Raw genomic sequence first — 110,863 nt, 5'->3', positions numbered from 1 at the left:
GTCCATGAAGCTCCGTCCGCCGTGCGCTTCACGTCCTGCGCCGCGCTGCTGCGCGGGTCTCGCCCGCCAATAGGGGTCCGGATCGTAAGGTGCTCCGCCATAGACGGGCGGGAGGAATGGCCAAGCATAGCCTCCAGCCATCGGCGCCGCTGGATAGCCGAACTGTTCGAGCCGAGATCTGCGGTCTTCCGGGTCGCCTTCGTCTGGGTGGTGCCGCCGCGACAGGGCACGGCGGGCCTCTTCTTCGGTCATATCGTCATAGTGCCGTGACATGAGCTTCTCCTCTCGTGTTTGGCAACCGCGCAAAGCAGCGTGGTCTGAGCCGGGAACAGGAGCTGGCGCGATATGTTCCTGCCTGCTGCGGAACGCAGCGCGCCGCGATTGCGCGGGGCAGGGGTGGCAGCGCGCCTTCCCTCTCAAGTCGCCACCATCCTCGCGGGCCGTTCCAAAACGAACCTCGCGCGCAACGACAAGGCGGCGAGGAGCGGGATCGCCGCCGTTCCGCAGAACATCGCGGCGGGCCCGAAGCTCCCGGCGACCATGCCTGCGATCGCCGGGCCGATCACGCTGCCCGCAGCGGTCGCCAGAAGCGTCGCCGTAAAGCCGAGCGCGGGGAAGGACGGGAATAGACGTTCGGACCAGAAGGCGAGCACCGCGCTCGTCATCATCACGTTGATCCCCTGCAGGGCGGCGGAAGCGACGAGCGCTACCCAATTTCCGGGCTCGAACGCTGCGAAAACAAGCGATACAGCTGCGACCACAAGAAGGATACGCACCAGCAGGCTCAGACCGACCGCATCCCGCGCCCGCTTCGTGAAGAGACCGCTCAGCCCGAAGAAGCCGAAAAAGAGGAAGAGGACGGACGGCGTCGCGTCTTCGGGGAGCCCGGGATACTCCGCCTGCGCGAAGCGGTCTGCCGCGAAGGACACGTAGACGGCGGAGGTGATGCCGAACACGAAGGCGATGGAGAAAAGGGGCAGCGCGCACCGATTGAGAAGGTCGCCCCAACTCCGATCGGGGGCCTCCTCGGGGGCCTTGTCCACCTGGCGCAGAGCTGCCCAGTTGCCAATAAGTGCCAGAGCGCTCGCCCCGGCGAAGACCGACCAGCAGATCCGCCAGTCGAACTCCATCACGACCATTGCCAGGGCCAAAGCGCCTGCGCCCATGATCCCCACGCTGGTGCCCGTGCTGACCTGCGACAGCGCGGTCGGGCGGTCCACGTCGCTGACCTTGCGGTGCACCGCGTCGTTGAAGGGGGTCCAGGCAAAGCCGGCGCTCGAAGTCGCGAGGAAGATGCCGAGCGCCAGAACGCCGACAGTCGGAGCAAGTGCGACAATCGCCATCCCGGCGGTCGCCGCGCTCAATCCGGTCAGGACCGGGAATTCCGGTCCCCGGCGGTTCAGGAAGAACTGGGCGACGAGCAGGCCGAGGAAGAACCCCACGAAGCCGATGCTGGACACCGTGCCCACCGCGGAGGGTGACATCGAGAATGTGGACGAGAATTGGGGCACGAAGAGGCCGAACCCCATGCGGCCGGGGCCGTAGCTGATTGCGGTCGCCGCGAAACCGGCGGCTGAAAGACTCCGAAAGAAAGTGATTGCTAAACCCTCCGTCCGGGCCGAATGCGGCCCGCGTCATGCGTTGCTGTTGCGCGTCGTCAGGGGGTCGATCCCGGCGAACGGCCGTTGGAACAAAGTGGGCAGCAACTTGTTCCTGGAGCCTTCGGATTGAGCGCAACCCGCCGCGTTGCCCCATTCGCGTCGGCAAGCCTCCGCCCGCCCACAAAGGCGTGAGCGTGTAATGGGCTTAACCCAACAATTGTTCGAGACAGCCGCGCCCCATGAATTCAGCGTCGATGCATCAGGAAATGGCTCGGAAAGGCAGTGACGTGACACAGATATCCCACGAGAGCGTCGAGGCCGATCGCGTCGCGGAAATCCGGCACCGGATGGCCAATAGCTTCCAGCTTCTGTCGGCACACACCCGCCGCCAACTCAGAGAGGCCGAGACCCCCGAAGCGCGCTCGCGCCTCGCGCTTGTCCTCGACCAGATATTGACGGTCTCGCAGCTTCAGACCGGTCTCTCAATCGCCGAAGACGGGGGGCTGCATCGATATCTGGACGGGGTCGAGCAGCTTTGGCGGCAGATCGCATTGCCGCACAGCATCGAGATCTCGGTGCGGCGGGACGATCTCTCCGGCCTGTCGCGCCAATGCACCGGGGCGATCGCGCTCATCCTGCAGGAAGCCGTCACCAACTGCATCAAGCATGCGTATCCGGCGGCGTTGAACGTCAACGGCCATATCGACATCGAGGTGAGCCTGTCGTCTGCGGGCGCTGGGCGGCTGTGTGTCTCCGATGACGGCGATGGTATGCCCGACGATGCGAATTTGACGAAAAGCCAGGGGTACGAACTCATTCGAGACCTTGCTTCGGAGATCGGCGGGAGCGCCCGCTGGACCGCAGGCGACAATGGCGGAACGGTGCTCACGGTCGAATTTCCCGCGGGTCCGCGAGATAGGACAAGGAGCCATGATGGCGGAAATCCTCACTAGGAAACTGAAGCACGGAGGCTTTCTGGCCGAAGACGATTGCGACCGGCTGACGGCCGTGACCAAGGAGGCCTACTACCTCGGGCCCAGAACGGATGTGATCCGGCAGGGCGAGAGTCCCGATGCCGTGCGCCTCGTGATCGAGGGCATCGCGTGTCGCTACAAGCTGATGCCGGACGGGCGCAGGGCGATCGTCGCGCTGCTTTTACCCGGCGATTTCTGCGATCTTCATATCTCGATCCTGAAGCGGATGGATCACAGCATCGGCACACTCACCCAATGCAAAATCGTCGACATTCCCCGTAGCACGGTCGACGATCTCTTGGAGAATTACCCGAGAATCCAGCGCTCGCTCTGGTGGGCGACGCTCGTCGACGAGGCGATTCTGCGCGAATGGCTCGTGAACATGGGCAAACGAAGATCGGATCGGCAGATGGCGCATTTGCTGTGCGAGATGCATTTCCGACTGAAGGCGGTCGGCCTCTCGCTCGGGAGCATGTTGCCGCTGACGCAGGAAGAACTGGCCGACATTCTCGGCATCTCTCACGTGCACGCCCAACGGGTCATGGCGAGCCTTCGGGACGCGGGGCTGGTGTCGCTCCAGGGGCGAAGGATCGTGGTTACAGACTTCAAGAGGATGATCGAATTTTCCGAGTTCGATCCCGATTACCTTCATCTTGACGAGGGTTCGACGTCATAAGCGCATGAGTGAAGGAATTGTTTGATGGCATTGTTCTTTTTCGACACTGACGACGGACGGATGAGTGTCCGCGATAGCACCGGGCTGGAATTGGAGGACCGGGAGGCCGCACGGCGAGAGGCCATCGCCGCACTCACACTTATTGCCAAGGACGTCCTCCCCAATGACGACCCGTATGCGATCTCGGTCACCGTCCGAGACGACCAAAGGCAAGCGATCTTCCATGCCAGCCTGACGCTCGTCGCCGAGTGGCTCGTTTGAGGGAAAGACACCGGCAGCGGCCCTGACCTTTTGGCGAGATTATCGTCGGAATTCGGAATTCTACAGGTCAGGGAAGCTTGGAGCGGGTAGCGGGAATCGAACCCGCGCGTTCAGCTTGGGAACTATAACAGCGCAATATCAGACCGTTGCAATGTGTTGCAAAACGGTTGAAAAACAATGACTTGCCGTTGATGTATCATCATGACGTGTACTACCACGTTGCAATGCGCTGCCTACAAAATACCTGCAAAATAGGATGATGTGAGATGCCTGCGACGCTGATCAAGCTGACCGAAACCAACTGCAAGAAGGCCCCACCCAACGCAAAAATGTGGGATACCGAGATCAAGGGGTTCGCGCTGTTCACCGGCAAAACGACGAAGACCTTCTACTTCCAGAAGGACATCCGAGGCCGCACGCAAAGGATCAAGATCGGCAATTACCCCCTGATCGACGCCTTTGACGCGCGCAAGGCCGCCCTCGAACTCGCGACCGAGCACGCAACGGGCGTCGCGGCTAAGAAGTTCGCCGCTGCCAAGGTTCCGACGCTCGAGGCTGCGCTCGAGCGCTATCTCGCACGCCCGAAGCTGCGTTCCCAGCATAACAAGAACTCGGTCGAGTCGCAGATCAGGACGCACTTGAAGTCATGGCTGACGATGCCGCTTGATGAGATCACCCGCGCAATGTGCGTCGATGCCCACGAGCGCATTTCGGTGGAGCGCATGGGCACGGACGCTCTCGGGCGCACGACGAAGATCGGCGGGCTGCGGGCCGCGAACCACACACTGAAGTCGTTCCGCTCCATCTATAACCACGCCTTGAAGACCTACGAACTGCCCGTGTGCCCGACCATCGCGATTGAGTGGCATGAAGAGGAGCCGCCGAAGACCGTGATCGAGGACTTTGCCGAATGGCGCGAATGCGTGGACAGTCTCGAGAACGATGTGCACCGGGCCTATTACCGCTTCCTTCTGTTCACGGGCCTGCGCCGCGAGGAAGCCATGACGCTGCGCTGGGATCAGGTGTTCGACGACCACTTGCACCTGCCGACCACGAAGAACGGCCGGGCGTTCGAGCTGCCTCTCCTCGACGTGCATCGCGCGATTATCGACCCGATGCGCATCTATCGTTCCGACTACGTGTTTCACGGTAAGCGGCAGGCGCTTCACCTACGGTCGCCCGCGCCGATCCCATGGTCGCCGCATGATCATCGCCGCACGTTCGCGACCGTGGCCGAACATGAGGCTGGCCTCGATCAAATCACGGTCGGACATCTGCTGAACCACACCCCGACGACCGTGACCGGCAGGCGGTATATCGCGGTTGCACACGAGCACTTGCGCGGGCCCATGGCCGCCGTGACTCAGGCGTTTAAACGCAAGCACCTGATTTAGTGAGAAAATTATAACTGATTCATATTGCAATGCTCTGGGACGGCCACTAAGTTCGATCTGCTAACCCGTCTTGGCCATGATGGAACGTGCATGGCCTAGGGACTGCGAATTGGCCTGAAAGGGTTGACTACGAGGGTGCACAGAGTTGAGCGGTTGAGGGCCAGCCACTAGAGGCCCCTTCCAGGCTTATGGAAAGCCGAGAAGCTCCTCACTGCCTCGGGACGCGCAGTCGAGACATCTAACCCTTGAACGGGAGATGTTTCGCTATGCGCGATATCCACGACGAACGCCTCGATACGGCTCAGGCAGCCAATTACCTCGGCTACAGCAAGTCCACCCTCGAATGGTGGCGCATGGTTGGGCGCGGACCGCGCTACTACAAGATCGGTGGCGGGCGCATCCGCTACAAGCAATCAGACCTCGATGCCTATTTGGAAGCGGGCGTGGTCGAGCCTCGGGAGGCTTGACCATGAGTGTCATTGAGCAGATCGTTGCCCTCGCCGACACGCGGGCGCATACGCAGGGCTACAATGCGAAGGGCAAGTTCGCCTATCGCAAGGTCGAGTCCCCTATCACGCCCGAGCAGATCGACGCGCATCTCAACGGTTCGCAACCGCTCGGTATGTATCTCAACGTGGACGAGCAGCGGCAGAAGTCGCATTTTCTCATCCTCGACTTCGACGACCACGACGCCAAGGGTATCGCCTATCAGCCCACGCTGGAGGTCGCGCTCCACTTACGCAGGATCGGCATCCCGTTCCTCGTGTTTCGGTCGGGCGGCGGCCACGGCTATCACATCTGGCTTGCCTTCGAAAACGCGCGCCGCGTTGACACCCTAAAAGACGACGCGAAGCGACTTCTCGCGGGCGTCGAGGTAGAAAAGACCAAGTTTGTCGCCGTGTCCTCAGGGAACCTGAACCAGATGAACTTCAACGCCAATGGCCAGAAGGTCGGTATTGAACATGGCGTCGAGGTCCTGCCGAAGGGATATGGCGAACAGAATGTCGCGATCCCGTGCAGTCGCAAGGGCGCCGCCATGCACCTCGTCGATACTAAGACGCGGGTCAGTCTGGAAGAGTGCCCGCTCGACGATCTCGAACTGCAATTCGTGCCTTCCCGGCAGGCGGGCCGCAAGAAATCGGAAGATGCGTCGAGCGTTGGTATGGACGCGGCCTTCGATGCGTTCATCCAGAAGTTCGACCCGGACAACCGCGACCAGTGGGGCGCTGCTGGCATCTGCCTTCAGGCCGCTTTTGGCAAGGAGAGCGAATGGGCGCGCGAGCGCTGGTCGGAATGGTCGAGGACGTCGCCGAAGTATCGGGCCGGTGACGATGCCGAATGGGACCAGCTATCCGGCGCCTCGAATTACACCCCTTTGTCGTTCTGGCGGATCGCAAAGGACCACGGGTATGGGGGAGGCTGGCCGTTCAAGGCGACCGAACAGCGCAAGCTGCTTGCCCTCGATTTCCTTGCGGACGTGCGGATCCTCCGTGACCAGTCGGATGTCGCCTATGCCGAACTCAAGCCGCGCGAATGGGTGCGCATCGACACGAACGACTTCAAGAACCGCTGCGCGCTTGGAATGTTGCGCGCCTATCAGAAGATGCCGCAAGAGCAGGACGTGAAGTCGGCGCAGATGATCTCCCTGGCTCAGGCTGCGGAAGCCGCCCCCGAACACGTCGATCTGCGGTTCGCACGCGTCGGCGGAAAGAGGTATGTTTTCCTCGCCGACCCGGATTGCACCATCATCGAGATCGACGACGAAGGGTGGCGCGTCAACAACGAGGCACCCGTTCAGTTTCGCAAGGGCGTCGGCCTGCCGGTCTCGTTGCCCGAAGCCGGAGAGCTGTCTGATCTGATCGACTTCTTGAACGTAGACGAGGACTCGATGGTGTTCTTGCTCGCATGGATGGTCACAGCGATCATCAATCCGGGCCAGCAGTGTCCCATCGCGATCCTCGACGGATCGGCTGGGTCGGCGAAGTCGTCTACGCTCGCGACCTTGATTGAAATGCTCGACCCGCGCGTGGGCGCGCAGGCGGGCGAGCCAAAGACTGAAGACGATCTCGTGGTCACGGCGTATCAGTCGGCCGTCTTGTCCTTTGACAACGTGGATACGCTGGCGCGCCTGTCAGATGCGCTGTGCCGCCTGTCTACGGGCGGCGGGCTGAGCAAGCGCAAGCTATACTCCGACGGCGACGTGTTTTCGGTCGATGCGATGCGCCCGCTGCTTGTTGCGGGCCTCGATCCCACCTTTTATCGGCAGGACCTGATCGAACGGATTGTTCGGGTAACGCTGACGCGCCCGAAGGCCTATTTGGACGAGGACGACTTTCGTGCCTTCAAGGCGGCGAACATGGCACGCTGGCGCGGCGCACTGTATAGCCTCGTCTCCCGCGTCCTGCGCGATGTCCACACGGTTAAGCAGACGAGTTCGCGGTTCGGGGTATTCTCGCGCGTGGGCGAGTGTGTCGCGAGGGCACTTGGGCAGCCTGATGGATGGTTCGGCTTGGCATATGCCAAGATGCGGCTCGACATGGCCGAGGAAGCGGCGTCCGCGGACAGCGTTTACATCTTCCTCGTCGATTACCTGAGCGCGTTCGACAAGGGGGTTGGATCGAAGACTGAGCACACGGCAACCGAGTTGTTCCTCGAGATGAAGACCTCGCTCGGCGACCTATCCAACCTGATCTCGTTGAAGGATGTGCCGGGCAACGCGCGGGCGATCTCGCCGCGCATTGTGCAGGCGTCAACGCTGCTTGAGAAGGCGCACGGCTGGCGTGTATCGCGCGGGCGGCATCGCGAGTTCATCTTCGAGAAGGTCGATGACGTCGAGGCTACGGCCGAGGACGTCATGACCATGATGCGCGAACATCAGGTTCGCATTGCTGATGAGGCTGGGTATTGATCCCGGCCGAGGCTGCGGGCGCAACGCAAAACGGCAAATCGGGGGCGGATTGCAGAGCTTATACGTTTAATTAATGGATGGATGGATCGTGCTCGCGAAATGTTACATCCTTCCATCCATTGGTTTCGCGCAAGGGAAATGGAAAACATGGTGGTTTTGCCGTTTTGCGTTGCACGTTGTCGGCGAGGTCGCTTTCTGCGCCTATCGGCATGCTTCTCCCGATCTCGCCCGCCTCGCTCCACCTTGGCGCACAGTTTCGGCTGACTTATGATGCAACAACATAAGTGATGGTGGCTTAACCCATTGATCTATATGAACTCATCGGCACCTGTTGCAGGTGGTCTGTAGGCCGACGCCCATAGATGCACGGTCCTGCCAAAAGGGATTGATGCGGTGATCGAGGAGACCCCCTCCAGCAGATGCACGACGCCGCCCCTTGGTTCGCGGATTTCTTGGAAGGAATTCTGCGTCCCACCGTATCGCCAGAAGAATTGCAGTCACTTGGGAGAATGCGGGACCTCTTGATCCTTGGTTGCGCCTAGGTGCCAACATGCGCGGCATGCGTCGGCAAACGCTTATGCCTTTGCCGACGAAATTGGCTGTCAGTCCCCCTTCGCCATCGCTCGGCGAAATGCCTCTGATCCTTCCCATCCCATGTCAGGGTCGGGGCAGTAGCCGTCGACGCGTCGCTTGAAGGCTTCTAGAGCCGCAGGACTCGCCAAAAGCAACCAATCACCTCCGCCGCTCTGGCAGAAGACTTGTTGCCCTTTCCGTTGGACGGTGTAGATGCCCACCGGCTCCTCGCCTTCAATAGCCTGATGAAGCTGAAATGCTTCGTCGCCACTTGCTGGTTCGTTGTTCGCCAGCCACTCTTCGAAGTCAGTAATTGCCATTCAATTCTCCTTTCATCTGTTGTGATTTTCACCATCACCTGATGGCTACATGTATTTATGCGTCGAATGCTGGTGAATCCGGCAATGGGCGAAATTTTTTTGCCTACGGGCGCGGAGACGCCTCCACCTTAAACTCCCGCCCCTGAACCCCACCAACACCTTTTTCTCCGCTTTCAGCGCCCCGCCTGCGCCGCTCATGATCATCGTGCGTGTCTGGCCCCGGAGGGGCGGCTGAGGGGCGCGCACCTCGGATCAGCCTCAGCCGTCCAAGCCATAGGAGAACCTCGACTTGACCATCTCGCTTACCACCGCTGGCGACACGGACTGCCGCCTCACCGAAAAGACCAACTCGACCTCGAATGCGTTCACCGTGCCCCTATCCAAGGGCACTCTGATCGCCATGCTCACGGAACTTCTGAGCCAGCCCGAGAAGCGCATGTCGGGCGACGGGCCTGTGCGCTGCGACCGCCTGCGTGACGGCCTGCGCGTCTCTGTTGGCAATGGCGCCTTCGTGCTGCCGTATCCCCAGCTGTTCCCACTCGTCGTCGAGGCCTGATCCGTGACCTACGCCCGCTACGACAAGTTGCAAAGCGAGTATCGGCTCATCCGCGACTGCCTCGAAGGAGAGCAGGCAGTCAAGGACGCCGGGCGACTCTACACCCCGAAGCCCGATGGGATGACGACCGCCAACTACACGGCCTACGTCCAGCGCGGCTGTTTCTACGATGCGCCTGCCATGACGCTGCGCGCCCTTGTCGGCCTCGCCCTGCGCAAGGATCCCGTGATCAAGCTGCCGGCGCGGCTCGAACCGATGCGGCTGAACGCGACGAACGAGAACGCGCCGATGACGGTGCTGATCGAAGATGCCGTGCGCGAGGGGATGAGCATGGGACGCTTCGGACTGCTGCTCGATTTTCCACCCGCAGGCAACTCGGCAAACACGGTCCCCCACATTTCCACCTTCGACGCGGAAGCCATCGAGGACTACCAGACGGCTTATGTCGATGGCCGGAAGGTGCTGACCCGCGTCTGGCTCGTCTCGGACGAGACCTATGAAGAAGCAGAGGTCTCCTATGAGCTGATCCTCGAGGACACGATCTACAAGTTCCGCCGCTTCATCCGCGACCAGCACCAGACCCGCGTCGATGTGGGCGAAGAGATCATCCCGACGGTCAACGGCAAGGCGCTCGACCACATCCCTTTCCTGATGGTGTCGCACGAAGGGCTGCGCCCGGAGGAGGTGCGGCCCCCGTTCTCTGGCCTGTGCCGGGTCGCGATATCGCACTTCCGCAATTCCTGCGACCGAGAGCACGCGATCTTCCTCACGTCGGCCCCGACGCCGTGGATTTCCGGCAGCCTGCCTGCGGACAAGGTGACCACGACCATCGGCGCGGGTGCGCTCTGGACGCTGCCCGAGGGGTGTCAGGTCGGGATGCTCGAGTTCACGGGGGCGGGCGTTGCGGCTCAGAAAGACCTCATGGAGGAGAAGATCGAAACGATGGTGTCGCTCGGCGCGCGCATGTTGTCGGCGACCATGAATCGCAACGAGACCCTTGGCACTGCGACGCAGCGCACGCGGGCGGAGCTGTCGCTCCTGCACGGCACGGTCGTCTCGGTCGAGGCTGGGATAAATCACTTGCTGCGCCTTGCGGCCGAGTGGATGGGGGAGAACCCGGAAGAGGCGGCGATCACGCTGTCGCGGGACTTCATCGAGATCACCATCGACCCGAAGATGGTCGAGGCGCAGATGAAGCTCTGGATGGGCGGCATGATCTCCCGCGCGACCCTCTACGAGAACTTGCAGGCCGGTGAGATCGCCCGCGCCGACCGCCCGTGGCAGGATGAACTCGCGATGATCGAGTCGGAAGGAGGAGATCTATCAGCGCCAGTGCATAGAATGGGTTTTCCGTAAGCGTCAGTTAAACCAATTTCTAACATGCAATCTTCCTTACACCCAATAGTAGGTATGTATTGATAAAGAGGCGCGGATTGATCCAAAAAATCTGTCAATCACTAGGGTTTTGCAGCGATAGCCTCAGACCTCCTTTTCAATACCGCCTCTACTTGCAAGCTTTCCCCATAACTAGCAAGCATTCCTTTGTAGATGGTTGAAAATATTTCCTTCATCACTCCAACGCTATCCTTAAAATATTTCTGCCCCAGCGACGCAACATCTCCTTCTGAACCGCGATTGAGGGCGCCAACTTTCTGCAAATAAATACTATTAATTTTTCCGTCGCCATGTATGTAAAGGTCTCTCGTGGCCTTAATCTCTATGTATTTGTTCAACACATCTTGCGAAATACGAAAGCCCAAAACGGAATTCATATATTCTGCATATTGCTGAGGTGTTGCGTATAGTGCATCTCTTGCGCGAGATCTGGCTTGTTCGGAAAACACTTCCTCTGCGGTTTTGGCTTCTATCAAGTCCTGCAGGCTAATAGATTTGATGCCTGTAGAGTTCTGTTGATTGCCCTTAGAGGATATCAGGAGTTTTCTTGGATATGCTTCCAGCACGAGAGTCAGCACATCATTAATATAGTCTTCGGTAAGGGAAATTGCAAAAACAATTGACTGAAGGACTTCTTTTGTGTCGATCCTTTCTTTAAGTATCTTTTCGATTGCCTCTGGCTTTCTGCGTATGGTTGTTGTTCTGGCCTTCTTCGTAGAGGGGACATCAAGCTCGAATACCGTTTCCCCCGATTTTGATGCTTTATTTTGCGGCATCTGCTTGGCAAGAATTTGAAGGCCCTGTATGGCGAGATGCGCCTCGACAACGATATCATTGATCTTTTTTAGTCTTTGTTGGTTTGCTTTTCTAAACGCATCATAATTTAATTTTTTCTTGATTTTAGATGAATTTTTCACTGCAAGTCTCTTGGCTGGGTTCTGATATTCGGTGTTGACGTCATGGATGCATGATGGGAGCGCAAATTCAACTCTTGATCGTACGGCTTTGGCAGCATGCAAGATTCTAGGACACATTCAGACACACTGCGGTCGCATTTTTTCCTCGTACTCCCCGATATTGATCGTGCGAGCCGGGGGCTACAGCATCTCACACGTTCAGGAGAGGCGGGTTCCATCTGGGCCTGCCTCTTTTGTTGAACGATGGAGATGTTCATGCCTGAAGAACCGAATGCTGACTCGAAGCTGATGGAGCAGTTCATCGAGAATGCGACGCCGAAGCTCCTCGAAGCGCTGACCGAGCATGTGTCGAAGCAGGTCGAGGAATCCATCTCTGGCCTGAAGGACGCGAGCCAGAAGATGCTCGACGAGATCAAGGACCAGAAGCGCGCTGCTGCCGCGCAAGCCGCTCAGGACAAGGCCGAGGCCGACCGCCTGAAGGCGATGCTCGACCGCAAGGATGACGCGGCAACCATCAATGCGGGGCTGACCCCCGAGCCGATCACGCTGACCCGTATGCAGGCGCGCGACCCCGCGCTCTACCGCCGTGCGAAGGCGCAGGCCGAGAAGCAGGGCACCACCATCCAGATCGTGTCGGAGGACTGAGCATGGCCCTCGACGCCGTAGCCGACATGGTCGCGCGTGAGTTCGTTGCGCAGGAGTTCCCGCGCAATCGGGAGATCGACGTGACTATCGCGCGCAACGCGCTCCTCGACTGCTTCTACGCGAGCAAGGAGGACGACTTCATCCGCCGCGCCTGCGAGCATCCAGCCTATCGAGCAGACGCACGCCGCGTGATTGGCCGCATGGCACCCCACATGCTCGAACTCGCGGGCCGCGTCGCGCAAGAGAGCCGCGTATGAGCATCAACATGGAAAAGATCAAGCGGGCGCTTCCTGCGCCCATGCCGAACGGGCGTAAGTCGGTTATTCGGATGCGCCCGGATGTCGCCGAGATTGTCGTTGATTGCGTCGTGCGTCGACGCCCCTTCATCGAGATCGCGAAGCGTTGCGCCGTGAATATCGAGACGCTGCATACCTTCCGCCGCAACTACATCACCCCCGAGATCGAGAAGCTCATTCTTGCGGAGGTGAAGTTGGCCGAACGCCGCGACGTGGACACGGTGGTCAACGGCGCGCAGGACGACGTGTCGAAGGGTATCCTCGGCATCATCAAAGAGCAAAGGTCGCTCTACCGCGCCCTCAAGAAGAAGGTGGACGACGACGACCGCGATCTCGAAGACTTGCTGCCGGGCCTCGCGCGACTGCTGCGCGACCAGACGAAGACACACGAGGCGATGCTCAAGACCTATTCGATGCTGCGGGACAAAACGACGGTCATGATCCCGCTGAACGAACACCCAGACGCAGCGCCCCTGCTGGACGCGTTGTTCTTGCTGTTCACCGAGAACCCGATTGCGGGCGAGCGCTTCCGGGAAATCTTGAAGGCGAAGCGGATCACTCTGGATGTCGCGTGAAGTTGCTCTTTTCCTTCGCACGCTCAGCGAACGCCTCGACCCGACCCTGCTGCTCGCCCGTGTTGTCGAGGCACCGCCTGACCCTTGGCAGCGACAACTGCTGACCTCGACCTCCGAGACCATCATGGTTCTCGCGAGCCGTCGGATCGGAAAATCAACGACCGTAGGCGTGATGGCCGCGCAGGAACTCGCGAAGCCGCGGCACGAGGTCATCATCATCTGCCCGACCCTCGCGCAGTCACAGCTTCTGTTCGCGAAGATCGCCTACACGTGGGACTTGATCGGCCTGCCCATCGCGGACAAGCGGCGCACGCTGCTCGAACTGCACCTTGAAAATGGCTCCATTGCCCGCTGCGTGCCCGCAGGCCAGGAGGGCACGGGCGCACGCGGTCATGGGATCAAGCGGGGTGCACTAATCTACGACGAAGCCGCATTCATCCCTGACAAGGTGTTCGGCTCGACCCTCGCAATCGCCGAGGACGACGCGAAGACGATCTTGATCACGACGCCCGGTGGCAAGTCAGGCCGCGCCTTCGAGATGTGGACGGACTACGAGGACTTCCCGGATGTAGAGCGTATTCGGGCCTGTTCGCTTGATTTGCCCCGCATGGCGAAGACGGTCGAACGGGCGCGCCGCAACATGTCGCCGTTGGAATTCAAGGTGGAGCACGGCCTCGCATGGATGGGGCGCGGCACGCCGTTCTTCGACCCGGAGACGATCTCGAAGGCCTACACCGACACACCTCCCCTCGCGCTAGGAGACATCTATGCTGGACTCTAACATCGTCGTCAGGGGCGAAGATCTGATCCTCCCCAATCCCGACCCTGCGGTCGAGATCAAGACGGGCTACCGACGATTTCTCGTTGGCTTGGACATCGCTCAGAGCATCGACCAGAACGCCTTCGCGATCATCTTGGACGAGCGAGTACCCTTTTATGATGAAAACGGGCGGCAGGAGTTGATGCCTCGCCGCCGCGAGATCGTGCGGGCGGAACGCGTGCCGCAGATGTCCTATACCCAGCTCGCCATCGTCACCCGTAACCTGATGCTGGACCCTTCGATTGCGGGCCGCGCCTATCTTGCCGTCGATGCGGGCGGCCCCGGTCGCGCCTTCTGCGATCTGCTAAACACGAAGAGCGTCCAGCACACCCGAATCCAGATCGTCGGCGGCGACAACGAAGCGGAATCGAAAGAGCGCGGCGCGACCTTCAACAATGTCGGAAAGAACAGGCTGCTATCGTCGATCAATTCGGGAATGCACGTCGGCGAGCTGAAGATTGGCAACTTTCCGATGCGGGACGAATTACGAAACGAGCTTGAGTCTTTCGATGCCTCGATCACGGATGCCGGTCGCATGAAGATCGAGGGCGGCACGGCCGCAGGTCACGCGGACATCGCAATGGCCGCCGCAATGGCGTTCTGGCTGTCTGATCACCGCTCTGTTGGTGCAGTCGTCGGGCAGACGCAGTTGCGCGGCTACTGGTAGGCCGTGATACGGTCATAGGCCCCGGATTTTTCGGGCAGAAGGCGGTAAGCGCGCTTCTCGTGGGTGAGTGCGGGGCAACGGCCAATTGGCCTTATGACGCGCTGCTCAACGGGGAGATTGAAATGGACGGTCGGTTGCCCAGCTGCCCCGTGATCGTCTGCGACAACGATTCTGACCTGACCGGCGTCGAGGAGGTGAAATCGTTTCGGTCAGGTGGGCTGTTTTCGCACCCGACTGCTATCCGCTCAAGCGCGCAGCAAGGTCTCGACACACATTGCAACACACTGGGAGCGACTTGGCGTGCGGGCTAGCCGCATAACCTCCATGTCCTCATGAACAAAGGAGGTAGGACAGCATGGCAGATCTCGACACTAATCTCGAAATCGCGAGCGCAAAGGGCGATCTTCACTCCGCGCTTATGAAAAGCCTACGCGACCGACGCATCTATCACTGGCAACCCACCCAGCGCCTCGCAGCAATGATCGGCGCTGGCTTAATTGGTCATGAGCGTCATTCACCTGACCAGTTGCAGTACCTTCTCGGCTGCGTGAACCAACTCCGCGACCGGCTGATGTCCGCGAAGGTCTGAAACATCTGGGGGCGGCCATCGGGTCGCCCCCTTTCTTGTTCAGCTTTCCCGTCGTAGCACCGGACGCATCATATTCGACCCGATCCACTCGTCCTGACCGAAGCGCTCGACCTCTTTGCAGCGCCATGAGGTGGCGCTGCAGGTGTTTCTCTAGAGTCACTTCCGGTTGCGGCCGAACTGAGATATGCACGTGAAGAAACTTGCGGATTGGGCAAATGGCGTCACTGAAGACCAAAGTTGTGGAACATCTCTTCGATCAGAACTGGGATGCTAGTTCTGGCACGCTCACAAAGTCTTTAATGAGTCTCGACGACGTAGGTGATGCTATTAGAACTACTAATGTCGGGAGAAAAAATAAACTAAAGGATAATAATCCAGCCAACTTTATGAAGGATCTTCTAAGAGGTTCAAAGTCGAATGAAAACTGGCCGGCATCAGTCACCGCTCGCAAGTATACAGGGATCCAAAGGACCGGTGATGGCGAATGTTTTGAATTTGTTCCATTTGAGCCTGGACAAACCGAGCCTTTCCCCGACAAGTTTCCTGTTCGAGGCAATGCGCCAAAATTCCTTATTCAGTCTCTTAGTTTGCCCTTGGCAACAAAGACGCTTGGGCGATCAGATGAAACATGGCTCATTCAGACCGCAGTGAATCTCAGAGTAATAGAAACTCACTTTGCGGTGGCGGGAGCGTTCAAGCTTCTTGAAGTCGTCCATCTGCAAATGGGAATCAAGCTTCGATCCACGGAAATTGACGCTCTCTTTTTGGGAAAAATAGGCAACCTTAAAAATCCGGAATCTATTCTTATAACGTGCGAAGCTAAACAAGCGAAAGATAGGTTTATCGAGAGCCAAATAGTGAACCAAGTCAAATCTACTTTCGCAACGACCGAAGTTGAAACGGTGGTGCCAATAGGTTTGAAAGCAATAAAAAAGGTGGGCTTCTATCTTGCTGAGTTTGAGGCGATCAAGCGCGCCGATGCTGGTACTTTGAAGAACCTGACGCTGGCCGGCGACGCTATATACCAGCTATGCCCCGCTGTGAAAGGCATTTGAAACCTCGACTTCATGCTGCTTCCGCTTCGTTGCGCCGCTCTTGCGATCCCGCCGCCCGATCGGGTTTTCAATCGACCAGAAGGCGGCCGCTTGCGACATATCCATGCGTAGCAGTTCATTGTCGCCCAAGGCGACCGCAGCGGTCGGTCGCGACGGTTTCACGCCCAGCGCCTCGATGACCTTGCCGGCAATGGCGCGGGCAAGCGGCGGCGGCACGGCATTCCCGATCTGGCGTGCACCATGCCACTTGGTTTCGTGGAAGCGGAACCAATCGGGGAAGCCGTGTAGGCGGGCCATTTCCCGAACAGTGATGCAACGCGCATAGGCATAGTGGATCGGGCGCGGGCTGGTGAACGCGCCGCGCGAGGCGTCTGTTCCGGCGCGCAGCGTGTTCGACACGCCGTCTGGCGGGAGTTTGAAGAAGCGGGAGATCGGCTCGACTTTACCGGGTTCGGTGGCGGCAAAACGGCCGCGCGAGATTTCTGTGTGACCGGTCCGCAGGCTGGAGGTCAACAGCGACGGATCCCAGATACGAGGGTGGCCGAAGTGCCACGCGTCGTTGCCGATGCAGCGAAGTTCCTTCGCGTAGTCGCTCGGTTCGCCCAAAGCATCGACCCGCACCTCGTCCGTGTTGAGTAGTTGGTCAAACGCCTCGGCGTCGGGCAGGTCGCCAAGCGCATCGCGGCAGGTCGGGCCGTTCGGGCTGCCGCAGTTAGTCGTGCCAGTAGCATGAGTCGTCTGCGCCGGGTAATCGGGAATGGGTGTGTCGCCACGCGCGCCGAGAAGGATGAACCGCTTTCGGTCCTGTGGCACACCGTGGTCCGCAGCATTCAGCACTTTCCATTCTCGCCTGACGCGATAGCCACGGGCCTCGAATGCCTCGATTAGTTCGACGAGGAACTTGCGGTGCTTCCCGACGGTCAGACCCTTCACGTTCTCGAATACGAAGGCCTTTGCGTTCAACTGATCGACGATCCGCACGAAGTCGAGCACGAGGGAGTTGCGTGGATCGTCTAGGGCTCGCTGCCCGATCATTGAGAAGCCTTGGCAAGGCGCGCCGCCGAATACCACGTCCACCTCGCGGTCGCCTATTTCGGCGGCCTGTCGAATGTCGTCGCCGGTCAGGTCCGTAACGGAACGGGCAATCACCTTGCAGTCGGGGAAGTTAAACTTGTGGATGGCGGCATGAACGGGGTCGATCTCAACGGCAGCTACCACGTCGAAACCGGCTTGCTCGAAGCCCAGGCTCATCCCGCCGGCGCCCGCGAAAAGGTCGATTCCGATTGGTCGCGTCATGCTACGCCTCCTGATTTTGCGTTTTTCGCAACTTATCGCGGTCATGGTGATTTGCCCACCGAAATCTAGCCGTTGAGAAAGGCTACCACGCGCTCGATGGTAGGTTCTGGATCACGCAGTTCGCACTGCCAGACGACCATCGCCTCCCACCCGTTTTCGGCCAACTGGGTTAACGCACGGTTGTCTCGCTCCTTGTTCGCCTTGATCTTCGGCAGCCAATAGTCTGTTCGGCTTTTGGGCGCCTTTCCCCAGCGACATCCGTGCCCGTGCCAAAAGCAACCGTGGACAAAGATGACTCTACGGCGCGAGGGGAAAACGAGGTCGGGCGATCCGGGCAAGTCGCGGCGATGCAGGCGGTAGCGATACCCGAGCGCGTGCAACGCTATCCGAAGCACCATCTCGGGGCCGGTGTTCTTCTGTTTGACCTTCGACATGATGAAGGATCGGCGTTCGGGGGTGACATGGTCAGCCATTGTTTAAGGTTATCGCGACTATCGCGATAGTTGAAGCTACTTGGAGGCGGTTTGGACTTGCAGCCAAGGTGGTGAATCAGTAAGCAGATCGTCGTTGCGGGTGTAGCTCAATGGCAGAGCGAGAGCTTCCCAAGCTCCAGACGAGGGTTCGATTCCCTTCACCCGCTCCAAATCCGATAATTCAAGTGCTTCGCTTTTGTTATGCCGTTGGTAGATGACGATCAGATCAAAGTCTTGCTCGCGGATGGCAGCATTTCGGCTATATCGGTCGATACAAGCATCTTTGATGAGAAGCAGCTTCAGTTGGATTCAGCGACCATGCAGGCGCTGGCAACCTTTAAAGGCAAGCCCTTCCAGTTTGTGCTGTCGAGTACGGTGGAGAGCGAAGTCCTCGCACACTTGCTGAAGGCCACTGAGGAGGCTCTGCAAGCCGCAAGGCGAGGCGTTGGCAAGGCGTTGGCGGCTTTTGGCACTGTGGCGCCCTCGCGAGACGATCTGCTTGTGCAGATCACGGGAGGTAAGACCCCAGAGGAAGTAGCTAAAGAACGGTGGGGTCGGTTTGTCGATGATACAGGTTGCGAGGTGCTTGCTGATACCGATTTGGTCGCGACATCGACGCTTTTTGATGCTTATTTTGGCGGCAAGCCACCTTTTGGAACAGGGCGGAAGAAAGATGAGTTCCCCGACGCGCTCGCCCTGAATGCTTTAGAGAATATGGCTAAAGATCATGGCACCTGTATCTTGGTGGTGTCGAAAGATGGCGACTGGCGGTCGTACTGCGAAAAATCTGAGAAGCTCTATCTCGTTTCGGAGATCGAACGTGCCCTAAGTCTAGTTACGGATGCGCCACTCGGGTTGCGGACAGCGATCCTTGCTTGGTTGTCGGAAGACGGGGGCGGGCGCGAAGAAGTCCATCAGGGTATTGCCCACAACGTCGAGCAAATTGATTTCACCGCAAACGCGCACCCCACACATGGCGAGGTCGAACTGTTCGCTTGGGCCGGACAGATTCAAAGCATCGACTGGCCTGAAGAGGGCGACATCGACATCATTGAGGTCGATGAAACCAGCGAAGGTGGCGCACTACGCGTCGTGCTGAGTCTACCGCTGGATTTGGTAGTCCGCGTGCCCGTGGAAATGAGCTTCTCTTTCTGGGATGGCGTGGATAAGGAATCCATCGGAATGGGTGGGCGTTCGGTTGAAGTGGATGAAGAACTCTATGAGCGGTCGACGGTTGTCATAGAGGTTCACAAGCTCGGCTCAGAAGATGAAGAAATCGTTCTCATTGAAAGTGAGCTTGAGGATCGGTACCACGAGATTGAGCTTGGCGAGGTCGACATGTTTGACCCTGAGGACTATTGGGACGGCGAAGAACCGGAATAGAATCTTAGTTCTTCGTCGTAGATTTTTTCGGGAAAGCGTGCACCTGCAAAACGCCTGCAATCGGGCGCTGCGGCGCTCCGTCATGTGTATGATGTTAGGCGGAAATCTGCGGCGAGCGCTTATGCTTGGGAAGCTGACAGGCTACCATTACATCATACCCGCATGGTGCGAACGCAGAGGTATTCCAGCCGAAAGCCACGGTCAAGAGGGATCGCGCGGGGCCTCGCGCCCTCCCATGAAAAAGCGCCCGGCGAGGATCAGCTCACCGGGCGCCAGGCGCCGCGCGAAAAAAGGGAGACGAGGCGCGCGGGGGGTAGTTACATCTTCGGCTGAAGCACCGTGTCGATCACGTGGACCATACCGTTCTTCTGTTTCACATCAGCGGTCTGAACCGTCGCGACATCGCCTTTCGGGTCCTTAAGCATCACCATGCCGTCCTTGACCATCGCGGTCAGATCACAGCCGCCGAGCGTCTTGATCGTAGCCATGCCGTTGCCCTTCTGAACGGTCGCGATGATGTTCTCGGCGGTGATCACGCCCTTGGCGACGTGGCAGGTCAGGATATGCGTCAGCATCTCCTTGTTCTCCGGCTTCACCAGCGTGTCGACGGTGCCCGCGGGCAGCTTGTCGAAGGCCGCGTTGGTCGGCGCGAAGACGGTGAACGGGCCGGGGCCCGCCAGCGTGTCGACGAGGCCCGCAGCTTTCACGGCTGCGACGAGCGTCGTGAGGTTCGGAGCGGCCGAAGCGTTCGCCGCGATCGGCTTGCTCTCATACATTTTCGCGCCACCGACCATCGGGTTCGCCAGCGCGGGCAGGGCGAGGCCCAAGGTTGCGGCTGCGGTGAGCGACGCGGCGAATGCGCGGAATTTCATGGACATAGGTTTTCCTTCCCTGTTGAGCGACGGTTGTCCCCGCCAAAGCAAGAAGGTTACGGCGCGCCGGGGGCGAGCCGATCACTTACGTCTCATCACGAAATCGTGTGTAAGCTGATCCGGCCCGAAATCGGGCCGCTCGCAGCGCTCTGAAGCGAGGCCCGCAGGCCTGCCTCAGCCGCGCCTGCGCCGTCTGCGCCCGCCATCCTCGCCCGAGCCGCCGGTGTTGAAGCTGACCTCCGGAAGCGGCGCAATCTTGCGCAGCTCGGGGAAGGGGGCGGTGGCGTGCGGCAGCGCGTTCGCGGCCACGAAATGCTCCTGGAAGCGCGGCTCGATCGCGGTCTCGACCTTGGTGATCTGATGCACCTGCGCCTCGATCTCGCGCCGCGCCTTCACCGAGCACAGCGCCATATGCGCGCCGGTGCCCGCTGCGTTGCCCGCCGAGGTGACACGATCGAGCGGCGCATCCGGGATCATCCCCAGCACCATCGCGTGTTTCGGAGAGATATGCGCGCCGAACGCACCCGCGAGCACCACGCGGTCGACCGTGTCCACGCCCATCTCGTCCATCAGCAGACGCGCGCCCGCGTAGAGCGCGGATTTCGCCAGCTGGATCGCACGGATATCGCCTTGGGTGACGGTGATGCGCGGGCCTTCCTCACCACCGTCGTAGATCACGTATTCATGGGTGCGCCCGTTCGGCTCGCAGCGCGGGGTACCGACCTGCTCGGCCGAACCGATCAGCCCTGATGTGTCCACGATCCCGGCCATCCGCATCTCGGCCACGGCCTCGATGATGCCCGAGCCGCAGATGCCGGTGATCCGCGGAGTGCCGAATTCGGGATCGGTCGACCAGTGCTCGTTGCCGATGATCTTGAAGCGCGGCTCCTTGGTCTCCGGGTCGATCTCGATACGCTCGATCGCGCCCGGCGCGGCACGCTGACCGCTGGAAATCTGCGCCCCCTCGAAAGCGGGGCCGGTGGGTGAAGAACAGGCCAGAACCCTTTGTTTATTCCCGAGAATGATCTCGGCATTGGTCCCGACATCGACGATCAGCGACAGGTCGTCGCGCTTCTGCGGAGCCTCGGACAGCGCCACCGCCGCCGCATCCGCGCCGACATGGCCCGCGATCAGCGGCAGGATATAGGCGCGCGCGCCAGCGCTGGCCTCGATGCCGATCTCGCGTGCGGCGAATTCAAGGCTCTCCGAGGTCGCGAGCGCAAAGGGCGCCTGACCCAACTCCACCGGATCGATGCCCAGCAACAGGTGGTGCATCACCGGGTTGCAGACGACGACCGCCTCGACGATCTCGCCCGTCTCGACCTTCGCCTCTTCCGCCAGTTGCCGCGCCAGATCGCCCATCGCATCGCGCACGGCGTTGGTCATTTCCTGATCGCCGCCGGGGTTCATCATCACGTAGGAGACCCGGCTCATCAGGTCTTCTCCGAAGCGGATCTGCGGGTTCATCACGCCCGCGCTCGCCAGCACCCGCCCGTCGTCGAGCGCGACCAGATGCCCCGCAATCGTGGTCGAGCCGAGGTCGATCGCCAGCCCATACAGCGGCACCTCGCGCACGCCGGGGAAGATGCCCGTCACGCGCGGCCCGTCGCCCGCATCGTGGATCGCGACCGTGACCTTCCAATCGGCCTTGCGAAGCGCGGGCTGCAGGATTCGCAGAACATCAAGATCGGCGCGCACGCCTTTGATCTGCCACTGCTTTTCGAGGGCCTGCGAGAGCCGCTGCAGGTCGCCCTCGGGGCGGTGCATATCCGGTTCCGCGACTTCGACATAGACCGGGCGTGTCGCCGGATCCATCTCCATCACGCGTTCGGAAGCCGCCTTGCGCACGACCTGTTTGTGCACCTGACTTTCGGGCGGCACGTCGATCACCACGTCGTCGAGGATTTCGGTCTGGCAGCCCAGCCGGCGCCCCGGTTTCAACCCGCGAATCCGGTCATAGCGTTCCTCGACCGCGTTGATCGGGCTGACCGCGCCGGGCTCCACATGCAGGCCGAGTTTGGGGAAATCGCCGAAGGACGGCGTGCACTGGCATTTCGAGCACACGCCGCGCCCGCCGCAGACGGAATCGAGATCGACACCCAGCTTGCGCGCCGCCGCGAGCACCCTTGTGCCACGCGCCACGCGCCCCCGCTTGCCAGAGGGGGTGAAGATTACCTGCACGTCTTCGGTCATATCGCGCTCCCGTTTTCCTTGCCCCTCGTTCTAGGGCCCATGCGGGGCAGAGCAAAGCCCGCAACCGACGCGCCTGCATGAGAAATCGTCATCATCATCATGCAGCCGATGCGCCGCCCATTGCTCTCGCTGGCGCCGCGCTCTATCTAATCGGGCCATGAAGATACTCTTTCTAGGCGATGTGATGGGCCGCGCGGGCCGCGCCGCGATCACCGAAACCCTGCCGAAACTTCGCGAGGAGTGGCGCCTCGATTTCGTCGTGGTCAATGGCGAGAACGCCTCGGGCGGCATGGGGCTGACCGGCGATCACGCGAAGCTTCTGCTGGATGCGGGCGCGGACGTGGTGACGCTGGGCGATCACGCCTTCGATCAGAAGGACATGCTGCGCTTCATCGAGAGCGAGCCGCGCATCATCCGCCCCGTGAACTACGCCAAGGAAGCGCCGGGCAAGGGCGCGCGGGTGTTCCAGGACCGGCGCGGGCGCAAGGTGCTGGTGGCGCAGGTGCTGGGCAACGTGTTCATGAAACGCGCCTTCGACGATCCCTTCTCGGCCATCGAGGCGGAACTGAAACGCTACCCGCTGGGCGGGGCGGTGCAGGCCGCGCTGGTGGATGTGCATTGCGAGGCGACCTCGGAGAAGATGGCGATGGGCCATTGGTGCGACGGGCGTGCGAGCGTCGTCGTGGGCACCCATACCCATGTCCCCACGGGCGATGCGCAGATCCTAGAGAAGGGCACGGCTTATCTCAGCGATGCCGGAATGTGCGGCGATTACGACTCCGTCATCGGCATGGCCAAGGCCGAACCGATGCGGCGCTTCGTGACCGGCATGTCGAAGGAACGCTTCTCGCCGGCGCGCGGTCCGGTGACGCTCTGCGGCTTCTATGTCGAGACCGACGACAAGACCGGCCGCGCCACCCGCTGCGAAGCGGTGCGCAGCGGCGGCAGGCTCGCGCAATCGGTGCCGCTCTGAGCGCCGTTCGCGTCCCGATTTGCCCGAACCTCATGCCGTTGCGTGCAAATTTCCTTTGCTGCGGGCAGAGCGCGCTTGCTCGTGCATCGCGTGTCGATAGTATCGGCCCGATGCGCCTTCGCGAGAGCCTGACATGATCCAACTGCCCTTCACCGGCACCGAGACGGCAGTCGCGGCCCTTCTCGTCGTGGGCTGGATGTTCGCGATGTTCGTCCGCGAGACTTGGCCGCCAGAGGTCACCGCGATCGCGGGCGCGGCGCTGATGCTGATCTTCGGCTTCGTCCCCTACGAGAACGCGGCAGCCATCCTGTCGAACCCGGCGCCGTGGACCATCGCCTTCATGTTCCTGATTGTGGGAGCCTTGGTGCGCACCGGCGCGCTCGACGCGATGACGCGCTACGCGGAATCGCGGATCGACCAGAACCCGAAGCTCACCGTGCTTCTGATGTTCGCGATCACCATGTTCGCCAGCGCGGTGATGAACAACACGCCGGTCGTTGCGGTGATGATCCCGGTCTTCATTCAGGTCGCGCGCAAGCTGAACCTCTCGCCGTCGCGCCTGCTGATGCCACTGAGCTACGTCACGGTGATGGGGGGCATGATCACCCTGATCGGTACCTCGACCAACATCCTCGTCGACGGCGTCGTGCGCGGCCGCGGCATGGAGCCCTTCACCATCTTCGAGATCGCGCCGTTGGGCTTCGCGATCTGCCTCGTCGGCGGGGCGTTCCTGATGATCTTCGCGCCGAAACTGATCCCCGAGCGGCAATCGCTGTCCTTCATGCTCGGCGATCGGCCGAAGATGAAATATTTCACCGAGGTCGCGATTCCGGAGGAGAGCGGCTTGATCGGCGAGAAAGTGCAGGAGGCCGACACTTTCAAGCGCGAGGGCGTGCGGGTGATCGACGTGCTGCGCGGCGATGCCTCGCTGCGCCGAGATCTGGCCTCGGTCGAGCTGATGGCGGGCGACCGCGTCGTGCTGCGCTCGGAGATGGAAGAACTGCTCGGGATGCAGAAGAACCGCGACCTTCGTATGGTCGACAAGCTGTCCTCTGTGCAGACCGAGACGGTGGAAGTGCTGATCTCGCCCGGCTGCCGGATGATCGGGCAGCGTCTGGGCGACATGCGCCTGCGCCGCCGCTATGGCGTCTACACGCTGGCCGCGCACCGCCGGAACCAGAATATCGGCCGTCAGCTCGACGATCTGATCGTGGTGGTGGGCGATACGCTGCTGCTTGAAGGCGCGCCCGAGGATATCGCGCGTCTGGCCTCTGATATGGACCTTGTGGACGTGTCGAAACCGCAGGCGCGCGCCTATCGCCGCTCGCATCTGCCGCTCGCGATGGGTGCTTTGAGTGCGGTGGTAATCTTCGCGGCGCTTGGCGTGGCCCCAATCCTCGCGCTCGCGATGGTGGCGGTGGCAGGCATCCTTGTCAGCCGCTGCATCGATACCGACGAGGCCTTCACCTTCATCGAGGGCCGCCTGCTCGCACTGATCTTCGCGATGCTCGTGGTCGGCGCAGGGCTCGAGCATTCCGGCGCAGTCGAACTGATCGTCTCGGGCGTGGCGCCCTTGCTGAAGATGCTGCCGCCGCAGCTTGCGCTGTTCGTGGTCTATTTCCTCGGCCTTTTCATGACAGAGCTGCTGTCGAACAACGCCGTGGCAGTGATCTACACCCCGATCGCGATCTCGCTGGCCGCCGCTCTCGGGCTCGATCCGCGGCCCTTCGCCGTGGCTGTGATGTTCTCCGCCTCGGTGGCTTTCGCGACCCCGATAGGATATCAGACCCATATGATGATCTATGGCCCCGGTGGCTATAAGTTCACCGATTTCCTGCGCGTCGGCATCCCGATGGATATCGTGACCGGGGTGACCGCCTGCCTGCTGATCCCGCTGATCTGGCCCTTCTGAGGAGGTTCCCCCATGCGCTTTGCCGCTCGTCTCGCCGCCCTGTCGCTTCTCGCGCCGCTCGCGCTCGCCGCATGCGTGCCGGGGCCGGGGACCCGCGCACCGTCCTGGCCGGACAAGATCAGCTTCCGGGGCACGGTGATGCAGGTGTCGTTCAATGACGGAACCAACTGCCACGCCAATATCTCGGGCCAGTATACCGGCGACCTTGTGGATTGCCCCTATCCGATGCGCTACCAAGTGACCCGCTTCGAGCCGAGCTATCTCGCGGGCAGCGGGGTGGGGGACCTGTTCCAGCCCTATGCCGAGGTGACGCTGAAAGACGCGGCCGGTCGGCGCTGGCACTTCAAGACGCCTCGTGACGTGCCGCCGCATGCCCGCGGCGAGGGCCAGATCCAGCTGCCGCAGTAACCTCGCCCCGGCGGGCACGGAGCCGGCCCGCATCCATCGATCTTGAATCATCCCCCCGTTGCGCACTATACGGGGTCGATTTCGCGACTATTCCGAACGGAGATACCCATGGCAGGCCACTCAAAATGGGCCAACATCCAGCACCGCAAGGGCAAGCAGGATGCGGCGCGCTCGAAGATGTTTTCCAAGCTCTCGAAAGAGATCACGGTTGCCGCGAAAATGGGCGACCCCGATCCCGAGAAGAACCCGCGCCTGCGCCTCGCCGTGAAAGCGGCCAAATCCCAGTCGATGCCGAAAGACGTGATCGACCGCGCGATCAAAAAATCGCAGGCGGGCGACGGCGATGACTATACCGAAATCCGCTACGAGGGCTACGGCCCCGAGGGCATCGCGGTGATCGTCGAGGCGATGACCGACAACCTCAACCGCACCGCGTCGAACGTGCGCTCCACCTTCACCAAGAACGGCGGCAATCTGGGCACCACCGGTTCGGTGTCCTTCATGTTCGACCGTATGGGCGAGATCATCTATCCCGCGTCCGTGGGCGATGCCGAGACCGTGCTGATGGCCGCGATCGAGGCGGGCGCCGAAGACGTCGAGAGCGACGAGGAAGGCCACTGGATCTACTGCGCGATGGAAGACCTCTCGGATGTCTCCGACGCGCTGGAGAAGGAGCTGGGCGAGGCCGAGGAGGCCAAGTTGATCTGGAAGCCCCAGAACCGCACCGAGGTCGATCTGGAGACCGCCCAGAAGCTGATGAAGCTGATCGACACGCTCGAAGACGATGACGACGTGCAATCCGTCACCGCCAATTTCGACGTGCCCGAAGATGTTGCAGCGCAGCTGTAACGCGTTTCGCCGAAAAAATAGGAAAAAGCGCCCTCCGGGGCGCTTTTTGCATGAAAAACGCGTGAAATTGCGCCTTTTCCCGTGCCCCGGTTTACATTCCGGGCCATAACCCCCACGTTGTCGCGTGACGCTCCGAGCACCCGCGAACCCCCGCGGCCTCGGCAAATTCATCTGCCCGCGAAAGGATATTACCATGACCCAGGCAAAGGCTGGCGACACCCTGCATCTGCATTACACCGGCAAGCTCGATGACGGCTCCGTCTTCGACAGCTCGCAAGGCCGCGAGCCGCTCTCCTTCACGCTCGGCTCGGGGCAGATCATTCCCGGCCTCGACAAGGGCGTGACCGGCATGGAAGAGGGCGAAAAGCGCACCGTGCGTGTCGAGCCCGAAGAAGCCTATGGCGAGCACCACCCCGAGCGCATGCAGGCCGTCGACCGCGCGAACATTCCCGACGACATCCCGACCGAGCCGGGCACTCAGCTTCAGGTTCAGACCCAGGACGGCCAGACCGTGAACGTGACCGTCGCCGAGGCGAACGAGAAGGAACTCGTCCTCGACGCGAACCACCCGCTCGCCGGCAAGGCGCTGACCTTCGACGTGGAACTCGTCAAGATCGACGCGTAAGTCGGCACGCACCTGGCGTGACTTCAACGGCGGCTGTGCCTTCCCGGCGCGGCCGCCGTTAATTTTATCCGGAGCAGGGCGGACGGTCGCTCCGGCCACGATACGTCCCTTGCGACAGGCAATTCGCTGCGGGCGCATCCTGCGCCGGAACCAAACACTCTCCGCCCCCCTTTTCCCATCGACGTGTCTCTGTTACGCGGCGCGCTCCATCCCAGTGACACCACCTGAAACCCGAGAGAAGGAGCCGCCATGCGCATTTCCGTCGACGTGCAGATGCAATACCAGTTCCCGCAGCCCAATACGGTCGCGCTGGTGCTCGAAGCGGCGCATGCTCCGGGGCAGGAGATCGTCAGCGCGTCGATGAATCTCGGTGATGCGACCGTCGACCGGATAGCGGGCGATTGCGGCGTGGGCGAGCGGATCTGGGCCCGGGTCGGCACACAGATGACGCTGCATTATCAGGCGCTGATCGACATCACGCGCCCGGCGATCGACCTCAGCCAGATGCGAGCCGCGCAGCTGCACGAACTGCCCGCCGAGGCCGCCCCCTATATCCGCCCCTCGCGCTACGTGCAGTCCGACAAGTTCGTCTCCTTCGTGGGCAAGCGCTTCGGCGATCTGCAGGGCGGCGCGAAAGTGGCCGCGATCCGCGACTGGATCGAGAAGAACCTCTCCTACGTGCCCGGCGCGTCGGACAGCGACACCAATGTGCTCGAGACTTTCGCGGGCCGGGCAGGGGTTTGCCGCGACTACGCGCATCTGTTCTGCGCGATGGTGCGTGCGGCGCAGATCCCGGCGCGGATGGCTTCATCCTACGGGCCGGACGTGAGGCCGCAGGATTTCCATGCCGTGGCCGAGGTCTGGCTCGATGGCGCGTGGCATATGGTCGATGCGACAGGCATGTGCGGGGCCGAGAACATGGCGCTGGTCGCGGTGGGGCGCGACGCCTATGACGTGGCCTTTATGGAATCGCAGGCGCCCGCTACGCTGATCAACCAGAGCGTCTCGGTAATCCGGGTCTGAGCGCGTTCCTTCAGCGCTTCAACGGATAGCGATCGGCCTCTTCGAAGACGTCGATCACTTTCGTTCCGGCCTTGAGCCGCGCGGAATGTTCCGCGCCCGAAGGGATGTTGTAGGTCTCGCCGGGGCGATAGACCCGGGTCTCGCCTGCGATGGTCAGCTCCGCCTCGCCTTCGATCACGGTGCCCCACTGGCCCTTGTGGGAATGGGCCGGAAGGTCGAAATCGGTGAGGAAGTGCAGAAACACCACCAGCCCCGCCTCCGAGCGGACCGCGTGGCTGCGCACCTGATCTTCGGGAAACGGCAGATCGAGGGCGGGGAAGGCCTGAATGAAATCGGGTAGCTCCATGGGTGTCTCTCCTCCTGACGGGCCTGCGGGACATGCGTCACTATGCGCGACGCGCAGGCCGCGGGCAATGCGCGCTCAGCCCGGGGAGCCGCTCAGACCGGAACAAGTCGCGCGCGACGCCCTGTTCCCGCCCCCTTACAGCAACACCACCTTCGCCGCCTTCCGCAACGCTTTGGTCAGCGGCGCGAGCGGGGCTTTCAGCCGCCTTGCGCTTTGCCAGTAGAGCGGCACGTCGATCGGCGCCGGGCCCAGCCGTTCCAGCGCGCCGCTTTCCAGATGCGCCTGCACCAGCGCCTCGGGGTTCAGCCCCCAGCCCATGCCGCGCAGACAGGCCTCTACGAAGCCTTCGGTCGAGCCGATACGATGCGCCCGCAACCCCATCGGCATGCCCGCGATCATCGAGGCCCAGCGATCCTGCAAGCGATCCTTCGCGTTGAACTGCAGGGCGGGGGCCGCGCGCAAACTGTGCCGGTCGATCCGGTTCGGAAAATACCGCGCGACGAAGTCCGGACTCGCCGTCGCGATATAGCGCAGCCGCCCGAGGCTCACGCCGTCGCAGCCCGCGATCGGCCCCGCGTCGGCGGTGATCGCCCCCACGACCTCGCCCCGTCGCAACAGCCCCGCCGAATGGTCCTGATCGTCGATCACCAGATCGAAACGCACGCCCTCCACCTCGGCCAGCCCGGGCAGCACCCATGTCGCGAGACTGTCGGCATTGACGGCGATACGCAGAACCGGCGGGGTCTCGGAGGGCGCCAGCTCGGTTTCCAGAAGCGCCACCTCGCGCAGATGGGCGATCAGCCGCGCCCCATCCTCGGTCGCGCGGCAGGGCGTGGCGCGGATCACCAGAACGGCGCCCATGCGTTCCTCCAACTGGCGGACGCGTTGCGAGACGGCCGATTGGGACACCCCGAGCCGTGCGCTCGCGGCCTCGAAGCTTCCGGTCTCGATCACGGTGGCGAGCGCATCCAGCGCGGCATAGTCGAACATAAGTTTTACTTATACAGAGTTAGTTTAATTAAGTTGAACTTATACGCGCGCCCCGGCACTGAGAAGCGTCTCCGAGCAGACTGGGGGTGAGGCGGATGGAATTGGCGGCATTCTGGGCAGGGCTGAAACTGGGGCTCGGGCTGATCGTGGCGATCGGCGCGCAGAACGCTTTCGTGCTGCGTCAGGGGCTGCGGCGCGAGCATGTCTTCGCGGTGGCGCTGTTCTGCGCGCTTTCCGATGCGGTGCTGATCGCCATTGGCGTGTCGGGCTTCGCCGCCGCGTCCACCGCACTGCCATGGTTGGCCGAGGCGCTGCGCTGGGGCGGTGTCGCCTTTCTTAGCTGGTATGCGATCCGTTCCGCTTTGGCGGCGATCCGGGGCGGCGAGCATCTCGACCCGAGCGCGGGCAGCGCGCCGTCCTTGCGCGCGGTCCTCGTGACGGTGGCCGCTTTCACATGGGCGAACCCCCATGTCTGGCTCGATACGGTGGTGCTTCTGGGCGCGGTCTCGGCGCAGTTCGCAGGCGCGCGGATCAGCTTCGCCACCGGCGCGATCGTGGCCTCCTTCGTGTTCTTCTTCGCGCTGGCCTATGGCGCGCGGCTGCTGGCGCCGCTTTTCGCCAAGGAGCGCGCCTGGCGCGTGCTCGATGCGCTGATTGGGCTGCTGATGGGTTCGATCGCCTGGAAGCTCGCCGCGGGCGGATTATAACCGACACAAAACCGCCCCTTGCGCGCGGTGCCGATCCAGCGTCCAAGAGAGCCATGACCGCGCAAGACAAACCTAACAAACCGCTGATCGGCATCCTGTGGATGCTCGCCACCACGGCCTGTTTCGTCATGGTGAATATCATCGTCCACTGGCTGGGCGATCAGGTGCCCGCCGCGCAATCGGCCTTCGTGCGCTTCACCTGGGGGCTGATCTTCTTCGCGCCGGCACTGGCCCGCATCCTGCGCCAGAACTTCCCGCCGCAGGTCTGGGCGCTGTTCGGTGTGCGCGGGGCGCTGCATGCGGTGGCGGTGGGGCTGTGGTTCTTCGCGATGAGCAATATCCCGATCGCCGATGTCACCGCGATCAACTACCTCAACCCGATCGTGGTGACGGTGGGCGGTGCGCTCCTGTTGGGCGAGGGGCTGGCGTGGCGGCGCGTGACGGCGGTGATCGTCGCGCTGATCGGGGCGCTGATCATCCTGCGCCCGGGGATGCGCGCGATCGAGCCCGGCCATATCGCCCAGCTTGGCGCGGCGCTGTTCTTTGGCGGCGCCTATCTCGCGGCGAAGCGGCTGACCGATTACGTGCCCGCGGGCACGGTGGTGGCGATGATGACGCTGGTAGTGACCGTCGCGCTCGCTCCGGTGGCGATCTGGAAATGGGAGCCGATCACGCTGTCCGAGACGCTCTGGCTGGGCGCGGTCGCGGTGTTCGCCACCGGCGGGCATTACTGCATGACGCGGGCCTTCGCCGCGGCGCCTGTGACGGTGACGCAGCCGGTGATCTTCCTGCAACTGGTCTGGGCGGCGATTGCGGGCTGGACGATTTTCGGCGAGCGTCCGGACCCTTACGTGATCCTGGGCGGTGCGATCATCATCGGCGCGGTGAGCTACATGACCATCCGCGAGGCGCAGCTCAAACGCCGGGTGACGCCGCCTCCGCCGGCCACCAAGATCTGACAGCGCCGCACTTTTCTGCAAATGTCGGATGCCTCCGGCGGGGATATTTGAGCCAAGCCGAAGGGGCGCGCGCGCCTTGGTTTCGGCTTGGTCAAAATATCCTCCGCGAAGCGTCCCTCAGCTCGCCTCGGCGCTGCGCTGGGGGTCGATGAGCCGCGTGATGACGCCTTCGCGGGTCACGACGCGGCCATCGGTGAGCGGGACGGCGGGCTCGTGGCGCAGCCGCTCCATCACGTCGCGCACGGGGGCGTCGGCGGGCATCGGTTCACCCGTGGCATCGCCGGTCGGCGTGCCGACGGGATCGGCGATATCCTCGGCGGTCAGCACGCCGAGCGGGTTCATATGGGCCACGAAATCGGCCACATAGCCGTTCGCCGGTTTGGCGATGATGTCGCGTGCCGTGCCGCATTGCACGATCCGCCCGCCTTCCATCAGCGCGATCCGGTTGCCGATCTTGAACGCCTCGTCGAGGTCGTGGCTGACGAAGATGATCGTACGCTTGAGCTTGGTCTGCAGCTCCAGCAACTCGTCCTGCAGCTTGGTGCGGATCAGCGGGTCGAGCGCCGAGAAGGGCTCGTCCATCAGCAGGATCGGCGCGTCGGTGGCGAACGCCCGGGCGAGGCCCACGCGCTGCTGCATGCCGCCCGAAAGCTCTGCCACCTGACGGTCGGCCCAATCCGACAGACCCACCAGTTCGAGCTGGGTGTCGACCTTCTTGCGGCGTTCCGCCTTGCTCATGCCGGCGAGTTCGAGGCCGAGGCCTACATTCTCGCGCACGGTACGCCAGGGCAGCAGGCCAAATTGCTGGAAGACCATCGCGATCTTGTTGAGGCGCATTTTGCGTAAAGTCGCGGGATCGGCGTGGGTGACATCGACAAGACGCTCGCCGTCATGCACCTCGACCTGACCGCGCACGACCGGGTTGAGCCCGTTCACCGCGCGCAACAGCGTCGATTTGCCGGAGCCCGAGAGGCCCATCAGCACGAGAATCTCGCCTTCGGGCACCTCGACCGAGCAGTCATGCACGCCAAGCACCTGATCGGTGCGCTCCTGGATCTCGGGGCGCGAGAGCCCTTCGTCCATCAAGGGCAGGGCCTCTTGCGGGCGATCGCCGAAGACGATGGAGACATTGTCGAATTTGACGGCGGTTTTGGCTTTGGTCTGGGTCATTTCGAACCTCCGCGGCGCAGCATGCGGTCAAGGATGATGGCGACGACGACGATCACGAAGCCGGATTCGAAGCCGAGTGCCGTGTTCACGGTGTTCAGTGCGCGCACGACCGGCACGCCAAGCCCGTCAGCGCCGACGAGCGCGGCCACCACGACCATCGACAGTGAGAGCATGATCGTCTGGTTCAGACCCGCCATGATCTGCGGCGTGGCGTAGGGCAGCTCGACTTTCCACAGAAGCTGGCTCTTGGTTGCGCCGAAGGATTGGGCGGCCTCGGTCAGCGTGTCCGGCGTTGAGGAAACGCCCAAATGGGTCAGGCGGATCGGGGCGGGCAGCACGAAGATCACGGTCGCGATCAGGCCGGGCACCATGCCGATGCCGAAAAAGACGATGGCCGGGATCAGGTAGACGAAGGCCGGCAGCGTCTGCATCAGGTCCAAGACCGGTTGCAGCACTGAATACAGCCGTGGGCGATGGGCGGCGGCGATGCCGATCGGCACCCCGATCCCCATGCAGACCACGCAGGCGGCGATCACGAGGGTGAGGCTCTCGGTCGTCTCTTCCCAGTAGTCCTGATTGAGGATGAACAGGAAGCCCACGATCACCAGCAGGGAAATCTTCCAGCTGCGCTGCAGCAGGTAGGCGATCACCGCGAAGGCGAGGATCACGAGAAGGGGAGGGGGGCCTTGCAGCACCCAGAGCGTTGCGTCGATCAGCGCTTTCAGCGCGACGGAGAGGGCGTCGAAGAGCGGCGCTGCATGGTCCTGCAGCCAGTCGATCACGATCTTGGCCGTCTTGCCCACGGGGATTTTGGTTTCGGTCAACCAGTTCATAACTGTCCTTGCGAGTTGTTATTTCTGGCGCGTTTCGATGCGGTCGAAGGCGACTTGCGATTGCGCCTTGCCGGTTTCGGGGTCGAGCTTGGTCACGCGCAGGACCAGCCCGGCCTTGGGGGAAAATTCCTTGAGGAAGGCGGTGCGCAGCTTGCCCATCGCGATCCGTTCGACGACCTGCCAGACATCGTAGCGGCACGCGCCGATCAGCACCGAGCCGGGGCCGCGATAGGCGTAGGAGATGGTGCCGCGATCCTTGGTCTCGCCGTCGACTTTCAGCGTCACCGGAGTGCGCCAGTTGCCCAGCTGCGGCAGTCGATCGAGCCGCGCGGGGTCCTCGTCATAAATGAGCGCGAAACTGCGCCCGTCCATTTCTTGCAGGCTCACCGCCAGCGGATGGTCGTAGCGCTCGCGCTTGGGCGGGCGGCCGAGCTCGGGATCGTCGACCCGGTAGGAGGTCAGCGTGCCGTTTTCGTAGCGATAGGCCTGCGCCATTTTCGGGGCGTTGCGGGTGAGCGTGACGCCCGCCGCGTGCAGGGCCTCGGCTTCCGGGCAATCGGCGGCGCGCGCCGGGGTCACGGGCGCGCTCAACATCCCCGCGAAGAGAAGGGCCGCGCCGGTGAGGGCGCGGACCGAGGGGAAGCGGGGGCGGAGGGCCATGCCCTGCCGCCCGCGCGAATATTGCGCCCGAAGGCTCACGAGTTCAGCGCTTTCTCGACCGCTGCCTGCGCGTCGCCGCCGTCCTTCGTGGTCACACCGTCGAGCCAGGGCTTCCAGCTGTCCGGGTTGGCCTTGAGCCATTCCTTCGCGGCCGCCTTGGGATCCTCGCCATCGTCGAGGATCTTGCCCATGATCTCGTTTTCCATCGCGAGGGTGAACTTCAGGTTGGAGACGAACTTGCCCGGGTTCGGGCACTCGTCGACATAGCCCGCGCGGACGTTGGTCATGACCGTCGCACCGCCGTAATCGGGGCCGAAGAAGTCATCGCCGCCCGACAGGTAGGTGATGTCGAAGTTGGAGTTCATCGGGTGGGGTTCCCACGCGAGGAAGATGATCGGCTTGTCGGCTTTGTCGGCACGCGCGACCTGCGCGAGCATGCCCTGCTCGGAGCTTTCCTTCAGGTCGAAGTTCTTCAGGCCGAACGCGTCCTTGTCGATCATGTCGAGGATCAGCGCGTTGCCGTCATTGCCCGGCTCGATGCCGTAGATCTGGTTGTCCAGCTCGTCGGCGTGCTTGGCGATGTCGGAGAAGTCCTTGATGCCGAGCTTGGCGCCAGCGGGGTTGGTCGCCAGCGTGTATTTCGCGCCGGTCAGGTTGGTGCCGAGCGTCTCGACGGTGCCGTCCTTGGTGTAGGGATCGACGTTGGCGGCCATCGAGGGCATCCAGTTGCCCAGGAACACGTCGACGTCGCCTTTCGACAGCGCCTCGTAGGTCACCGGAACCGAGAGAACCTTGGTGTCGGTCTCGTAGCCGAGCGCTTCGAGGATGGTGGTCGCGACCGCGGTGGTCGAGGTGATGTCGGTCCAGCCAACATCGGAGAAGGTCACTTTCGAGCAATCGGCGGCCTGAGCGGGCGCGGTGCCTGCCAGTCCGAACGAGAGCGCGGCCCCCAGTGCGAGGAGCGTGGAACGAAGTTTCATGCTTTTTCTCCCTGTGCAGCGTTAAGAAAAACCGCGGGATGCGGTTGTTGATTGACGAGTCAATAAACATGTTCTAGCTCGACATGCAAGCAAGCCACCCGGAAGGAGGCCGATCACATGCCGAAGCTTGGAGCAGAGCCTATACGGCGCGCAGCCTTGGTCAAAGCGACTATTGAGACAGTGGGCGAGGCGGGGTCGCTCGACGTGACGGTCGCGCAGATCGCCCGGCGCGCGGGCATGTCCTCGGCGCTGGCCCACCATTATTTCGGGTCGAAAGACCGGATTTTCCTCGCCGCGATGCGCTCGATCCTTTCGATTTACGGGGCCGAAGTGCGCGGTGCGATGGCGATGGCGCATTCCCCGCACGAGCGTGTTCGCGCAGTTGTGATGGGCTCTTTCGCGGCGGGCTCGTTCCGTCACGAGGCGATCGCCGCGTGGCTGAACTTCTACGTTCTCGCGCAGTCGAGCGCCGAAGCGAGGCGCCTGCTGCATATCTATCAGCGCCGTCTGCGCTCCAACCTCATGCACGGGCTGCGGCCGCTGGTCGGCGACCGCGCGGGCTCCGTGGCCGAGGGTTTGGGCGCGATGATCGACGGCGTCTACATCCGCGCGGCGCTTGTCGCGGGCGAGCCCGACCGCGAGGCCGCCTGCGAACTGGTGCTGGCGCATCTGGAAAAGGAATTGGAGGTCCACCAATGAGGGCACAGCCGAAAGCAAGCCATTTCGTCAATGGCGACTGGATGGAAGATACGGACGGCGACGAGCTGATCGTCACCTATCCCGGCACCGGCGAGGTGATCGCCAAGCTGCATGCGGCGACCCCTGCGGTGATCGACGCCGCGATTTCGGGGGCGGTTGAGGCGCAGAAGGACTGGGCCGCGCTGCGCCCGGTCGAGCGGGGCCGTATCCTGACCCGTGCCGTCGCGATCATCCGCGAGCGCGGTGAGGAACTGGCGCTGCTGGAAACGCTCGACACCGGCAAGCCCATTCAGGAAACCCGCGAGGCCGACTGGCCTTCGGGCGCCGAGGCGCTGGAATATTTCGCGGGTCTCGCGCCCACGCTGACCGGAGAGACGATGCCGCTGGGCGGCGATTTCGCCTATACGATCCGCGAGCCGCTGGGCGTCTGCGCAGGGATCGGCGCGTGGAACTATCCCAGCCAGATCGCCTGCTGGAAATCCGCGCCTGCGCTGTCGACCGGCAACGCGATGGTGTTCAAACCTTCCGAGATGACGCCGCTGGGCGCGCTGAAGCTCGCCGAGATCTTCATCGAAGCCGGGATGCCCGCGGGTATCTTCAACGTGGTGCAGGGCTTCGGCCCGGTAGGGGCGGCGCTCTCGACCGATCCGCGTATCGCGAAAGTCTCGCTGACCGGGTCGGTCCCGACGGGTCAGAAGGTCTATCAGGCGGCATCGGCGGGCATGAAGCACGTCACGATGGAGCTTGGCGGCAAATCCCCGATGATCGTTTTTGATGATGCCGATATCGAAAGCGCAATCGGCGCGGCGATGCTGGGGAATTTCTATTCCTCGGGTCAGATCTGCTCGAACGGGACGCGAGTCTTCGTGCAGAAGGGCATCAAGGAGAAATTCCTCGCCCGTCTGAAAGAGCGCGCGGAAACCATTGTCGCGGGCGATCCGCTGGACGAGGCGACGCAATTCGGTCCGCTGATCTCGAAGGCGCAGTTCGACAAGGTGATGTCCTATGTCGAGAGCGCGAAATCCGAAGGCGCGCGACTGGTCTGCGGCGGCTCGGCAGGCAATGAGGGCCCGCTTTTCGTGCAGCCCACCGTTTTCGCCGATGTCACCGACGATATGACCATCGCGCGGGAAGAAATCTTCGGCCCGGTCATGTCCGTGCTGGATTTCGAGACCGAGGAAGAGGCGATCGCGCGGGCCAATGACACGCAGTTCGGCCTCGCCGCGGGTGTGTTCACCGGCGATCTGGCGCGCGGCCACCGCGTCGTGAGCCAGCTGCAGGCGGGTACGACCTGGATCAACGCCTACAACCTGACGCCGGTGGAAATGCCCTTCGGCGCGGTGAAGCAATCGGGCTTCGGGCGCGAGAATTCGCGCGCGGCGGTGGAGCACTATACGCAGCTCAAATCCGTCTATGTCGGCATGGGGCCGGTCGAGAGCCCGTACTGAATTTGAATTTGGGGAGGTTGGGGGCGCTGCCCGTCGCCGGTTGGTCCTCGGACCGATGGCGCACGAACCGGCGCCCCCCGGGATTTTCCGCCAAGGGGAAGATATGAGTGTTTCGGCAGAATATGTGATCGTAGGCGCAGGCTCGGGTGGCTCGGCGCTGGCTTACCGGCTCGTGGAAGCGGGCCGCGACGTGGTCGTGATCGAGCATGGCGGCTCGGATGCCGGGCCGTTCATCCAGATGCCCGGCGCGTTGAGCTATCCGATGAATATGGGGCTCTACGACTGGGGCTTTCAGTCGGAACCCGAAGAGCATCTGGGCGGACGCCGTCTGGCGACCCCGCGCGGCAAGGTGCTGGGCGGCTCGTCGAGCATTAACGGCATGGTCTATGTCCGGGGCCACGCGCGCGATTTCGACCATTGGGAAGAAAGCGGCGCGCGCGGCTGGGGCTACGCCGATGTGCTGCCCTATTACAAGCGGATGGAGCATTGGCACGGCGGCGAAGAAACCGAATGGCGTGGCCGCTCAGGGCCGCTGCATGTGACCCGCGGGCCGCGCTCCAACCCCCTGTTCGACGCCTTCGTCGCTGCGGGCGCGGCGGCGGGCTATCCGGTGACCGAGGATTACAACGGCCGGCAGCAGGAAGGCTTCGGGCCGATGGAGGCCACGATCTACAAGGGGCGTCGCTGGTCGGCGGCCAATGCCTATCTGCGCCCGGCGCTCAAGACCGGCAAGTTGCGGATCGTGCGCGGTCTGGCGCGGCGCGTCGTCTTCGAAGGCAAGAAGGCCGTCGGCGTCGAGATCAAGCGCAAGGGGCAGATCGAGGTGGTCCGCGCGACGTCCGAGGTCGTGCTGGCGGCAAGTTCGATCAATACGCCGAAGCTTCTGATGCTCTCGGGTGTCGGCCCGGCAGAGCATCTGCGCGAGCATGGCATCGAGGTGCTGGCGGATCGTCCCGGGGTGGGCGGCAACCTGCAGGATCACCTTGAGATCTATATGCAATTCGCCGCGAAACAGCCGGTCACGCTGTTCAAGTACTGGAACCTCTACGGCAAGGCCCGTGTGGGCGCGCAATGGCTTTTCACCAAAAGCGGGCTCGGCGCGTCGAACCAGTTCGAAAGCTGCGCCTTCATCCGGTCGGAGGCCGGGATCGACTACCCGGACATCCAGTATCACTTCCTGCCGATCGCGGTGCGCTATGACGGCAAGGCCGCCGCCGAGGGGCATGGCTTCCAGGCGCATGTCGGGCCGATGCGTTCGAAGTCGCGTGGCCATATCCGGCTGCGCTCGGGCGATCCCGAGGCCAAGCCCGAGATCAAGTTCAACTACATGAGCCATCCCGACGACTGGGCCGAATTCCGCAAATGCGTGCGGCTGACCCGGGAAATTTTTGCGCAAGCGCCGATGGCCGCCCATGTGAAGCACGAGATCCAGCCGGGGGCCGACGTGGAGACGGATGAGCAGATCGACGCCTTCATCCGCGAACATGCCGAGAGCGCCTATCACCCCTGTGGCACTGCGAAGATGGGGGCGGCGGACGATCCTAGCGCCGTCGTCGATCCGGAAGGCCGCGTGATCGGGGTCGAGGGGCTGCGGGTCGCCGACAGCTCTGTCTTCCCGCGCATTACCAACGGCAACCTGAACGCGCCCTCGATCATGGTGGGCGAGAAGATGGCCGATCACCTGCTGGGCCGGGCACCGCTCGCACGCGAGAACCTCGAGCCGTGGGTGGCGCCGAACTGGCAGGTGGCGCAGCGCTGAGTTAGCGGCCTTCGCGGCGCGGGAGGCTGAGGGCATAGCGCCCCGGCCCCTGCGCCGCGAGGATCAAGAGCCCGCCCGCGATCGCCCAGTTCTTCACGAAGATCGTCACCTGCCACGGGTCGGCGCGCAGCTGCCAGTGAAACCAGCTGGTGAAGATGCAATAGGCGGCGAGGATGAGTGCCCAGGCCCGCACCTTCGGGCCGAAGATCAGGCCAAGCGCCGCGATCAGGTTGAACAGCGCGACGGGCCAGACCAGCCAGCCGGGCAGGCCAAGCCAGCCGATCATTTCCTGCACCATCCGCGGGTCGCTGACTTTCTGCGCCGCGCCGCCGAGGAACAGCAGCGCGATCAGGATGCGGCCGATCAGGTTGAGCGCGTCGGACATGCGGGGCTCCCAAGTTTCGGTTTACCTTTCAGCTACGAAATCTGTTGCGTGCGAGATCAGTCCCACCGATATCTAGGGAATGTTAAGGCTTTGTTCACTTCTGGTTCTCATCGCCTCGCCCGTTTTCGCGGCGACGGTCACGGGCATTCCACGCGTCGTCGATGGCGATACGCTGGTGGTTGCGAATACGCGGGTGCGGCTGTTCGGCATCGACGCGCCGGAGGCGAAGCAAAGCTGCAAGACGACGCAAGGCGTGCGCTGGGCTTGTGGACAGGCCGCGACGGCGGAACTGCAGCGGCTCGCGGGGCGGGGAGTGCGGTGCTCGGGTCACGAGCAGGATCGCTACGGGCGGCTGATCGCTATTTGCCGCGCCGGCGGGCGCGATCTCAACGCCGAGATGGTGGCCCGCGGCGCAGCCTTCGCGTACCGAAGATACGCGCTCGATTATGTCGGGCAGGAGGAGCGCGCGCGCCGCGCGGGTCTCGGCATATGGCAGGGCGAAGCAAGGCGCCCAGCAGCGGTCCGCGCCGCGACCAAGGTACAAGCCCCGCCGGGTAATTGCGCGATCAAGGGCAATATTTCCAAGCGCGGGCGGCTCTATCATCTGCCGGGCACGGGCTCTTATGCCGCGACGCGGATCAATACCGCCAAGGGCGAGCGATGGTTTTGCACCGAGGCCGCGGCAAAAGCGGCCGGATGGCGTCGCGCAGGCGGCTGACTTGATGCGCATCAAGGTGGCGCGAGTCGCGGTGCCCTAATGTCGGTCCGACAGCAAGGAAAGGGAGCGACATGGCCAATACGCCGCACACGCTGCAAGACGAATTCCCGACGAAACTCGATCGGATCCACGAGTTGAAAATCTCCAACGCGCATTTTGCAAAGCTGTTGGACGATTACGACACGCTGAACGATCGCGTGCACCGGGCCGAGACGAATGTGGAGCCGATGGACAGCCTCGCCGAGACCGACCTGCGCAAGCAACGCGCCGCGGTGAAGGATGAGATCGCGCGGATGCTGGGTACCGCCGACGCCTGAGTTGTATGGTAACGAGTGATTTTGGTGGGACGCCTCGGGGCTTCGGCCCCGGGGCGTTTTTCTATGCGATGTCGTAGGGCAGAAGGCCGCGATGGTCGGGGTCGACATGCAGGCGGCGTTCCAGCGGCGGAACCGAGCGCTGGTGGCAATCCTTACGCTCGCAGATTCGACAAGAGATCCCGATCGGCTGGTAGGCCTTGGGATTGCCAAGCTCCATATCGTCGGCATAGACGAGCCCCTTCGCGTGGCTCACCTCGCAGCCCAGACAGATCGCGTAGCGGCGGACTGGCGCGGTGAAGCTGCCGCCCGATTTCGAGACGTCGCGCGCGAGGCAGAGATAGCGAACGCCATCGGGGGTCTCTGCGAGTTGGCGCAGGAATTTAGTTGGAGTTTCAAAGGCTTGGTGGACATTCCAGAGCGGGCAGGCGCCACCGAATCGGGCGAATTGTAGTCGCGTGGCAGAGTGGCGCTTGGTGATGGTGCCGGCTTGATCGACGCGGACGAAGAAGAAGGGAATACCCTTCGCGCCGGGGCGCTGTAGGGTCGAGAGACGGTGGGCGACCTGCTCGATCGAGGCGGTGAAGATGTCGCAGAGTCGCTCCAGATCGTGGCGGGTGTCCTGCGCCGCTTCGAGGAAGGGGCGGTAGGGCAGCAGCGCCGCGCCCGCGAAGTAGTTGGCGAGCCCGATCTTGGCGATCGCCCGGGCCGTGTCGGATTGGAAGCGCGCGAGGTCGAGCGTCGCATCCAGCAAGTCGTTCTGGGTCAGCAACGCCACTTGGTGCAGCAATTGGAAGGCCTGCGTCGGGCGGCCCGCATGGGCGTTGATCAGAAGCCGGTTGCCGTCGCGCTCGCGCAGTTGCGAAATGTCGGAGAACTGCACGTCGAGACCGCGTTTCGCGAGGGTATCGATCGCATGAGGAATGGGCTCCAACCGCTTGCCATCACGACAGGAAAATCGTTCGGCGGCACGATCGACGGCGTCGATGTAATTGTCGCAATAGTGAAAGAAGTCGCGGACCTCTTCCCAGGGGGAGACCACCGTCTGTGCGCCCTCGCGGCCCAGGGCTTCGTCGAGCGAGGCGAGGCGTTCATGGGTCTGGCGGTAGGCGCGGTGCAGTTCGAGGAAGGACCGGGCGAGTGCAGGGGCGTTGGAGGCCGCGAGCCGCAGATCGGCCAAGGGCGGCGCGCCATCGGAGAAGATCGGGTCGGCCAGTGCCTCGCGCATGTCCGAGACCAGCCGCTCCGCATCGCCCGCCGAGAGCTCGGTCACGTCGAGGCCGAATTCGCTCGCCAGCGCCAGCACGACCTGCGCCGAGACCGGGCGGTGGTTGTTCTCCATCTGGTTGAGATAGGGCAGCGACACGCCGAGCCGCTCGGCGAAGGCTTTCTGGGTCAGGCCGAGCCGCGTGCGGGTTTCGCGCAGTTTCACGCCGGCATAGAGTTTCTGAGTCGCCATCTGCCCCTCCTTTTTGCAAAGAGATTTTTAGCTTTGCAAAAACCCTGCGTCAAATTTTGCCGGTTCTGAGCCGGCGTCATTGGATCAATCGCGGATGGTCTGCGATCGGTAGCGTGCTTCGCAGTTATGCAATTCGCTATCGCATGCTTGCCAATAATTTGCAAATTTTCTCGAATCCCCTTTGTAAGATTGTTGCCTTCGGAATAGGGTGCCGAGAAATTATGCGGAGGACCCTCATGAGAGACATCCTGAAGGAGCTGGAGCATCGGCGCGACGAAGCCCGCCTTGGTGGCGGCGAGAAACGCATCGAGGCGCAGCACAAGAAGGGCAAGCTGACCGCGCGCGAGCGGATCGAATTGCTGCTCGACGAGGGCTCTTTCGAAGAGTTCGACATGTTCAAGACCCATCGCTGCACCGATTTCGGGATGGAAGAGAGCAAGCCCTATGGCGACGGCGTCGTCACCGGCTGGGGTACCGTGAACGGGCGCATGGTCTATGTGTTCAGCCAGGATTTCACCGTCTTCGGTGGCTCGCTGTCGGAAACCCACGCCGAGAAGATCTGCAAGATCATGGATATGGCGGTCCAGAACGGCGCGCCGGTGATCGGCATCAACGATTCGGGCGGGGCGCGGATTCAGGAAGGCGTGGCGTCGCTTGCAGGCTATGCGGACGTGTTCCAGCGCAACATCATGGCCTCGGGCGTCGTGCCGCAGATCAGCCTCATCATGGGGCCCTGCGCCGGCGGTGCGGTCTATTCGCCCGCGATGACGGACTTCATCTTCATGGTGAAGGATACGTCTTACATGTTCGTCACCGGCCCCGACGTGGTGAAGACGGTTACGAACGAGCAGGTGACGGCCGAGGAGCTTGGCGGGGCCGCGACCCACACCAAGAAAAGCTCGGTCGCCGATGGCGCCTACGAGAACGACGTCGAGGCGCTGTTCGAGACCCGACGCCTGATCGACTTCCTGCCGCTCTCGAACCGCGAGAAGGCGCCCGTGCGGCCCTTCTTCGACGAGGTGGACCGGATCGAGGCGTCGCTCGACACGCTGGTGCCCTCGAACGCGAACACCCCCTATGATATGAAGGAATTGATCCTGAAGATCGCGGATGAGGGCGATTTCTTCGAGATCCAGAAGGACTTCGCGGGCAACATCATCACTGGCTTCATCCGTCTGGAAGGTCAGACGGTCGGCGTGGTCGCGAACCAGCCGATGGTGCTGGCGGGCTGTCTGGATATCGATTCCAGCCGCAAGGCCGCGCGCTTCGTGCGCTTCTGCGACGCGTTCGAAATCCCGATCCTGACGCTGGTCGACGTGCCGGGCTTCCTGCCGGGCACCAGCCAGGAATATAACGGCGTCATCAAGCACGGTGCGAAGCTGCTGTTCGCCTATGGCGAGGCGACCGTGCCGAAGGTCACCGTCATCACCCGCAAAGCCTATGGTGGCGCCTATGACGTCATGTCCTCCAAGCACCTGCGCGGCGATTTCAACTACGCCTGGCCGACTGCGGAAATCGCGGTGATGGGCGCGAAGGGTGCGGTCGAAATCCTCTATCGCTCGGAACTGGGTGACCAGGAGAAGATCGCCAAGCGCACCGCCGATTACGAGGACCGTTTCGCGAACCCGTTCGTGGCGGCCGAGAAGGGTTTCATCGACGAGGTGATCCAGCCGCGTTCGACGCGTCGCCGGGTGGCCCGCGCCTTCGCGGCGCTGCGCTCGAAGAAGCTGTCCAACCCGTGGAAGAAGCACGATAACATCCCGCTCTGAGGAGGCGCATGACGGGCAGGTCGAGGATCGCGACGCTCTTGCCCGGCGCTCTCGCCGGGCTGGCGCTGGCGTCTCCGGCGCCCGCCCAGGAGCTCCGGGAGGTGACGCCAGTGCCCGATTACGGTGCGGTCATGCATCCGGGCAACCTGGGGGAGGATCTGGGGCCCGGCGACGGGCCGGAGGGGACGAAGGGCGATGCGATCCCGGTACCGTCCGGGCAGAAGGTCTGGTGGGTCGACGTAATCCACAACGAGGCCGGACCGGACGGGCTGACCTATCGTTTCCGCTTCCTCGCGCCGCAGATCGGAGGGCCGAGCCCGATCTCCTCCGATATCGCGCTGAAGGATATCGAGGCGCTGTGCAACGGGTGGGTGGTGCCGCGCCTGCCGCAGCCCGGTCCGGAGCCCGCACAGGTGATGGTGAGCCTGTCGGACCAGATCGTGCCGTTCGGCGAAGCCGCCCCAGAGGTGGTGCAATATTTCGACAGCTTTTCCGTCGAGCATGGAAAATGCGTTTGGGAGTTTTTCTGATGGCCGTGGCCAGACCCGCAGATCACAGCTTGGAAGGCAGGATGCCGGAGCGCGCGTTTGTGCGGACGATCACGGCAAGATCGCGCTTTCGTGAGCGGGATTTGCGGGCTAACCTGCCCTTGGGGAAAGCGATTTCGGTCCCCGCGTTGAAACGGGTCGTGCCGAACCTCGCCCAGATCGGGGCGCGCGCCCCCCTGGACAGGAGAACGACATGTCGAAAGCTCTCATCGCGCTTGGCCTCGTGGCCTTCGTCGCAGCCTGCGCGCCCAAGCCCGAGCCGATGCCGGTGGCCGTCACCACCGAGCCGACCTATACCGGCAAGTACAAGTGATCTGCGTGCGGGGCAGGGCGGCAGCCACCGCCTTGCCCCCACGATCCCTGCCGAGAGGGCGGCGTTTTGCAATACGCCATACGGTTACCTAGCGGAAATTTCCCTTCGGGAGTACGCTCTTAGCCATTCGATAACAGAATGGGGGAGAGTGAAATGGTCCGAATTTCTCTGGGCGCCGTCGCCTGTGCGGCTCTGCTTGTGGGCTGTGCGCCCAAGCCGGAGCCTGCGCCTGTCACCGTGGAACCGGTCTATACCGGCAAATATGGCGGTCCCGTCGCAAGCGGCAGCAGTTGCCGACCGACCGGACGGCTCGTCGACTCGCAATACCCGGCTTCCGTGCCCGACTGTCCGCTGCAATGCGGACCGTTCGAGACGGCGGTGGCAGCGACAACGCAGCGACCGGCGCAATGCGTCCCCGAGCAGCGCGGTGGCTCGAGCGAGCGCCAGCCGACGCCTAGCAGGGACCCGACCGGCGGGAACCAGACCCCAACGGGTCAATAATGAAGGCGTAACGCAGAAACTCAGCGCGCGCCGTCCCAGCAACTTCAAAGCGGAGGGCGCGTCATGCTGAAGCATCGCGGTTTCCCGTCGCGGCTACCCTCGACGGATTATCAATTCACCATTCGCCGGGCCAACAAGAAGGGCGCGACGAAGATCATTCGGCGTGAACGCTACGCCGATCGCGGTCATGCCGATCGCAAGGCCGATGCGGGCTTCATGGCCGCGCTCTGGGCGCATTTCGGCGAGGAGCCGTTCGAGCGCGGCAATCTCGATGCGGGCCGGTTGAGCTGGCTCTTCGGGCGCGAAGTCGTGCCTGCCGAGGACCCGTTCGACCCCGAAAGCTACGAGGCGCTTCTCAAGATCGACGTGAAACGCGCGGAAGCCTCCTTCCCGGAGGTCTTCGCCGATCCCGACGCCTTCACCTTCGACGATGACGAGGATGAGGATTGGGCATGATTTCGCTGATGTCCTGCGCGAAATGGCGGCATGCCGCCGAATCTCGGAATTGCAGGGATTTCGCCTTTGCAATCCGCGATATGCGCAGTCACATTGAGGGGGCAAGCCGTACTGTCCCCAACACCCGCGGCTTGTGTAATATCCCTACCCCTTCCCTATTCCTGCGGCCTGATCTTATGGTCGGGCCGCAGTTTTTTTCTTCGGAAGGTCAAGGGGCTGCCTGCAGAGATGTGAAGGGCAGTGGCGATAGCTCGCCGATGGGGTCGGACCTCGCGTTTTCGCCGTTGGCTTTTCACGGGGCCGCGATAAACTCGCGTCCAATCATAACCGCTATTGGAGGCAGTTTCCCATGCGCAAAACCCCGATCCTTCTTCTCCTTGCCGGTCTCGCCCTCGCAGGCTGCATGCAAACCGACGGTCAGCGCGCCCTCGCCGGTGCGGCCGGCGGCGCAATCATCGCAGACGCGACCGACAACAACGCGCTCACCGGTGCGGCTCTCGGCGCGCTCGCGGGCACCTATTGCGACGACGCCGGCGTCTGCCAGCGCTCCTACTAAGCACATCCGCGCGGCTCTGACCGCGCCCGATCGCTATCCGACCGCCATCGGGGCTGCTCGCCCCGGTGGCGGTTTTTCTTTTGTCTCACATCATGAACACGACACGCGGGGCGGGGGGATGCCCCTCCCGCACCGGAAGGGAAGGGCCTGACATGTTCAAGAAAATCCTGATCGCCAACCGCGGCGAGATCGCCTGCCGCGTCATCAAGTCGGCGCAGAAGATGGGGATCAAGACGGTCGCCGTCTATTCCGATGCCGATGCGCAGGCGCTGCATGTCCAGATGGCCGACGAGGCGGTGCATATCGGTCCGCCGCCCGCGAACCAATCCTATATCGTGATCGACAAGATCATGGATGCGATCCGCCAGACCGGCGCCGAAGCGGTTCACCCGGGCTACGGCTTCCTGTCGGAGAACAAGAAATTCGCCGAGGCGCTGGAAAAAGAGGGCGTCGCCTTCATCGGCCCGCCCTCGGGCGCGATCGAGGCGATGGGCGACAAGATCACCTCGAAGAAGCTCGCGAAAGAGGCCGGCGTGTCGACCGTGCCCGGTTACATGGGGCTGATCGCGGATGCCGATGAAGCGGTGAAGATCTCCGACGAGATCGGCTATCCGGTGATGATCAAGGCCTCCGCTGGCGGCGGCGGTAAAGGCATGCGCATCGCGTGGAACGCCGAAGAAGCCCGCGAGGGCTTCCAGTCGTCGAAGAACGAGGCCGCGAACAGCTTCGGCGACGACCGCATCTTCATCGAGAAATTCGTCACCCAGCCGCGCCACATCGAGATTCAGGTGCTCGCCGACAAGCACGGCAACTGCGTTTATCTGAACGAGCGTGAATGCTCGATCCAGCGCCGCAACCAGAAAGTCATCGAAGAGGCGCCGTCGCCTTTCCTCGACCCCGAGACCCGCAAGGCGATGGGCGAGCAGGCCGTCGCCCTGTCGAAAGCGGTGGATTACTGCAGCGCGGGCACGGTGGAATTCATCGTCGATGGCGAGAAGAACTTCTACTTCCTCGAGATGAACACCCGTCTTCAGGTGGAACACCCGGTCACCGAACTGATCACCGGCATCGACCTCGTCGAGCAGATGATCCGCGTGGCCGACGGTGAGAAGCTTCCGATGAAGCAGGAAGATATCGGCATCAACGGCTGGGCGATCGAGAGCCGCCTCTATGCCGAAGATCCTTACCGCAACTTCCTGCCCTCGATCGGGCGTCTGACCCGCTACCGTCCGCCGGTGGAAGGCAAGACCGCGTCGGGCGGCATCGTGCGCAACGATACCGGCGTCTTCGAAGGCGGCGAGATTTCGATGTTCTACGACCCGATGATTGCCAAGCTCTGCACCTGGGGCGAGACCCGCGACGCGGCCATCGAAGAGATGCGCCTCGCGCTCGACAAGTTCGAGGTGGAAGGCATCGGTCACAACCTTCCGTTCTGCGCCGCGGTGATGGATCACGAGCGCTTCACCTCCGGCAACATCACCACCGCCTTCATCGAAGAGGAATATCCCGAGGGGTTCGCGGGCGTCACGCTCGACGAGGGGATGCTGCGCAAGGTCGCGGCGGCCACGGCGGCGATGGAGCGCGTGGCCGAGATTCGGCGCACGAAGATCTCCGGCACGCTCGGCAACCACGAGCGCAAGGTCGGCGTGGATTGGGCGGTCTCGCTGCAGGATGAGGATTTCAAGCTGAAGGTGAATGCGGATCGCAACGGCTCCACCATCGTCTTCGAGGATGGCGAAGAGATGCGCGTCGAGAGTGACTGGACGCCGGGCGACCCGCTGGCCGAGCTGAGCGTGAACGGTGCGCCCCTGGTCCTGAAGGTCGGCAAGATCCCGATGGGCTTCCGCATCCGGGTGCGAGGCGCCGATCTGAAGGTCCATGTCCGCACGCCGCGCCAGTTCGAGCTTGCGCAGCTGATGCCGGTGAAACTGCCGCCGGATACGTCGAAATTCCTGCTCTGCCCGATGCCGGGTCTCGTCGTGAAGATCTCGGTCGAGGAAGGCGCGGAAGTGCAGGAGGGGCAGCCGCTGGCCACCGTCGAGGCGATGAAGATGGAGAACATCCTGCGCGCCGAGAAGAAGGGCACCGTGAAGAAGATCAACGCCGAGGCGGGCGCGAGCCTTGCCGTCGACGACATCATCATGGAGTTCGAATAAGTGACGCCCGCGCCGTGGCATAGGGAGGCCGGGCGACCGGCTCACCCCGCCACGGCGGGGCACGATCTATTGGCGCGCGGTGGTGTGCGGGGATGTGGTCAGAAACCGCGCTCTTCGCGGATCTCGTCGCGCCGGATCGGCATCTTGTCGATCGAGCGGATGATCTCGCGCGCATCCCACGGGGCGGGCTTGCGCAGGTTCACCGTGCCGTCCTTGGCGATGATGACGAGGGAGAACCCGCGCGGGCGCAGCTTGCGCCGCACGTCGCTCGCCGGATCGGGCGTGGTGTCGGTGATGACGACGACGTCGCGTTGGGCCAGTTCCGACCAATGCTCTTCGAGGTACCGGATCTGTTCCTTGAAGGCCGGGTCGAGGGGGCTGTCGGCGAAGACCACGATGGGCCGCTTCTGCCAGACGAGCGCATCCAGATCCGCATCTGCCCCATCGACCGGTGCGAAGGGGGGCGTGACTTCGGGCTCTGCCACGGCAAGATTGACGGTGCTGTCCTGGGCTGCGACCGCGAAGGGCGTCAGCGCAAGAAATGCAGCGAGTCCAAGGGATAATAGACGGGTCATGGGCTCCTCTCTCGTTCCAGATATATGCGCGGCGGACCTCTCGCACCATGGCGCGCGCTACGAATTTTCGCGAAATGCGGCCTTTAAGCGCGCCGCTAGGAACAGCGGTGCCGACTGGCGCCGGGGGGCGGGGCGTGCGGCGGGGTGCCGCTTGGGCCTGCTGTCGTGGGAAGCGGATATGCGAAACGCCGACGCACCGGAGGCGGGCGAGGCGCGCCGGATGCCTTTCGATAGGGTGCCGTGCGCGGATGGACACCCGCGATCTGGGACATCGACCGGGCTGCGCCACGCGCCGCCGGGACTGAATTTCGTGGAAATGACGGCCGAAGATGCGGGGAAGACACCCGCCGCGGCGACAGTGGAAGAAGGATTTGGCCATGACGGACAAGAAAGAGGACTGGCGCAAGCTCGCCGAGAAGGAACTGCGTGGCAGGCCGTTCGAGGACCTGACCTGGAACACGCTCGAAGGGATCGCGGTCAAGCCGCTTTACACCGAAGAGGACGTGGAGGGGCTCGACCATCTGGGCACCATGCCGGGCCTGTCGCCCTTCACGCGCGGGCCTCGTGCGACGATGTATGCGGGCCGTCCGTGGACGATCCGGCAATATGCGGGCTTCTCGACCGCCGAGGAGTCGAACGCCTTCTATCGCAAGGCGCTCGCTGCCGGGCAGCAAGGCGTGTCGGTGGCCTTCGACCTGGCGACCCACCGTGGCTATGACAGCGATCACCCGCGCGTCGAGGGCGATGTCGGCAAGGCGGGTGTCGCGATCGACAGCGTCGAGGACATGAAGATCCTGTTCGACGGCATCCCGCTCGATCAGATTTCGGTCTCGATGACGATGAACGGCGCGGTGATCCCGATCCTCGCCAACTTCATCGTCACCGGCGAAGAGCAGGGCCATGACCGCAGCGTTCTGTCGGGCACGATCCAGAACGACATCCTCAAGGAGTTCATGGTCCGCAACACCTACATCTATCCGCCCGAGCCCTCGATGCGGATCATCGCGGATATCATCGAATACACCTCGAACGAGATGCCGCGGTTCAACTCGATCTCGATCTCGGGCTACCACATGCAGGAGGCCGGCGCGAACCTCGTGCAGGAGCTGGCCTACACGCTGGCCGACGGGCGCGAATACGTGCGCACGGCGATCAAGGCGGGGATGGATGTCGACAAGTTCGCAGGCCGTCTGAGCTTCTTCTTCGCGATCGGGATGAACTTCTTCATGGAGGCCGCCAAGCTGCGCGCGGCGCGCCTGCTGTGGAGCCGGATCATGGAAGAGTTCGAGCCGAAGAAGCCGCAAAGCTCGATGCTGCGCACGCACTGCCAGACTTCGGGCGTCTCGCTGGCCGAGCAGGATCCCTATAACAACGTGATCCGCACGGCGTACGAGGCGATGTCGGCAGCGCTGGGCGGCACGCAGTCGCTGCACACCAACGCGCTCGACGAGGCGATTGCGCTGCCCACCGAGTTCTCGGCCCGGATCGCGCGCAACACGCAGCTGATCCTGCAGGAAGAAACGGGGATCACCAATGTGGTCGATCCGCTGGCGGGCTCCTACTACGTCGAGAGCCTCACGGCGGAACTGGCCGAGAAGGCTTGGGAGCTGATCGAGGAAGTCGAGGAGATGGGCGGCATGACGAAGGCCGTGGCCTCGGGCATGCCCAAGCTGCGCATCGAGGAAACGGCCGCCCGGCGTCAGGCGCTGATCGACCGGGGCGAGGATGTCGTGGTCGGTGTGAACAAGTATCGCCGCGAGACCGAGGATGAGCTGGATATCCTCGACATCGACAACGCGAAAGTGCGCGACAACCAGATCGCGCGGCTCGAGAAGATGCGCGCAAGCCGCGACGAGGCAGCCTGCGAGGCGGCGCTGGCCGAGCTGACGCGCCGCGCCTCTGAAGGTGGCAACCTGCTCGAAGCGGCGGTGGAAGCTGCACGCGCCCGGGCCTCTGTGGGAGAGATTTCAATGGCGATGGAAAAGGTGTTCGGACGTCACCGCGCCGAGGTGAAGACGCTCGCAGGTGTCTATGGCGCGGCCTATGACGGCGACGAGGGCTTCGCGCAGATCCAGAAGGACGTTGAGGCCTTCGCCGAGGAAGAGGGCCGCCGCCCGCGGATGCTGGTGGTGAAGATGGGTCAGGACGGCCACGACCGCGGCGCCAAGGTGATCGCGACGGCCTTTGCCGATATCGGCTTCGACGTCGATGTGGGCCCACTGTTCCAGACGCCGGAAGAAGCCGCGCAGGATGCGATCGACAACGATGTCCACGTGGTCGGGATTTCGTCGCAGGCGGCGGGTCACAAGACCCTCGCGCCGAAGCTGATCGCGGCGCTGAAAGAGAAGGGCGCCGAGGATATCATCGTGATCTGCGGCGGCGTGATCCCGCAGCAGGATTACGACTTTCTCAAGAAGGCGGGCGTGAAGGCGATCTTCGGGCCGGGCACCAATATCCCGTTGGCCGCGCGCGAAATTCTCGACATCGTGCGGCAGGCGCGGGCCTGAGGGCGAGGGGGCTCGGCCCCCGCGCTGACGCGCCCCCCGGGATATTTGGTCAAGCCCGAACTTCGACCTTGATCGGTCTTAAGCGGCGCGCGGGGGAACTCTGCGCGCCGCCGTTCATTCAAAATATTACAACGATTTAATCACAGGCCGGATTTGCGCGGGTGCATTTCCGCCGCAGCGCGGCTAAACTTGAACCATGGACAGGCCCATTTCTCTCTGGTCGCGCATCGCGCAAGCACTCTCCGCTCTCGGGCGGGGCGAGGCGTTGTCGACCGTTTTCGACAATCTGCGCCAGCCGCCGGAGCGTTCTGTCGCCTTCACCATCGCGGTGATCGCACTCGGTGCGAAGATGGCAAAGGCGGATGGGCAGGTGACGCGCGACGAGGTCGCGGCGTTCCGGCGCATCTTCCAGATCCCGCCGGAAGAGGAAGCCAATGCTGCGCGCGTCTTCAACATGGCGCGCACCGATGTGGCGGGTTTCGACGCCTATGCCCGCAAGATCGCCAACATGTTTGGTCCCGGCGCGGACGTTCTGAAAGACGTGCTCGAAGGGCTGTTCTTCATCGCGCTGGCCGATGGCGATTACCACGAGGGCGAGGATGCCTTCCTGCTGGAAGTCGCGCGGATCTTCGGGCTGGAGGAATGCTGTTTCCGTGCGATGCGTTCCGCCTTCGTGGAGGATGCCGATCCCGATCCGTGGTCGGTGCTCGAGGTCGAACCGGGCACGCCGCTGCCCGAAGTGCGCAAGGTCTGGCGCAACAAGGTGCGCGAGGCCCATCCCGACCGGGCGATTGCGCGCGGCCTGCCGGAAGAGGCGGTGCAGCTGTCGCAGGCGCGGGTGATCGCGCTCAACAAGGCCTGGGAGGAAATCCGCGCCAGCCATGCGGACGCCTGATGCGGATCGCCACTTGGAATATCGAGTGGTTCAACAGCCTTTTCGATCGCAACGGGGCGCTTCTCGACGATGATCAGTGGTCGGCGCGCTACAATGTGACGCGCAGCCAGCAGACCGGGGCGATCGCGATAGTGATGAGCGCGCTGGAGGCCGATGTGCTTCTGGTGGTCGAGGCGCCCGACGACAACCACCGCCACAAGACGGTCGATATGCTCGAAGCCTTTGCGGAGCGCTTCGGGCTGCGTCAGCGGCGCGCGCTTCTTGGCTTTTCCAACGACACGCAGCAGGAACTGGCGTTGCTCTACGACCCCGATGTCGTGACGGCGCGGCATGATCCGCAAAGCTCGGAGGCGTGGCCGCGTTTCGACGGCAGTCTCCGGATCGACCTCGATATCGATGCGCGGATGGATACGGTCACCTTTTCCAAGCCGCCCCTGGAAGTCGTTCTGGGGACGCGGTCCGGGGAGGTGATGCGGATGATCGGCGTGCATGTGAAGTCGAAAGCTCCGCATGGCGCGACGAGCCTGGAGACAGCGACCCGCATGGCGATCGAGAACCGGCGCAAGCAGCTGGCACAGTCGATCTGGATCCGGGGCCGCGTGGAGGAGCATCTGGCGGCGGGCGACAGCCTGATCGTGCTCGGCGATTTCAACGACGGTCCGGGGCTCGACGAGTACGAGAAGCTGTTCGGGCGCTCGGGCGTCGAGATCGTCGCGGGCGAGGGTGGGCCCGACGCGGTGCGCCTGCGCGACCCGCATGCGCGGCTGTCGAAAGCCCATCATACGGCCGCCGCGCCCAGTTCCGCGCGGTTCTATCTTGTGGATCAGAAGCAGTATTTCTCGGCCATGCTGGATTACGTGATGCTCTCACCCGATCTGGCGGCGCGGGCGACGGCGTGGAGAATCTGGCACCCGTTCGACGATCCGCATATCTACCGCGTGCCCGAGCTGCGCGAGGCGCTGTTGCAGGCCTCCGATCATTTTCCCGTCTCGGTCGATATCGATTGAGCGAGGGGCGTGATTTTCGTCCCGCTTACGCGTAGGATCGGAGCCATGAAACAGCCGCTCGTCATCGTTCTCTCGTTCGCCCTTCTGGCCACGCCCGTCTCCGCGCAGGATGAGGGGGGCGACGCTGGCGGCGATGTCGATCGCGGATTCTCCTTGTTGCAGGAAGGGGCGCAGACGCTGTTTCGCGGGCTGATGGGAGAGATGAAGCCGCAGCTCGACGAAATGCAGAAAGGCTTGGGGGAGGCCGCGGCCCAGTTGGGGCCGAAGCTGCGCCAGTTCCTCGCGCTGGTCGACGATATGGCGAATTACGGCGCGCCCGAGCGGCTGCCCAATGGCGATATCATCATGCGGCGCGACCCGGATGCACCGCCGCCGCCGCCCCTGATGACCGAGCCACCGGAGGATGCGCCGCAAAAAGACGACCCGGAGAAAGGCGGGCCGATCGAGATCCCGGAGGGCGGGATCGAGCTTTAATCCGTGATGATCGGATCGGCCTTCAGCGCGCCCGCGAGCGAGCGGAAGCGCGACTCGGCGACCTCGCCCATGAGCGCCTTGCCGCGCTTGGTCAGCTTCAGCTCCAAAACGCCCTTCTTGGCGGAATATTTCAACTCGCCCGCATCGGCGGGGCTGTGGGTCGCGAACATCGCGCCGAAGCGCATCGCCTTGCCCAGAACTTCCGCCTCCTGGATCTGCTCTTCGGTCAGCAGCGGCAGGAACGGCTCCAGCCGCGAGCCGTTGCGCGAGTTCTTGTAGCGGTGCAGGAGCGCCACGCCGAGCCAGATCCGCTCGGGGTGGGACATGGCCGAATAGTTCGCTCGGGTGACGTTCTCGAAACAGGCCTCGGCGCGGTAATCGGGATGGGTGCGCCACGTCGTGTCATGCAGCAGGCAGGCCGCGCGCACGAGGCGGAATTTCTCGGGTGGGAGCGGCCCGAAGATCGGCTCGATGAAGGCGTGGAGCTTCTTGCCGAAGCCGGGCATCCGGCTCATCACGCGCTCGGTATGGCGCGCGGCCTCCACCAGCGGATCGCGGCGGCGCAGGCGTTCGGGCATCTGCTCGTAAAGCAGCCCTTCGCGGATCCCGTAGGCGGAGACGTCGATCTCCTTGGGCTGGAAGGTCGCGATCAACTCGCGCAGCACCTGGCTCGCGAGCGGGACCAGTTCCATCCGCGCGGCGGAGGTGCCGGTATTGGCGCGCAGCTTCTCGAGGTCGGACTTGCCGATCCAGTCGATCGTCTCGCCCAGCTCGTCGGGCTTCATCCGGTATTCGTGCATCACCAGCAGCGGATAGTCGCGCCGTTCCATGTCGAGACGCGCGATGGCGCGCCACGAGCCCCCGACGAGATAGATGCGTTCATGCTCGGTCCCGACCTTCTCGGCCAACTCCTGCATCGTCGCCTGAATATGCGCGGTGATGGCCTTCTTGCCGCCCGCGATCTGCTGCAGGCGGAAGGGGCCGAGCTGCGAGGTGGCACGGCGCCAGACCTTGCCGCCGCGAATCTCGGCCAATTCCATCGAGTTGCCACCGATATCGCAGACAAGGCCTTCGGCCTCGGGCCAGCCAAGTAGCACCCCTTGCGCGGAAAGGCGCGCCTCTTCGAGCCCGTCGACGATATGGACCTTGAGGCCGGTCTCTTTCTCGATCTTGCGGTGAAACTCAGGGCCGTCCTCGGCGTCGCGCATCGCGGCGGTCGCGACGCAGGTGAGCGGGCCGATCTCCATCCCTTCGGCGAGCGCGGCAAAGCGTTTGAGCGCGATCAGGCCGCGCTCGCGCCCCTCGGGGTTCAGCTGGCCAGTCTCTGCGAGACCTTGACCGAGACCCGCCATGACCTTCTCGTTGAAGAAATAGGCCGGGCTGCGCGCCGCGCCGTCGAACACCACCATCCGGATCGAGTTCGAGCCGATATCGACGACGCCGACGCGCGAGAGCGCGCGCACGGACGGATCGTCGAAGAGAGGTTGGCCGAACGGGTCCCAATCGTCGCTGTCATCGAGTGCCGGCGCCGCTTTGTCTTTGCTCATGTGCCCGTCCGTTCGAGTCGTTCGACCCCAAAGCTAGGGCTAGTCGAAGCTATGGGCAAGTTCGGGAACATCGCTTGCCCCAGCGGAACCGCGGCCCGAGAGCGAGGGGTATTCCATGAAGAACCGGTGGCAGGAGAACAGGTCCTCGCGGTCGTCGGGCAGGTGGCGGATGAACTTGCCGTCGGGCTGCAAAATCCAGCTTTGCGCCTCGTCGGCCATGTTCGCCGCCATGATCTGGCTGACGATCTGCGCCTTCACCGTGGGGTTCTTGGCCTCGACCAGCGTCTCCACCCGGCGGTTGAGGTTGCGCCCCATCCAGTCGGCGGAGGAGAAGAACACGCGCGCGTCGTTCGACGGCAGGGCATGGCCATTACCGAAGCACACGATGCGCGAGTGTTCGAGGAACCGCCCGACGATGGATTTCACGCGGATATTCTCGGACAGGCCCTTGATGCCGGGGCGGATGCCGCAGATGCCGCGGATCACGAGAGAGATTTTTACCCCCGCCTGCGAGGCCTTGTAGAGCGCGTCGATCACGTCGGATTCGATCAGCGAATTCATCTTCGCCCAGATCGCGGCGGGTTTTCCCGCCTTGGCGTGTTCGATCTCGCGGTCGATCAACTGCAGCAGGCGCGGCTTCAGCGTGATTGGCGAGATCGCGATGTTTTCGAGACCCTCGGGCTGCACATAGCCCGAGAGGTAGTTGAAGACCTTGGTCGCATCGCGCCCGAGCGCGGCATCGCAGGTAAAGAAGCTCAGATCGGTGTAAATCTTCGCCGTGATCGGGTGGTAGTTGCCGGTGCCGTAATGCGTATAGGTCACGAGATGGTCGCCCTCGCGGCGCACCACGGTCGAGATCTTGGCGTGGGTCTTGTAGTTGATGAACCCGTAGACGACATGGGCGCCTGCGCGCTCCAGCCGCCGCGACTGGCGGATATTGGCGGCCTCGTCGAACCGGGCCTTCAACTCCACGAGCGCGGTCACGGATTTGCCATTCTCCGCCGCCTCGCAGAGCGACGACACGACGGGGCTGTCTTTCGACGTCCGATAGAGCGTCTGCTTGATCGCCAGCACGTTCGGGTCGTTCGCCGCCTGATCGATGAAGCGCACCACCAGATCGAAGGTCTCGTAGGGATGGTGCAGAAGGATGTCCTTCTGCTTGATCGCGGCGAACATGTCGCCTTCGTGGTCCTGCACGCGTTCGGGCACGCGCGGCATGAAGGGCGGCCAGAGCAGATCGGGGCGCTCGCCGAGGATCAGTTCCTTCACATCGGCGATGCCCACGAGGCCCTTTTCCTCGACCACCTCTTCGGGATCGACATGCAACTCGCGCATCACCAGCGCCTGCAGGTCTTCCGGCGCGCCCGGCGAGACCGACATGCGGATGACCTGACCGCGGCGGCGGCGCTTCAGCGCGGTCTCGAACTCGCGCACGAGGTCTTCGGCCTCGTCCTCGACTTCCAGATCGCTGTCTCGCAGCACCCGGAACGAGCACGAGCCCACATCCTTGTAGCCCGGGAAGAGCGAGCTCAGATGCAGCATCAGAAGCTGCTCGAGCGGCAGGAACCGCGCCTCGCCCGGCAGGCGCACGAAGCGGTCGATCTGGGCCGGGATCGGCAGCAGCGCCTGCAACCTGCGCTGGTCGCTTTCGCGCTCCAGTTCCAGCGCGAGGCAGAAGCCGGTATTCGGGATGAAAGGGAAAGGGTGGGCCGGGTCGATCGCCAGCGGCGAGAGCACCGGGAAGACGTTGTTGAGGAAGTGATCCGACAGGAAGTCGAGATCACGCTTGGTCAGACGTGAGCGGGTGACGACATGGATGCCCTCGTGATCCATCTCGCGCTTGAGCGCTGACCACGTCGCCTGCTGCGTGTCCATCAACCGCCGCGCGTTGGCGTTGATCTTCTCCAGCTGCTCGGCGGGGGTGAGCCCGTCATCGGAGGGGTTCACGTTGCTCTCGCGCACAAGCTCCATCAGGCCCGCGACGCGCACGGTGTAGAATTCGTCGAGGTTGGTGGCCGAGATCGACAGGAAACGCACGCGCTCCAGCAGCGGCACGCGCGGGTTGCGCGCCTCTTCCAGAACCCGCCAGTTGAACGCCAGCCAGCTCAGTTCCCGGTTGAAGAAACGACCGGGGCCGCTGATCTCCGCCTCGGGCAGCGTGATCGGCGTGGGGAAGGGGGTCTTGAGGAAATCTGCTTGGGTCATGGCGCGCTTATCGTTGGATTTTGTAATGGCTCCATGACAGTTTGCGCGGCTCAATCGAGACTGTCCAGAACCTCGGCGGCTAGTCTTTGCGTGATCGCGCGGCGCTGTGCGAGTGCCTGCCGATCGAGCGCCGCGACCAGTTTGCGCGCGGTCGCGAGAGAGCGGTCCATCCGCGTCACCAGCCAGCCGATCAGGTTTGGCGGCACGGTCAGTTGCCGGTCGGAGAAAAGCTTCACCAGAACGGCCGCCAGCAGCGCGTCATCGGGCGGCGTGATGCGCACCGTCGCCGTCGCTTCCATCCGGCTGATCAGGTCGGGCAGGCTCAACCCCCAGTCGCGGGGCGGTGTGCGCGCGGTCAGAAGAAGCCGCCCGCCTTCGGCCTGCATCAGGTTGTGCAGGTGAAAGAGCGCGCGTTGCCCCGCCTCGTCGGCGCCGAGCGTTTCGGCCCGCTCGATCACGGCGGCGCCCTTGGCGACCAGCGCGGGGGCCATATCTTCGGTGAGATTGCGGGCGGGCAGAATCTCCGCGCCCTGTTCGTCGGCCCAGATCGTCGCGAGATGCGTCTTGCCCGCGCCCTCCGGCCCGATCAGGATCATCCGGCCCAGCGGCCATGTTTCGGGCGCGTCGAGGGTCGTCACGGCCAGCGCATTGGCTGGGGAGATGAAGAAGTCTTCACGCCCCTGCGCGGAACGCAGGTGAAGCGGGAAGGTCAACTGCTCGGCCATTCTCAGTTCTCGTGTTCGGTCGTCTCGGTCGCGCCCGTCACTTCCCCGGTCTCCTCGTTGATCAGGGAGATCGGCGGATGGGCTGTTGGCTCGCGCTCCGTTTGCCCTCGGTAAAGCGCCCCTTGCAGATATTGGTCGATGAAGAAGCGCGCAACCACTCCGATCACCGCAGCGACGGGAACGGCGACCAACATGCCCACAAAACCGAACAAAGTGCCGAAAGCGGACAGCGCGAAGATCAGCCAGAGCGGATGCAGCCCGACCGAATCGCCCACGAGTTTGGGAGTGACGAAATTGCCTTCGAGAAACTGGCCGAGCACGAAGATGCCCGCCACGATGCCGATATTGAACCACTCGCCCCAGAACTGGAACAGCGCGAGGCCGATGGCGAGCGTTCCGCCGATGATCGCGCCGATATAGGGGATGAAGGTCAGCGCGCCGGCGACCGACCCCACCAGCAGCCCGAAATCGAGCCCCGCCGCCATCAGCGCGATCGCGTAGAAGCCGCCGAGCACGAGGCAGACCGTGACCTGGCCGCGCACGAAGCCCGAAAGCACCCGGTCGATGTCGCGCGCGATGGTGCGGATCGTCTGGACGTGATCGCGCGGCAGCCAGCCATCGATCTTGGCCACCATCCGGTCCCAGTCGAGCAGCATGTAGAAGGCCACGACCGGCACCACGACGATGAAGACGACGACGTTGACCAGCGTCATCGCCGAACTCAGCAGGGTCGCCGCCAGCTCGCCGCCCCGCGCCTTGATTGCGCTGCCGAGGCTGTTGAGCGTGTCGTTCACGACCGAGTTCTGCAGGAGGTTGGGGAACCGCTCGTTCAGGAAGGCCTGCAACGACGACAGAAGATCGGGCGCCAGCGCAACCAGCTGCGCCAGCTGACGCGCCAGCATCGGCACCACGGCCAGTGCAAGGATCACGAAGATCAGCACCGTCACCAGCCCGATGATCGCGGTGGAGGCCGCGCGGCTCAGGCCAAGCTTCTCGAGCCGGTCGGCCAGCGGGTCGAGGAAATAAGCGATCGCGCCGCCCATGATGAACGGCAGGATGACATTTCCCAGCCACCACAGCGACAGGACCAGCACCAAGGCGGCGACGGACCAATAGGTGACTTGCTGGCGGGCAGGCAGGGCCATGCGTGGTCCTTCTCGGCGATGCGTTCGCTCTAACGTGGCGAAATGCGGTGGGAAATCAAGACTTGGGCGCGCGTGCCCCTTCCTCTTGGCGGAAATATCCCGGGGGAGGCGCGGATGCGCCAGGGGCGGAGCCCCTCATATGCGACACCCGCGTCCGACGCCACCATCTTGCCCAACGCCCCCGTTTCCTCTAGGCCAAACGCAACGTCTGACACCAACCCTCGAAGGACCGCTCATGCGCCTGTCCCGCTATTTTCTTCCCGTTCTCAAGGAAACCCCCGCCGAGGCGCAGATCGCCTCGCATCGGCTGATGCTGCGTGCGGGTATGATCAAGCAGCAGCAGGCCGGGATCTATTCCTGGCTGCCGATGGGCTTCAAGGTGCTGCGCCGGATCGAGCAGATCGTGCACGAAGAGCAGGCGCGCGCCGGCCACCTCGCGATCCAGATGCCGACGCTGCAATCGGCCGATCTGTGGCGCGAGTCGGGCCGTTATGACGGCTATGGCGAAGAGATGCTGCGGATCACCGACCGGCAGGGCCGCGATATGCTTTACTCGCCCACCGCCGAGGAGATGGTGACCGACATCTTCCGCGCCCATGTCTCTAGCTACAAGCAGCTGCCGCTGACGCTCTATCAGATCCAGTGGAAATTCCGCGACGAGATCCGCCCGCGCTTCGGCGTGATGCGCGGCCGCGAATTCCTGATGAAGGACGGCTACAACTTCGATCTGTCGAAGGAAGACGCGCTGCACGCCTATAACCGCCACCTCGTCAGCTACCTGCGCACCTATGAGCGCATGGGCCTGCAGGCGATCCCGATGCGCGCCGATAGCGGCCCGATCGGCGGCGATTACACCCATGAATTCCTCGTGCTGGCCGAAACGGGCGAGTCGGAGGTGTTCTACGACAGCGAGATCACCGATCTGACCTTCGGCGACCGCGAAATCGATTATGACGACGTGGCGCAGTGCCAGGGCGTGCTGGAGGAATTCACCTCGCGCTATGCCCGCACCGACGAGACCCATGACGAGGCGGTCTTCAACGAGGTCCCCGAAGAGCGTCGCCGCGTCGCGCGCGGGATCGAGGTCGGCCAGATCTTCTATTTCGGCACGCAATATTCCGAGGCATTGGGCGCAACCGTTCAGACGCCGGATGGCGCGAAGGTGCCGGTCCATATGGGCTCCCACGGGATCGGCGTGAGCCGTCTCGTCGGCGCGCTGATCGAGGCGAACCACGACGACAAGGGCATCATCTGGCCCGAGGGCGTGACGCCGTTCCATGTTGGCATCGTCAACCTCAAGCAGGGCGATGTCAGCTGCGACAGCGCCTGCGAGGCGCTCTACCGCGCGTTCCTCGACCACGGGCTCGACCCGCTCTATGACGACCGCGAAGAGCGCGCGGGCGCGAAATTCGCCACCATGGACCTGATCGGCCTGCCGTGGCGCATTACCGTCGGTCCGCGCGGGATCGCGGCCAACAAGGTTGAACTGACCTGCCGCCGCACCGGCGAGAGCGAGGAGATGCCGGCTGAAGAGGCGGTCGAGAAGATCGTGGGCATCTATGAAGGGCTTTGATCTGATCCTTGCCGCCAGCGCGGTCGCGGCGGGCTTGCTCGCCGGGCCCGCTCTGGCCGAAGGCAAGGGGCAGGGCGCCGACCAAGGTCTCGTGCCGTGGTCGAGCGATGCGCTCGGTATTTCGGCCAGGGTGCCGAAGGGCTGGACGTCGGACGAGATGCCGGGCGGCGGCATCCTGTTCTCCGCGCCCGATATCGACCCGCACAAGACCGCCCATGTCGCGCTGCGTGCCCATGCCGATGCGGGCGCGGACCTTACGGCCGCGCATGAACAACTCCTGCACACGATCCTGCTCGATGGCGATACGGTGCTGTCGGACGAGATGACCGAAGACGGGTTTGCGATCCGCTCCAAGGACGTGTTCGGCAAGGTGACGCTGCGCAAGACGCAGCGGCTCGAGTGCGCGGGCGAGGCGGTGCTTGCCTCGGTGCAGATCGATTACCCCGCCGATCTGGCCGAGGCGATGGCACCGCTTCTGGCGGATGTGCCCGGCACGCTGGGCTGCAAATAGGGGGCTCTGCCCCCGCCCGTTCCGGGCGCCCCCGGGATATTTCGACCAAGCCGAAGAGGCGCGCTCTCGCCGCTATGACCGGGCGCAGGCTTGACCTTTCGACCCCGCCGCGCCAGCTTGCGCCGAATTTTCGTGGATGGAGCCGATGGCCGCACGCACTGCCCCGTTTTCCCGTTTCGAGTTCATGATCGCATGGCGCTACCTGCGCGCGCGCCGCGCCGAAGGTGGCGTCTCGGTCATGACATGGATTTCCCTGATCGGCATCGCGCTTGGCGTGGCCGCCCTGATCGCGACGTTGGCCGTGCGCGCGGGCTTTCGCGCCGAGTTCGTCTCGACCATCGTCGGTTCGAATCCGCAGATCACCGTCTATTCCGCACCGATGGAAGTGGCGGAGGGCTCGGGCGTCTATTCCAAGCTGATCCGCGACTATGCCGAGCGCACCGATCGGATCAAGGCGATCCCGGGCGTGGTGAGCGCCGCGCCGGCGGTGCGCGGTCAGGCGATGGTCAGCTTCGGCGATCGTTCCAACGTGGCGGATGTCTACGGTCTGGCGCTTTCGGATCTGAAGAACATCCCCAATATCGCGCATTCCGAAGATGCGCAGGGCGATATCGACAATTACGGTGAAGGCATCGCGATCGGCATCGGCATGGCGCGCGATCTGGGCGTGACGGTGGGCGACACGGTCAAGGTGATTTCGCCCAATGGGGCGAAGACTCCGTCGGGCACAAGCCCGCGCGTGAACGCCTACAAGGTCTCCTATGTTTTCTCGGCCGGGCGTTACGACATCGACCAGACGCGGCTTTATATGCCCTTCAAGGAGGCGCAGAGCTTCTTCAACCGCGAGGGCGGGGTCGATGAGATCGACGTGGACGTGGCCGATCCCGAGCGCATCGCCGAATGGGAGCCCGCGATCATGGATGCGAGCGGCAAGGGCACGCTTTTGTGGACATGGAAGGACGCATCGTCGAGCTTCCTGCGCGCGCTGACGGTCGAAGACAACGTAATGTTCATCATCCTCTCGATCCTCGTGCTGATCGCGTCGATGAACATCACATCGGGACTGATCATGTTGGTGAAGAACAAGGGCCGCGACATCGGCATCCTGCGCACGATGGGGCTTAGCGAGGGTTCGATCCTGCGGGTCTTCTTCCTTTGCGGCGCGTTCACCGGGGTGATCGGGACGCTCGCGGGGCTGGCGATCGGGGTGCTGTTCTCGCTGAATATCGACCACGTCATGGGCTTCGTAAACTGGCTCAATGGCGGCGAAGCATGGGATCCGTCGATCCGCGGCATCTACCATCTGCCCGCGAAATTGCAGCCCTGGGACGTGACCAAGGCGGTGACGCTGTCGCTGGCGCTGAGCTTCATCGTGACCATCTTCCCGGCGCGCCGTGCCGCGCGCATGAACCCGGTGGAGGCGCTGCGCTATGAATGACGTGCTGATCTGCGAACAGCTGGAAAAGTGCTACAACCGGGGCAAGCCGAACGAGATCACGGTGCTCAAAGGTCTGGATCTGACCATTCCGAAAGGGCAGGTCGTGGCGCTGGTCGCGCCTTCGGGGGCGGGCAAGTCGACGCTTCTGCATATCGCGGGGCTGCTGGACACGCCCGATTCCGGTCGGGTGCTGATCGATGGCGAGGATCTGACCGGCGCGCGCGACGGCAAACGCACGGCGGCGCGGCGCGAGAAGCTGGGCTTCGTCTACCAGTTTCACCACCTGCTTCCGGAGTTCTCGGCGGTGGAGAATATCGTGCTGCCGCAGCTGGCCAATGGCGTCAGCCGCAAGGCCGCGGAAGAGCGGGCCAAGGACCTCTTGAGCCGCGTCGGTATGGCGGGCCGGATGGATCACCGCCCCTCGGCGCTATCGGGTGGCGAGCAGCAACGTGTGGCGTTCTGCAGGGCGCTCGCGAACGGGCCGAGCCTGTTGCTGGCCGACGAGCCTACCGGCAACCTCGACCCGACCACCTCGGACACGGTGTTCGACGTGCTGATGGGGCTGGTGCGCGAGACGGGCCTGTCGGCGCTGATCGCGACGCATAACATGGAGCTCGCCGCCAAGATGGACCGTGTGTTGCACCTGGAGAACGGCGCGCTGGAGGAGGGGATATGATCGTTTATGGGATTTCGACCTGCGACACGGTGCGCAAGGCGCGCAAGGCCTTGGAAGCGGCCGGGCGCGACGTGGAGTTCCGCGATGTGCGGGCAGAGCCTTTGACGGCGGCTGAGGTCGCAGAATTCGAAAGCGCGTTCGGCGACAAGATCGTCAACCGTGCATCGACGACGTGGCGCAATCTGCCCGAGAGTGAGCGCGAAAAGCCTGTCGCCGTTCTGCTGGGCGAACATCCCGCGCTGATGAAGCGCCCGGTGATCCGCGAGGGCGACAAGCTGACGCTGGGCTGGGCGAAGGCCACACAGGCCGAATGGCTCTGACGGCGCCCTTGCGCGCTTAACGTTGACAAAAGAAAAACGGCGCGCACCCCGTGATGCGCGCCGTTCCAAATCCTTGCCGTCCGATCGCCCGATCAGAGCAGGACCAGATCCGATGCCGAGGAGCGGCCGTCGCGACCCGACTGCAGCTCATATTGGATCTTCTGATTGTCATCGAGCCCCTTGAGACCCGCACGTTCGACAGCAGAGATGTGCACGAACACGTCCTTGCCGCCTTCGTCAGGCGCGATGAAGCCATAACCCTTGGTGGAATTGAACCATTTCACGGTGCCAGTGGCCATTACCGTCTTCTCCTTCGTAGTCTCCCGGCGCGATATTGCGTCCGGGCCGTGCAGCCAGTCTCTTTCGGGTCTTCCGGCTGCCTTTTTCAGAAGCGAGGCGGTAGGAAAGTCTGTAACACACGCGTATTCAAGTCTCTCCGAGAATTGCGAAAATGCAATGACATTCCATGAGGGGCGTAAGCCCCTCACAGGTCTGTGAAAATTCGAGATAGGCCGTTGAATTGGCGATTATTCGCGCAAATCGGGCGGCGTCGATTCGGTGATCAGCTGTGCCACGATCTCGTCGATCGCCACCGTGGAGGTGCGGGTATCGCCGAGCTTGCGGACCGAAACCGTGCGCTCCTCGACCTCTTTCATCCCGATCGCGAAGATATAGGGAACCTTGCCGAGCGAGTGCTCGCGGACCTTGTAGTTGATCTTCTCGTTGCGGGTGTCGGCCTCGGCGCGGATACCGGCGGCGCGCAGCTTCGAGGTCACTTCCAGCACGTAATCGTCGGCGTCGGATACGATCGACGCGACGACCACCTGACGCGGCGCGAGCCAGAGCGGCATCTTGCCGGCGAAGTTCTCGATCAGCATGCCGATGAAACGCTCGAACGAGCCCAGCACCGCGCGGTGAAGCATCACGGGGCGGTGGCGCTCGCCATCCGAGCCCACGAATTCCGCATCCAGCCGCTCGGGCAGGTTGGTGTCGACCTGCAGCGTGCCGCATTGCCAGTCGCGCCCGATCGCGTCGGTCAGCACGAATTCCAGTTTCGGACCGTAGAAGGCGCCTTCGCCTTCGAATATCTCGTAGTCGTAACCGGCGGCCTTACAGGCGTTGCCGAGCGCGGCTTCGGTGTAATCCCAGCTCTCATCGCTGCCGATGCGCTTTTCGGGGCGCGTCGACAGCTTGATGCGCCAGTCGGTGAAGCCGAGATCGTCGTAGATCCCCGAGAGGAACTTGATGAATTTCTCGGTTTCCGCCTCGATCTGATCTTCGGTGCAGAAAATATGTGCGTCATCCTGCGTGAAACCGCGCACGCGCATGATGCCGTGCAGCGCGCCCGAAGGTTCGTAGCGCGCGCAGGAGCCGAACTCGGCCATGCGCAGCGGCAGGTCGCGATAGGATTTGACGCCCTGATTGAAAATCTGGACGTGGCAGGGGCAGTTCATCGGCTTGAGCGCGTTGACCGTCTTTTCACGTGCATGATCCTCGTCGACTTCGACGATGAACATGTTCTCCTGATAATTCTCCCAGTGGCCCGAGGCTTCCCAGAGCCTGCGGTTCACCACCTGCGGCGTGTTCACCTCGACATAGCCGTCATCGCGCTGCTTGCGGCGCATATAGTCCTGCAGCGCGGTGTAGATCGTCCAGCCGTTCGGGTGCCAGAAGATCTGGCCCGGTGCCTCTTCCTGCATGTGGAACAGGTCCATCTCGCGACCGAGCTTGCGGTGGTCGCGCTTGGCGGCCTCCTCCATCATCGTGACCCAGGCGTTTAGGTCCTTCTTGGTCTTGAAGGCCACGCCGTAGATGCGCTGCAGCATCGGGCGGCTCGAGTCACCCAGCCAATAGGCGCCGGCCACATGGGTCAGCTTGAATGCATCCGCCGGGACCTGACCCGTATGCTGCAGGTGCGGACCACGGCAGAGATCCTGCCAGTTGCCGTGCCAATACATCCGGATGTCCTCGCCTTGCGGAATCCGGTTGATCAGTTCGACCTTGTAGGGCTCGTTCGTCGCCAGATAATGGTCGATCGCGTGTTTGCGGCTCCAGACCTCGGTCTTGATGGCGTCGCGCGCGTTGATGATCTCGCGCATCTTCTTTTCGATCGCGCCGAGGTCTTCGGGGGTGAAGGGCTCTTCGCGGTCGAAATCGTAGAACCAGCCATTGTCGCGGACCGGGCCGATCGTGACCTTCACACCGGGATAGAGCTCCTGCACGGCGCGGGCCATGATATGGGCGAGGTCGTGGCGGATCAGCTCCAGCGCGGGGCCGTCATCCTGCATCGTGTTGATGGCGATCTGCGCGTCTTCCTGGATCGGCCATTGCAGATCCCAATGCGCGCCATTGACCTGTGCGGAGATCGCTTTCTTCGCCAGCGAAGGTGCGATGGAGGCGGCCACTTCGGCCGGCGTCACGCCTGCGTCGTAGTCGCGCGAATTGCCATCGGGAAAGGTGAGGGAGATCTGGGACATGTCGTCCTCCTCGTCGGTTTGGCGCCCACGGAACGCCCGGTTGCGGGATATATGGTTCCAGAGCCTTTTGCGCGGGCAGGGCGCGGCTGTCAATGGGGAGGGGGTGGGGGAGACGCCGCAGGGGGGTCTGACCCCGCCCTGCGAGCCCCGGGGATATTGCGACCAAGGCGAGGACCAGAGGCGGCTGCCCCTTCGTGTTGGCGAAAATATCCCGGGGGTGAGGCGCGACGCGCCGAGGGGGCAGCGCCCCTTGCGCCGGATAGGAAAAAGGCGCCTCTCGGGCGCCTCTCCTTACATCTTGTTGAGCTTGCTCTGCAGATCGGCGAGCTGTTTCTTGATCGCGTCCAGCTCGCCGCGATCGTCGCCACCGTCCGGCGCGGGGCCGGACGAGCCGGCGGTTCCCCAGCCCGCCATCATGTTCTGCAAGAAGGCCTGTTGCTGCGCCTGCAGCGCCTCGAAACCCGGCATCGAGCTCATCGGATTCGGCATCTTGTTCATGTTCTCGAGCATCTGTGAGTGCCCCTCGCGCAGCATCTCGAAAGACGCGGCGAGGAATTGCGGCACCACCGATTGCGCGGCGCCGGTATAGGAGCGCACCAGATCGGTCAGAACATCGACGGGCAGAACGTTCTCGCCGCGGCTCTCGTGCTCGGCCACGATCTGCAGCAGATATTGCCGTGTCAGGTCGTCGCCCGATTTCAGATCGACGATCTGCACCTCGCGCCCCTCGCGGATGAATTTCGCGATGTCTTCGAGCGTCACGTAATCGCTGGTCTCGGTATTATAGAGACGGCGGCTGGCGTAACGCTTGATCAGCAAGGGCTTTTCGTCTGCGGCCATGTGATGCGATCCTCCCCGGATTATGCGTGTGCAGCGATTGTGAGACGCCGCGCTGCCAAAATCAATAAAAGAAAAAGGGCGCGCCGCGAAGGCGCGCCCGAGATACGCAGGGCCGGCTGGGAGGAGGAGGCCGGTGCCCGCGTTGAGGTCTTATTTCGCAGCCGTTGCGGCTTTCTTCGACGCAGCGGTCATGTCGGCGGTCGCCTTCTTGACGGTGGCGGACGCTTCTTCCGACATGTCCTTGCCAGCGGCCATCATCAGCTCGACGGTGTCCATCTGAACCTTTTTCGCGATTTCAGCGAAGGCAGCCATGTTCTCGGCCGCCATCTCGGCGGAAGCCGACGCGAAGTCGCTCATCGCCTTGGCGTAATCGGCGGGCTCTTCCTTGGTCTTGGTCAGGTCGCCCATCTTGTCGAGGGTGCCCTTGGTCCATTTGGTCGAGATTTCGGTCGACTTGCCGGCAGCTTCAAGCGCCACTTTCGACATCTTCTCGCCGAGGGCAGCTTGCGATTTGAACGCATCCTGGAATTTCGAGGTGTCGACGGGGAAGGACGCCATCATGTCCTGCATGATCTTGGTGTAGTCTTGGGTCTTGGCCATGTGAGTGCTCCGTTGGGTTGGGGCCCGTGGTCTGGAACGTTGGCGGGGCCCTTTGGGTTACGCAACGTATATACATGCTGCGGCGCAGCATTTCAAGAGAAGAATTGCTGCGCCGCAGAAAATTCACAACCCAAGCGGGAAGGTTATATCTTTACCATCTCTTTGACGTAAGTGCCGGGCGCGTCTGCCAAAATCGGGTGATCGGCATCGCCGGGCTGGCGTGCGGGCACCATCGCACCGGACTTCTTGGCCAGCCATTCACCCCAGCGCGGCCACCAGCTTCCCTCGTGAAACTCGGCTTGCGCTTTCCACTCGTTGGGATTCGCGACCGGCGCCTCGGAGGTGTAGTGGCCGTATTTCTTCTTGCTGGGCGGATTGACGATTCCGGCGATGTGGCCCGATTGTGACAGGATGAAGCTCTTGTCCTTCGAACCCATCTTCGCGACCCCGTTGAAGGACGCGACCCAGGGCGCGATATGATCGGTCTCGCAGGCGATCGCCATCAGCGGCACGTTGACGTCGGAGACCTTGACCGTCTCGCCCAGCACCTCGAAGCCTTCGCGCGCGAAGCGGTCCTTCTGGCAAAGGCCGCGAAGATATTCGACCGCCATCTTGCCCGGCAGGTTCGTCGAGTCGCCGTTCCAAAACAGCAGATCGAAAGCAGGCGGGGATTCCCCCATCATGTAGCTGCGGATCGCAGGCCGATAGATCAGGTCGTTCGAGCGCAGGTAGGAGAAGGTGCGCGACATGAAATAGCTGTCGAGCACGCCGTCGGCCTTGCACTGCCGCTCGATCCCGTCGACGAAATCGTCCTGCAGGAAGACCGCGAACTCGCCCTGATCCGAGAAATCGGTGAGCGTGGTGAAGAAGGTGGCCGAGTTGATCGACTTGTCCTTGCGCTTGTTCAGCAGGCCCAGCGTCAGCGACAGCGTGGTACCCGCGATGCAATAGCCGACCGCGTTGACCTTCTTCTCGCCGGTGATCTTCTTCACCTCGTCGATCGCGGTGAGGTAGCCCTCCTGCACGTAGTCGTCCATGCCGACATCGGCATAGCTCTTGTCGGGGTTCTTCCAGCTGACCACGAAGAGGGTGAAGCCCTGATCGACGATCCAGCGGATCAGCGAGTTCTGCGGCTTCAGGTCCATGATGTAGAAGCGGTTGATCCAGGGCGGAAAGATCAGAAGCGGCGTCTTGTGTACCTTCTCGGTGGTCGGCGTATACTGGATCAGCTCGAACAGACGGTTGCGGTAGATCACCGAACCCTCGGCGGTGCCGATATTCTCGCCCACGGTGAAGGCGTCCTTGTCGGCCAGCGTCACGAGCAGGTCGCCGCGGTTCGCCTCGATGTCGCGCACGAGGTTCTCGAGCCCTTTCACGAGGCTCTCGCCCTCGGTCTCGATCGCCTTTTCCAGCGCATCAGGGTTGGTCGCGAGGAAGTTGGTCGGCGCCATCAGGTCGATGATCTGGCGCGAGAAATACTGGAGCCGCTGACGGTCCACCGGATCCAGGTCTTCGAGCTTGTCGACCGTCTCGCGCACGCCCTGCGCCGCGATCTGATATTGCTGTTTAATATAGTTGAAATAGGGATGGCTGTCCCAGAGCGGGTTGGCAAAACGCGGGTCGGAAGGGCCCGTGTCCTCGGGCGGGCGGAACGCGCCCTTGGCGAGCGCCTCCTGCGCTTCGAGGTAATGCTTCATCGCCTGACCCCAGTAATTCACCTGGGCTTCGAGGATCTTTGACGGTTTCTCCAGCCATTCGTTCATCATGGCCGCGGAGGAGGAGAAATAGAGATCGGCGCCGGGGCCTTCGAGGGCGGGATTCACGGGGCGCTTCTGAGCGATCGCATCGACCATCCGCTCTGTCAGTTCCTCGATGCGGGCGAGGTTCTCCTGCATCTTCTGCGATGCAGCAATTTTGTCCGTCTCCTCGGTTGTCATGAACGATAATCCTCCCTATCCTCTGAACCAGCATAATATCGCCGCAGTCTTGGGGTAAAGCGGCGTTTCCGTTGCCGAGTGTGCGCGTGGCCGGCCCCGAGGAGTTGCATATGAAAACGATCATGTCCTACGACCTGATGGAAACCTTCAGGAACACGAACGAGTGGATGGGCGCCTCGGCGCGCGCCATGGCGTCCTACCCGGTCTGGGGCCTCGCCCCGCATCCGATGTTCAAGATCATGTCGGCCTGGGGCCGGGTGACGGAACGCTCTTTCGCGCGGATGGTGATCAAGCCCGATTGGGGCATCCATTCGATCGCCGCCGAGGACGGGCGCGATCACCTCGTCGAGGTCGAAACGGTGCTCAACAAGCCCTTCGGCAGCCTCGTGCATTTCAACGTCCACGGCCGCGAGCCGATGGAGCGGCGCATCCTTCTGGTGGCGCCGATGTCGGGCCATTACGCGACGCTGCTGCGCTCCACCGTGGCCTCGCTGCTGCCCGACGCCGATGTCTGGGTGACCGATTGGCATAATGCGCGCGATATCCCCGTCTCCGAAGGCAAGTTCGATATCGAGGACTATACACTCTACCTTGTCGATTTCATGAAAGAGATGGGTCCTGATACCAACGTGATCGCGGTGTGTCAGCCGGCGCCGCTCGCGCTGGCCGCGACCGCCTATCTCGCCGCCGAGGATCCCGCCGCGCAGCCGCGCACGCTGACCCTGATCGGCGGGCCGATCGATCCCGACGCCGCCGCCACCGAAGTGACCGATTTCGGCCGTCGCGTCACGATGGGCCAGCTCGAGCAGATGGTGATTCAGCGTGTGGGCTTCAAATACAAGGGCGCGGGCCGTCTGGTCTATCCGGGCCTGATGCAGCTCGCCTCCTTCATCTCGATGAACATGGACAAGCACGCGCAGGCCTTCCAGGACAAGATCTGGAAAGAGGCCTCTGGCGAAGGATCGGAGCACGACAAGCATTACCGCTTCTACGACGAATACCTTGCCGTGATGGACATGACTGCCGAGTTCTACCTCTCGACGGTTGAGCGTATCTTCAAGGGCCTCGAGATCGCCAAGAACCGCTTCGAGGTCGGCGGCAAGATGGTCGATATCTCGAAGATCACCAAGGTCGCGGTGAAGACCGTTGAGGGCGAGAAGGACGACATCTCTGCTCCCGGCCAATGCGTCGCCGCGCTCGGCCTTTGCTCCGGCGTGCCGGATTCGATGAAGCAACAGCACCTCGAGCCAGGCGCAGGCCATTACGGCATCTTCGCAGGCTCGCACTGGCGCAACAACATCCGCCCGCTCGTGCTCGATTTCATCGACGAGAACGCCGACAACCCGGCGCCCGGGAAGGGGAAGCCCGCGACGGTCACCCCGATCCGGAAAAAGAAGGTGAAGACGGCCGAGGCGGGGTGATCTCGCTCCATGCGAGAGTTTTGGAAAAGCGCTGCTTCGGCAGCGCTTTTTTATTCGCGGTATCGCCATCGTTTTGACTGGTTTCGGCGCATGATCGGAAAATCACTTTGATATTTCGAGACCGAAATTATGGACGCATTGTTTTTCCCTGTTGTGCTTCTCCTCCTCCTCTTCGTCGCGATCGTAAAATCCCCACGCTTCAAGGGGTTCATCGGAGAGGTTTACGTGAGCAAAGGGCTCGAGAAGCTCGCTGAAGAAGGGGGCATGCATCTCTTCGATGATGTGACCCTGCCCGTGAAGGACGGGACAACACAAATCGATCATGTCCTCATATCGCGGAGCGGCGTGTTCGTTATTGAGACCAAGAACATGAGCGGGTGGATATTCGGTGCGGAGAGGCAATCCCATTGGACGCAGGTTCTTTATAAGAAAAAGACCAAGTTTCAGAATCCGCTGCGGCAAAACTACAAGCACATCAAAGCGATTGAAGACTGTCTTGGTGTAGACGGCAGCAAGGTTCACGGGGTTATCGTCTTCGTTGGTGGAGCGGTTCCGAAAACTGAGTTTCCTCCCAGCGTTCACTGGCGACGGAACTCGATGCTCAACTTTCTGAAGTCTCCCCGCCAAGTAGTACTCACGGAGAGTGAGGTTGAGGCGCTTTGTCAGGCGCTGGAAGGCCGACGGTTCGAGCGGGGTTTGCGGACCACGCAGCAGCACATCAAGAACGTCAGAGCGGCTCGAATTGTATCGCAGGCTTCGACGGATGGGTGCCCGCGATGCGGATCCGCGATGGTCGAGCGCCGTAGCAAGAAGACCGGTGACGTGTTTCTTGGCTGCACGAATTTCCCGAAATGCCGTGGGACCCGGAAAGTCGAAACGCCGAAGGTCGTTGCGTTTTCACGCCAACAATAACGGCGCCTCCAGCCAGTCGCGCAGGTTCTGGGTGATCTTCTCGGGTTGCTCGAGCGGGCTCAGGTGGCCCGCGCCGAGTATCAGGCGGAACTCGGCGTGCGGCATCAGCTCGGCGAGGAATTCGTGCCGGCGGGGCGGGCAGATCTTGTCGTATTCGCCGCACATCAGCAGCGCGCGGGTTTTCGTGGCGCGCAGCGTGCGTTGCAGGTCGGGGCGGCGCATCAGGGCGCGGGACTGCGCCTCGAACGTGTTGGCGCCCAAGCCTGCCGCCATCTCCAGCAGCATCGCCTGAATTTCAGCGCGGCCGGGATCGGGGGCGAGGCTGTCGGCGGGGATTTCCTCCAGCATCATCTCGTCGAGCCGCCCGGTGAGCGCCTTCACGATCCGGGTTTCGCGCGCGGCGGCGATCTGCGGCATCTCGGGCAGGGGGGAGACGTCGAGTAATGCGACCTGGGTCACCCGGTCGGGCGCGCGGCGCAGGATCTCGATCGCGACGACCGCGCCCAGCCAATGCCCGACCAGCGCGAACTGGGGCGGCGCCTCGTCCAAAACCGCCTGTGCCATCTCCTCGATCGTCGTGCCGCGCAGCCGCGCCACCATCACCGAACGCTCGGAAGACAGCTCTTGCAGCGGGTGCCAGAACAGCCGCGCGTCGCACATGAAACCGGGAAGAAAGACCAGCGGGTCGCTTGGCATCGCTCGAAACCTCAATCGCGGCGCGTTTTCGCGCTTCTCGCGTCGAGTGTGCCGCAAGGGCCGAGGTCAAGCAAATCGAAATGCCGCAAGCAGCGGATCACAGCCGGGCCAGCACCTCCGCCAGCGCGGTCTCGATCAGCGCGAGGCAATCGGGATCCGAGAAGCGGTGATCGGCGCCTTTGACCAGGGTCAGGCGCATGTCCGCGCCCTCGGCATGCTCCAGCAGCCGGATCGCGGTCTCGGTGCTCACGGCCTCGTCGGCGGTGCCTTGCAGGAAGCGTGTGGGGAAGGGCAGCGCCAGCGGGCTGCGCAGCACCAATCGCTCGCGACCCTCGTTGATGAGGCGGCGGGTGATGATATAGGGTTCACCGTAATCCGACGGGACCGCGATGGAGCCTTCGCTTTCCAGCTTGTGCCGGGTTTCCTTGTCGAAGCTCGCCCAATAGCCGTCTTCGGTGAAATCGGGGGCCGCGGCGATGGTAACGAGGCCCGCGACTTTCTCGGGGTGTTCGCGCGACATCAGGAGCGAGATCCAGCCGCCCATCGAGGAGCCCACGAGGATCTGCGGGCCTTCGGTCTTGGCCATGATCACGTCGCGCGCATCCTCAAACCAGTCGCCGATCGCGCCGTCCTCGAATGCGCCGTCCGAGACGCCGTGGCCGGAATAGTCGAAGCGCAGGAAGGCGCGGCCCTCGCGCTTTGCCCAGTCTTCCAGCGCCAGCGCCTTCGTGCCTTCCATGTCGGATTTGAACCCGCCGAGGAAAACTACGCCCGGCCCTTTGCCCGGCGTCAGGTTATAGGCGATGCGGCGGCCTTCTTGGGTCTCGAAATACTCGGTCATCTGCGCTCCCTGCGATCTGTTCGGCCCAGCCTATAGGGCGGCGCGGATGGCCTCAACCTGTCCGCTTGCGCTCAGTGAGCGGGTTTTTCCTTTCCGGTCACGGCGCGGTAGATCGGCTGGATGATCCGGGTGACGACCGGGATCAGGACCAGCCCGTAGATCAGTCCGAAGACACCGTCGAAGAACGCGGTGACGGCCCAGCTGACGACGCCTTCCGCCGTGCCTGCCGCATGGGCGGCGGCTTCGGCCTGATGGTGAATCCAGTCGTAGGGCGCGTGCCAACCAAGCTCCGCCAGCCCGTGCAACACGATATTGCCGCCGACCCAGATCATCGCGGCGGTGCCGACGATCATCAGCAACTGCATCAATCTGGGCATCACATGCACGATGCCACGCCCGAGCGCGCGCGTCGGCCCGAGCTTGCCGTTCTCGGCCAGCCATAGCCCCGCGTCGTCGGCTTTCACGATCAATGCGACCGAGCCATAGACCACCACCGTCACGCCGATCCCGATGATGGCGAGCGCGATAGCCTCCATCCAGATCGGCTGGCCCGAGGGCAGGGCGGCGAGGCCGATGGTCATGATCTCGGCGGAGAGGATGAAATCGGTCTTCACCGCGGATTTCACCCGTTTTTCCTCGAGATGGTCGGCGGTTTCTGCCGCGACATGGCCCTCGGCATCGGGCTCATGCGGTTTGAACAGGTGATAGACCTTCTCCGCGCCTTCGAAACACAGGTACGACCCGCCGAGCATCAGCAAGGGCGTGATCAGCCACGGCGCGAAGGCAGACAGCAGCAGCGCGGCTGGCAGCAGGAATATGAGCTTGTTCTTGATCGAGCCGAGCGCGATCTTCCCCACGATCGGCAATTCGCGGGCGGGCTTGAAGCCGTGGACATATTTCGGGGTCACCGCCGCATCGTCGATCAGCGCGCCAGCCGCCTTCGAGCCCGCCTTGGCCGCCTGACCTGCCGCATCGTCGATCGAGGTCGCCGCCACCTTGGCGATCCCCGCCACGTCATCGAGAAGCGCCAGCAGTCCGCTCATGGATCGGTCCTTTCCGTGTCACGCCCTCGTGAACCTACGGGGCGTGACCCCAAGCCACAAGCCGCAAAGCTGTTCCCGAAAACCGTCGGCGTGACATGAAAAAAGGCGCCCGAAGGCGCCTCGTTTCGGATCTTCAGGATGGCTTAAAGACCCAGCTTCTGCGCCACGATCTGGTTCACCGCCTTCGGGTTGGCCTTGCCGCCCGAAGCCTTGATCACCTGACCGACGAACCAGCCGGCGAGCTTCGGGTTGGCCTTCGCCTTCTCGACCTGCTCAGGGTTCGCGGCGATCACTTCATCCACGGCGGCCTCGATGGCGCCGGTATCGGTGACCTGGATCATGCCGCGCTCTTCCACGATCTTCTCGGGGTCGCCGCCTTCGGTGTAGACGATCTCGAAGAGGTCCTTCGCGATCTTGCCCGAAATCTTGTCGGACTTGATCAGCCGGATGATCGCGCCAAGCTGCGCGGCATCGACCGGGCTCGAGGTGATGTCGTGGTCTTCCTTCTTCAGGCGACCGAACAGCTCGTTGATGACCCAGTTCGCGGCAAGCTTGCCGTCACCGGCCTCGGCCACCACGGCCTCGAAGTAATCCGCGTTCTCGACCTCTGCGGTCAGCACCGAGGCATCGTATTCCGACAGTCCCAGCTCCTTGACGAAACGCGCTTTCTTCGCGTCCGGCAGTTCGGGCATCGAGGCGCCGATATCGTCGACCCAGGCCTGCTCGATTTCCAGCGGCAGCAGGTCGGGGCAGGGGAAGTAGCGGTAATCATGCGCTTCTTCCTTCGACCGCATCGAGCGCGTCTCGCCCTTGTCGGGATCGTAAAGGCGGGTTTCCTGCACCACTTCGCCGCCGTCTTCGACGATGGCGATTTGGCGACGGGCCTCGTATTCGATGGCCTGCTGAATGAAGCGCATCGAGTTCATGTTCTTGATCTCGCAGCGCGTGCCGAGATGGCTGAAATCCTGCGTTTCCTGATACTTTTCGTAAGCGCCCGGCTTGCAGATCGAGACGTTGACGTCGGCGCGCAGGTTGCCGTTCTGCATGTTGCCGTCGCAGGTGCCCAGGTAGCGCAGGATCTGGCGCAGCTTGCCGACATAGGCCGCAGCCTCTTCCGGGCCGCGGATGTCGGGGCGCGAGACGATCTCCATCAGCGCGACGCCGGTACGGTTGAGGTCCACGAAGGACATATGCGGGTCCATGTCGTGGATCGACTTGCCCGCATCCTGTTCGAGGTGGATACGCTCGATCCGGACCTTGCGCGCGACGCCCGGACCCATATCGACGATGATTTCGCCCTCGCCCACGATGGGGTGGTAGAGCTGCGAAATCTGGTAGCCCTGCGGCAGGTCGGGGTAGAAATAGTTCTTCCGGTCGAAGGCCGAGCGCAGGTTGATATCGGCCTTGAGGCCGAGGCCCGTGCGCACCGCCTGCGCCACGCAGAACTCGTTGATCACCGGCAGCATCCCCGGCATCGCCGCGTCGACGAAGGCCACGTTCGAGTTCGGCTCTGCGCCGAACTTGGTCGAGGCGCCCGAGAACAGCTTGGCTTTCGAGGCCACCTGCGCGTGGACTTCAAGCCCGATAACCAGCTCCCAATCCGATTTGGCACCGGCAATGACCTTGGGTTCGGGGGCTTGGAATTCGAGATGGTCGAGCATGTCCACATCCTGTCAGTAAAGGCTTGGGCAAGCTTCTAGGACAGGGCAGGGGCGGGGGCAAGAGGGCGACCGCCCCGCAGCGGACATCAGACCAGCGGCACCCCGTAGGATTCAAAAATCGCGCTGAGCCGGTCGAGCGGCGGCGTGGCCTCTCGTGGCAGGTAGGCGCGACGCCCGTCGCGCAGCGTGACCATGCATTCGTCGCCCGCAAGCTTGCGCCGCCGCAGCCGCGCCGAGTCGATCTGTGCGAGGGGGAACGTGCCCAATTGCCGCCCGTTGCGGTAGACTTCCATTCGCGCAGGCGTGATCCGCAGCAGCCCCGAGCGGTTGCGCATCAGCTTGTACAAAGTGAGGGCGAGATAGATCCACGCGGCGACATGAATCCATGTCGTCGCGGTCAGTTTCATTGCGCCGTAGAGCAGCGCCATCCCGAAGGCGAGCGCAAGATACCCTCCCGCCCGGCGAGCCTGGTGTCGGTATTCAAATTCATTGTCGTCCATGGTCGAGCCTGTCCGCGAAACTGCCCAACGCCCGCAAGTCGCGAGCGTCCGCGTTTCGTAGCGCGAGAACCCGGCACGGATGGGCCGAGAATGCGGCCAATCCGTGGTCTTCCGGGATCGCGCGCAGGCGCCGAGCGGAAATCAGCCCAGTAGACGCTGCGTCATCTCGGACAGGTCGCGGCTGAGGCCCGGCTGGGCGGCGATCCGTTCCAACTCGCTGCGCATCTTCTCGCGCCGGCCTTCGTCATAGCGCGTCCATGTCTCGAAAGCGGTGGACATGCGGGCGGCGACCTGCGGGTTGACCGGATCGAGCTTGAGCAGCCAATCGGCATAGAAGCGATAGCTCGCCCCGTCCGCGCGGTGGAAGCCCGCGTGATTGCCCGACAGCCCCGCCATCAGCGCACGGAAGCGGTTCGGCGTCTTCCATGTGAAGAGCGGATCGCCGGTCAGCGTCTCGGCGCGCTCCAGCGCCATCTCTGGCGGGCAATTGGCGAGCTGGACGAGGAACCACTTGTCCATCACCAGCCGGTCGCCCTGCCAGCGGTCGCGGAATTCGGCCATCGCGCTCGCATCCTGTCCGGTCTGCACCAGTGCCGCGAGCGCGCCGAAGCTTTCGGTCATGTTCTCGGCCGAGGCGAACAGGGCACCCGCGCGGGCTCCGCCGTCGATGCGGTTCAAAAGCCGCAGAACGGCAAGGCGCAGCGCCCGCGGGCCAGCCTGCTCCGGGTCGGAGCTGTAGGGCGCCGTCGCTTCGGTCTTGGTGAAAATCTCGGCCAGAAGCGTCTTATGCGCAGTCGCAAGATCGCGGGCGAGCGCTTCGCGCGCCTCATGGATCGCCGCAGGATCGGGCGTCTCGCCCTGATCGTAGAGCGCCTGCGCGATGCTGTCCTCGGAGGGCAGGTTCAGACACAGCGCGCGGAAGGCCGGATCGGCGGATTCGTCGCGCAACAGCGCACCCATCGCATCGGAGAAGGATCGGTCACCCTCTTGTCCCAGAACGCGCCCGATCAGCATCTTCTGGGCCAGCGCACGCCCCGCTTCCCATCGGTTGAACGGGTCGCGGTCATGGGTCAGCAGGAAGGCAAGCTCGGACGTGTCGGCGTCGCGCTCCAGCCGCACGGGGGCGGAGAAATCGCGCAGGATCGAGGGCACCGGGCGCGTCGCGAGCCCGTCGAAGGTGAAGCTCTGCCTCGCCTCTGTCATCTCAAGAACGGTGGATGGCACGACCTCGTCGCCATTCTCGTTGAGCAGCCCGACTTCGATCGGGATGTGGCGCAACGGCTTTTCTTCCTGACCGGGCGTGGGGCGCGTTTCCTGTTCGAATTCAAGCGTGTATACGCCGTCCTTGAAGCTGTCGCGCACCCGTAGCGTCGGCGTGCCCGCATCGGTATACCAGCGCTTGAACTGGCTCAGATCGCGGCCCGAGCTGTCCTCGAACACCTTCAGCCAGTCCTCGATCGTGCAGGCCTGCCCGTCATGGCGCTCGAAATAGAGGTCGAGCGCGGCGCGATAGCCGTCGGGCCCCAGCAGGCGGTGCAACATGCCCACGATCTCGGCGCCTTTCTCGTAGACGGTCGCGGTGTAGAAGTTGTTGATCTCGCGGTAATGATCGGGGCGCGGCGGGTGCGACAGCGGACCGCGATCCTCGCGGAACTGCCGCCCGCGCAGCGCCAGAACGTCGTCGATCCGCTTCGTCGCGTGTCCGCGCATGTCGCCGGTGAACTGCTGGTCGCGATAGACCGTCAGCCCTTCCTTCAGGCACAGCTGGAACCAGTCGCGGCAGGTGATGCGGTTGCCGGTCCAGTTGTGGAAATATTCGTGCGCGATGATGCCCTCGATACGCTCGTAATCGGCATCGGTCGCGGTCTCGGGCGAGGCGAGAACCCATTTGGAGTTGAAAATGTTCAACCCCTTGTTCTCCATCGCGCCCATATTGAAGTCATCGACGGCGACGATGTTGAAGATGTCCAGGTCGTATTCGCGGCCGTAAACCTCTTCGTCCCAGCGCATCGACCGATGCAGCGCCTGCAGCGCGAAGTCGCAACGGTCTTCGTCGCCCGGACGGACCCAGATATTCGTGGCGACCTCTCGGCCCGACATCGTGGTGAATGTGCCCGAATGCGCGCGAAGGTCACCCGCGACCAGTGCGAAGAGATAGGCGGGCTTGGGCCACGGATCGACCCATTCGGCATAGCCGTCGCGGTTCGCGACCAGATCGCCATTCGACAACAGAACCGGCTGATCGCCGGTAATCGTGACGTGGAAGCGCGCCATCACGTCGGGGCGGTCCGGATAGAAGGTAATCTTGCGGAAGCCCTCGGCCTCGCATTGCGTGCAATACATGCCGTTCGACATGTAAAGCCCTTCCAGCGCGGTGTTTTTCGACGGTGCGATCCGCGTCACGGTCTCCAGCGTGAAGTCTCGTGCCGGCAGAATATCCGCCGGGAGCGTAAGGCCGGTCTTGCTGAGTTGGTATTCGCCGGAGGCCAGCTCGCGCCCGTCCAGCGCAATCGAGACAAGCTCCAGCTCCTCCCCATCGAGATGCAGCGCCGCCACCGCTTCGCGCGGAGAGAAGGCTAGGCGCGCGCGTACTTCTGTCGCGTCCGGATCGAGCGTGAAATCGAGTCCCACGCTCTTGAGCGTGAAAGGATAGGGGCGGTAGTCGATCAGGCGCTTGGGAAGGGCTTGGGTAGCCGTCGTGTCGGCGGGCATTCTTGCGATATTCCTCGTTATTCTCGGCTTGTGTGACGTGGAACGTTTCGGCGCGAAGGCAAGCGCGCCTTCTGGGTGTCGCTTCCCGTTTCGGGCGGGCGCGATCCGGTTTCGCCTCAGTCACGCAGTTCAGTGCCAAGAGTATCCGTCCCGCGCGCGGTTTTCAAAGCGGTTTCGCCGGCAGGGCCGGGCGGTTCGCTGCCGACGGGCTGAACCCGAACCGGGACGACCGCGTTACCCGAAGTGAAGGGGGCCGGATCGGTGCGCTCTGCGCCACGGCCCCGACAGGACACTATCGAAGATGGAAGGAGCAATCCGATGTCCGCACCGAATACGAATACAAATGGCGAGAAGAAGAGGCATGCCCCCGCCCTGATCGGCATGGCCATGGTCGTGATACTGGGCGTGGCGGTGATCCTCGTATGGATCGCGATGGCCGCAAATTCCCCGCAACCGACCGGCGCGGGTGCAGACCAGACAGAGGCGCCCGCCACGACGCAGAACGCCCCGAAAACCGAAGGCGTGGTGCGCTCCGAGCCGCCATCGGCGCCGCTTGACGGGCTTGGTACCTCGACGACCCAGGCGCCCGCGACGACCGGGGTCGGCGAAGGCGGGGTCAATGGTGAGGCAACGCCGGGCGATACGATACAGCAGTAACTCCGGGGCGACGACTGTCGCGCCACAAAAGTGATATCAGCGCCGATGCCTCGGCGGGCGGGGTTCGAAAAGCCCCGCCTGCCGAGGCATGCGCGGTTCTCCTGACCGCTTTTCCGGCTTCGCGCCTTCCCGCGTGTTTTCCGTAATCCGCTGGACATTCGCGCCCAGCGGTTTCATCTAATACGCGTCTGAGAAAACGGGAGGCATCATGGCACAGCGGGTCGCGCGAAACGAACTGCAGGTGGCGGTCGAACTGGCCGCTTTCATCGAGGATCAAGCTTTGCCAGGGACCGGCGTCGCGCCGGAGCGCTTCTGGGAAGGGCTCTCGGAACTGTTGCATACGCTGGGGCCGAAGAACCGTGCGCTGCTCGAGACGCGCGAGTCGATCCAGTCCAAGCTCGACGATTGGCATTCGCATCGCCGCGCCGAAGGCTTTGATTTCGAAGACTATAAATCCTTCCTGCGCGAGATCGGTTATCTCCTGCCCGAAGGCGACGATTTCAAGATCGAGACCCCCGAGACCGATCCCGAATTCGCCACCGTCTGCGGTCCGCAGCTCGTCGTGCCGATCACCAACGCGCGCTACGCACTCAACGCCGCGAACGCCCGGTGGGGCAGCCTCTATGATGCGCTTTACGGCACCGATGCGCTTGGCGATCTGCCGCAGGGCAAGGGCTACGATCCCAAGCGCGGCGCCCGCGTGATCGAGCGTGCCAAGGCATTTCTCGACGAAGCCGTGCCGCTTGCGGGCGGAAGCTGGACAGACGTCACCGCGCTGCGCGTGGAGAACGGCGTGTTCTTCGTGGAGAACGCGGTGGGCGAGACGGGGCTTGCCGATCCGGCGCAGTTCCTCGGGTTCAACATCTCCGACGAGGGCGCACTGTCCGAAGTTCTTTTGGAAAACAACGGGCTGCATCTCGTGATCGAGATCGACCCGACCACCGAAGTCGGTCAGGCCGATCCTGCCGATATCGCGGATGTCATCCTGGAGGCCGCGGTCAGCACGATCATGGATTGCGAGGACTCGGTGGCTTGTGTCGATGCCGAGGACAAGGTTCTCGCCTATGGCAACTGGCTGGGCCTGATGAAGGGCGATCTGCGCGAGAACGTCGTGAAGAACGGCGAGAAGACGGTCCGGCGGCTCGAGGGCGATTATCAGTTCACCGGCGGCGGTGGCGAGAAGATCACTCTGAAGGGCCGCTCGCTGATGCTGGTGCGCAATGTCGGCCACCTGATGACCACCCCCGCGATTCTGACCCGCGACGGCGAAGAAGCCTATGAGGGGCTGATGGACGCGATGGTCACCACGCTCTGCGCGATGCATGACCTCAAGAAGACCGAAGGCCCGCGCAACTCTGTCACCGGCTCGGTCTACGTGGTGAAGCCGAAGATGCACGGCCCCGAAGAGGTCGCCTTCGCGACCGAGATTTTCGACAAGGTCGAAGAGGTTCTGGGCCTGCCGCGCTACACGGTGAAGCTTGGCATCATGGACGAGGAGCGCCGTACCTCGGTCAACCTCAAGGAATGCATCCGCGCCGCGAAGAACCGTGTGGCCTTCATCAATACCGGTTTCCTCGACCGCACGGGCGACGAGATCCACACCTCGATGCAGGCCGGTCCGATGCTGAGCAAGGGCGAGATGAAGTCTCAGCCCTGGATCGAAGCCTACGAGGATCGCAACGTCGATATCGGTCTGGCCTGCGGGCTCGCCGGCAAGGCGCAGATCGGCAAGGGCATGTGGGCGATGCCCGACAAGATGGCCGATATGCTCGAGGCCAAGGTGAACCATCCGCTCGCGGGCGCGAACTGCGCCTGGGTGCCGTCGCCGACGGCGGCCACGCTGCACGCCACCCATTACCACAAGATCGACGTGAAGCGCCGCCAGCAGGAAATCGCCGCGATGAACCGTCCGGCGCGTCTCGACGATCTGCTGACGATCCCGCTCGCGCGTGGGAAGAACTACTCGGAGGAGGAAATCCGCACCGAGATCGAGAACAACGCGCAAGGCATCCTCGGCTATGTCGTGCGCTGGGTCGATCAGGGGGTGGGCTGCTCCAAGGTGCCCGACATCCATGACGTCGGCCTGATGGAAGACCGTGCGACCTGCCGGATTTCCAGCCAGGCGATCGCGAACTGGCTCGAGCATGGGCTGGTGAGCGAAGGCCAGGTGATGGAGGCGCTGCGCAAGATGGCCAAGGTCGTCGACCGTCAGAACGAGGGCGATCCCAACTACCGCCCCATGGCGCCCGGCTATGACGGCTTCGCGTTCCAGGCGGCCTGCGATCTGTGCTTCCTCGGCACGGTCCAACCCTCGGGATATACGGAACCGGTGCTGCATCAGCGCCGCCTGCAAGAGAAGGAGGAACGCGCATGATCACGCTCGAACAGGCGCAGAAGATGATCGAGACCGCGCTGGCGCAAGGCGCGGAGGACGGGCTGAAACCGCTTTCAGCCATCGTGCTGGATGCGGGCGGCCACCCGCTGGCCTTCGCGCGCGCCGATGGCGCGGCGCCGGGCCGCTTCGATATTGCGCAAGCCAAGGCTTACGGCGCGGTGATGCTGGGGATGGGCGGCAAGGCGCAGATGGCGCGGGCCGAGGCGCAGGCCTATTTCATGGCCGCGGTGAACGGCATCTATGACGGCAAGACCTGCCCCGTGCCCGGCGGCGTGCTGATCCGCGACGAGAGCGGCGCGGTGATCGGTGCAATGGGCGTGACAGGCGATACCTCGGACAATGACGCCAAGGTGGCCGTGGCCGGGATCGAAGCCGCGGGCTTCACCGCCGAGGACTGATCACCCTGCCAAGGTTTGATTTCGGGCGGTCCGGCAGGCGATGCCGGGCCGCCCGCGCCGTCTCGGTCGCCGCTTGACCCCCGCTCGGGCCATTGACGCGACCTGCGCGCTCTGGCAGGGGAGAGCGCAAATAAGGACAATGAGAATGCACCTGTTTTCCGACATCCGCGCCGCGGTGATTGCGGCACTCGATCAGATGGTTTCCGAAGGCGCGCTGCCCGAGGGGCTGGACTACGCAAACGTCGCGGTGGAGCCGCCGCGCGATCCGCTGCATGGAGACATGGCGACCAACGCCGCGATGGTGCTGGCCAAGCCCGCCAAGTCGAAACCGCGCGACATCGCCGAGGCGCTGGCGGCCAAGCTGGCCGCAGATGACCGGATCGTCAGCGCCGATGTCGCCGGTCCCGGTTTCATCAACCTGCGCCTCGATCCGAAGGTCTGGGCTGATGTGACCCACGCCGTTCTGAAAGAGGGCGCGGATTACGGGCGCTCCGATCTGGGCCGCGGCGTGAAGGTGAACGTGGAATATGTCTCCGCGAACCCGACCGGCCCGATGCATGTCGGCCATACCCGCGGCGCCGTCTTCGGCGATGCGCTGGCAAGCTTGCTGGATTTCGCGGGCTATGACGTCACGCGGGAATATTACATCAACGATGGCGGCGCGCAGGTCGATGTGCTCGCCCGCTCCGCCTATGAGCGCTATCGCGAAGCCTGTGGCCTCGAGCCGGAAATTCGCGAGGGGCTCTATCCCGGCGATTACCTGATCCCGGTCGGTGAGGCGATCAAGGCCAAGTATGGCGAGAGCCTGCTCGACAAACCCGAGGAAGACTGGCTCGAAGATATCCGCGAATTCGCGACCGAGCAGATGATGGAGATGATCCGCGAGGACCTCGCCTGTCTCGGCGTGAAAATGGATGTCTTCTCCTCCGAGAAATCGCTCTACGGCACCGGCCAGATCGAGGCGGCGCTGAAGCGGCTCGAGGATCTGGGCCTGATCTACGAGGGTGTGCTCGACCCGCCGAAGGGCAAACTGCCCGAGGATTGGGAGGAGCGCGAGCAGACCCTGTTCCGCTCGACCGAATATGGCGATGACGTGGACCGCCCGGTGAAGAAGTCGGACGGCTCATGGACCTATTTCGCCCCCGATATCGCCTATCACTGGACCAAGATCGATCGTGGCTACGATCTGCTGATCGACGTCTTCGGTGCCGACCATGGCGGCTATGTGAAGCGGATGAAGGCAGCCGTGGCTGCGCTGTCGGATCGCAAGGTGACGCTTGATATCAAGCTGATCCAGCTGGTGAAGCTGTTCAAGAACGGCGAGCCCTTCAAGATGTCGAAGCGCGCGGGCACTTTCGTGACGCTGCGCGACGTGGTGGAGCAGGCGGGCGCGGATGTGACCCGCTTCCACATGCTCACCCGCAAGAACGACGCGCCGCTGGATTTCGACTTCGACAAGGTGCTCGAGCAGTCCAAGGACAACCCGGTCTTCTACGTGCAATATGCCCATGCCCGGGTCTGCTCGGTGCTGCGCAAGGCGGCGGAAGCGGGCTGGGACATGTCCGATGCGCGTCTCGCCGAGGTCGATCTGTCCGGCGAGTGGCATCCGTCCGAGCTCGAACTGGTCAAGAAGATCGCCGAATGGCCGCGTCTTCTGGAGATCGCGGCGCGCGCGAACGAGCCGCACCGGGTGGCTTTCTACCTCTACGATCTCGCCTCGGATCTGCACAGCCTGTGGAACCGTGGCAATGACGAGCCGTCCCTGCGCTTCCTGCAGGAGGGCGACGAGGCCGCATCGGCGGCGAAAATCGCCCTCGCACGAGCCTGTGCCGTTGTCATTTCCGCCGGTCTTGGTATTCTTGGCGTGACCCCGGCTGAAGAGATGCGCTGAACGCACGCCGCCGGGAACAGGCAAATTCCGGGTCAACCGGGCAAGGCCGGGCAACCGGCGGCGAGGCGACGAGCATGACGACCTACGACTACCGCGAGAGTGGGGGTTACGGGCATGAACACCCGCAGCCCCATTACGCGCATCCCGAAGATCCCGTTCCAGAGCGCGCGCCGCGTGTCGTGTCGCGCTGGGTCAACGTGGCCGGGGCACTGACTTCGGTCGCGATGATCGCGGGTCTGGTGGTCTGGGGGTACAAGCTGGCGATGCGCGATCTGAACGGCGTGCCGGTGATCCGCGCGATGGACGGGCCCGCCCGGATCGCGCCCGAAGACCCGGGCGGCGAACTTGCGCGCCATACCGGTCTGGCTGTCAACGACGTGGCCGGCACGGGGCAGGCGGCACCTGCACCTGAGAAAGTGACTCTCGCGCCAAGCCCGGAAGGGTTCACCGACGAAGATAAGCCGATGGGCGAGCTGGCGGCGGAAACGCAGGTGGCGAGCGATGCGTCTGGCGCGGGTGACGGATCCAACCCAGCGTCCAACCCTGCCGTGGAGGCGGCGATTGCGGCGCTCGAGCCTGCCGCGCTCAATGCCGATCCGTCGCAGGTGAAGGATGCACCCGACATTCCCGTCGAGCCCGCATTGATGAGCCCGGCCATGCCCGAGACGCGCCCCGATGCGGTCGCGCAGGACGCAGCCCCCGAGAGCGACGCAGTCAGCGGTGTGATCCCGGCCTCCGTGCCGGGCGTCTCGCGCTCGCCGCGCCCGCAGTCCAAACCGATGCGCGATCAGCTGCTGGCGGCGGCGCTGGAGCAGGCGGTGACGAAGCAGATGTCGGCCGGGCAAGCGGAGGCTGGCGTCGTCGATCTCGACCCGTCCGAACTGTCGGCGGGCACGCGCCTCGTGCAGGTCGGCGCCTTCGATACGGCAGCGGCGGCGAAGGGCGAATGGGACCGGATCGCCAAGCGCTTCGACGCGCTGATGACCGACAAGAAGCGCGTGATCCAGAAGGCGAGCTCCGGCGGGCGCGATTTCTATCGCCTCCGCGTCGCGGGCTTCGACGACGTGACCGAAGCGCGCCAGTTCTGCGCGGCCCTCGTGGCCGAGCGGCAGAACTGCATCCCGACGCAGGCACGCTGATGGGCGTCGCGGCGATCTTCGGCTGCGAGGGGACCGAGCTCTCCGCGCATGAGCGGGATTTCTTCCGCGAGGCCGATCCGTGGGGCTTCATCCTGTTCTCGCGCAATATCGATACGCCCGAGCAGGTCACGCGTCTGACCGACGCTCTGCGCGGGGCGGTGGGGCGCGATGCGCCGGTTCTGATCGATCAGGAAGGCGGGCGGGTGCAGCGGCTGCGCGGGCCCCAGTGGCGCGAATGGCTGCCGCCGCTGGAGCAGGCGAAGCAGGCAGGGGCGCAGGCACCGCGCTCCTTCTGGCTGCGCTCGCGGATCATGGCCGAGGAGCTGCGCGCGGTCGGCATTGACGTGAACTGCGCGCCCACCTGCGATATCGCGGGGCTTCTGACCCATCCCTTCCTGCAAAACCGTTGTCTGGGCAAGGATGCGGCGACGGTGATCGCCAATGCCCGCGCCACGGCCGAGGGGCTGCTGGCGGGCGGCGTGCTCCCGGTGATCAAGCATATTCCGGGCCACGGTCGGGCGATTTCGGACAGCCACAAGGATTTGCCGGTGGTCGAGGCCTCGAAGGCCGATCTGATCGCGACTGATTTCGCGCCGTTCAAGGCGCTTTCCGATCTGCCACTGGGCATGACGGCGCATATCCGCTTCACCGCGCTCGACGTGGCTCCCGCGACGCAGAGCGCGAAGATCATCAAGATGATCCGTGAGGAGATCGGCTTCGGCGGGCTCCTGATGAGCGACGATATCGGGATGGAGGCGCTGGCGGGCGGCTTCGGGACACGCACGGCTGCCGCGCTGGCGGCGGGCTGCGATCTGGTGCTCCATTGCAAGGGCGACATGCCCGCGATGGAAGAGGTGGCGATGGCCGCCCCGGCGATGAGCGAGGCCGCACAGGCCCGCGCCGAGGCCGCGCTGGACCGGCGCTTGCCGCCCGAGACAGTTGACATGGCCGCGCTCGATGCCGAACTTGAGGCACTCTTGAGCGGCGGCATGGATGAGTGACACCGAAAATCTGTTCGACTCGCAAACGGTCGCGGATCGGCTTCAGGCCGAGGCGCTGATCGTCGATGTCGACGGGTTCGAAGGCCCGCTCGACCTGCTGCTGACGCTCTCGCGCAGCCAGAAAGTCGATCTGCGCAAGATCTCCGTGCTGCAACTGGCAGAGCAATATCTGGCCTTCGTCGAACGCGCCAAGGCGCTGCGCATCGAGCTGGCCGCCGATTACCTCGTGATGGCGGCCTGGCTCGCCTTCCTGAAATCGCGGCTTCTGCTGCCGCCTGACCCCGAGGCCGAAGGCCCCTCGGCGGAGGATCTGGCCGAGCACCTCGCCTTCCAGCTGGAACGCCTGCAGGCGATGCGCGAGGCGGCGGCGCAGCTGATGGCGCGCGACCGGCTGGGGCGCGACACCTTCGCGCGCGGCATCTCGGAAGAGGTCGAGCGCGTCCGCAAGGTCACCTATTCGGCCTCGCTGATGGACCTGATGCAGGCCTATGCGCGCATCCGCACGCGCGATGAATTCCGCCCCTATGCGTTCGATCGGACTAATGTCTTCACGATGGAGGAGGCGCTGGACCGGATGCGCAGTCTGATCGGTTTCGCCGGTGGCTGGTCGGAGCTGACCACCTTCCTGCCCGACGGGTGGACCGCCGACCCCAAACGCCGACGCTCGGCCACTGCCGCGACTTTCGCGGCCTCGCTGGAGATGGCCAAGCAAGGCCAGATCGAGCTGCGCCAGAGCGATACGTTCCAACCCATTTCGATCCGGAAGAAGACATGAACGACGAGCCGGAACAGACCGAAGAAAAAGAAGAAACCCTCTTTGCCGCGCCGCCCATTGCCGAGCAGGAGCGGATGGTCGAAGCGATCCTCTTCGCCTCTGCCGAACCCGTCCGCATCCGCGAGATGGAAGAACGGATGCCGCATGGTTGCGACCCCGCCGAGGCGCTGGTGCACCTGCGCAAGCGCTACGAGGGGCGCGGCGTGCGGGTGGTGAAGGTCGGCGACGCCTGGGCCGTGCGCACCGCGCCCGATCTCGCCTTCCTGATGCAGAAAGAGACGGTTGAGGAGCGCAAGCTTTCCCGCGCCGCGGTCGAGACGCTGGCGATCATCGCCTATCACCAGCCGGTCACCCGCGCCGAGATCGAGGAAATCCGCGGCGTCGCCGTCTCGCGCGGCACGATCGACCAGTTGCTGGAAATGGAATGGATCCGCTTCGGTCGGCGCCGCATGACGCCGGGCCGACCCGTCACCTTCGTCGTGACGCAGGAATTCCTCGACCAGTTCAGCCTCGAGAGCGCCCGCGACCTGCCGGGTCTCAAGGAGCTGCGCGCCGCAGGCCTGCTGGACTCGCGCCCCCTTCCGGGTGCAGGCTCGGACGACGACGAGGAGGGCGAGGAGGACGAGGTCCAGACCGGCCAGTCCGAATTGTTCGAGGATTGACAGGGGGATATCCGATGAACTTCAACCAGATCATCAACATGGTCATCCGGATGTTCCTGCGCCGGGGGATCAACTGGGGGATCAACAAGGGCATCGGCATGGCTTCGAAGCGCGGCGGCAAGGGCAAGAGCGCGAGCCCGATGACGGCGCAGGAGCGCAAGCAGGCCCAAACCGCACGCGAGGCGGTCAAACGCGCGCGCAAAGCGGCGCGGATCACGCGGCGCATGTGATCTCATGGAAAAGGGCGCCGCCGGATCGACCCGCGACGCCCTTCTTCGTGCTTTCCCCTATTCACGCCTTAGCCGGGCACCGGCGCATCCTTGTGGATCAGCCCGGCCCCGCGCAGGTCCTGCCAGAACTCCGCCGGGATCGGCATGTTCATCGCCGCCACGTCGTCGATCGCCTCGTCGGGACGTCCAAGCCCCACCACCACCGTCTGCACCACATCCGGCGCTTTCGCGAATTGCAACGCAGCCGCGAGCAGATTCACCCCATGATCGAAGGCCACCTCTCTCAGGCGATCGCGCTTCTCCATCCGCTCTTTCGCGATGACACTGTTCTTGTCGCCATAATGGTAACGGTGCAGCCCCGCGAGGAAGCCCGCATTCAGCGCCGAGCCGATGACGAAGCTGTTGCCGTGCTTGCGCGCCGCCGGGAAGACCGTCTCGACCGCGTGGTCATGCTCTACCAGCGAATACTGGCTCGCCATCAGGTGCAGATCCGGATCGCTGTCTTCCATCGATTTCAGGATCGGCTCGGGTCGGTTCACGCCCATGCCCCATGCCTTGATGACCCCTTGGTCACGCAGCTCGCTCAGCGTCGCGAAACAGCCCTCGACCGCCTCGGGCCACAGCTCCAGCCAGTTCTTCGGCAGCGCGCCGTTATCGGGCGAGAGGTCGTGCACGAAGACCACGTCGAGACTGTCGAGCCCGGTGCGCTGCAACGTGTCCTCGATCGAGCGGAGCGTGCCCTCGCGGCTGTAGTCGTAGACCTCGATATTGGGCGAGGGGGAGTAGGGCATGAGCTGCTGATTGCGATGCTCGGGCCCCGCTTTCAGGAGCCGCCCGACTTTCGAGCTGAGCACGAAGCTTTCGCGCGGCTTGTGATGCAGGAACTGCCCGTAGCGGCGTTCGGCCAAGCCGACGCCGTAATGCGGCGCCACGTCGAAATAGCGGATGCCCGCTTCCCACGCGGCCTCGAGCGTGTCCGCCGCCTGCCGGTCTGTCGTGACGCGGAACTCGTTGCCAAGCGCAACGCCCCCCATGCCGATCGGGTGCGGGAGTTCGTATCTGTCGGTCATGGGGTCTCCTTTCTGGTGAGCAGGTGGGGCAACGTGAGCGGGGTGATTGGGTTCCGGGGCGCTAGCGCCCCTGCCGCCGCGCCATGAAAGCCAGTCGCTCGAACAGGTGTACGTCCTGCTCGTTCTTCAGAAGCGCCCCGTGCAGCTTCGGCAGCAGACTCGCGCCTTCGAGTTTGAGGTCTTCGGGGTTCAGGTCCTCGGCGAGCAGGAGTTTTAGCCAGTCGAGCACCTCGGAGGTCGAGGGCTTCTTCTTCAGGCCCGGTGTTTCGCGGATCTCGTAGAACTGGCTCAGCGCCTCGGTCAGCAGCCGGTCCTTGATGTCGGGGAAATGGACGGCGACGATTTCGCGCATGACCGCGGGTTCCGGGAACCGGATGTAGTGGAAGAAGCAGCGGCGCAGGAAGGCGTCGGGCAGTTCCTTCTCGTTGTTCGAGGTGATGATGACGACGGGGCGGTGCTTCGCGCGGATCGTCTCGCCGGTTTCGTAGACGTGGAACTCCATTTTATCGAGTTCCTGCAGCAGGTCGTTCGGGAACTCGATATCGGCCTTGTCGACCTCGTCGATCAGTAGCACGACCTTCCGGTCCGCCTCGAAGGCCTGCCAGAGCTTGCCCTTGCGGATGTAGTTCTTAACGTCGTTGACGCGTTCGTCGCCCAGCTGGCTGTCGCGCAGCCGGCTCACCGCGTCGTATTCGTAAAGGCCCTGCTGCGCCTTGGTGGTGGATTTGATGTTCCACTCGACCATCTCCATCCCGAGGCTCTGTGCCACCTGCCGCGCGAGTTCCGTCTTGCCGGTGCCCGGCTCGCCCTTCACCAGAAGGGGGCGCTCCAGCGCCACTGCGGCATTGACCGCGACGGTGAGATCGGGCGGGGCGACATAGCTGTCGGTCGATTGGAATTGCACTGGGGATACGCTCCGGTTTCGAGATCGCTACGCAATGATCTTGCGCAAATCGTTTGCAACCTATCTGCGCCAAAATGCTGCCGCAACCCAGGCGTAAGAATTGATGAGGAAACGCGCAGTGATGGTGAATGCGGACGTGACAACCCTGTGTTCTTGGGGTATTGGAGCGCCCGAGGAGAGTTGGCCGATGGCGAATGACGATCATGGTGGCGCCCCCGGCCCGGAAGAGAGGGCAGGTATGAGAGCAGAAGTTTTCCTTCCGGATGATTATCGTCCGGCCGAGAATGAACCCTTCATGAATGACCGGCAGCTGGAATATTTCCGCAGAAAGCTTCTGGCGTGGAAGGCCGAACTTCTCGAACAATCCGCTGAAACGCTGGAAGGTCTCGCGGAATCGGCGCGCAACGTGCCCGATATTGCCGACCGCGCCTCCGAGGAAACCGATCGTGCGCTGGAACTGCGCACCCGCGACCGTCAGCGCAAGCTGGTCAGCAAGATCGACTCGGCGCTGCGCCGTATCGAGAATGGCGAATACGGTTATTGCGAAAAGACCGGGGAGCCGATCTCGCTCAAGCGTCTCGATGCGCGTCCGATCGCGACGATGACGCTGGAAGCGCAGGAGAAGCACGAGCGCCGCGAGCGGGTGCATCGCGACGATTGATCCCACGCGCGGATTGCGCGTGTCGGAGAACGAAACGCGCGTTGCCTTCGGGCGGGAAGGCGCGCAAAACATTTCGACACCGGCACCGCCAAGGTGCCGGTGTTCGCTTTTCAAGGAGGTCCCATGCTGATCGGGCGCAAGGTTACGGTTCTGGGTGCGGGGATCGCGGGGCTGACAGTGGCGCGGGCCTTGGCGATGCGCGGCGCGGATGTCGAGGTGCTCGAACAGGCCGAGGCGATCCGCGAGGTCGGCGCCGGGCTGCAGGTTTCGCCCAACGGGGCGGCTGTGCTGCGCGCGCTGGGGCTGGGCGAGGCGTTGGAGGCGGCGGGGCCGCGCGCCGAGGCGGTGCGGCTCGTCGATGGCGAGACCGGGAGCCAGGTGGCCAAGCTCGACATGGCGCGGTTGCGGCCCGATGCCGATTACCATTTCGTCCACCGCGCCCGGCTGATCGAACTGCTGGCCGAAGGCGCGCGCGAGGCCGGTGTAAAGATCCGTCTTCTGCAACAGATCGAGCGGGTGGACCTGTCGGGGCCGCATCCGGTCTTGCACACCAAGCAGGGTGCACAGATCGAGACCGACCTGTTGATCGGCGCGGACGGGCTGAATTCCAAGGCGCGCGAGGCGCTCAACGGGCGCGTGGCGCCCTTCTTCACCCATCAGGTGGCGTGGCGCGCGCTGGTGCCGTGCGACGATGCCGAGCCGAAGATCGCGCAGGTCTTCATGGGCGCAGGCAAGCACCTTGTGAGCTATCCGCTGGGCCGGGGGCTGCGCAATATCGTGGCGGTCGAGGAGCGGCATCGCTGGGTCGAGGAGAGCTGGGCGCTCGAGGATGATCCGATCAATCTGCGCACCGCCTTCGAGGATTTCTGCCCGACCGTGCGCGGCTGGCTCGATCAGGCCGAGAAAGTTAACCTATGGGGCCTGTTCCGTCACCCTGTGGCCGAGCGCTGGTTCGCGCCCGGTATCGCGATTCTGGGCGACGCCGCGCATCCCACTCTGCCTTTCCTTGCGCAGGGTGCCGTGATGGCGATGGAGGATGCCTGGGTTCTGGCCGAGGCGCTTGCCAATCACGAGACCGACGAGCTGGCTTTCGCGGCCTATCAGAATGCGCGCTGGGATCGCTGTGACCGGATCGTGGCCGCGGCGAACAAGAACGCGCGGAATTATCACCTGTCAGGAGCTCCGCGCACCTTGGGTCATCTCGCTTTGCGTGCCGCCTCCCGGTTCACTCCGGAGCGGCTGGTCGGGCGTTTCGACTGGATTTATGGCCACGACGTGACGCAGCAGGCCGGGTAGGGCGTCTCTATGGGGCTCGGACGCGTCCCTCAGTCGCTACAGAGTTGCTGCCCGGCCTTTCGATTGCAGTCCGGGCGTTCGCCGGGGCGTCCTTTCACTGGAAGGCCGCTTTTCCCGGCTCACCCCATCCGGAAATGCTTGGCGAGCTTCAGGCCCTGACCCTGGTAGTTCGAGGCGATGTCCTTGCCGTAGAGCTGGCGCGGCTCCTCGGCCATGCGCTCATAGACGAGACGGCCCACGACTTGCCCGTGCTCGAGCGCGAAGGGGGCCTCGTGGCAGCGCACCTCCAGCACCCCGCGCGACCCGGTGCCGCCCGCAGCCCCATGCCCGAAGCCGGGATCGAAGAAGCCCGCGTAATGGACGCGGAACTCGCCGACCATCGCCAGATAGGGCGCCATTTCGGCGGCGTGGTCGGGCGGGATCGTCACCGCCTCGCGGCTGACGAGGATGTAGAACGCGCCGGGGTCGAGGATGATGCGGCCATCGGAGGCGCGCACCTCTTCCCAGAAGTCGCGGGCCGGGTAATGGCCGATCTTGTCGATGTCGATCACCCCGGTGTGGGGCTTGGCGCGGTAGCCCACCAGATCGCCCTCAGAGGGCTTCAGATCGACCGAGAAGCCCAGACCCTCGTCGATCACGGCGGGGCCATCCACGAGCGGCTCCTGCTGGTGCAGGATCTTCAACTCGGCATCGCTGAGCACCGCCTGACCTGCACGGAATCGGATCTGGTTGAGGCGCATGCCGGGCCGTACCAGAACCGAGAAGCTGCGCGGGCAGATCTCGGCATAAAGCGGGCCGCTATAGCCTTGGGGGATTCGGTCGAACTCGGTGCCGTCATCGGTGATTAGCCGCGTCAGCAGATCGAGCCGTCCGGTGGAGCTTTTGGCATTGGCGACCGCCGTGACGCCCTCAGGCAGCGCGAGGCTCTCCATCAGCGGCACGAGATAGACGCAGCCCTTTTCCAGCACCACGCCGTCATCGGTCAGCGCCATGCGGTGCATCTCGAAGTCATGCAGGCGATGCGAGACCTTCTGGCCTTTGCCCGCAAGGAACGAGGCGCGCAGCCGGTAGGCCACGGTGCCAAGCCGCAGGTCGAGGCTCGCAGGTTGGATCTGTTCGGGAATGATGGCCGGATCCGCAGCGATCTCTCCGCGCGTGATCATCTCTTGCAGCATCGTGTCGGGCAGCACGCCGATGGTCATCCGATCCCTCCTCCGGATACACGAACGCCCACCCCGATGAAGAGGTGGGCGTTTGTCGAATTGGTCGGGCTGGCGAGATTCGAACTCACGACCTTCCGTCCCCCAGACGGACGCGCTAACCAGGCTGCGCCACAGCCCGACGAGGGGGATATAGTGCGAACCGGGCGGCGGGTGCAAGCAGTTAGTGAGAGAAATTTCACGCCAATTCGTCCGGGGTTGCGATCACTCATTCCGCGCGCGCGGAGCCATGCTGCGCGAGCCTCAGCTGAAGGGCCTGCGCACGCAGACGCAACATGCGCAGATCGCCTCGATCGGCAGGGCTGAGCCGCGCCGGATCGACGGTGCGCAGCCCGTGCAACAGCTTGGCCAGATCGGCCCGCGGGGCGCTTTTCGCGGCGCGGTCCTGCCCCCCGCGATCGATCGTCATCGCCACGACAGGAGCCAACGGTTCCGGCTCGGGTTCGACATCGAGCGCCATGGGGGCCTCTGCGTCATCCTCCGACTCGTCCAGTTCGGGAGATTCGCGGGAAGCGGTTTTCGACTCGTCGAAGAACGAGGGCTGCGAGGCGCCGGGGAAGGGGGTGACCGAGCCACTCTCACGCGCCTCGATCGGCGCCTCCACGGAGGCGTTGAGGTCGAGCAGTTCCTCGGGACGCTCGGGCAGCGCTTCGCTTGGCGCGCGGCTCTCGGCGGCGTCTTCAGCCGCCGCCTGCACGACGTCCTCGTGGGCCGCCGCCTCTCGCGGGGCGTCCTCCTGCGGAGAGGTGTCTGTCGCGGCCGCGTCGACCGTCTCGGGCGCAGGTTCCTGCGGCGCGGGTTCTTGCGTCTGGGTGTCCTCTTCGGGCGCCGGGCTAGGCTGGGGCGCGGCAACCGGGGCGATTGGCTCCGGAGTGCTCTGCGTGGCCTCACCGGTCTCGCGCTCATCCTCGAGGCTGACTTCCGCCCGCGCGGCCACCTCGCGGATACCTTCCTCGCGCAGCAGTTTTTGCACGCCCCGGATAGTCATGCCCTCGTCATGTAGCAGACGCTTGATGCCGCCCAGAAGTGCGACGTCAGCGGGCCGGTAATACCGCCGCCCGCCCGCGCGCTTCACCGGCTTCACTTGGGTGAACTTGCTCTCCCAGAACCGCAGAACATGGGTCGGCGTGTCGAGAAGGTCTGAAACCTCAGAGATCGTCCGAAACGCGTCGGCGGATTTACCCATCGGTAGGACCTGTCACTTGTTGTCGGGTTACTTCGAATTGCCCGCCGCCACGCGGTCCTTCATCAGATGCGAGGGACGGAAGGACAGCACGCGACGCGGCGAGATCGGAACCTCTTCGCCGGTCTTGGGATTGCGGCCCATGCGCTTGGCTTTCTCGCGCACCGAGAAGGTACCGAAAGAGCTTATCTTGACCGTTTCTCCCTCCACGAGGGCGTCGGACATATGCTGCAGCACGCTTTCGACGAGCTGCGCCGATTCATTGCGCGACAATCCAACCTCGCGGAACACCGCTTCGCTGAGATCCATGCGCGTCAGGGTCTTCGACATCCTATCCCCCCGGATAAAGAATTTCGCTAACAGTGACCGACCGTAATTCCCGAGTCAATATCAAGCACTTGGCGGACGGGCTTGATGCGCGGGCTCACGCGCGTTTGCGCGGGAGACGCTTAAAACGAATGCAGAGAGGTCGCGCTTACCAGCGCAGAACCACAGAGCCCCATGCCAGACCGCCGCCGATCGCCTCGGTGACCAGAACCTGGCCTTCCTTGATCTGGCCGCGTTGCTTGCCGACCGAGAGGGCCAGCGGGATCGAGGCCGCGGAGGTGTTGCCGTGGTCCTGAACCGTGACGATCACGCGGTCCATCGGCAGCTGCATCCGCTCGGCCGTGGCTGCGATGATGCGCAGGTTCGCCTGATGCGGCACGATCCAGTCGACGTTCTCGCCGGTGAGCCCGGCCTTATCGAGGGCTTTGTGCGCAGTCTCGGCGAGCTTGGTGACCGCATGTTTGAAGACCGCGTTGCCTTGCATGCGCAGATGTCCCGCCGTGCCGGTGGTCGACACCCCGCCGTCGACATAGAGCAGGTCTTTGTAGCGCCCATCGGAATGCAGGTCCGACGACAGGATTCCGCGATCGGTCGACGTGCCCGTGCCCTCGGCGGCTTCGAGGATCAGCGCGCCCGCGCCATCCCCGAACAGCACGCAGGTGCCCCGGTCGGTCCAGTCCATGATCCGCGAGAAGGTCTCGGCGCCGATCACCAGCACGCGCTCGGCTTGACCCGAGAGGATCAGCCCGTTCGCATTGGTCAGCGCGAAGATGAAGCCCGCGCAGACCGCCTGCACGTCATAGGCAAAGCCCGTGGTCGAGCCCAGCCCCGCCTGAACCATCGTGGCGACGGAAGGGAAAGTGCTGTCGGGCGTCGAGGTCGCGACGACGATCGCGTCGATCTGGTCGACGCTCATATTCGCGTCTTCAAGCGCGGCTTTCGCGGCCTTGATCGCGAGATCCGAAGTGTATTCCCCCTCGGCGGCGATGTGGCGGCGTTCGATCCCGGTGCGGCCGCGAATCCATTCATCCGTGGTATCGAGCGTTTTCTCGAACTCGGCGTTCTCGACAACGCGCTCGGGCAGGTAATGGCCCACGCCGCGCACCACGGATCTGATCGTCATTGGCTGCTCTCGCTTTTCTCGGCGGCAGATGGCGCGCCGGATTTGGCCTCATCCTGCCCCGAGGGAAGGGCAGTGGCAACCCGTGCGGCAAGCTTCGCGCCGAAGCCCGAGCGTGCCAGTCGGGCGGCCAGTTCGATCGCGGCGGCGAAGCTGGTGGCATCCGCCGAGCCGTGCGATTTCACGACCGTGCCGTTGAGGCCGAGGAAGACGCCGCCATTGGCGCGGCGCGGATCGGTCTTGTGCCGCAGGCGCTTGAGCGCGCCCATCGCCAGGAGTGCGCCCAGCTTCGACATGACGGAAGAGGTCAGCGCCTCGCGCAGCAGTTCGGCCACGAATTTTGCCGTGCCCTCGCCGGTTTTCAGCGCGACATTGCCGGTGAAGCCGTCGGTCACGATGACGTCAGCACGGGCGCCGGCAAGCTCGTTGCCCTCGACGAAACCCGCGAAGTCGAACTGCCCCGCCTCCTGGGCGTTGCTGATCAGCTCATGGGCTTCTCGCAGCTCGGGGCGGCCCTTGTGCTCTTCGGTGCCGATATTCAACAGACCTACGCGCGGACGCTCCAGCCCCAGCGCGTTGCGCGCATAGGACGTGCCCATCAGGGCGTAGGTCAGCAGATCCTCCGCATCGGCTTTCACGTCCGCGCCCATATCGAGCATGACATTCCAGCCAGCAGGCCCACGCGACGGCCAGAAGGAGGCGATGGCCGGACGGTTCACGCCCGGCACCTTGCGCAGCCGCATCATCGAGATCAGCATCAGCGCTCCGGTATTCCCGCAGGAGACCGCGACATCGGCCTCCTTGTCGCGCACCGATTCGATGGCCGACCACATGGAGGTATCCTGCCCGCTGCGCAGAACCTGCGCGGGCTTGTCCTCCATCGTGACGGTCCGTTCGGCGTGGCGCAGGTCGATGCATTCGCCAAGATCATGCTTGGCGATCAGCGGTTCGAGCTGCGCGCGCGGGCCGTGGATGATGAAATGCAGATCGGGTTGGGCGTGGTGCGCCTTCGCGACACCGGCGATCGTGGCCTCGGGGCCAAGATCGCCGCCCATAGCGTCGATGGACAGAACGACAGCGCCGGCATTCGCCGGCGCTTTGCCCTTCTGGGCGGCCTGCATCTCTGCGGCCTTCATCTGCGATCCCGTCTGCGGCTGGTCTTGCGAGTCTTGCATGACGTGCGGCGCGGGTCGACGGGCTTACGCCGCGTCGTCGTCCAGGTCGACCTCTTCGGTCAGAGCGACGACCTCACGGTCGGCGTAGTGACCGCAGGACGGGCAGACGTGGTGCGGGCGCTTGAGTTCGCCGCAGCTGGGGCATTCCGCCGGGTTTGCAGCGGTAAGCGAGTCGTGGGCGCGGCGCATGTTACGGCGCGAACGCGTGACTTTATTCTGAGGGACAGCCATGTCTCAACCTCGGGGTTTCGGGGGCCAGTAGCCCGTGTTTGCGGCGTTACAGCCCTGATTTTCCTTGTGGTTTCGTCACTTGGCCGAAAGCGTCTCTCGGGGTGCGAAGCCAAACGTCGAATGAGGCCGGGAACATACTCGGATTCTTTTTCCGTGCAAGCCTTTTTTCCGGCCTTTTTTCAAGCGGTTTCGGGCGGTGCGAAACCGCGTCTTCCACTAGGCGTCGCCCTTACCGCTTTCGCCCTTGGCAAGCAAGTCGCGCAGATTGGCAAAAGGCTTCATCTGCTCGTCGCTGAGCGGCTCCGCGCCGGGCTCGGTAACCTGCGCGCCTTCCAGCTCCGCGCCTTCCGCGCGCGGATAGAGCGGCAGGGCCAGCTCCATCGCCTCGAGCGCGACGACGCCGAGATTCACCGTCGCGGGCAGCGGCTCGGCGGTGTCATCCTCGGGCATCTCGACTTCTTCGGAGGTCGGCATCTCCATATCGGCGAGATAACGCCGTACCACTTCTTCGCGGATATCGGTCGTGACCGGGGCGAGGGTGATCACACAATCCTGAACCACGCGGGCCTCGAGGGTCGCGCGCAGCTCCCAGTCCGAGCGGCCCTTCGGCGCGAGCTCGCCTTTAAGCCGCAGCGCCTCGACGCCGCGAATATCCGCCCAGTCTGCAATCGCTTGCAGCCGCTCTCCCTTGGCCTCGATGTCGAAGCGCGTCGGCTTTCGGCTGGGCAGATCGGCCAGCCGCATCGGCTCGCTCCAGATCGTTTCGGGGGCGGCGGGCAGGTCGGGATCGACGGGGGTCTGTGTCATGTCCGGCTCCTTGTTTTGGGTCGCGCGGTGCTGTCTGGCGACCCTTTGCATGCGCCCGAGTGCCCTGTCGGCGCGCTCTAGCGCTTGAGGGCGGCGCAGTCATGATGTAAGCGTCACTAAAAGCCCGAAGTGTCAGAGGCAATAGGGGGTTGCAGGTGGGGATCGGTTCAATGATGCGCAAGGCCATGCTGTTAATCGCGTTCGGCGTGGTGCTTATCGCGGGGGCCTGTTCTCCGATCTACCGCAACCACGGGTATGTGCCGATTGACGAAGACCTCGCCCAGATCGAGGTCGGCAAGAGCACACGCGACGATGTCGCCGCCGCGATCGGGCGGCCGAGCTCCACCGGGCTGCTGGAAGGCTCGGGCTGGTATTACGTCGGTTCGCGCTGGAAAACCGTGACCTGGCACGCTCCGCAGGAAATCAGCCGCGAAGTCGTCGCCGTGTCCTTCAATGACAACGGCGTCGTCTCGAATGTCGAACGCTTCGGCCTCGAGAAGGGTCAGGTCGTGACGCTGTCGCGCCGCGTGACCGAGAGCAAGGTCAAGGGCATCGGCTTCTTGCGTCAGCTGATGGGTTCGATCGGTCGCGTCAATGCGGGTCAGGTTCTCGGAAACAACTGATCGCAGCAGGGCGGCCCCGAGGCGGGTGCCGTCATGATCTGCGAGGTCGCATGTCCCTGAGTTTCGCAAAAGGCACCTATCAGGTCCGCGAGGCAGAGACCCCTGCGGATCGAGAGGCCGCGCTTGCACTGCGCGCGGCGGCGTTCCGGAATGGCGCCTCGGATGCCGATCGCTTCGACCCGCTTTGCCGCCACATCCTGATTTGCGACGATCACGGCCCCGCCGCCGCCGCGCGGCTTTTGCTGTTGGGGTGTGGGGCGGTGCTGCCTGAGGGCTATTGCGCGCAGTTCTACGATCTCGCGCCGCTCGCCGCATGGTCCGGGCCGATTCTCGAACTGGGACGGTTCTGCACGCGTCCGGGCCTGCGCGATCCCGATGTGCTGCGTCTGGGCTGGGCTGCGATTACACGGATTGCCGAAGAGACCAGGGCAGAGCTTCTGATTGGCTGCTCCTCCTTCACGGGAAGCGACTGGCGGACGCATCGCTCAGGGCTCGCGCATCTCGCGGCTCGCGCGCTTGGCCCAGAGGCGTTGCGTCCGCGCCCCAAAGCGTCCGAGCGTGTGGATTACCCTGCTGCCCTGGCGGGGGAGGTTGGTGACGTCAGTGCCTTGCCGCCGCTGCTGCGATCCTATCTCGGGATGGGCGGATGGGTATCGGATCACGCCGTGATCGATCGCGACCTCGACACCTGTCACGTCTTCACCGCACTGGAGATCGCCGCGATCCCCGAGGCGCGGCGGCGCAGCTTGCGGGCGCTGGCCGGGTAACACGGACGTTTCGGAGGGCTGAGAAGGCAGGAGCCTCCGGCGGGGATATTTGTCCCAAGGGGAAGAAGACGCCTGCGCTCATAGGGGCGGCGTCGCGCATGGCCCATTGACCTTTCGCCAAGGCCCGCTTAGCTCGCGAGCATGGCACGCGCACCGCTCTTACAGCTTTCCGACATTTCGCTCACCTTCGGCGGCAATCCCGTTTTCGAAGGGCTCTCGCTCACCGTCCAGCAAGGCGACCGCGTCGCGTTGGTGGGCCGCAACGGCTCGGGCAAATCCACGCTGATGAAGGTGATGGCCGGGCTGGTGGAGCCGGATTCGGGGACGCGGGTCGTGCCGCCGGGCATCTCGGTGGGCTACATGGAGCAGGAGCCGGATCTCTCGGGCTTCGCGACCTTGGGCGATTTCGCCGCCTCCGAGCTGGATCCGGCCGAGGCTTATCGCGTCGAGATGGTCGCCGAAGGGCTGAAGTTCAAACCCGAGACTCCGGTGGAGACCGCCTCGGGTGGCGAGCGGCGGCGGGCGGCGCTGGCGAAGCTTCTGGCCGAGGGGCCGGAGCTGATGCTGCTCGACGAGCCGACGAACCATCTCGATATCGAGGCGATCGCCTGGCTGGAAAACCAGCTGAAGGAGACCCGCAAGGCGTTCGTGCTGATCTCGCACGACCGCGCTTTCTTGCGCGCGCTGACGCGTGCCACGCTCTGGATCGACCGGGGCGAGGTGCGACGCAACGAGCAGGGTTTCGAGACGTTCGAGGATTGGCGCGAGAAAGCCTGGGCCGAGGAAGACGAGGCCCGCCACAAGCTCAATCGCAAGATCAAGGCCGAGGCGCGTTGGGCGGTCGAAGGTATTTCGGCGCGGCGCAAGCGTAATCAGGGTCGGGTGCGTGCGCTGCAGGCGCTGCGCGCCGAGCGCGCCAGCCAGATCAAACGGCAGGGCGTCGCGGCGATGGAACTCGACTCGGGCCAGCAATCGGGCAAGCGGGTGATCGAGGCCACGGGCCTGTCCAAACGTTTCGGCGACAAGCAGATCGTGAAGGATTTCGATCTGCGCGTGCTGCGCGGGGATCGCGTGGCCTTCGTCGGCCCCAATGGCGTCGGCAAGACGACGCTTCTGAAGATGCTGACCGGCGAGGTCGAGCCCGATGAGGGCGCGGTCAAGCTGGGCACGAATCTCGAGATCGCCGTCTTCGATCAGGCGCGCGCGACGCTCAATCCCGAGCAGACTCTGTGGGACGGGCTGGTGAACGACCCGGACATGGCGGTGAAGGGGCGCTCCGATCAGGTGATGGTGCGCGGCACCCCGAAACATGTCGTGGGCTATCTGAAGGACTTCCTCTTCGACGAGCAACAGGCGCGCGGCCCGATCCGGGCGCTCTCGGGTGGCGAACGCGCTCGGCTTCTGCTGGCGCGGATCATGGCGAAACCGTCGAACCTGTTGATTCTCGACGAACCGACCAACGATCTCGACGTGGAAACGCTCGACTTGCTGCAGGATTTGCTGGGCGAATATGACGGCACGGTGCTGCTGGTCAGCCACGACCGCGATTTCATCGACCGAGTCGCCAGCACGACCATCGCGATGGAAGGCGACGGGCGCGCTACTGTCTACGCGGGCGGCTGGTCGGATTATCAGGCGCAGAAGGCCGAGGCCGCGCCCGAGGCCAAGCCTGCGCCGAAGAAGGACGCGCCCAAAGCCGAGTCGAAATCCGGCGCGGCCCAGAGAGCTGCGCCGAAGAAAACCGGCCTCAGCTTTACCGAGAAACACCGGTTGGAAGAGCTGCCCGGCGTGATCGAGAAGCTCGAACATGAGATCTCGAAGATCAACGAGTTACTCGCCGATCCCGATCTCTTTACCCGCGAGCCGGTGAAATTCGCGAAGGCCACCGAGATGCTGAGCGACCGCCAGACCGCGCTCGACGCGGCCGAGGTCGAATGGCTCGAACTCGAAGAGAAGGCGCAAGAGGCCTGACCTCGGCGCTCGCCGTGAAGTCGGATGCCTCCGGCGGAGATATTTGATCCAAGCCAAAGGGGAGGGCATTCTCTTTCGGATTGGTGAAAATATCCCGGGGGCTGGCGGAGCCAGCGGGGCAGAGCCCCTCTGACGGGGCGATCAGGAGGGGCGTATGATCAAGCGAACCGGGGCCAAGGGCGCGGGGCCGCTCAGCGGGCTGCGCATTGTCGAGATTTCCGGGTTGGGGCCGACGCCGTTCGCGGCAATGTGTCTGGCCGATTTCGGGGCCGAGGTGATCCGCATCGCGCGGCCCGGCTCGGGCGGGGCGGAGAATCACGTTCTGGGGCTGGAGGTTGATGTGCTCGATCGGGGCCGCGACGTGGTGGAGGTGGATCTGAAATCCGACGCCGGGCGTGAGGCGGTGCGCACGCTGATCGCTTGCGCCGATGGGGTGATCGAAGGCATGCGCCCGGGCGTGATGGAGCGGCTGGGGCTGGGGCCGGACGATTTCCCCGATCATCCGGCGTTGGTCTATGGCCGGATGACCGGCTGGGGGCAGGAGGGGCCGCTCTCGCAGACCGCCGGGCATGACATCAATTACCTGTCTCTGACCGGCGCATTGCATGCGATGGGCGGAGAGGCGCCCGCGATCCCGCTCAACCTTCTGGGCGATTTCGGCGGCGGCGGAATTTATCTGGCCTTCGGGATGCTGGCGGCACTGTGGCGCGCACGGGAGACCGGGCAGGGTCAGGTCGTCGATTGTGCGATCACTGACGGGGTGGCACATCTGATGGCGATGATCACCGGGATGGCCGGGCAGGGGGCGTGGACGGATCGGCGGCAGGCGAATCTGCTCGACGGGGCAGCGCCGTTCTACACGGTCTATGAATGTGCCTGCGGCGGCCATATGGCGGTCGGCGCGCTCGAGCCGCAATTCTACACGGTGCTGATCGCGGGGCTGGGATTCGCGCCCGAGGCCTTGCCTGCGCGCGAGGCCCGTGCGAATTGGCCGGCCTTGCGGGATGCCTTCGCAGACCGCTTCGCGACTCGCAGCCGCGATGACTGGACTGAGGTTTTCGCAGGCAGCGATGCCTGCGCAACGCCGGTACTGTCGATCGCCGAGGCCATTGCGCATCCGCAGAACGCCGAACGCGGCGCCTATGTCGATCTCGACGGCCTCGCCCAGCCAGCCCCCGCGCCGCGGCTCTCGGCCACGCCGGGGCAGGCATGCGCGCAGGGACGGCGGATCTCTGCGGCGGAGGCGCTCGCCCGCTGGAGCGATTGCGTATAAAACCTCGATTTTCCTTGACAGACGGGGGCTGATCCCCGATATCGGCCCGACCCGGCGGAGAGTCCTCTTTCCGCCGGGCCTCGTTTTTGCAACTTCGCTCCCGTGAGGAGCGCGCAGTCCGACGGCGGGCCAACAGGTCCAACGAACTCCGATCAGGGGCCACAGGGCGCGGATGAAGAAAAGGAAAGACCCATGTTTGCGGTCCTCAAGACCGGCGGCAAGCAATACAAGGTTCAGGCGGGCGATCTGCTCCGCGTGGAACTGCTCGCAGCCGAAGCTGGCGACAAAGTCCAGTTCAACGAGATTCTGATGGTCGGCGGCGACAAGCCCCAGTTCGGCACCCCCTTCGTCGAAGGTGCGGCCGTGCAGGCGGAAGTCATCGACAACATCAAGGCCGACAAGGTCATCACCTACCACAAGCGTCGTCGTAAGCACTCGTCGCAGCGTACCCGTGGTCACCGTCAGCAGCTGACCTTGCTGCGCGTCACCGACGTCCTCGCCACCGGCGGCGACAAGTCTGGCGTGAAGGAAGCCGTGGGCACCGCGATCGCGCGTCGTGCAGCGCATGGTGGCAAAGGCGAAGCCGCTCCGGCCAAGCCCGCCAAGGCCGCTGCTGCTCCGAAAGCCGCGCCGAAGGCTGACGCCGCCGTCGCGGAAGCGGACGATCTGAAGGTCATCACCGGTCTCGGCCCGGCGGCCGAGAAGAAGCTGAACGAAGCTGGTATCACCACCTACGCCCAGCTCGCTTCGGTCGATCCCGAAACCTTTGAAGCTACCAAGGTCAAGCCCGACTGGGTCGAGCAGGCCAAAGAGCTCGCGAAATAAGGAGAGACACCCATGGCACACAAGAAAGCAGGCGGTTCATCCCGTAACGGCCGCGACTCTGCGGGTCGTCGTCTCGGCGTGAAACTGTTCGGCGGTCAGGCAGCGATCCCGGGCAACATCATCGTGCGTCAGCGCGGCACCAAGTGGTGGCCGGGTGAGGGCGTCGGCCTCGGCAAGGATCACACCATCTTTGCAACGGCTGAAGGCCGCGTCACCTTCCATAAAGGCCTCAAGGGCCGCACCTTCGTATCGGTCCTCCCGGCTGCGGAGGCCGCCGAGTAACCCGACCGACGAAAGTGTCACAAAATCGGGGGATCGGCTGAAAGGCCGGTCCCCTTTCTCGTTGCAGTGAGGCGCAAAGGTGTTTGCAATTGCAGCGAGGAAATTTACCGGGTCAGGGGATGTATCGTCATCTTGCTGTCCTATTTATTTACTAGGACCATGCGGCAGGAGGAGCCGCCGGTTCGTCCGCGTTTCGAGGAGGAGCGCCCATGTACCAGGAGACGATTTCTACCCAACCCGTGATCGAAACGGAGCGTTTCGTGCTGCGCCCGCTGCGCCGTTCGGATGCCGGTCTGATCGAGATGTATTCCGGCGACAAACGCGTCGCCGAAGGCACCCGTGCGATCCCGCATCCACTACCGCCCGGCACAGCCGAGAATTTCATCACGCGCGCACAGGCCGACGACCGCGTCGAAGACGTCTGGGCGATCGATGGATCGCGCCATGGCATGGGCGAACTTCTGGGTGTCGTCTCGCTGACACGTCTCGACGACGATCAGTCCGAGATCGGCTATTGGGTGGGCCCGGGCTTCTGGAATACGGGTCTCGCCTCCGAGGCGGTCGCCGCCATCATCGAGGCCAATCCCCACAAATCCCGCACCCTCTTCGCCGAGGTCTTTCAGGACAATCCGGGCTCGGCCCGTGTCCTGACCAATAGCGGTTTCGAATATCTGGGCGATGCGGAAAGCTGGTCGCTCGCGCGCGGGCGCCACGTTCCGACCTGGACCTATCTGCGCAAGATGTAAGCGCGCGGCCCGAGCCGCGGACGGGAGGGCGCAGCCCTCCCGGACCCTCGCGGGATATTTGGATCAGGAAGAAGAGGCAGCCGGGACAAATTCCGCGTTCCTCGACCTATTCACCGTACTCTCTATGGAAATAACTCAGGTGTGTGCGGGGCGGCGCCCCACGCGGCGCTTGATCCTGCGCGCGCAGGCGTCTATTGCGGCGCCTTGATGAAAGGGGCCAAGCCATGAAATTTCTCGATCTCGCCAAGGTCTATATCCGCTCCGGCGGCGGCGGCGCGGGCTGCGTCTCGTTCCGGCGCGAGAAATATATCGAATTCGGCGGCCCCGATGGCGGCGACGGCGGCAAGGGCGGCTCGGTCTGGATCGAGGCGGTCGAAGGGCTCAATACGCTCATCGATTTCCGCTACCAGCAGCATTTCTTCGCCAAATCCGGCCAGCACGGCATGGGCAGCCAATGCACGGGCAAGGACGGCGACGACGTCGTGCTGAAAGTGCCGGTCGGCACCGAGATTCTCGACGAGGATCAGGAGACGCTGATCGCCGATATGACCGAGGTGGGGCAGCGCGTGCTGCTCGCCAAGGGCGGCAATGGCGGCTGGGGCAACCTGCATTTCAAATCCTCCACCAACCGCGCGCCGCAACGGGCGAATCCCGGTCAGGAAGGCGTCGAGCGCACGATCTGGCTGCGCCTCAAGCTGATCGCGGATGCGGGGCTGCTGGGCCTGCCCAATGCGGGCAAGTCGACCTTCCTGGCTGCGACCTCGAACGCGCGTCCCAAGATTGCGGATTATCCGTTCACGACGCTGGTTCCGAATCTCGGCGTCGTCGGCATCGACGGGCGCGAATTCGTCGTGGCCGACATTCCGGGGCTGATCGAGGGCGCCTCTGAAGGGCGGGGTCTGGGCGATCAGTTCCTCGGTCATGTCGAGCGCTGCTCGGTGCTGCTGCATCTGGTGGATGGCACGGCGGAGCATCCGGTCGAGGATTGGCGCACGATCATCGGCGAGTTGGAGGCCTATTCGGAAATCCTCGCTCAGAAGCCGCGCGTCACCGTACTCAACAAGATCGACGCGATTGACGAAGAGACGTTGGCTGAGCGTAAGGCGGAGCTGGAAGAGGCGTCGGGTGGGCCTGTCATGCTGATGTCGGGCGTGTCGAAAAAAGGCGTGCCGGATGTGCTGCGCGCGCTCTGGGCGGAAATCGCCAAGGACAAGCCGAAGCCCGAGGATGAGGGCGGAGCATGGCATCCGTGAGCGCGCCCGCTCTGGCGCAGGCGAAGCGCCTGGTGATCAAGATCGGATCGGCGCTTCTCGTCGATCAGGGCGGCTTGCGCGCGGATTGGCTGCGCTCGCTGGCTGCCGACGTGGCGGCTTTGCGCGCACGCGGCACCGGCGTCGTGATCGTGTCCTCCGGGTCCATCGCCTTGGGGCGGCGGGTGCTCGGTCTTGCGGGCGGTACGCTGCCGCTGGAGCAGAGCCAGGCCGCGGCGGCGGTGGGACAGATCCGCCTCGCGCGGGCCTATGAGGAAGTTCTGGGCCCGCATGACGTCAGCACCGCGCAGGTTCTCGTCACGCTGGAAGATACCGCGGATCGGCGGCGCTATCTCAATTCGCGTGCCACGCTGGAGACGCTGCTGGGCCTCGGCGTCGTGCCCATCGTGAACGAAAACGACACGGTCGCGACCGACGAGATTCGTTTCGGCGACAATGACCGGCTGGCTGCCCAGATCGCTGTGACGATCGGGGCGGACCAGTTGCTGCTGCTGTCCGATGTCGACGGGCTCTATACGGCGAATCCGAAGACCGACCCGAGCGCCGAGCATCTGCCGGTAATCGAACACATCACCCCCGAGATCGAGGCGATGGCGGGCGATCCCGTGTCTGGCCTCTCGAAGGGCGGAATGAAAACGAAGCTGCTGGCGGCGAAAGTGGCGGTGGCGGGCGGCTGTGCGATGGCGATCGCGGAAGGCTTTGCCGATCACCCGGTCGGCGCACTGGAGCAAGGCGGGCGCTGCAGCTGGTTCCTGCCCGAGGGCGACCCGCAGGCCGCGCGCAAACGCTGGATCGCGGCGATGAAGCCGCGTGGCGAGCTGTTCGTCGACGAGGGCGCGGCGAACGCGCTGCGCTCGGGCAAGTCGCTGCTGCCGGCGGGCGTCACCAAGATCGTCGGCCGTTTCGGGCGCGGCGATCCCGTTACCATCGCGGGGCCGGACCGCGCTGTTCTCGGCAAGGGACTCGTGCGCTATACCGGCGACGAGGCGCGGCTGATCGCGGGGCACCGCTCGGGCGAGATCGAGGAGATCCTGGGTTATCCCGGCCGCGCGGCGCTGATCCATCGCGACGATATGGTGGTTGGCTGAGCCCGGTTACTCCGCCCAGTCCGGCTTGCGCTTCTCGATGAAGGCCTGCACGCCTTCCTCGGTGTCGCGCCAGAGCATATTCTCGACCATCACCGCCGCAGTGTGATCATAGGCTTTCGCGAGGTCCATGTTGGCCTGTTCGTAGAAGGCGCGCTTGCCGATCTTCACCGCGGCGCCGAGCTTGCCCGCGATCGTCTGTGCCAGCTTTTCGGTCTCGGCGCCGAGTTCGTCATGCGGGGCGACGCGATTCACCAGCCCGACCTCACGGGCGCGGGTGGCGTCGATGAACTCGCCCGTGGTCAGCATCTCGAAGGCGACCTTGCGCGGCACGTTGCGCGACAGCGCCACCATCGGGGTCGAGCAGAACAGACCGATATTCACCCCATTCACCCCGAAGCGCGTGCCCTCGGCGGCGACCGCCAGATCGCAGGAGGCGACGAGCTGACATCCGGCGGCCGTGGCGATGCCATGCGCCTCGGCGATCACCGGCTGCGGCAGGGCCGGGATCATCTGCATCATCTCGGCGCAGCGGAAGAAGAGATCGGCGAAATAGGCGCGGCCCTTGTCCTCGGCCTCGCGCCCGCGCTGCATTTCCTTGAGGTCATGGCCCGCGCAGAATGCCTTGCCCGCGCCGCGCAGCACGACGACCTTGATGCTCGTATCCTCGGTCAGCTCCGAAAACCGGGCCTTGAGCGCCGCGAGCATCGCATCCGACAGCGCGTTGAGGCTGCCGGGGCTGTTCATCGTCAGATGCGCCACCGCGCCTTTATCCTCGCGGATCACCAGATCTGTCATTGAAACTCCTCCTCTTTGTCGAAACTCTAGGGGCGAGAGAGGGACAAGGGAAGGGGAGGGCGCATGGCGCTGGTAATGGATCGCGACGAACTCGCGGAATTTCTCGACGAGGCGTTTCCGCAGGTGAAAGGCGACTTCGCGATCGACGCGCTCGACGAGGACGAGTTGGTGGTGCGGCTGAAAGTGGAAGAGCGTCATTTACGACCCGGCGGCACTGTCTCGGGGCCGAATATGTTCGCGTTGGCCGATGTCGGGATCTACATCGCGATCCTCGCCCGGATCGGGCGCGTGGCCTTGGCGGTGACCACCAATGCGAGCATGGATTTCATGCGCAAGCCAGCGGCCGGAGCCGACCTGATCGCGAAGATCCGGGTGCTGAAACTGGGCCGCGTCCTCGCCGTAGGGGATGCGCTGATCTACTCCGAGGGCGACGACCGGCCTGTCGCGCGTGCGAGCATGACCTATTCGATCCCGCCGAGGGCGATGGGGTAGGGTGGGGCTCTCGATGCGCCTTCGCCTTGGGTCAAATATCCCGGGGGAGGCGCAGATGCGCCGGGGGCAGAGCCCCCTCCGGGTCGGAAAACCGCACGCAGTGATGGGGTATTTTGATACCTAATTTTTATCGCATTGTTTTTGCTGGCAAAATTAAGAAGCGCGCCACTTGAAAACGCTTCCGGAATCGCGCAAAAGCCCGCATCAGAATTCGAAATACCCCACAAGGGCAGATCACAGATGAAAACCTATACCGCAAAACCCGCGGAGATCGAGAAGAAATGGGTCATCATCGACGCTGAAGGCGTCGTGCTGGGCCGTCTCGCTTCGATCGTCGCAATGCGTCTGCGTGGCAAGCACAAGGCCACCTTCACGCCGCACATGGACATGGGCGACAACGTCATCGTCATCAACGCCGACAAGGTGCAGATGACCGGCAAGAAGCGTGACGACAAGACCTACTTCTGGCACACCAATCACCCCGGCGGGATCAAGTCGCGCACCGCGCGCCAGATCCTCGAGGGCGCGCATCCCGAGCGCGTGGTCATCAAGGCGGTCGAGCGCATGATCTCGCGCAACCGTCTGGGTCGTGCGCAAATGGCGAACCTGCGTGTCTACGCCGGTGCCGAGCATCCGCACGAAGCGCAACAGCCTGAAGTTCTCGACGTCAAGTCGATGAACAAGAAGAACACCCGGAGCTGATCATGGCCGACGATATCAAGACCCTCGACGATCTGAAATCGGTCGTGACCGGCTCGGACAACGCTGGCGCCACCGAAACCGAAACCTCCACGCCCCGTGAGCCCGTGCGCGACGCGCAAGGCCGCTCCTATGCCACCGGCAAGCGTAAAGACGCGGTCGCCCGCGTCTGGGTCAAGCCGGGCACCGGCAAGATCGAAGTGAACGGCAAGGCGATGGACAAGTACTTCGCGCGTCCCGTGCTTCAGCTGATCGTGAACCAGCCCTTCGGCGTGGCGAACGTGGACGGCCAGTTCGACGTCTACGCGACCGTCGCAGGCGGCGGCCTCTCGGGCCAGGCCGGTGCAGTCAAGCACGGCATCTCGAAAGCGCTGCAGCTCTACGATCCCTCGCTGCGTCCGGCTCTGAAAGCCGCTGGCTTCCTGACCCGCGACTCGCGCGTTGTGGAACGTAAGAAATACGGCCGCGCGAAAGCCCGTCGTAGCTTCCAGTTCTCGAAGCGCTAAACTTCGCGAGATACGATTTGGAAAGCGGCTCCCATACGGGGGCCGCTTTTCGTTTGGGGCTTCGCCCCCTGGCCCCCGAATTCCGACCGGTGCAAACGATGAAGGCGCCCCGTTCGGAGCGCCTTCGAGCCTGTCTGCCCTGAGAAAGGCGGGGATTATTCCGCCTCGTTCATCTTTGCGGCGTTGAGCAGGGCGTAATTCTGTGCGCCTACGCGGTCGTAGAGGTCGAGCTGGGTCTCGAGGAAATCGACGTGACCTTCCTCGTCGGCGATCAACTCTTCGAACAGATCCTTCGAGACGTAATCGCGCACGCTTTCGCAATGGTCGCGGGCCTCGCGGTAGAGGGTCAGCGCGTCATGCTCTCCCGCGAGGTCGCATTCGAGCGTCTCGCGCGGGCCCTCGCCGATACGCAGCGGGTCGAGCTTCTGCAGGTTCGGATGGCCTTCGAGGAACAGGATGCGTGCGATCAATTTGTCGGCGTGATGCATCTCTTCTATCGACTCCTCACGCGATTTCTTTGCCATCGCGGCAAGGCCCCAATCTTCCTGCATCCGGAAGTGCAGCCAGTATTGCGAAACGGCCGTCAATTCGCTGCGCAGAGCCGCGTTTAGATATTCGATGACCTTAGCGTCGCCCTTCATGTCGTCTTCCTTCCATTGGTGCCTGTCTCAGCCCGGTCAGTTCGACCGGCACTTTCAAATTGGTATTCTTGCGCATCGTGGAAAGAAAGAGCGGCATGCATCCGCCGCAATCGGCGCGTTTGCCGAGCGCGTGATAAATCTTGCCCGGCGTGATGATCGTGCTCGGGTCCGATTTTCGCATCCAGTCGATCGCCGCATGGATGTCGCGATCGGTAATGGTTTGGCAATGGCAAATGATCATGGTTGCGCGCCCTGATTCCGGGGGAGGTGGGTATCTGCCCCTATAGGTGAGTAGTTTTGTCAGAAAAGTCAATCCGACGGAAAGAGTCGGATATCGGGTCGCGCGGTGCCATCTCCCGCCCCCGTTTCCATCGCCGTGCAACTGGGGTAAGCACGGGCAAACAGTTCAAGAGGCCCGTATGTCCGTCTCCATGCTCTCCACCTTCGTGAAACCGATGCATCCCGAAGGGCGCAAATTCGTCGCCATCTTCGCGGGGATCGCCTTCATCCTGTTCCTGATCTGGGAGCCGCTCGGCTGGATCGGGGTCG

At 63.6% G+C, this 110,863-nt stretch carries 114 protein-coding genes and 2 tRNA genes (2 of these 116 cut by a window edge); 71 read left to right on the top strand and 45 right to left on the bottom strand.

Translation table 11 applies throughout. The features are described from left to right. Positions 1 to 273 carry the beginning of a BON domain-containing protein gene (locus tag BMG03_RS13750; RefSeq protein WP_075775574.1) on the bottom strand. It extends 315 nt beyond the left edge of the window, so only the first 273 of its 588 coding nucleotides appear in the window; its start codon is at positions 271 to 273; its stop codon lies off the left edge, out of view. 143 nt (positions 274 to 416) lie between these two features. Continuing rightward, entirely contained in the window at positions 417 to 1,550 is a 1,134-nt protein-coding gene (locus BMG03_RS13745; protein WP_279627841.1) for an MFS transporter, read from the bottom strand. A gap of 305 nt (positions 1,551 to 1,855) precedes the next feature. On the opposite strand from BMG03_RS13745, the gene BMG03_RS13740 reads away from it, so the two are divergent. The 6 genes from BMG03_RS13740 to BMG03_RS13715 all read left to right on the top strand — a co-directional run bounded on the left by BMG03_RS13740 (position 1,856) and on the right by BMG03_RS13715 (position 7,814). Continuing rightward, a complete protein-coding gene (locus BMG03_RS13740) occupies positions 1,856 to 2,554 on the top strand; it encodes a sensor histidine kinase (protein ID WP_075775572.1) in 699 nt (232 codons plus the stop codon). Next, positions 2,535 to 3,251, top strand: a complete 717-nt coding sequence (locus BMG03_RS13735) for a Crp/Fnr family transcriptional regulator (RefSeq protein ID WP_077701264.1) — start codon at positions 2,535 to 2,537, stop codon at positions 3,249 to 3,251. The genes BMG03_RS13740 and BMG03_RS13735 overlap by 20 nt, the downstream gene beginning before the upstream one ends. Positions 3,252 to 3,275: 24 nt before the next feature. Next, a complete protein-coding gene (locus BMG03_RS13730; protein WP_075775570.1) occupies positions 3,276 to 3,512 on the top strand; it encodes a DUF6894 family protein in 237 nt (78 codons plus the stop codon). A gap of 266 nt (positions 3,513 to 3,778) precedes the next feature. Next, positions 3,779 to 4,906 (top strand): tyrosine-type recombinase/integrase, encoded by a 1,128-nt coding sequence (locus BMG03_RS13725; RefSeq protein WP_099049365.1) that lies wholly within the window; start codon positions 3,779 to 3,781, stop codon positions 4,904 to 4,906. Positions 4,907 to 5,172: 266 nt separating this feature from the next. Next, positions 5,173 to 5,373: a helix-turn-helix transcriptional regulator gene (locus BMG03_RS13720; RefSeq protein WP_075775569.1), complete on the top strand. Its 201-nt coding sequence runs from the start codon at positions 5,173 to 5,175 to the stop codon at positions 5,371 to 5,373. A gap of 2 nt (positions 5,374 to 5,375) precedes the next feature. Further along, complete coding sequence (locus BMG03_RS13715; protein ID WP_075775568.1) at positions 5,376 to 7,814, top strand: TOTE conflict system archaeo-eukaryotic primase domain-containing protein; 2,439 nt, start codon at positions 5,376 to 5,378, stop codon at positions 7,812 to 7,814. A 602-nt stretch (positions 7,815 to 8,416) separates the two neighbouring features. On the opposite strand, the gene BMG03_RS13710 is transcribed toward BMG03_RS13715, so the two are convergent. Beyond that, positions 8,417 to 8,707 carry a hypothetical protein gene (locus tag BMG03_RS13710; protein WP_075775567.1) on the bottom strand — a complete coding sequence of 97 codons (291 nt, stop codon included), beginning with the start codon at positions 8,705 to 8,707 and terminating at the stop codon, positions 8,417 to 8,419. Positions 8,708 to 8,996: 289 nt separating this feature from the next. Here BMG03_RS13710 and BMG03_RS13705 point away from each other — a divergent pair, with 289 nt between their 5' ends. After that, positions 8,997 to 9,263 (top strand): hypothetical protein, encoded by a 267-nt coding sequence (locus BMG03_RS13705; RefSeq protein WP_075775566.1) that lies wholly within the window; start codon positions 8,997 to 8,999, stop codon positions 9,261 to 9,263. A gap of 3 nt (positions 9,264 to 9,266) precedes the next feature. Next, on the top strand, positions 9,267 to 10,619 hold the full coding sequence (locus tag BMG03_RS13700) for a DUF4055 domain-containing protein (protein ID WP_075775565.1): 1,353 nt from the start codon (positions 9,267 to 9,269) through the stop codon (positions 10,617 to 10,619). Positions 10,620 to 10,720: 101 nt separating this feature from the next. On the opposite strand, the gene BMG03_RS13695 is transcribed toward BMG03_RS13700, so the two are convergent. Continuing rightward, on the bottom strand, positions 10,721 to 11,575 hold the full coding sequence (locus tag BMG03_RS13695) for a hypothetical protein (RefSeq protein ID WP_075775564.1): 855 nt from the start codon (positions 11,573 to 11,575) through the stop codon (positions 10,721 to 10,723). 255 nt (positions 11,576 to 11,830) lie between these two features. Between BMG03_RS13695 and BMG03_RS13690 the strand changes: the two genes are divergently transcribed. The 7 genes from BMG03_RS13690 to BMG03_RS13660 all read left to right on the top strand — a co-directional run bounded on the left by BMG03_RS13690 (position 11,831) and on the right by BMG03_RS13660 (position 16,222). After that, positions 11,831 to 12,220, top strand: a complete 390-nt coding sequence (locus tag BMG03_RS13690) for a hypothetical protein (protein ID WP_157771596.1) — start codon at positions 11,831 to 11,833, stop codon at positions 12,218 to 12,220. A gap of 2 nt (positions 12,221 to 12,222) precedes the next feature. Beyond that, positions 12,223 to 12,477 (top strand): hypothetical protein, encoded by a 255-nt coding sequence (locus tag BMG03_RS13685; protein WP_075775562.1) that lies wholly within the window; start codon positions 12,223 to 12,225, stop codon positions 12,475 to 12,477. Further along, positions 12,474 to 13,091 carry a hypothetical protein gene (locus BMG03_RS13680; protein ID WP_075775561.1) on the top strand — a complete coding sequence of 206 codons (618 nt, stop codon included), beginning with the start codon at positions 12,474 to 12,476 and terminating at the stop codon, positions 13,089 to 13,091. The genes BMG03_RS13685 and BMG03_RS13680 overlap by 4 nt, the downstream gene beginning before the upstream one ends. Further along, entirely contained in the window at positions 13,081 to 13,872 is a 792-nt protein-coding gene (locus BMG03_RS13675) for a terminase large subunit domain-containing protein (protein WP_075775560.1), read from the top strand. Before BMG03_RS13680 ends, BMG03_RS13675 begins: the two co-directional genes overlap by 11 nt. Then, positions 13,859 to 14,578, top strand: coding sequence for a hypothetical protein (locus BMG03_RS13670; RefSeq protein ID WP_075775559.1), 720 nt, complete (start codon positions 13,859 to 13,861; stop codon positions 14,576 to 14,578). The genes BMG03_RS13675 and BMG03_RS13670 overlap by 14 nt, the downstream gene beginning before the upstream one ends. Positions 14,579 to 14,933: 355 nt before the next feature. After that, positions 14,934 to 15,167, top strand: a complete 234-nt coding sequence (locus BMG03_RS13665) for a hypothetical protein (protein WP_075775558.1) — start codon at positions 14,934 to 14,936, stop codon at positions 15,165 to 15,167. A 215-nt stretch (positions 15,168 to 15,382) separates the two neighbouring features. Then, the gene (locus BMG03_RS13660) at positions 15,383 to 16,222 is read left to right on the top strand and encodes a hypothetical protein (protein WP_075775557.1); all 840 of its coding nucleotides are present in this window, start codon (positions 15,383 to 15,385) and stop codon (positions 16,220 to 16,222) included. Here BMG03_RS13660 and BMG03_RS13655 read toward each other — a convergent pair. Both BMG03_RS13655 and BMG03_RS13650 read right to left on the bottom strand, forming a co-directional pair. Continuing rightward, entirely contained in the window at positions 16,196 to 17,518 is a 1,323-nt protein-coding gene (locus BMG03_RS13655; RefSeq protein WP_075775556.1) for a DNA cytosine methyltransferase, read from the bottom strand. The genes BMG03_RS13660 and BMG03_RS13655 overlap by 27 nt on opposite strands. A 65-nt stretch (positions 17,519 to 17,583) precedes the next feature. Then, entirely contained in the window at positions 17,584 to 17,991 is a 408-nt protein-coding gene (locus tag BMG03_RS13650) for a very short patch repair endonuclease (RefSeq protein ID WP_075775555.1), read from the bottom strand. Positions 17,992 to 18,087: 96 nt separating this feature from the next. Between BMG03_RS13650 and BMG03_RS13645 the strand changes: the two genes are divergently transcribed. Further along, positions 18,088 to 18,161, top strand: a tRNA-Gly gene (locus BMG03_RS13645). Between the two features lie 31 nt (positions 18,162 to 18,192). Beyond that, on the top strand, positions 18,193 to 19,374 hold the full coding sequence (locus BMG03_RS13640) for a PIN domain-containing protein (protein ID WP_075775554.1): 1,182 nt from the start codon (positions 18,193 to 18,195) through the stop codon (positions 19,372 to 19,374). Positions 19,375 to 19,691: 317 nt separating this feature from the next. Here the strand turns inward: BMG03_RS13640 and BMG03_RS13635 are convergent, their stop codons facing one another. Beyond that, entirely contained in the window at positions 19,692 to 20,252 is a 561-nt protein-coding gene (locus BMG03_RS13635; RefSeq protein WP_088720252.1) for a fasciclin domain-containing protein, read from the bottom strand. Positions 20,253 to 20,420: 168 nt separating this feature from the next. Then, positions 20,421 to 22,439 (bottom strand): ASKHA domain-containing protein, encoded by a 2,019-nt coding sequence (locus BMG03_RS13630; protein WP_075775553.1) that lies wholly within the window; start codon positions 22,437 to 22,439, stop codon positions 20,421 to 20,423. A 157-nt stretch (positions 22,440 to 22,596) separates the two neighbouring features. On the opposite strand from BMG03_RS13630, the gene BMG03_RS13625 reads away from it, so the two are divergent. The 6 genes from BMG03_RS13625 to BMG03_RS13600 all read left to right on the top strand — a co-directional run bounded on the left by BMG03_RS13625 (position 22,597) and on the right by BMG03_RS13600 (position 28,229). Next, positions 22,597 to 23,412 carry a TIGR00282 family metallophosphoesterase gene (locus tag BMG03_RS13625; RefSeq protein WP_075775552.1) on the top strand — a complete coding sequence of 272 codons (816 nt, stop codon included), beginning with the start codon at positions 22,597 to 22,599 and terminating at the stop codon, positions 23,410 to 23,412. A 133-nt stretch (positions 23,413 to 23,545) separates the two neighbouring features. Then, positions 23,546 to 25,324 carry an SLC13 family permease gene (locus BMG03_RS13620; protein WP_075775551.1) on the top strand — a complete coding sequence of 593 codons (1,779 nt, stop codon included), beginning with the start codon at positions 23,546 to 23,548 and terminating at the stop codon, positions 25,322 to 25,324. Between the two features lie 12 nt (positions 25,325 to 25,336). Then, a complete protein-coding gene (locus tag BMG03_RS13615; protein WP_075775550.1) occupies positions 25,337 to 25,732 on the top strand; it encodes a hypothetical protein in 396 nt (131 codons plus the stop codon). Positions 25,733 to 25,840: 108 nt separating this feature from the next. After that, the gene (locus BMG03_RS13610; RefSeq protein WP_075775549.1) at positions 25,841 to 26,581 is read left to right on the top strand and encodes a YebC/PmpR family DNA-binding transcriptional regulator; all 741 of its coding nucleotides are present in this window, start codon (positions 25,841 to 25,843) and stop codon (positions 26,579 to 26,581) included. A gap of 193 nt (positions 26,582 to 26,774) precedes the next feature. After that, positions 26,775 to 27,206, top strand: coding sequence for an FKBP-type peptidyl-prolyl cis-trans isomerase (locus BMG03_RS13605; RefSeq protein WP_075775548.1), 432 nt, complete (start codon positions 26,775 to 26,777; stop codon positions 27,204 to 27,206). 249 nt (positions 27,207 to 27,455) lie between these two features. After that, positions 27,456 to 28,229 carry a transglutaminase-like domain-containing protein gene (locus BMG03_RS13600; RefSeq protein WP_075775547.1) on the top strand — a complete coding sequence of 258 codons (774 nt, stop codon included), beginning with the start codon at positions 27,456 to 27,458 and terminating at the stop codon, positions 28,227 to 28,229. A 10-nt stretch (positions 28,230 to 28,239) separates the two neighbouring features. On the opposite strand, the gene BMG03_RS13595 is transcribed toward BMG03_RS13600, so the two are convergent. Continuing rightward, positions 28,240 to 28,575: a cupin domain-containing protein gene (locus BMG03_RS13595; protein ID WP_075775546.1), complete on the bottom strand. Its 336-nt coding sequence runs from the start codon at positions 28,573 to 28,575 to the stop codon at positions 28,240 to 28,242. A 135-nt stretch (positions 28,576 to 28,710) separates the two neighbouring features. After that, complete coding sequence (locus tag BMG03_RS13590; protein ID WP_075775545.1) at positions 28,711 to 29,565, bottom strand: LysR family transcriptional regulator ArgP; 855 nt, start codon at positions 29,563 to 29,565, stop codon at positions 28,711 to 28,713. A 95-nt stretch (positions 29,566 to 29,660) separates the two neighbouring features. Between BMG03_RS13590 and BMG03_RS13585 the strand changes: the two genes are divergently transcribed. Together BMG03_RS13585 and BMG03_RS13580 are read left to right on the top strand one after the other, a co-directional pair. Next, positions 29,661 to 30,272: a LysE/ArgO family amino acid transporter gene (locus BMG03_RS13585; RefSeq protein ID WP_208858024.1), complete on the top strand. Its 612-nt coding sequence runs from the start codon at positions 29,661 to 29,663 to the stop codon at positions 30,270 to 30,272. 53 nt (positions 30,273 to 30,325) lie between these two features. Beyond that, positions 30,326 to 31,231, top strand: coding sequence for a DMT family transporter (locus BMG03_RS13580; RefSeq protein ID WP_075775544.1), 906 nt, complete (start codon positions 30,326 to 30,328; stop codon positions 31,229 to 31,231). A 117-nt stretch (positions 31,232 to 31,348) separates the two neighbouring features. Here BMG03_RS13580 and choV read toward each other — a convergent pair whose 3' ends face one another. The 4 genes from choV to BMG03_RS13560 are packed head-to-tail and all read right to left on the bottom strand — an operon-like array spanning position 31,349 to position 34,874. Beyond that, a complete protein-coding gene (choV, locus tag BMG03_RS13575) occupies positions 31,349 to 32,401 on the bottom strand; it encodes a choline ABC transporter ATP-binding protein (protein WP_075775543.1) in 1,053 nt (350 codons plus the stop codon). Continuing rightward, positions 32,398 to 33,234, bottom strand: a complete 837-nt coding sequence (gene choW, locus BMG03_RS13570; protein ID WP_075775542.1) for a choline ABC transporter permease subunit — start codon at positions 33,232 to 33,234, stop codon at positions 32,398 to 32,400. Before choW ends, choV begins: the two co-directional genes overlap by 4 nt. Positions 33,235 to 33,252: 18 nt before the next feature. Continuing rightward, the gene (locus BMG03_RS13565; RefSeq protein ID WP_157771595.1) at positions 33,253 to 33,894 is read right to left on the bottom strand and encodes a hypothetical protein; all 642 of its coding nucleotides are present in this window, start codon (positions 33,892 to 33,894) and stop codon (positions 33,253 to 33,255) included. A 35-nt stretch (positions 33,895 to 33,929) separates the two neighbouring features. Next, entirely contained in the window at positions 33,930 to 34,874 is a 945-nt protein-coding gene (locus BMG03_RS13560) for a choline ABC transporter substrate-binding protein (protein WP_075775540.1), read from the bottom strand. Positions 34,875 to 34,991: 117 nt separating this feature from the next. Here BMG03_RS13560 and betI point away from each other — a divergent pair, with 117 nt between their 5' ends. The 3 genes from betI to betA all read left to right on the top strand — a co-directional run bounded on the left by betI (position 34,992) and on the right by betA (position 38,780). Next, positions 34,992 to 35,573: a choline-binding transcriptional repressor BetI gene (gene betI / locus BMG03_RS13555; protein WP_075775539.1), complete on the top strand. Its 582-nt coding sequence runs from the start codon at positions 34,992 to 34,994 to the stop codon at positions 35,571 to 35,573. Next, complete coding sequence (gene betB, locus BMG03_RS13550) at positions 35,570 to 37,021, top strand: betaine-aldehyde dehydrogenase (RefSeq protein ID WP_075775538.1); 1,452 nt, start codon at positions 35,570 to 35,572, stop codon at positions 37,019 to 37,021. The genes betI and betB overlap by 4 nt, the downstream gene beginning before the upstream one ends. Before the next feature lie 103 nt (positions 37,022 to 37,124). Beyond that, positions 37,125 to 38,780, top strand: coding sequence for a choline dehydrogenase (betA, locus tag BMG03_RS13545; RefSeq protein WP_075775537.1), 1,656 nt, complete (start codon positions 37,125 to 37,127; stop codon positions 38,778 to 38,780). A 1-nt stretch (position 38,781) separates the two neighbouring features. Here the strand turns inward: betA and BMG03_RS13540 are convergent, their stop codons facing one another. Then, the gene (locus BMG03_RS13540) at positions 38,782 to 39,165 is read right to left on the bottom strand and encodes a DoxX family protein (RefSeq protein WP_075775536.1); all 384 of its coding nucleotides are present in this window, start codon (positions 39,163 to 39,165) and stop codon (positions 38,782 to 38,784) included. Between the two features lie 79 nt (positions 39,166 to 39,244). On the opposite strand from BMG03_RS13540, the gene BMG03_RS13535 reads away from it, so the two are divergent. Both BMG03_RS13535 and BMG03_RS13530 read left to right on the top strand, forming a co-directional pair. Further along, the gene (locus BMG03_RS13535) at positions 39,245 to 39,883 is read left to right on the top strand and encodes a thermonuclease family protein (protein WP_075775535.1); all 639 of its coding nucleotides are present in this window, start codon (positions 39,245 to 39,247) and stop codon (positions 39,881 to 39,883) included. 71 nt (positions 39,884 to 39,954) lie between these two features. Further along, the gene (locus BMG03_RS13530; RefSeq protein WP_075775534.1) at positions 39,955 to 40,200 is read left to right on the top strand and encodes an HP1242/YdcH family protein; all 246 of its coding nucleotides are present in this window, start codon (positions 39,955 to 39,957) and stop codon (positions 40,198 to 40,200) included. Between the two features lie 61 nt (positions 40,201 to 40,261). Here BMG03_RS13530 and BMG03_RS13525 read toward each other — a convergent pair whose 3' ends face one another. Then, on the bottom strand, positions 40,262 to 41,656 hold the full coding sequence (locus BMG03_RS13525) for a helix-turn-helix domain-containing protein (RefSeq protein ID WP_075775533.1): 1,395 nt from the start codon (positions 41,654 to 41,656) through the stop codon (positions 40,262 to 40,264). 236 nt (positions 41,657 to 41,892) lie between these two features. On the opposite strand from BMG03_RS13525, the gene BMG03_RS13520 reads away from it, so the two are divergent. The 6 genes from BMG03_RS13520 (at position 41,893) to BMG03_RS13500 (ending at position 47,955) form a co-directional block, all read left to right on the top strand. Further along, a complete protein-coding gene (locus BMG03_RS13520) occupies positions 41,893 to 43,425 on the top strand; it encodes an acyl-CoA carboxylase subunit beta (protein WP_075775532.1) in 1,533 nt (510 codons plus the stop codon). A gap of 8 nt (positions 43,426 to 43,433) precedes the next feature. Further along, on the top strand, positions 43,434 to 43,955 hold the full coding sequence (locus BMG03_RS13515; protein WP_240497874.1) for a DUF6497 family protein: 522 nt from the start codon (positions 43,434 to 43,436) through the stop codon (positions 43,953 to 43,955). 484 nt (positions 43,956 to 44,439) lie between these two features. After that, complete coding sequence (locus BMG03_RS20785) at positions 44,440 to 44,787, top strand: hypothetical protein (protein ID WP_141104929.1); 348 nt, start codon at positions 44,440 to 44,442, stop codon at positions 44,785 to 44,787. Positions 44,788 to 44,850: 63 nt separating this feature from the next. Then, positions 44,851 to 45,243: a hypothetical protein gene (locus tag BMG03_RS13510; RefSeq protein ID WP_075775531.1), complete on the top strand. Its 393-nt coding sequence runs from the start codon at positions 44,851 to 44,853 to the stop codon at positions 45,241 to 45,243. 349 nt (positions 45,244 to 45,592) lie between these two features. After that, entirely contained in the window at positions 45,593 to 45,799 is a 207-nt protein-coding gene (locus tag BMG03_RS13505; RefSeq protein ID WP_075775530.1) for a hypothetical protein, read from the top strand. A 152-nt stretch (positions 45,800 to 45,951) separates the two neighbouring features. Beyond that, positions 45,952 to 47,955: an acetyl-CoA carboxylase biotin carboxylase subunit gene (locus BMG03_RS13500; RefSeq protein WP_075775529.1), complete on the top strand. Its 2,004-nt coding sequence runs from the start codon at positions 45,952 to 45,954 to the stop codon at positions 47,953 to 47,955. A gap of 98 nt (positions 47,956 to 48,053) precedes the next feature. Here BMG03_RS13500 and BMG03_RS13495 read toward each other — a convergent pair whose 3' ends face one another. After that, complete coding sequence (locus tag BMG03_RS13495; RefSeq protein WP_075775528.1) at positions 48,054 to 48,530, bottom strand: DUF4174 domain-containing protein; 477 nt, start codon at positions 48,528 to 48,530, stop codon at positions 48,054 to 48,056. A gap of 377 nt (positions 48,531 to 48,907) precedes the next feature. Here BMG03_RS13495 and scpA point away from each other — a divergent pair, with 377 nt between their 5' ends. The 4 genes from scpA (at position 48,908) to BMG03_RS13475 (ending at position 53,413) form a co-directional block, all read left to right on the top strand. After that, entirely contained in the window at positions 48,908 to 51,037 is a 2,130-nt protein-coding gene (scpA, locus tag BMG03_RS13490; protein ID WP_075775527.1) for a methylmalonyl-CoA mutase, read from the top strand. 208 nt (positions 51,038 to 51,245) lie between these two features. Continuing rightward, positions 51,246 to 51,932, top strand: coding sequence for a tellurite resistance TerB family protein (locus BMG03_RS13485; protein WP_075775730.1), 687 nt, complete (start codon positions 51,246 to 51,248; stop codon positions 51,930 to 51,932). Next, positions 51,932 to 52,939 carry an endonuclease/exonuclease/phosphatase family protein gene (locus BMG03_RS13480; RefSeq protein ID WP_075775526.1) on the top strand — a complete coding sequence of 336 codons (1,008 nt, stop codon included), beginning with the start codon at positions 51,932 to 51,934 and terminating at the stop codon, positions 52,937 to 52,939. Before BMG03_RS13485 ends, BMG03_RS13480 begins: the two co-directional genes overlap by 1 nt. 45 nt (positions 52,940 to 52,984) lie before the next feature. After that, a complete protein-coding gene (locus BMG03_RS13475) occupies positions 52,985 to 53,413 on the top strand; it encodes a hypothetical protein (RefSeq protein WP_075775525.1) in 429 nt (142 codons plus the stop codon). Here BMG03_RS13475 and BMG03_RS13470 read toward each other — a convergent pair. Genes BMG03_RS13470 through BMG03_RS13455 form a run of 4 tightly spaced genes read right to left on the bottom strand, consistent with a single transcriptional unit; the run spans position 53,410 to position 59,035 of the window. Continuing rightward, the gene (locus BMG03_RS13470) at positions 53,410 to 54,960 is read right to left on the bottom strand and encodes a Ppx/GppA family phosphatase (RefSeq protein WP_075775524.1); all 1,551 of its coding nucleotides are present in this window, start codon (positions 54,958 to 54,960) and stop codon (positions 53,410 to 53,412) included. The genes BMG03_RS13475 and BMG03_RS13470 overlap by 4 nt on opposite strands. A 39-nt stretch (positions 54,961 to 54,999) precedes the next feature. After that, positions 55,000 to 57,165, bottom strand: a complete 2,166-nt coding sequence (locus BMG03_RS13465; RefSeq protein ID WP_075775523.1) for an RNA degradosome polyphosphate kinase — start codon at positions 57,163 to 57,165, stop codon at positions 55,000 to 55,002. 50 nt (positions 57,166 to 57,215) lie between these two features. Next, positions 57,216 to 57,890, bottom strand: coding sequence for a P-loop NTPase family protein (locus BMG03_RS13460; RefSeq protein WP_075775522.1), 675 nt, complete (start codon positions 57,888 to 57,890; stop codon positions 57,216 to 57,218). Between the two features lie 2 nt (positions 57,891 to 57,892). Continuing rightward, positions 57,893 to 59,035, bottom strand: coding sequence for an AI-2E family transporter (locus BMG03_RS13455; protein WP_077701263.1), 1,143 nt, complete (start codon positions 59,033 to 59,035; stop codon positions 57,893 to 57,895). Positions 59,036 to 59,270: 235 nt separating this feature from the next. Between BMG03_RS13455 and proS the strand changes: the two genes are divergently transcribed. From proS to BMG03_RS13430, 5 genes are all read left to right on the top strand, one after another. Then, the gene (gene proS, locus BMG03_RS13450) at positions 59,271 to 60,608 is read left to right on the top strand and encodes a proline--tRNA ligase (protein ID WP_075775521.1); all 1,338 of its coding nucleotides are present in this window, start codon (positions 59,271 to 59,273) and stop codon (positions 60,606 to 60,608) included. Then, the gene (locus BMG03_RS13445; protein ID WP_075775520.1) at positions 60,595 to 61,119 is read left to right on the top strand and encodes a hypothetical protein; all 525 of its coding nucleotides are present in this window, start codon (positions 60,595 to 60,597) and stop codon (positions 61,117 to 61,119) included. Before proS ends, BMG03_RS13445 begins: the two co-directional genes overlap by 14 nt. A gap of 145 nt (positions 61,120 to 61,264) precedes the next feature. Beyond that, positions 61,265 to 62,557, top strand: coding sequence for a lipoprotein-releasing ABC transporter permease subunit (locus tag BMG03_RS13440; RefSeq protein WP_075775519.1), 1,293 nt, complete (start codon positions 61,265 to 61,267; stop codon positions 62,555 to 62,557). After that, positions 62,550 to 63,233 carry an ABC transporter ATP-binding protein gene (locus tag BMG03_RS13435; RefSeq protein WP_075775518.1) on the top strand — a complete coding sequence of 228 codons (684 nt, stop codon included), beginning with the start codon at positions 62,550 to 62,552 and terminating at the stop codon, positions 63,231 to 63,233. Before BMG03_RS13440 ends, BMG03_RS13435 begins: the two co-directional genes overlap by 8 nt. Beyond that, positions 63,230 to 63,553: an arsenate reductase family protein gene (locus BMG03_RS13430; RefSeq protein ID WP_075775517.1), complete on the top strand. Its 324-nt coding sequence runs from the start codon at positions 63,230 to 63,232 to the stop codon at positions 63,551 to 63,553. The genes BMG03_RS13435 and BMG03_RS13430 overlap by 4 nt, the downstream gene beginning before the upstream one ends. A gap of 92 nt (positions 63,554 to 63,645) precedes the next feature. Here BMG03_RS13430 and BMG03_RS13425 read toward each other — a convergent pair whose 3' ends face one another. The 5 genes from BMG03_RS13425 to phaC form a co-directional block, all read right to left on the bottom strand. After that, entirely contained in the window at positions 63,646 to 63,852 is a 207-nt protein-coding gene (locus tag BMG03_RS13425) for a cold-shock protein (protein ID WP_075775516.1), read from the bottom strand. 228 nt (positions 63,853 to 64,080) lie between these two features. Further along, positions 64,081 to 66,030, bottom strand: coding sequence for a threonine--tRNA ligase (gene thrS, locus BMG03_RS13420; protein WP_075775515.1), 1,950 nt, complete (start codon positions 66,028 to 66,030; stop codon positions 64,081 to 64,083). A gap of 291 nt (positions 66,031 to 66,321) precedes the next feature. Further along, entirely contained in the window at positions 66,322 to 66,870 is a 549-nt protein-coding gene (phaR, locus tag BMG03_RS13415) for a polyhydroxyalkanoate synthesis repressor PhaR (protein WP_075775514.1), read from the bottom strand. A 150-nt stretch (positions 66,871 to 67,020) separates the two neighbouring features. Continuing rightward, positions 67,021 to 67,470 carry a phasin, PhaP gene (locus BMG03_RS13410; protein ID WP_075775513.1) on the bottom strand — a complete coding sequence of 150 codons (450 nt, stop codon included), beginning with the start codon at positions 67,468 to 67,470 and terminating at the stop codon, positions 67,021 to 67,023. A 143-nt stretch (positions 67,471 to 67,613) separates the two neighbouring features. Continuing rightward, a complete protein-coding gene (gene phaC, locus BMG03_RS13405) occupies positions 67,614 to 69,407 on the bottom strand; it encodes a class I poly(R)-hydroxyalkanoic acid synthase (RefSeq protein WP_075775512.1) in 1,794 nt (597 codons plus the stop codon). 110 nt (positions 69,408 to 69,517) lie between these two features. On the opposite strand from phaC, the gene phaZ reads away from it, so the two are divergent. After that, positions 69,518 to 70,828, top strand: coding sequence for a polyhydroxyalkanoate depolymerase (phaZ, locus tag BMG03_RS13400; RefSeq protein ID WP_075775511.1), 1,311 nt, complete (start codon positions 69,518 to 69,520; stop codon positions 70,826 to 70,828). A 129-nt stretch (positions 70,829 to 70,957) separates the two neighbouring features. Beyond that, on the top strand, positions 70,958 to 71,740 hold the full coding sequence (locus tag BMG03_RS13395) for an NERD domain-containing protein (RefSeq protein WP_075775510.1): 783 nt from the start codon (positions 70,958 to 70,960) through the stop codon (positions 71,738 to 71,740). On the opposite strand, the gene BMG03_RS13390 is transcribed toward BMG03_RS13395, so the two are convergent. From BMG03_RS13390 to pepN, 6 genes are all read right to left on the bottom strand, one after another. Then, the gene (locus tag BMG03_RS13390; protein WP_075775509.1) at positions 71,726 to 72,436 is read right to left on the bottom strand and encodes an alpha/beta fold hydrolase; all 711 of its coding nucleotides are present in this window, start codon (positions 72,434 to 72,436) and stop codon (positions 71,726 to 71,728) included. The genes BMG03_RS13395 and BMG03_RS13390 overlap by 15 nt on opposite strands. 97 nt (positions 72,437 to 72,533) lie before the next feature. Continuing rightward, positions 72,534 to 73,277: an alpha/beta hydrolase gene (locus tag BMG03_RS13385; protein ID WP_075775508.1), complete on the bottom strand. Its 744-nt coding sequence runs from the start codon at positions 73,275 to 73,277 to the stop codon at positions 72,534 to 72,536. A gap of 71 nt (positions 73,278 to 73,348) precedes the next feature. Further along, positions 73,349 to 74,320: a DUF808 domain-containing protein gene (locus BMG03_RS13380; protein ID WP_075775507.1), complete on the bottom strand. Its 972-nt coding sequence runs from the start codon at positions 74,318 to 74,320 to the stop codon at positions 73,349 to 73,351. A 143-nt stretch (positions 74,321 to 74,463) separates the two neighbouring features. Next, the gene (gene gatB / locus BMG03_RS13375) at positions 74,464 to 75,981 is read right to left on the bottom strand and encodes an Asp-tRNA(Asn)/Glu-tRNA(Gln) amidotransferase subunit GatB (RefSeq protein WP_075775506.1); all 1,518 of its coding nucleotides are present in this window, start codon (positions 75,979 to 75,981) and stop codon (positions 74,464 to 74,466) included. An 86-nt stretch (positions 75,982 to 76,067) separates the two neighbouring features. Beyond that, complete coding sequence (locus tag BMG03_RS13370) at positions 76,068 to 76,481, bottom strand: hypothetical protein (RefSeq protein WP_075775505.1); 414 nt, start codon at positions 76,479 to 76,481, stop codon at positions 76,068 to 76,070. Between the two features lie 141 nt (positions 76,482 to 76,622). Then, entirely contained in the window at positions 76,623 to 79,193 is a 2,571-nt protein-coding gene (gene pepN, locus BMG03_RS13365) for an aminopeptidase N (protein ID WP_075775504.1), read from the bottom strand. Positions 79,194 to 79,511: 318 nt separating this feature from the next. Here pepN and BMG03_RS13360 point away from each other — a divergent pair, with 318 nt between their 5' ends. The 9 genes from BMG03_RS13360 (at position 79,512) to BMG03_RS13320 (ending at position 88,341) form a co-directional block, all read left to right on the top strand. Further along, the gene (locus BMG03_RS13360; protein ID WP_075775503.1) at positions 79,512 to 79,850 is read left to right on the top strand and encodes a hypothetical protein; all 339 of its coding nucleotides are present in this window, start codon (positions 79,512 to 79,514) and stop codon (positions 79,848 to 79,850) included. A 208-nt stretch (positions 79,851 to 80,058) separates the two neighbouring features. Next, a complete protein-coding gene (locus BMG03_RS13355; protein ID WP_075775502.1) occupies positions 80,059 to 82,224 on the top strand; it encodes a malate synthase G in 2,166 nt (721 codons plus the stop codon). Further along, positions 82,221 to 82,643 carry a GlcG/HbpS family heme-binding protein gene (locus tag BMG03_RS13350; RefSeq protein ID WP_075775501.1) on the top strand — a complete coding sequence of 141 codons (423 nt, stop codon included), beginning with the start codon at positions 82,221 to 82,223 and terminating at the stop codon, positions 82,641 to 82,643. Before BMG03_RS13355 ends, BMG03_RS13350 begins: the two co-directional genes overlap by 4 nt. A 145-nt stretch (positions 82,644 to 82,788) precedes the next feature. Next, entirely contained in the window at positions 82,789 to 84,534 is a 1,746-nt protein-coding gene (gene argS, locus BMG03_RS13345; protein ID WP_075775500.1) for an arginine--tRNA ligase, read from the top strand. 74 nt (positions 84,535 to 84,608) lie between these two features. Then, on the top strand, positions 84,609 to 85,673 hold the full coding sequence (locus tag BMG03_RS13340; RefSeq protein WP_075775499.1) for an SPOR domain-containing protein: 1,065 nt from the start codon (positions 84,609 to 84,611) through the stop codon (positions 85,671 to 85,673). Beyond that, complete coding sequence (nagZ, locus tag BMG03_RS13335; protein ID WP_075775498.1) at positions 85,673 to 86,674, top strand: beta-N-acetylhexosaminidase; 1,002 nt, start codon at positions 85,673 to 85,675, stop codon at positions 86,672 to 86,674. The genes BMG03_RS13340 and nagZ overlap by 1 nt, the downstream gene beginning before the upstream one ends. Then, positions 86,667 to 87,449 carry a segregation and condensation protein A gene (locus BMG03_RS13330; protein ID WP_075775497.1) on the top strand — a complete coding sequence of 261 codons (783 nt, stop codon included), beginning with the start codon at positions 86,667 to 86,669 and terminating at the stop codon, positions 87,447 to 87,449. Before nagZ ends, BMG03_RS13330 begins: the two co-directional genes overlap by 8 nt. Beyond that, positions 87,446 to 88,111 carry an SMC-Scp complex subunit ScpB gene (gene scpB / locus BMG03_RS13325; protein WP_075775496.1) on the top strand — a complete coding sequence of 222 codons (666 nt, stop codon included), beginning with the start codon at positions 87,446 to 87,448 and terminating at the stop codon, positions 88,109 to 88,111. Before BMG03_RS13330 ends, scpB begins: the two co-directional genes overlap by 4 nt. A 14-nt stretch (positions 88,112 to 88,125) precedes the next feature. Beyond that, a complete protein-coding gene (locus tag BMG03_RS13320) occupies positions 88,126 to 88,341 on the top strand; it encodes a hypothetical protein (RefSeq protein ID WP_075775495.1) in 216 nt (71 codons plus the stop codon). A 68-nt stretch (positions 88,342 to 88,409) separates the two neighbouring features. On the opposite strand, the gene BMG03_RS13315 is transcribed toward BMG03_RS13320, so the two are convergent. Together BMG03_RS13315 and BMG03_RS13310 are read right to left on the bottom strand one after the other, a co-directional pair. Then, entirely contained in the window at positions 88,410 to 89,411 is a 1,002-nt protein-coding gene (locus BMG03_RS13315; protein ID WP_075775494.1) for an aldo/keto reductase, read from the bottom strand. A 61-nt stretch (positions 89,412 to 89,472) separates the two neighbouring features. Further along, positions 89,473 to 90,315, bottom strand: a complete 843-nt coding sequence (locus BMG03_RS13310; RefSeq protein ID WP_075775493.1) for an AAA family ATPase — start codon at positions 90,313 to 90,315, stop codon at positions 89,473 to 89,475. A 238-nt stretch (positions 90,316 to 90,553) separates the two neighbouring features. Here BMG03_RS13310 and dksA point away from each other — a divergent pair, with 238 nt between their 5' ends. Together dksA and BMG03_RS13300 are read left to right on the top strand one after the other, a co-directional pair. Beyond that, the gene (dksA, locus tag BMG03_RS13305; RefSeq protein ID WP_075775492.1) at positions 90,554 to 90,976 is read left to right on the top strand and encodes an RNA polymerase-binding protein DksA; all 423 of its coding nucleotides are present in this window, start codon (positions 90,554 to 90,556) and stop codon (positions 90,974 to 90,976) included. Between the two features lie 123 nt (positions 90,977 to 91,099). Beyond that, complete coding sequence (locus BMG03_RS13300) at positions 91,100 to 92,272, top strand: FAD-dependent monooxygenase (protein WP_075775491.1); 1,173 nt, start codon at positions 91,100 to 91,102, stop codon at positions 92,270 to 92,272. 119 nt (positions 92,273 to 92,391) lie between these two features. On the opposite strand, the gene BMG03_RS13295 is transcribed toward BMG03_RS13300, so the two are convergent. The 8 genes from BMG03_RS13295 to BMG03_RS13260 all read right to left on the bottom strand — a co-directional run bounded on the left by BMG03_RS13295 (position 92,392) and on the right by BMG03_RS13260 (position 98,335). Beyond that, a complete protein-coding gene (locus tag BMG03_RS13295) occupies positions 92,392 to 93,474 on the bottom strand; it encodes a 2'-deoxycytidine 5'-triphosphate deaminase (protein ID WP_075775490.1) in 1,083 nt (360 codons plus the stop codon). Positions 93,475 to 93,535: 61 nt separating this feature from the next. After that, positions 93,536 to 93,613 (bottom strand) — tRNA-Pro (locus BMG03_RS13290). An 87-nt stretch (positions 93,614 to 93,700) separates the two neighbouring features. Further along, a complete protein-coding gene (locus BMG03_RS13285) occupies positions 93,701 to 94,678 on the bottom strand; it encodes a MerR family transcriptional regulator (protein WP_077701261.1) in 978 nt (325 codons plus the stop codon). Positions 94,679 to 94,705: 27 nt separating this feature from the next. Further along, on the bottom strand, positions 94,706 to 95,005 hold the full coding sequence (ihfA, locus tag BMG03_RS13280) for an integration host factor subunit alpha (protein WP_075775489.1): 300 nt from the start codon (positions 95,003 to 95,005) through the stop codon (positions 94,706 to 94,708). Between the two features lie 145 nt (positions 95,006 to 95,150). Beyond that, positions 95,151 to 96,125, bottom strand: a complete 975-nt coding sequence (locus BMG03_RS13275) for a beta-ketoacyl-ACP synthase III (RefSeq protein ID WP_075775488.1) — start codon at positions 96,123 to 96,125, stop codon at positions 95,151 to 95,153. Then, positions 96,122 to 97,243: a phosphate acyltransferase PlsX gene (gene plsX / locus BMG03_RS13270; RefSeq protein ID WP_075775729.1), complete on the bottom strand. Its 1,122-nt coding sequence runs from the start codon at positions 97,241 to 97,243 to the stop codon at positions 96,122 to 96,124. The genes BMG03_RS13275 and plsX overlap by 4 nt, the downstream gene beginning before the upstream one ends. A 78-nt stretch (positions 97,244 to 97,321) precedes the next feature. Continuing rightward, positions 97,322 to 97,528: a 50S ribosomal protein L32 gene (rpmF, locus tag BMG03_RS13265; RefSeq protein WP_075775487.1), complete on the bottom strand. Its 207-nt coding sequence runs from the start codon at positions 97,526 to 97,528 to the stop codon at positions 97,322 to 97,324. Positions 97,529 to 97,744: 216 nt separating this feature from the next. Next, positions 97,745 to 98,335, bottom strand: a complete 591-nt coding sequence (locus BMG03_RS13260) for a YceD family protein (protein WP_075775486.1) — start codon at positions 98,333 to 98,335, stop codon at positions 97,745 to 97,747. A gap of 170 nt (positions 98,336 to 98,505) precedes the next feature. On the opposite strand from BMG03_RS13260, the gene BMG03_RS13255 reads away from it, so the two are divergent. The 9 genes from BMG03_RS13255 to proB all read left to right on the top strand — a co-directional run bounded on the left by BMG03_RS13255 (position 98,506) and on the right by proB (position 107,181). Continuing rightward, positions 98,506 to 98,958 carry an outer membrane protein assembly factor BamE gene (locus BMG03_RS13255; protein WP_075775485.1) on the top strand — a complete coding sequence of 151 codons (453 nt, stop codon included), beginning with the start codon at positions 98,506 to 98,508 and terminating at the stop codon, positions 98,956 to 98,958. Positions 98,959 to 99,008: 50 nt separating this feature from the next. Beyond that, a complete protein-coding gene (locus tag BMG03_RS13250; protein WP_075775484.1) occupies positions 99,009 to 99,725 on the top strand; it encodes a GNAT family N-acetyltransferase in 717 nt (238 codons plus the stop codon). Positions 99,726 to 99,866: 141 nt separating this feature from the next. Further along, positions 99,867 to 101,696 carry an ABC-F family ATP-binding cassette domain-containing protein gene (locus BMG03_RS13245; RefSeq protein WP_075775483.1) on the top strand — a complete coding sequence of 610 codons (1,830 nt, stop codon included), beginning with the start codon at positions 99,867 to 99,869 and terminating at the stop codon, positions 101,694 to 101,696. Between the two features lie 154 nt (positions 101,697 to 101,850). Beyond that, positions 101,851 to 102,969 carry a CaiB/BaiF CoA transferase family protein gene (locus BMG03_RS13240; RefSeq protein ID WP_075775482.1) on the top strand — a complete coding sequence of 373 codons (1,119 nt, stop codon included), beginning with the start codon at positions 101,851 to 101,853 and terminating at the stop codon, positions 102,967 to 102,969. Positions 102,970 to 103,161: 192 nt separating this feature from the next. Further along, entirely contained in the window at positions 103,162 to 103,794 is a 633-nt protein-coding gene (locus BMG03_RS13235) for a 50S ribosomal protein L21 (RefSeq protein WP_075775481.1), read from the top strand. 12 nt (positions 103,795 to 103,806) lie between these two features. Further along, positions 103,807 to 104,076 (top strand): 50S ribosomal protein L27, encoded by a 270-nt coding sequence (gene rpmA / locus BMG03_RS13230; RefSeq protein WP_075775480.1) that lies wholly within the window; start codon positions 103,807 to 103,809, stop codon positions 104,074 to 104,076. Between the two features lie 209 nt (positions 104,077 to 104,285). Beyond that, positions 104,286 to 104,822 carry a GNAT family N-acetyltransferase gene (locus BMG03_RS13225; protein ID WP_075775479.1) on the top strand — a complete coding sequence of 179 codons (537 nt, stop codon included), beginning with the start codon at positions 104,286 to 104,288 and terminating at the stop codon, positions 104,820 to 104,822. A gap of 224 nt (positions 104,823 to 105,046) precedes the next feature. Continuing rightward, the gene (obgE, locus tag BMG03_RS13220; protein ID WP_075775478.1) at positions 105,047 to 106,075 is read left to right on the top strand and encodes a GTPase ObgE; all 1,029 of its coding nucleotides are present in this window, start codon (positions 105,047 to 105,049) and stop codon (positions 106,073 to 106,075) included. After that, positions 106,063 to 107,181, top strand: a complete 1,119-nt coding sequence (gene proB, locus BMG03_RS13215; protein WP_075775477.1) for a glutamate 5-kinase — start codon at positions 106,063 to 106,065, stop codon at positions 107,179 to 107,181. The genes obgE and proB overlap by 13 nt, the downstream gene beginning before the upstream one ends. A gap of 6 nt (positions 107,182 to 107,187) precedes the next feature. Here proB and BMG03_RS13210 read toward each other — a convergent pair whose 3' ends face one another. Then, entirely contained in the window at positions 107,188 to 107,976 is a 789-nt protein-coding gene (locus tag BMG03_RS13210; protein WP_075775476.1) for an enoyl-CoA hydratase, read from the bottom strand. 63 nt (positions 107,977 to 108,039) lie between these two features. On the opposite strand from BMG03_RS13210, the gene BMG03_RS13205 reads away from it, so the two are divergent. From BMG03_RS13205 to rpsI, 3 genes are all read left to right on the top strand, one after another. After that, the gene (locus tag BMG03_RS13205) at positions 108,040 to 108,468 is read left to right on the top strand and encodes a PaaI family thioesterase (protein ID WP_075775475.1); all 429 of its coding nucleotides are present in this window, start codon (positions 108,040 to 108,042) and stop codon (positions 108,466 to 108,468) included. A 240-nt stretch (positions 108,469 to 108,708) separates the two neighbouring features. Next, the gene (rplM, locus tag BMG03_RS13200) at positions 108,709 to 109,170 is read left to right on the top strand and encodes a 50S ribosomal protein L13 (protein ID WP_075775474.1); all 462 of its coding nucleotides are present in this window, start codon (positions 108,709 to 108,711) and stop codon (positions 109,168 to 109,170) included. Positions 109,171 to 109,172: 2 nt separating this feature from the next. Continuing rightward, complete coding sequence (rpsI, locus tag BMG03_RS13195) at positions 109,173 to 109,673, top strand: 30S ribosomal protein S9 (protein WP_075775473.1); 501 nt, start codon at positions 109,173 to 109,175, stop codon at positions 109,671 to 109,673. Between the two features lie 155 nt (positions 109,674 to 109,828). Here the strand turns inward: rpsI and bfr are convergent, their stop codons facing one another. Together bfr and BMG03_RS13185 are read right to left on the bottom strand one after the other, a co-directional pair. Beyond that, complete coding sequence (gene bfr, locus BMG03_RS13190; protein ID WP_075775472.1) at positions 109,829 to 110,314, bottom strand: bacterioferritin; 486 nt, start codon at positions 110,312 to 110,314, stop codon at positions 109,829 to 109,831. Next, positions 110,298 to 110,555 carry a (2Fe-2S)-binding protein gene (locus BMG03_RS13185; RefSeq protein ID WP_075775471.1) on the bottom strand — a complete coding sequence of 86 codons (258 nt, stop codon included), beginning with the start codon at positions 110,553 to 110,555 and terminating at the stop codon, positions 110,298 to 110,300. Before BMG03_RS13185 ends, bfr begins: the two co-directional genes overlap by 17 nt. A 178-nt stretch (positions 110,556 to 110,733) precedes the next feature. On the opposite strand from BMG03_RS13185, the gene BMG03_RS13180 reads away from it, so the two are divergent. Beyond that, positions 110,734 to 110,863, top strand: partial view of a phosphatidylserine decarboxylase gene (locus BMG03_RS13180; protein ID WP_075775470.1) — the beginning only. The gene runs 569 nt beyond the window's last position; only the first 130 of its 699 coding nucleotides appear in the window; its start codon is at positions 110,734 to 110,736; its stop codon lies beyond the right edge, outside the window.

It is taken from the genome of Thioclava nitratireducens (genome assembly GCF_001940525.2).
Classification (GTDB): Bacteria; Pseudomonadota; Alphaproteobacteria; order Rhodobacterales; family Rhodobacteraceae; genus Thioclava; species Thioclava nitratireducens.
The sequence above is the reverse complement of the archived record's forward strand: the minus strand, read 5'-3'. Positions and strand labels throughout refer to the sequence as shown.

Coding starts and splice junctions, on each gene's coding strand:
- argS (WP_075775500.1), top strand. CDS start 82,789: ATGCACCTGTTTTCCGACATCCGCGCCGCGGTGATTGCGGCACTCGAT.
- BMG03_RS13255 (WP_075775485.1), top strand. CDS start 98,506: ATGATGCGCAAGGCCATGCTGTTAATCGCGTTCGGCGTGGTGCTTATC.
- BMG03_RS13525 (WP_075775533.1), bottom strand. CDS start 41,656: ATGGCGACTCAGAAACTCTATGCCGGCGTGAAACTGCGCGAAACCCGC.
- phaZ (WP_075775511.1), top strand. CDS start 69,518: ATGAAAACGATCATGTCCTACGACCTGATGGAAACCTTCAGGAACACG.
- BMG03_RS13350 (WP_075775501.1), top strand. CDS start 82,221: ATGATCACGCTCGAACAGGCGCAGAAGATGATCGAGACCGCGCTGGCG.
- BMG03_RS13730 (WP_075775570.1), top strand. CDS start 3,276: ATGGCATTGTTCTTTTTCGACACTGACGACGGACGGATGAGTGTCCGC.
- BMG03_RS13395 (WP_075775510.1), top strand. CDS start 70,958: ATGGACGCATTGTTTTTCCCTGTTGTGCTTCTCCTCCTCCTCTTCGTC.
- BMG03_RS13185 (WP_075775471.1), bottom strand. CDS start 110,555: ATGATCATTTGCCATTGCCAAACCATTACCGATCGCGACATCCATGCG.
- BMG03_RS13235 (WP_075775481.1), top strand. CDS start 103,162: ATGTTTGCGGTCCTCAAGACCGGCGGCAAGCAATACAAGGTTCAGGCG.
- BMG03_RS13610 (WP_075775549.1), top strand. CDS start 25,841: ATGGCAGGCCACTCAAAATGGGCCAACATCCAGCACCGCAAGGGCAAG.
- phaR (WP_075775514.1), bottom strand. CDS start 66,870: ATGGCCGCAGACGAAAAGCCCTTGCTGATCAAGCGTTACGCCAGCCGC.
- rplM (WP_075775474.1), top strand. CDS start 108,709: ATGAAAACCTATACCGCAAAACCCGCGGAGATCGAGAAGAAATGGGTC.
- BMG03_RS13435 (WP_075775518.1), top strand. CDS start 62,550: ATGAATGACGTGCTGATCTGCGAACAGCTGGAAAAGTGCTACAACCGG.
- BMG03_RS13615 (WP_075775550.1), top strand. CDS start 25,337: ATGCGCTTTGCCGCTCGTCTCGCCGCCCTGTCGCTTCTCGCGCCGCTC.
- BMG03_RS13370 (WP_075775505.1), bottom strand. CDS start 76,481: ATGGACGACAATGAATTTGAATACCGACACCAGGCTCGCCGGGCGGGA.
- rpsI (WP_075775473.1), top strand. CDS start 109,173: ATGGCCGACGATATCAAGACCCTCGACGATCTGAAATCGGTCGTGACC.
- plsX (WP_075775729.1), bottom strand. CDS start 97,243: ATGCAGGCCGCCCAGAAGGGCAAAGCGCCGGCGAATGCCGGCGCTGTC.
- BMG03_RS20785 (WP_141104929.1), top strand. CDS start 44,440: ATGGTCCGAATTTCTCTGGGCGCCGTCGCCTGTGCGGCTCTGCTTGTG.
- BMG03_RS13250 (WP_075775484.1), top strand. CDS start 99,009: ATGTCCCTGAGTTTCGCAAAAGGCACCTATCAGGTCCGCGAGGCAGAG.
- BMG03_RS13495 (WP_075775528.1), bottom strand. CDS start 48,530: ATGACCCGTCTATTATCCCTTGGACTCGCTGCATTTCTTGCGCTGACG.
- thrS (WP_075775515.1), bottom strand. CDS start 66,030: ATGTCCCAGATCTCCCTCACCTTTCCCGATGGCAATTCGCGCGACTAC.
- BMG03_RS13480 (WP_075775526.1), top strand. CDS start 51,932: ATGCGGATCGCCACTTGGAATATCGAGTGGTTCAACAGCCTTTTCGAT.
- BMG03_RS13675 (WP_075775560.1), top strand. CDS start 13,081: ATGTCGCGTGAAGTTGCTCTTTTCCTTCGCACGCTCAGCGAACGCCTC.
- BMG03_RS13680 (WP_075775561.1), top strand. CDS start 12,474: ATGAGCATCAACATGGAAAAGATCAAGCGGGCGCTTCCTGCGCCCATG.
- BMG03_RS13240 (WP_075775482.1), top strand. CDS start 101,851: ATGATCAAGCGAACCGGGGCCAAGGGCGCGGGGCCGCTCAGCGGGCTG.
- BMG03_RS13565 (WP_157771595.1), bottom strand. CDS start 33,894: ATGGCCCTCCGCCCCCGCTTCCCCTCGGTCCGCGCCCTCACCGGCGCG.
- dksA (WP_075775492.1), top strand. CDS start 90,554: ATGAGAGCAGAAGTTTTCCTTCCGGATGATTATCGTCCGGCCGAGAAT.
- BMG03_RS13560 (WP_075775540.1), bottom strand. CDS start 34,874: ATGAAACTTCGTTCCACGCTCCTCGCACTGGGGGCCGCGCTCTCGTTC.
- nagZ (WP_075775498.1), top strand. CDS start 85,673: ATGGGCGTCGCGGCGATCTTCGGCTGCGAGGGGACCGAGCTCTCCGCG.
- BMG03_RS13515 (WP_240497874.1), top strand. CDS start 43,434: ATGACGGGCAGGTCGAGGATCGCGACGCTCTTGCCCGGCGCTCTCGCC.
- BMG03_RS13385 (WP_075775508.1), bottom strand. CDS start 73,277: ATGACCGAGTATTTCGAGACCCAAGAAGGCCGCCGCATCGCCTATAAC.
- BMG03_RS13735 (WP_077701264.1), top strand. CDS start 2,535: ATGGCGGAAATCCTCACTAGGAAACTGAAGCACGGAGGCTTTCTGGCC.
- BMG03_RS13470 (WP_075775524.1), bottom strand. CDS start 54,960: ATGAGCAAAGACAAAGCGGCGCCGGCACTCGATGACAGCGACGATTGG.
- BMG03_RS13260 (WP_075775486.1), bottom strand. CDS start 98,335: ATGACACAGACCCCCGTCGATCCCGACCTGCCCGCCGCCCCCGAAACG.
- BMG03_RS13640 (WP_075775554.1), top strand. CDS start 18,193: ATGCCGTTGGTAGATGACGATCAGATCAAAGTCTTGCTCGCGGATGGC.
- BMG03_RS13625 (WP_075775552.1), top strand. CDS start 22,597: ATGAAGATACTCTTTCTAGGCGATGTGATGGGCCGCGCGGGCCGCGCC.
- BMG03_RS13390 (WP_075775509.1), bottom strand. CDS start 72,436: ATGCCAAGCGACCCGCTGGTCTTTCTTCCCGGTTTCATGTGCGACGCG.
- BMG03_RS13620 (WP_075775551.1), top strand. CDS start 23,546: ATGATCCAACTGCCCTTCACCGGCACCGAGACGGCAGTCGCGGCCCTT.
- betA (WP_075775537.1), top strand. CDS start 37,125: ATGAGTGTTTCGGCAGAATATGTGATCGTAGGCGCAGGCTCGGGTGGC.
- BMG03_RS13650 (WP_075775555.1), bottom strand. CDS start 17,991: ATGGCTGACCATGTCACCCCCGAACGCCGATCCTTCATCATGTCGAAG.
- BMG03_RS13520 (WP_075775532.1), top strand. CDS start 41,893: ATGAGAGACATCCTGAAGGAGCTGGAGCATCGGCGCGACGAAGCCCGC.
- BMG03_RS13595 (WP_075775546.1), bottom strand. CDS start 28,575: ATGGAGCTACCCGATTTCATTCAGGCCTTCCCCGCCCTCGATCTGCCG.
- bfr (WP_075775472.1), bottom strand. CDS start 110,314: ATGAAGGGCGACGCTAAGGTCATCGAATATCTAAACGCGGCTCTGCGC.
- BMG03_RS13535 (WP_075775535.1), top strand. CDS start 39,245: ATGTTAAGGCTTTGTTCACTTCTGGTTCTCATCGCCTCGCCCGTTTTC.
- BMG03_RS13715 (WP_075775568.1), top strand. CDS start 5,376: ATGAGTGTCATTGAGCAGATCGTTGCCCTCGCCGACACGCGGGCGCAT.
- BMG03_RS13580 (WP_075775544.1), top strand. CDS start 30,326: ATGACCGCGCAAGACAAACCTAACAAACCGCTGATCGGCATCCTGTGG.
- pepN (WP_075775504.1), bottom strand. CDS start 79,193: ATGCCCGCCGACACGACGGCTACCCAAGCCCTTCCCAAGCGCCTGATC.
- BMG03_RS13655 (WP_075775556.1), bottom strand. CDS start 17,518: ATGACGCGACCAATCGGAATCGACCTTTTCGCGGGCGCCGGCGGGATG.
- BMG03_RS13320 (WP_075775495.1), top strand. CDS start 88,126: ATGAACTTCAACCAGATCATCAACATGGTCATCCGGATGTTCCTGCGC.
- proB (WP_075775477.1), top strand. CDS start 106,063: ATGGCATCCGTGAGCGCGCCCGCTCTGGCGCAGGCGAAGCGCCTGGTG.
- BMG03_RS13670 (WP_075775559.1), top strand. CDS start 13,859: ATGCTGGACTCTAACATCGTCGTCAGGGGCGAAGATCTGATCCTCCCC.
- BMG03_RS13510 (WP_075775531.1), top strand. CDS start 44,851: ATGCTGAAGCATCGCGGTTTCCCGTCGCGGCTACCCTCGACGGATTAT.
- scpB (WP_075775496.1), top strand. CDS start 87,446: ATGAACGACGAGCCGGAACAGACCGAAGAAAAAGAAGAAACCCTCTTT.
- BMG03_RS13665 (WP_075775558.1), top strand. CDS start 14,934: ATGGCAGATCTCGACACTAATCTCGAAATCGCGAGCGCAAAGGGCGAT.
- BMG03_RS13285 (WP_077701261.1), bottom strand. CDS start 94,678: ATGGGTAAATCCGCCGACGCGTTTCGGACGATCTCTGAGGTTTCAGAC.
- obgE (WP_075775478.1), top strand. CDS start 105,047: ATGAAATTTCTCGATCTCGCCAAGGTCTATATCCGCTCCGGCGGCGGC.
- rpmF (WP_075775487.1), bottom strand. CDS start 97,528: ATGGCTGTCCCTCAGAATAAAGTCACGCGTTCGCGCCGTAACATGCGC.
- choV (WP_075775543.1), bottom strand. CDS start 32,401: ATGACCCAGACCAAAGCCAAAACCGCCGTCAAATTCGACAATGTCTCC.
- BMG03_RS13380 (WP_075775507.1), bottom strand. CDS start 74,320: ATGAGCGGACTGCTGGCGCTTCTCGATGACGTGGCGGGGATCGCCAAG.
- BMG03_RS13635 (WP_088720252.1), bottom strand. CDS start 20,252: ATGTCCATGAAATTCCGCGCATTCGCCGCGTCGCTCACCGCAGCCGCA.
- BMG03_RS13530 (WP_075775534.1), top strand. CDS start 39,955: ATGGCCAATACGCCGCACACGCTGCAAGACGAATTCCCGACGAAACTC.
- rpmA (WP_075775480.1), top strand. CDS start 103,807: ATGGCACACAAGAAAGCAGGCGGTTCATCCCGTAACGGCCGCGACTCT.
- betB (WP_075775538.1), top strand. CDS start 35,570: ATGAGGGCACAGCCGAAAGCAAGCCATTTCGTCAATGGCGACTGGATG.
- BMG03_RS13245 (WP_075775483.1), top strand. CDS start 99,867: ATGGCACGCGCACCGCTCTTACAGCTTTCCGACATTTCGCTCACCTTC.
- BMG03_RS13210 (WP_075775476.1), bottom strand. CDS start 107,976: ATGACAGATCTGGTGATCCGCGAGGATAAAGGCGCGGTGGCGCATCTG.
- BMG03_RS13740 (WP_075775572.1), top strand. CDS start 1,856: ATGCATCAGGAAATGGCTCGGAAAGGCAGTGACGTGACACAGATATCC.
- BMG03_RS13445 (WP_075775520.1), top strand. CDS start 60,595: ATGAAGGGCTTTGATCTGATCCTTGCCGCCAGCGCGGTCGCGGCGGGC.
- BMG03_RS13275 (WP_075775488.1), bottom strand. CDS start 96,125: ATGACGATCAGATCCGTGGTGCGCGGCGTGGGCCATTACCTGCCCGAG.
- BMG03_RS13505 (WP_075775530.1), top strand. CDS start 45,593: ATGCGCAAAACCCCGATCCTTCTTCTCCTTGCCGGTCTCGCCCTCGCA.
- BMG03_RS13355 (WP_075775502.1), top strand. CDS start 80,059: ATGGCACAGCGGGTCGCGCGAAACGAACTGCAGGTGGCGGTCGAACTG.
- proS (WP_075775521.1), top strand. CDS start 59,271: ATGCGCCTGTCCCGCTATTTTCTTCCCGTTCTCAAGGAAACCCCCGCC.
- gatB (WP_075775506.1), bottom strand. CDS start 75,981: ATGCTCGACCATCTCGAATTCCAAGCCCCCGAACCCAAGGTCATTGCC.
- BMG03_RS13440 (WP_075775519.1), top strand. CDS start 61,265: ATGGCCGCACGCACTGCCCCGTTTTCCCGTTTCGAGTTCATGATCGCA.
- BMG03_RS13500 (WP_075775529.1), top strand. CDS start 45,952: ATGTTCAAGAAAATCCTGATCGCCAACCGCGGCGAGATCGCCTGCCGC.
- choW (WP_075775542.1), bottom strand. CDS start 33,234: ATGAACTGGTTGACCGAAACCAAAATCCCCGTGGGCAAGACGGCCAAG.
- BMG03_RS13430 (WP_075775517.1), top strand. CDS start 63,230: ATGATCGTTTATGGGATTTCGACCTGCGACACGGTGCGCAAGGCGCGC.
- scpA (WP_075775527.1), top strand. CDS start 48,908: ATGACGGACAAGAAAGAGGACTGGCGCAAGCTCGCCGAGAAGGAACTG.
- BMG03_RS13360 (WP_075775503.1), top strand. CDS start 79,512: ATGTCCGCACCGAATACGAATACAAATGGCGAGAAGAAGAGGCATGCC.
- BMG03_RS13315 (WP_075775494.1), bottom strand. CDS start 89,411: ATGACCGACAGATACGAACTCCCGCACCCGATCGGCATGGGGGGCGTT.
- BMG03_RS13425 (WP_075775516.1), bottom strand. CDS start 63,852: ATGGCCACTGGCACCGTGAAATGGTTCAATTCCACCAAGGGTTATGGC.
- BMG03_RS13205 (WP_075775475.1), top strand. CDS start 108,040: ATGGCGCTGGTAATGGATCGCGACGAACTCGCGGAATTTCTCGACGAG.
- BMG03_RS13590 (WP_075775545.1), bottom strand. CDS start 29,565: ATGTTCGACTATGCCGCGCTGGATGCGCTCGCCACCGTGATCGAGACC.
- BMG03_RS13340 (WP_075775499.1), top strand. CDS start 84,609: ATGACGACCTACGACTACCGCGAGAGTGGGGGTTACGGGCATGAACAC.
- BMG03_RS13300 (WP_075775491.1), top strand. CDS start 91,100: ATGCTGATCGGGCGCAAGGTTACGGTTCTGGGTGCGGGGATCGCGGGG.
- BMG03_RS13600 (WP_075775547.1), top strand. CDS start 27,456: ATGCGCATTTCCGTCGACGTGCAGATGCAATACCAGTTCCCGCAGCCC.
- BMG03_RS13690 (WP_157771596.1), top strand. CDS start 11,831: ATGCCTGAAGAACCGAATGCTGACTCGAAGCTGATGGAGCAGTTCATC.
- BMG03_RS13720 (WP_075775569.1), top strand. CDS start 5,173: ATGCGCGATATCCACGACGAACGCCTCGATACGGCTCAGGCAGCCAAT.
- BMG03_RS13710 (WP_075775567.1), bottom strand. CDS start 8,707: ATGGCAATTACTGACTTCGAAGAGTGGCTGGCGAACAACGAACCAGCA.
- BMG03_RS13455 (WP_077701263.1), bottom strand. CDS start 59,035: ATGGCCCTGCCTGCCCGCCAGCAAGTCACCTATTGGTCCGTCGCCGCC.
- BMG03_RS13540 (WP_075775536.1), bottom strand. CDS start 39,165: ATGTCCGACGCGCTCAACCTGATCGGCCGCATCCTGATCGCGCTGCTG.
- BMG03_RS13660 (WP_075775557.1), top strand. CDS start 15,383: ATGGCGTCACTGAAGACCAAAGTTGTGGAACATCTCTTCGATCAGAAC.
- BMG03_RS13460 (WP_075775522.1), bottom strand. CDS start 57,890: ATGGCCGAGCAGTTGACCTTCCCGCTTCACCTGCGTTCCGCGCAGGGG.
- phaC (WP_075775512.1), bottom strand. CDS start 69,407: ATGACAACCGAGGAGACGGACAAAATTGCTGCATCGCAGAAGATGCAG.
- BMG03_RS13465 (WP_075775523.1), bottom strand. CDS start 57,165: ATGACCCAAGCAGATTTCCTCAAGACCCCCTTCCCCACGCCGATCACG.
- BMG03_RS13725 (WP_099049365.1), top strand. CDS start 3,779: ATGCCTGCGACGCTGATCAAGCTGACCGAAACCAACTGCAAGAAGGCC.
- BMG03_RS13605 (WP_075775548.1), top strand. CDS start 26,775: ATGACCCAGGCAAAGGCTGGCGACACCCTGCATCTGCATTACACCGGC.
- BMG03_RS13475 (WP_075775525.1), top strand. CDS start 52,985: ATGAAACAGCCGCTCGTCATCGTTCTCTCGTTCGCCCTTCTGGCCACG.
- BMG03_RS13585 (WP_208858024.1), top strand. CDS start 29,661: ATGGAATTGGCGGCATTCTGGGCAGGGCTGAAACTGGGGCTCGGGCTG.
- BMG03_RS13410 (WP_075775513.1), bottom strand. CDS start 67,470: ATGGCCAAGACCCAAGACTACACCAAGATCATGCAGGACATGATGGCG.
- BMG03_RS13330 (WP_075775497.1), top strand. CDS start 86,667: ATGAGTGACACCGAAAATCTGTTCGACTCGCAAACGGTCGCGGATCGG.
- BMG03_RS13630 (WP_075775553.1), bottom strand. CDS start 22,439: ATGACCGAAGACGTGCAGGTAATCTTCACCCCCTCTGGCAAGCGGGGG.
- BMG03_RS13685 (WP_075775562.1), top strand. CDS start 12,223: ATGGCCCTCGACGCCGTAGCCGACATGGTCGCGCGTGAGTTCGTTGCG.
- BMG03_RS13225 (WP_075775479.1), top strand. CDS start 104,286: ATGTACCAGGAGACGATTTCTACCCAACCCGTGATCGAAACGGAGCGT.
- BMG03_RS13295 (WP_075775490.1), bottom strand. CDS start 93,474: ATGACCATCGGCGTGCTGCCCGACACGATGCTGCAAGAGATGATCACG.
- betI (WP_075775539.1), top strand. CDS start 34,992: ATGCCGAAGCTTGGAGCAGAGCCTATACGGCGCGCAGCCTTGGTCAAA.
- ihfA (WP_075775489.1), bottom strand. CDS start 95,005: ATGTCGAAGACCCTGACGCGCATGGATCTCAGCGAAGCGGTGTTCCGC.